Genomic DNA, 113,084 nt, shown 5'->3' with positions numbered 1-113,084 from the left:
ACGTTATCCCGGGAAATGACATCCTGCTCAGGTACGTCCATGGTGATCACACGTAAATCCACCACCTCCATCTTTTGAATGGCAGGAATCACAATGACCAACCCTGGCCCCTTCACTTTCTGGTAACGACCCAGAAAGAACACCACGCCGCGCTTGTACTCCGGCAATATACGAATGGAGGCAGCAATCAACATCACCACCAGCACCACAGGGACTAAATACGAAATAATCATTGGGCACCTCGTTTTGCAGATGGCTCGTTTTGCAGATGTTTCGTTATGGGGGAAAGCACGTCATCGTCGCAGGCATCACCGGGGCGTCACATGTACCGTTAAGCCTTCAAGACGCACTACTTCAAGCTCATCACCCTGTTTAACGGGCGCATCGCTCACCGCGTTCCAGCGCTCGCCATGCAGGCGTACATGGCCGTTGGTCTCAAAATCCTCCAGCGCCACCGCCGTTGCACCAATCAGTTGCTCCGCACCGCTGTGCACCGGACGCCGCCGCAGCGTTGCAAAGCGCGTTAACGTCCATAGCATCAAGCCGCCAAAAATCAGGGCTACACCGCCAATCAGCGGTAGCGAAATGGCCAAGTGTTCGGCATCCATCAGCATCACCGACCCCAGCACAAAAGCGATAATGCCGCCCGCCCCCAACACCCCGAAACTGGGCATGAACGCCTCGCCTACCATCAGTGCCATTCCCACCACCATCAGTGCCAGGCCCGCATAGTTAATAGGCAGAACTTGAAAAGCGAACAGCGCCAGCAGCAGGGAGATAACCCCAATAGTGCCGGGAAAAAGGCTGCCGGGGTTGGAAAGCTCGAAAATCAGCCCGTAAAAACCGATGATCATTAGGAAATAGGCAACATTAGGATTGGTGATCAGCGAGAGCAGTTGAGTACGCCAGTCCGGGTCGTAACGTTCAATGGCAAGATTCGCCGTCGCCAATGTACCCTCGCCGCGCTCCATCACCACTGTCATACCGTCAAGCTGAGCGAGTAGGTCATTAATGTCGCGCGCCACCACATCAATGACATTTTGCTCCAGGGCCTCACTTTCGGTGAGGTTGACCGCATCGCGCACCGCCTCTTCCGCCCAATCCGCATTGCGGCCGTGGCGCTCCGCCAGGCTGCGGATAAAACTCACCGCGTCTTCAATCACCTTGCGCTCCATGGCGCTGCCTTCCTGCTCGCCTTCAGACTCCTCGCCCGCTTCATCATCACCCGTCAGCCCGCCGCCGCCCATTTGCACCGGTGTCGCAGAGCCCAAATGGGTAGAAGGCGCCATGGCCGCTACGTGGCTGCCGTAAAGCAGATAGGTGCCTGCGCTGGCTGCGCGCGCGCCACTGGGGGAAACGTACATCACCACCGGTAGGTCTGAATTGAGCATTTCCCGAATCATATCGCGGGTGGTATCAACCAACCCGCCAGGGGTATCCAGCTCAACAATCACCACTTCGCTGCCCTGCTCTCGGGCTTTACGAAGACCACGTTCAAAATAATCCTTGGTCGCAGGGCCGATAGCGCCTTCAATATTGAGGATTAAAGCGCTGGGGGAAGTTTGTGCCCTGGCCTGCCACGTGAGCGACAGCGCCGCCATCAGTAATCCCGCCACCAACAGCCACAGCCAGTGCGATTTGTGAGGAAGGGAGTGCATATCCGCTCCAGCAGCTATCAATACGCTCAAGGGTATCTACTCAACGTAGCACCCGCAGTGAGCTTCGTCATGAACAACGTGATAGCGGGCGGTTAAGCGTAATAACGCCTAACCGCAGGAGGCTATGCTAAGCAACAGCGATGGCTGGAAGGACGTTCGAGGAGGTTGGCTGGGAGTTGGTTAGTTGACGTAATAGCCGCTTACCTTCCAATCGCCCCCTTCTAGGTGAGGCGTGATAGTTTCGGTAATCTGAGGCTTATTTTCAAAACGGGTCTGGAACGTAAACACCGCATAATCACCAAAAGGCGCGCCGGGCATAGACGTTTCACGGATAACACGTATTCGCCGCCTGGACTCAACCGCCCCAAAATCACGCCGGGCAGCGTTGAGGATGCCTCCCACGCTTGTTCATACTCACCGCTGTCGATGGCTTCAAGCCACGCCAGTGCTGCCGCTTCAGCCGCATCGGTGTGCGAATGCGCGTTCGTGGTGAGCAAGAGAAGCAAGGTAGCAATGATAAAGGTCACTGTTTTGGACATAGCAAACTCTTGTGGCAGCCAGGGTTAATTGTGCGTCTTAAGTCATTATCGGAAGCTGGGGAAATTTCTTTAGCGTTAATCCCGCCTAGCGGCGACTAATGATAGAAAGGGATTCACCTGTCGTGGTCCGCGCTTCTCAAACCCCACCTGCTCGTTTACTATGCGCCACCCAACCTATCCAGCCCTCACCTTTAGGCGACCATGTCCGTCAACGCCCTCTATACCGACCTTTCCGGCTACTACGATTTGATGTGCGTAGACATCGACTACCAAGCACAAAGCAACGCCATTCGACGGCTGCATCAGCTTTTCGGTAACGACGGCACCGCCCATCTGGATTTAGCCTGCGGCACCGGCCCCCACGTGCGCCATTTTATTGATTTTGGTTACACCAGTGGCGGGCTGGATATCAATCAGCCGATGCTGGATATCGCCGCCTCACGCTGCCCAGAAGCCCAGTTCACCTTGCAAGACATGAGCACGTTCGACGTTAGCGAACCTGTCGATTTAATCACCTGCTTTTTATACTCGATCCATTACAGCGACGGGGTTGAGAAGCTAGATGCGTGTATTTCTAGCGCGCACCGCGCGCTCAAGTCTGGCGGAATTTTCTGTTTTAACGCGGTCGATAAAGACAAAATCGATAACGGTTTATCGGTTAAGCACAGCGCCAAACAAGCAGACGATATATTCACGTTCCGCTCAGGGTGGCACTACAGTGGGCACGGTGAAAGGCAGGCGTTAAGGCTCAGCATTGAAAAGACCAGCGCCGGGGCCACCCAAGTATGGAACGACGAACACTCCATGGTGGCGGTGAGCTTTGTAGAGCTAACCGCCCTGCTAACGCCTTACTTTGAGGTGCATGTGTTTGAGCATAACTACGAGACCATCACCCCGTGGGATACTGTTTCGGGCAATGCGATTTTTGTCTGTGTGAAGCGTTAACGCTTGCAAGCGCATCGGCGCTAACCTTCTGCCCTAACGATTCAGGCTTCTGAATCTGAATCTGAATCATTCGAACTGGGCCGTAGTTGGCGCTGAACGCCGAGTAAAAAGTTACGCAGCACCTGATCTTTGCACTCGCGATAATTCTTGTGGCTTGGCTTACGGAAAAAAGCGCTTAACTCATGATTGCTTATACGGAAGCCTGCCAGCTCAAAAATAGCCAGAATATCGTCAGCCTTCAGGTTTAAGGCAATGCGCAGTTTCTGGAACACCATGTTGTTGTTCAACTGCGTCTCTGGCGCGGGCTGCGGGCCTTCGCGCTTGCCACGCTTGAAGCTGATAAAGCCGTTCAGAAACGCCGCCAGCTCTCTGTTTTTCATCGTTACAAAGGCGTCGTCTTCATCCTTTTTCAACCAGGCAGTGACCTGCTCTTGAGCCACGCTGACTTCTGCCAAGGTGAAAATATCCACGATGGTGCTGTCTTTTAAATCAAAGGTGTAACGTATGCGGCGAAAAATATCATTATTGGTCAAAATAGTGTCCCTAGTCTTAGGCAAACCCAGCACAATCAGGCGTTATGTGCATCTACGTCTATCATCAATATCACTAACATCAGCAGCTTAACAACTAACCTGATGTCAGCTTTCCAAGCAGCTCATCAATTTCGTCTTTAAGCTCGCCATCTTCAATCTTGTTGGCAGTGACTTGGGCCTTTTTAAGATTGTTGATCGCCGCATCAGTTTGACCAAGCTCAACCTGCAGCTTCGCCATGGAGAACGCGATGGATGACATATGGTCTTTCGAGTTAACTGCAACGGCCTTTTCAAAGGCTTTTTCATAGACAGCCAGCGCCTCATCCAGTTCTTCCGTGAAGTCAGCCAACGTTTCCCACTGCTCAGGGTGATCCTTATCGGTGTTTTCGTTCTCGGTGCAGATCGCTTCCAACTGCGCATAAAGCGTGTCAAACGCCTCTCTATCCTCTTTATCAGCAGCCTTCATGAGCTTTTCAGCGAGTTCGTAAACCGCTTTGTATATTTTGGTGTTAATCATGAACGACTACCTTTTCTCTATTAAAAACAGTAACAAGCAAAAAACCTGCTCAAAACAACGTTGTGGAACCGCCAACTCACCGTGGCCGGTGACATTATACCCTTTGAGGATAGCGCTACGGGCGTTCATTTTTCGGTTTTTGTAGCAAGACCAGACCGCTGATCGCTATTAACAGTAATGCTCCATGATGAACTCAGGTTGCCCCGTTTGCTCATCAATCTGCTCACCTAATGAAATAAAGCCATGCTGCTTATAAAAATTGATACTGAGGGCATTCTGGCTGTAAACACTGAGCTGCAAACACGACCTTCTGCTCTTGGCATCATCCATCAACGCTGACCCTATCCCTTGGCCTTGAAGGCTGGGTAACACAAAAACCGCTGCCAACGTATTTCCATAGAGGCAGTAAAACCCTGCTATCTGCTCATCCGCTTCATAGACAAAGGTCTCCGACGCAGGGATGTATACATCACGCATTTCGCTAACTTTGGACTGCCAATATTCTGACCCAGCAAAGGAGTGAGCTTTAATCGATGCTGAAAGCCAAATATCCAAAATATGCTCAATATCCGCCTCTCGGTATTCACGAATCATCTAGATGTTCCTAATGAGGGTCATCGGCGCCAAAGGCGTTACTGAAAAGCTGCCTAGCCCTGGTGCCGGTGCAAACCTATCCAGGGCTAGGCAGCTTCATAAAATAAGGCGGAAATGCGTTGCCTTCCTTAAGGTAAATCTGTTTCTTTCGGAAGATGAAGTCGCTTCCTTCAATTCCTACCGAAAGCAAAAAGGGATTTTACCAGATTATTCAACAATATTTTTAGGCGCGGAAAATCTCAATTGTTCACCGGTCAGCACCCCGTAGGGCGCTGACCTGCTTATTACTGGGCATCGCGGTTTAAATTTCGCTCAGCCGGGATGTCGCTCAGATACTCGACAAACTCCACTTCAAACCCAGCGGGGTCGACAAAATAGACATTTTTGCGAAACGGCTCCGTCGCGCCGGGTTTGGCGATGGCATAACCCGCGTTATTTAACCTAGCCACAACGGCATCAAGGTTATCAGTCACATAGGCAAAATGGGCCAGTCCTACGCTGTGGCCTTTCAGATCGCGGTTCTCCCCTTCGCCATGATCGCTTAACGCCAGGTAATGCTCATCGTCACCAAAGTGAATCCATTTGCGAGGTTTGCCATACCACTCGCCATAGCCTTCATCGCGCACCCGCCAATGTGGGAATACGGCGCGGTAAAAGTCCAACATGGCATCCATATCATCAACGACCAGATTCACGTGTTCCAAGTACATAAGAGTCTCCTTGCGTTAAGTGAAATGGAAGGATAAAACCTCAACTTCACTTGAGGTAAAGCAGTTTTTGCGAAAAAATAGCAAAAAAGATTAAGGCATGGGATAGGTAATGGCAGAAACAATCTGGAGTGTCGGTAAGGTCGCTAAGCGTTGCGGTATTAAGGTCAGTACCCTGCACTTTTACGAGCAACAAGGTTTGATCCAAAGCTGGCGCAATGCGGGCAACCAGCGCCGCTATAAACCGGAAGTACTAAGACGGATTTCGGTGATTAAAGCCGCACAGAAAGTTGGCGTTAGCTTGGAAGAGATCAAACAAGCTTTTAAATCACTGCCCAATAACCGCACGCCGACGGTGGAAGACTGGCAACAGCTTTCAAAAAATTGGCAGCAAATGCTTGATGGCCGTATAGCTTACCTGCAAAAGCTGCGTGATAACCTGGCAGGCTGTATCGGCTGCGGATGTCTGAGCATGACCAGTTGCCCACTTTATAACCCGGATGACAAGCTGGCTGAGCTCGGTAGCGGGCCAGTGCTTTTGGATCAGGCTGAGCAGCGGGCTGGGTTGGATTGATAGACCAGTTAACGTACACAAACCGCCTGATGGTAGTTGATGTTAGAATTGTGACGCCAAAGGATTGGCTTCTAGCGCCTCAATCAGCCTCCGCTTCAGAGGTCGGCTGCTTTTACCTTATACTGCCTCATCTTTTATTTTCGACACACCTTACGACAATCTGTCAGGGCGCCTTATGCCATTTGCAAAACTAGGATTATCTCCTCCTCTTGTACAAGCGATTACCGAACTAGGTTACCAAACGCCAACGCCCATCCAGGAACAAGCGATTCCTGCCATTCTTTCGGGTAAGGACTTAATCGCCACCGCACAAACAGGCACAGGCAAAACCGCCGCCTTTGTTCTGCCTCTATTAGAACGATTCAGCAACGCGGGGACGTTACGGGGAAAACGCATACGTGCGCTGATTCTCGTGCCCACCCGTGAGTTAGCGGTTCAGGTCGAAGCCAACGTGGCTCAATACGCTAAACACACGCACTTAACCTCCATGGCGATGTATGGCGGTGTGGATACGGAAGCTCAAAAAGCGCGCCTAATCGAAGGCGTCGATATTCTGGTCGCCACGCCGGGCAGATTGCTCGATTTGGCCCATCAGCGTGCGCTGCACTTTGATGAACTTAAAGTCATGGTATTGGACGAAGCGGACAGAATGGTCGACATGGGTTTTGCCGACGATATCCATAAAATCATTGAACGCTTACCTGAAAACCGTCAGAACCTGCTGTTTTCGGCCACCATCACAGACGACGTACGGGCGCTGGCCTACGATTTCTCCGATAGCAAGATGACCGATCTGGCGGCTGAAATATCCATTTCTCCCAACGTCCGCGCCGCCGCTAATGTCAAACAATGGCTAATTACAGTCGACAAAGACACTAAGTCCGCCTTGTTGAGCCACTTAATTAACGAACAACAGTGGGATCAGGCGCTTATTTTTACCGAGAAAAAACACAATGCGGCCAAGCTTGTTGCTCAGCTGGAAAAACGCGGCATCACAGCGGACTCCATTCATGGCGATAGAAGCCAAGCCATGCGCGAAAAGATTTTGGCCCAGTTCAAATCTGGCGAGCTAAAGTACTTGGTCGCCACGGGAGTTGCCGCGCGAGGTTTGGATATTGATGAATTGAGCCGGGTGGTGAATTACGATTTACCTTTTAAGCCAGAAGAGTACATCCACCGCATTGGCCGAACCGGCCGCGCGGGCACCTCAGGTGAAGCCATCTCGTTGGTAGACATGAGTGACTTTAAAAACCTTTGTGCCATTGAAAGACGTTTAAAAAGTATTATTGAGCGCAAAGAGATTGCTGGCTTTCCGGTTCGCAAAGCAGTACCTGAATCAAACTTGAACTACAGTAAAAAAAATAATCGTTAAAAATTACCCAAGAAGCTCACCTTTTAAAAAGATGAGCTTCTTTTATTACCGATATTTTACAAATCTGGTAAAAACGCATCTAATAGCTCGGCATTAGTGGGATATTTATCCAATAACGCAAGCAACTTCTGCGCGCCTTCTACTGGCTTAAGCGTTGTCAAACCTCTACGCAACGTTCTTACTTTTTCAATATCTTTTGCATCAATCAAAAGCTCTTCTCGACGAGTACTGCTTTTGGCAATATCAATCGCAGGGAAAATTCGTTGATTGGCCACATCCCGGGATAACACCAGTTCCATATTGCCCGTGCCCTTGAACTCCTCGAAAATCACCTGATCCATACGGCTTCCCGTATCCACCAGCACGGTGGCCAGAATGGTGAGCGATCCGCCGTTTTCGATCTTTCTCGCGGCGCCAAACAGTTTTCGGGGTATTTCCATCGCTCGGGAATCCAGCCCACCCGACATCGTACGGCCATTGCCTCGCTGCTCGGCATTATGGACGCGCGAGAGTCTAGTCAAAGAATCGATCACAATCATCACATTATGACCCTCGCCTGCCTGCTTACGAGCCGTCTCAAGAAGCTTATCGGCCATACGCACATGGTGTGTGTAGCTTTCGTCTGAAGACGATGCATGGACTTCTGCCGAAACACTGCGCTTAAAATCGGTCACTTCTTCCGGGCGCTCATCAATCAGTAAGGCATAAAGCTTTATGTCAGGATGCGCGTCTGCCACGGCCTGACAAATATGTTTTAACATCGTCGTTTTGCCAGAGCCCGGCGGCGCAACAATCAACCCTCGTTGACCCATCCCAATGGGCGTAATCAAATCCATCGCTCGCACCGTACGCTCTTGAGAGCCAGGCTCTAAATAAATGCGAGGGGAAGGATGAATGGCAACGCCATTTAAGAACCGTTTTTCGGGATCATCAGGGAATTGATCTTCAGCTTCTTCGGCGGGCTTGGTATCTATCTCTTTTTTCGTCTTCAGACTTAGTGTTTTTCTCGTCATAATATCAATGTATCGCCTTGAATAACCTGAATTTATAGAGTAATAAATTTATAAAATAGCTGGATCATAGACAACTGGCCGGTCGCATCGTTACGGTACTGGGCATAGAAAACGGATAAGTCTAGGTTGTGCTCGTCGATCAGATAATATACCGCATGCTCCAAGGTGCCGGGGTGGAGCTGATATTGGTAACTAACTTAGCCGTCTACGGAGTTTTTCTACAACTTCAACGCTTGCAGAATACGCGCCCATGGAATGGAGCCAAAAGCGCAATGTAATGTGCGTCGATTTACCTATACTTGTTAGAAACCATTTATGCCTGCCGGTAATCATCTAAATAAAGAGGATCAATATACTTTTTATTGCTAATATAATCCTCAAAAGTCGATATAAACTGCTCTACAACAAGTTGAATTTCCTGGGCTTTTATTCTCAAGACTTCTACTCTATGCCTTTCTCCAACTGAGACGGGTGTTTCTCTCCCGTGCGCAACAGCATTCCTTTTTTCTACAAGCTCATCAATAGTCAACCTTACTCTCGGTTCAACAGATATCGGAGTGGCGCCAAAACTCCGAATTGCTTCTTGAATAGTCTTGTACCAAATATTTTGGAGATTCTCTGAGAAGACAGTGTCATTTAACTCATAGCTTTCTTCTGACTCCAAACTTTCAAAAACATCTGCTGATTTTGAAAAATAGCTTTTTCCCCTGCACTGCTTAAAGGCCTGCATTTTAGAATTAAGCGAGATAACGTTAAATATGTTTTTATAGTGTTTGTTTTTTACGCCTTCTTGTTTTACAAGCAAAATGGTTTGCTCAATTGTTTCGTTAATCGCTTTTTCAAGCGCAGAATACAAATGAACATAGAATAATCCACGCAATATCTTAACCTCAATTGAAGCCGCACCACTCTCTTCATTTGACTCAATAAAAGCTAAATATACGAAAACCTCGCTAAACCTCTCTCTTGTATTCGAGCGAGCTATACTAAACGGCATTTAGCAACCGCCCCTTAACCAAGGCTATCCGATTTCCAAGCATTTTTTTACTATTAGTTGCACCAGTTGTGTACCTCTTTAACTCTTCGTTATTTAAAAGCTCCGGCAAGTTCTTCAAGTCATATTGCCCGCCGCTATTAATCGCTTTTGCACAGCCTACAGAGATAGCTTCGTATAAAACTATAGGCGTAATGTTTTTTCTTGCACCTCTGACAACACCTTCAGGCAAATTTTCATTTAAAGCTTCAAAAGTACTTTCGAACAATTCTTTAAGCTGTTTTTTATCTTTGAAACTATTTGTCTTCTTCTCCATATAGCCATTCAGAAACTCTTTTACACTATGAACAAATGATTCCGAATCATAGTAGTATGCAAAAAACCTTAAAACAAGCTCTTCATAACTTCCAGAACGCTCTGCATTTTCAGTCATTTTCACTACCGATCGAAAATCATCATTTTCAGCCAAATCTTTTATAAAGTCATTAAACTCACCAATGTATACACAATTCCTTATTTCTTGCTCATGGAGAATAACGCCCCCGGTATTAAGTCGCTCAAACAAATCATACCTGACATTAAAGTCGCTTCTATCGTTCAGAACAGTTATCCGTAACGGTCTGGTTTGAAGCATAAACTGCATTGACTTAGGCAGATCTTCATATTTCAAGCCATTCATGGAGTCTAATTTTTCAAGCCCTGACAGCGTGAGCTTTTTATGATTGATATTTAAGCGGCTCAGCTGCTCGGATTCACCGATGAAATTCAATATCGTTGTAAGCCTTTGTAATCCATCAATAACTTCCCAAGATGCATCGCGATTGGTTGCCATAAACAGGCTAGGTATAGGTATGCCAAGGAATAGAGATTCAATCAATGCAGACTGTCTCTTACTGTCCCACACAAAATGACGTTGATATGCTGGAGCAATATCTACCATTTCCTCCAAAACCATATCGTATAATTGCTTTAACGTAATGTCGTAGCTATCGAAAGCAACAGACCTTCTGTTCTTCTCTAGCTGTTCCTGCACTTTAACTATATCCAATTTAGTTCCTTATCATTTGAAAATATAAATACACATACACGGTTCTTTTAGTGACTTCTAACGCCTGAGCGCACCAGCGGCCATTTCATGGTCGTCCGGATGTCGTAATTTTTTAGATTTTATTCGACTCTTTATATTGATGCCGAAGGTGTTTTGAAACGCTATCAATCTCTGGGAACAAACTGGCCTCAGTAATTCCTAACGAAGCGAGTTGCCCCAAAATTTTGTCTTTTTCATCGTGCTTGACCAATATTCTGCGCGACTCGGTTGTTACGGCGTAACGACTAGGGATTCGGGAGGGGCTAGTTTTGTTTCGGCTTACCCCAAAGAGGAAGAAAGCTCCATCCTGCTTGATTATCCGCGAGTTATCCATCATTGGCTTGACACATACGGTTGATTCTAAGTGCTCTGAAACAATTACCGGTTGAAAATAAGGCTTTTCTTTCTTTATCTCGTGAAGCAAATAGCCAATTTCCGATTGCTTATTGAATTCTTCTTTCGATAAGCCCTGTGCTGGTACTTCAAAGGTAGTAGGACGCCGACTAATATTAGCAATAACCGATACGGTGTCACTATCGTAATATTTGACTTCTCGCTTTGGAACTTGAAATACGACAACTTCACCCGCCTCGTTCGGTATTTCTCCTTTTGAACAAGCGAAATACAACGCTGCCAACGGATTCATCGTGATATCTAGGAGCCTCGTAGGGAGCGAATAGTGCTGCATCTTCACTAGTGTTTGGAACGTTGATGCATGCTGATCAAAATCAGAGGGGCAGCGCAGTATCAATTCTTTATGTAGAACATCCTCGTTTTTTATCCAACCTTCGTTCCGATATATGGTTGGTAGCAGTTTATAACTGAAATTCGAGTGGCCTCGAAAAAAATTGAAAAAATCACGCTCAGAACCGAGCTTCTCGATAGCATCCATAAATGTCCGGACACTACCAACGCGAATGGCACCTTCAGGTTCTTGGTGCGGTTTTTGAGCTTGCTTATAGGTAATCGCCATGAACCCTCATAAGAATCTAACAATGACTAGACTGCGCATTCTGATATTGAATGGACGCGCTGCGCTATCAAACATTTTTATCGCGCGCCGAAATAGCCTTAATCAACTGATTCGCAAGAAAATAATAATATTTATGCAGTATATCCAAAATTCACGCATGCGCTCATTTTGAGGGTTTAATGACACTCTATTCATAAATTTGGCTTAGGTCACGCGCCCTTGCCGAAAAGTTGTGCTGTAGCAACCTTTGGGCAGCTGCGCTGCCTTCGCGCCGGGTCGCCGCTGCGGGTGCCTTTTGGCTCGTTACTCGCCAAGCGTTACGCCGCGCTTAGAGTTTTCAATCACTTGATTTAATTTTATTTTTAGTGCATAGCAAGCGAAGCGCATCCACGATTGTGGCCTGGCAGTCTATCGGGCTCGACTGTTTGTGTGGCTGGATCTTCGCGAGCTAAAGCTCCCTCCCACAACACCGGTGAAGAACACTAGTGCAGTGGCGGGGCTGTGGCTTAGGCTTTGAGAACGTAAAAGAGGATTTCAATCAACTGGTCGGTAGTGGTACACCTTTTATTTCCACTCAAGCTTAAGGTCTTTATGTGACTGGGCACAGTCGCGCAGATAAAGATTGATCAAGCTCTGATAGGGAAGGTCTTTCTCTTCCGCCAGATTCTTGAAATACGCGATGGTATCTTCATCCAGCCGAATCGTAACCTGCTTTTTAAGCTTCTTAGCGTATGGGTCTTTAACTGACTCTGAAAAATCGTAATGGTCACGCATGCCTATACCCTTCGTAAGTTTTTCGCTCTCGTTTATCCGCCTTACGCGCTGAGATAATTCGGATTATTTAGCCACCATAGGGGTCATCGTGCTGTATCAAGTCCCTTTGGCTCGTTCCTCGCCAAACCTTACGCCGCGCTATTGGTATTGTGGAAGGGTTATTTTAGAAATGTTTATCTAAGATGCACTCTTTTACAACATTAGAGTTAAAAGGGCGTGTTTAGTATTGGTGGTTATGCAGGTTTCGGGGCTGTATCAGGGCAGCTGGCGCTGCCTTCGCGGGTGCCTTATGGCTCGTTCCTCGCCAAGTGTTACGCCGCGCTACGGTGGATTAAGCTCGGTGGTTTTATCATCGCGAGCTGAAGCTCCCTCCCACAGACACAGACATAGCCATAGCCACAACACTAGCCAGAGGTTAATGGAGCTTCAGTTACTTTCCCCTCACACCTTACCTTTGACCTCACCCTTAAAGCTCTACCCCCTTTTGGGCTTTAATGCCTTGGTCTTTGAAAGCATGTTTGACTACTTTCATTTCAGTGACAGTGTCGGCTAGGTCGATAAGTTGTTGTGGGGCGTAGCGGCCGGTGACGACGGCGTGCTGCATTGCTGGGCGGGCTTGCAGGTCGTCGAGTACTTGATCGAGGTCTAGATACTCGTAGCGCAGGGCGATGTTGAGCTCGTCGAGCAGTATCAAGTGGTAGCTTTCATCTTGCAGCATGCGCTTAGCTTCTGCCCAGGCGGCGTTGGCGGCGGCGACATCGCGTTCGCGGTCTTGGGTGTCCCAGGTGTAGCCCTGCCCCATGACGTGGTAATCCACGTTGGGCAGGTTACGAAAGAACGCTTCTTCGCCAGTACTAAACGCGCCTTTAATGAACTGCACCACGCCGACTTTCATACCGTGGCCTAAGGCACGGGCGAGCATGCCAAAACCAGAGCTGCTTTTGCCCTTACCGGGGCCGGTGAGCACTAGCAGCACGCCCTGCTCTTTATCGGCGCGGGCGATGCGCTCGTTCATGATTTTCTGCTTGGCCGCCATGCGCTGGGCATGGCGTTCGGGGGTTTTGGCATTCTCGCGCATGGGGCGTCCTCTTTATTAAGCTCTCTATTTAAGGTCAGGCTTTTAGTACGTAGCGCAACGTCTCAACCACCTGATCGGTGGTGGTGCACCAGGCTTGGGCTTGCGCGTCGACTTCTTTAAGCGGGTGAACGATGTCTTCGCTGTGTAGCGTGATGTAGGGCTTGGCCAAGGCAGCGCAGTAGCCAGCATCAAAAGCGGCGTTCCACTGCTTGTACTGCTCGCCAAAACGAACGACAACGAGGTCGGCCTGCTCGATCATGGTGCGGGTGCGAATGGCGTTGACCTTGGATGACTGGTGATCACGCCAGAAGCCATTCTCCGGTTTACCCAGGTGGTCACCGGCGGCATCAGAGGCTGCGTGGTCCGTTACCGGGGCGGTAAACACGATATCCAGACCCGCTGCGTCAGCGCCGCGCTGAATTTCTTCGCGCCAGTCGGTGTGAATCTCGCCGGAAAGGTAAACGTAAAAGCTCATGGTGTTCTCCTGCTTAATTGAGTTCAGGTGTTAAAGCCACACAGCATAGCGCAGATCAATTTTATGGAAAAATCTTCCATAGATTCTCTTAGCCGTTATTAATACTAATCGGCTGCCCGGTAAAAATATCCGCGACCAGCTTGGGCGCAGAGGGGAAGTAGCCGTGGAAGTAGCTCGCCACCAGCCCGCCTTCGCGATAGATCGGCTCGGCTTCGCTACCGGCCAGTTTGCGGGTGCGTGCTAGCGGCGTCATTGCGGTTTCAAGTAACGAGTGGTGATAGGTATGGCCGCGTAGCTCGCCTGCCCCGGCGTGTAGGCTTTGCAATCCTAGCGCGGTGAGTTTACCGGCCATTTTCGCGGTGCCGTTAAGAAGCCCGAGCATGGCGTGGCATTCACCTTCGCCATCCACCAACTGCTCAACGCAGGCCATCAGGCCGCCGCACTCTGCAAGTATCGGTTTGCCCGCGCGGTGATGGGCGCGAATCGCTTCTAACATGTTGTGGTTGGCGCTCAGCCGCGCCGCGTTAAGCTCGGGATAACCGCCCGGCAACCAGAGCGCATCGCATTCGGGTAACTGGCGATCATTAAGCGGTGAAAAGAAGCTGACTTCTGCGCCCATGGCGCGCAGCACGTCTACATTGGCGCGGTAGATAAACGCAAAGGCGTCGTCTCGGGCAATCGCAATACGCAAGCCAGTAAGGTAATCCGGTACCGGCGTTGGCGACCCCGCGCTAAGCGTGACCAACTTGGGCAACCGGCCTAAGCCCGCCTCTTTCAACACCTCGGCGGCGGCATCAAGCTGCGCATCCAGGCCGCTTAGCTCGCTGGCCTGCACCAAGCCCAAATGACGATCAGGAATTTTCATGGCCTCATTGCGGGGAATGGCCCCCAGCAGCGCAATGCCTTCCGGCATGCTGTCGGCGAGAAGTTTGCCGTGGCCGGGGCTGCCGACGCGGTTGGCGATTACTTCGTGAATGGCAAGATCGGGATGGTAGTTGGCCAGGCCCTGCGCCACTGCGCCAAAGGTTTGCGCCATGCCCCAGGCATCAATCACCGGCAGCGCGGGAATGCCTGCCAAGATTGCCAAATCAGCGCTGGAAGGCGAGCCATCAAATAACCCCATGGAGCCTTCGACCAGAATCACATCTGCTTCCTGGGCGGCTTCGGCTAAGCGCCAGCGGCACTCCTCTTCGCCGGTCATCCAGGGGTGAAGCTGATACACCGGCTGACCGGAGGCCACTTCCTGAATCATGGGGTCAAGGTAATCGGGGCCGTGCTTGAACACACGCACGCTAAGCCCGGCATTGCGATGAAGCCGTGCCAGCGCCGCGGTGACCATCGATTTCCCCTGGCCGGAGCCGGGTGCGCTGATTAACGCCGCGTGTGCTTTGCCCTGAAACATAACGATCCTTTTAACTGTTAGTGGTTAGCCATTTTCATGCGATCAGGGCTGAGTGTCGGCGGGTCGAACCTTTCTTTGCTAAGGTGAAGGTCTTCGTTTGATTCTATGTTCCGCTTCGTTTCACCAACCGGGGTTACCGCATGCGTCTTCTGTTTACTGGCGGCAGTGGCAAAGCTGGCCGCCATGCCACTGCTTATCTTCGCGATCAAGGTCATCGAGTCACCAATCTGGATTGGGTGACGTCTGACGTGCCCGGCATCACTACTCTGAAAACCGACCTGACCGATGCTGGCCAGGTATTCAATGCATGCCAGGCCTACGCCGGGTTCGATGAGCTTGAGCCAGGCACCGGCGTGCCGCGTTACGATGCCATTGTTCATTTCGCCTCCATACCAGCCATTCTGCACCGGCCGGATAATGAGACCTACCGCATCAATACGCTAAGCACTTACAACGTGTTGGATGCCGCCACCAAACTGAGCATTCCCAAGGTGATCTTCGCTTCCAGCGAGACCACCTACGGCGTCTGTTTCGCCGATGGCGAGAAGAAACCGGACTACCTCCCCGTTGATGAAGAGCATCCCACCGTGCCTCAAGATAGCTACGCCATGAGCAAGGTGGTCAACGAAGTGACCGCGCGCTCCTTCCAGGCGCGTTCAGGCATCGACATCTACGGCCTGCGCATCAACAACGTTATCGAGCCCCACGAGTACCGTCAGAATTTTCCAGCCTACCTGGATGACCCCGCCCAGCGCCGCCGCAACATTTTCGCTTACATCGACGCCCGCGACCTGGGCCAGATGGTCGATTGCTGCCTGAAAACGGATGGCCTGGGCTATCAAGTGTTCAACGTTGCTAATGACGATCTGTCGGTTGGCCTAACCAACGCCCAAGTGATTGAGCGCTTCTACACCGGCGTGCCCATCAAGCGCGAAATGGGCGAATTCGAGACCTTCTACAGCATCGAAAAAGCCCGCCGCCTGGTCGGCTTCGCACCCCGCCACGCCTGGCGAGATGAGCTGGAGCAGTAAGCACTACTCTTTTATCGGCACAAACACCGGCGCGCCATCCACCTCTACCACCGCTAGCTTTTGGCGGTAGAGGCTTTCTAACGCACTGGGCACCAGCATGCTATCCCGCGGGCCCCAGCACGCCTCGCCGTTGGGATACAGCAGCAGCACATGGTCGCACCAGCGGGCAGCAAGGTTTAGGTCATGCAAACACATGATGACCGCCTGCCCCTGGGCGGCCTGATCTGCCATTAGCGCCATCACGGCACTCTGATGATGTAGATCCAAATGGTTAGTCGGTTCATCCGCCAGCCACACATTGGGTGCCTGGGTGAGAACGGTGGCAATCGCCACCCGCTGGCGCTCGCCGCCGGAAAGCGTGCTCACCAAGCGGTCACCCAGGTGTGCTACATCCATACGTTCCAAGGCGGCTTCCGCGCGGGCGTAGTCATCGGCGCCCTCCATCTGCCAAGGCGAAAGATAGGGGTGACGACCAATCAGCGCGGTTTCCAGCACGGTCGCGGGAAAGCCATCCTGGCGGTCTTGAAACACCAACCCCAATCGCTGAGCGACGTGGCGGCGGCGCAGTTGACCAAGCGCTAAATCGTTAAGCTCTACGCTGCCTGAACGCGGCGCCTGAAGCCCAGCCAGGGTGTGTAATAGCGTCGTTTTACCCGCGCCGTTAGGCCCTAACACGCCCCACACTTGCCCTGGCTCGATGGTTATATTTAGCGACGTACCGCCTTCGCGGCCGGGCACATCGATGATGAGATCGCGGGTAGCCAGTACGCTCATCAGCGGCTCCGGTAGAGCAGAAACAGGAAGGTGGGTACGCCCAATAACGCAGTGATCACCCCAACGGGGAGCTGTTCCGGGGCGATCATGGTACGCGCCAAGGTATCGGCTAACACCAACAGCGTGCCGCCCGCCAGTGCGCAGGCGGGCAGTATCAGCCGTTGATCGTTACCTAACAGCAGACGCAGCATATGCGGCACCACTAAACCCACAAACCCAATGCTGCCAGCCGTGGTGACTGCAGCGGCGGTCAGTAAGCTAGCGGTAACATAGATGCACCACTCAAGCGGCCGAACCGCCACACCCAGCGCGGCGGCTTGCTGCGGGCCTCGGGCCAACACATTCAGGCTACGTCCAAGCGGAATCAACACCACGCAGGTGGCTAGTAACAGCAGTAGCGGCGGCCAGGGGGTGCGCGCATAGGAGAGATCGCCCATCAGCCAGTAGAGCATGCCCGGCAGGCGCTCTGCGGGGCTTAACGCCAGCATTAGCGTAATCACTGCGCCCCACCCCGCGGCAACGACGACGCCGGTGAGCAGCAGCCGCGAAGGCGTCCAGCCGCCGCTGCCGTGGGCCAAGCCGAAGACTAAAAACGTCGAAAATAGTGCACCGCCAAACGCCGAGCTTGAAATCGCCAGCCCGCCGAGCCCACCGAGCATGGCCGCCAGTGCACCTATGGAGGCACCGCCTGAAAGGCCCAGCACGTAAGGGTCCGCAAGAGGGTTACGCAGAAGCACCTGCATTAGCGCACCGGCTACCGCCAACAAACCGCCCACGGCAAACGCCGAGAGCGCCCTGGGCAAGCGCAGCTCCATCACCATAGTGCGCGCCAAAGCATCGCCTTCGCCCTGCAACAAGTCCCAAATTTGCGCAGGAGAAATCTTAGCGCTGCCGACGCCAAGCGCTAAGAGTAGCGCTGCCAACGCCGCTAGTAATAGCAGGCTAAGCGGGAGACCCAGGCGCGCTAGCATTAGCTGCGCTCACGTTTTTGGCGGGCGATGTCGAGCTTTTCACAGAGGAGTTGTGTGCCTTCCATCAGGCGCGGCGTGGGCCGCTGAATGAGCGAGGGCGGCACAAAGAAGAGATTATCTTCCGCAACCGCCTTCAAGTTGGCGTACTGCTCCCAGTGGGTCAGCCAGTGGCGGTTCTCTTCGCCCATACCCCCGGCCACAATCGCTTCAGGATTGGCTGCCAGTACCGCTTCATCGTCGATTCGCGGCACAAGGCGCGTTTGCTCGCCAAACACATTTTGACCGCCGCAAATATCGACCACTTGGCCAATCAGGTGCTGGTCGTTAACGCTCATTAATGGCTCATCCCACACTTGGTAGAACGTGGCGACCGGCTCGCGGTCTCGATAGCGCTCTTCCAAGGCCTTCATGGTCGTACGGAAATTATCGGCCACCGCCTGCCCGGCCACTTCCGTTCCCGCCAGCCGCGCCAGGCGTTCGATGGCGCTGGCCACGCCATCCATATCGCGAGGCTCAATATAGAACACCGGCATGCCCAAGGCTTCGAGGGTTTCAAGCTGTTCAGCGGGGTTGCCGGTTACCCAGCCAATCACTAAATCCGGCGCCAAGCCCACCAGCTTTTCTAAATCAATTCGGGTGTGGCTACCCACCGAGGCTACTTGTTTAGCTTCCGGCGGATAGTCGCTATACGAGACAACGGCGACTACCTGATCCCCCGCGCCAGCCGCATAGGTCAGCTCGGTCGCGCCGGGGGAAAGAGTAGCAATGCGCTGAGCGGCATTGTAAAGACAGACCTCACGGTCACGATCATCCACTGCGCAACGCGAGTGGTCGTGTGCCGGGGCAACCGTAGGCATCAATAGCAGCGCGAGGCCCAGCGCCCCGCGCGTTAAGCCATTTTTTCTATTGGCCAAAGTGAACACTCAAGAACCCTGCTCGGCCGGCGTTAATGTAATCACTCGTCGTTTCATACTCTTTATCAAAGGCATTTTCTACCGTAACACGCGCCGTCCAGAGAGGCGCAAACTGCCAGCCCGCCCGCAGGTTAATCAGCCCATAGCCATTCAAGCGCTGGGTATTGGCGGCATCGTCGTAGCGGTGATTCTGCGCCACTAAGGAACCACCCAGCGACCAATCACCAAGCTCGCGGTCGGCATCCAAACGTACACTTTGGGTGGCGCGGCGGGCTAACCGGTTGCCGGTATCCTTGTCCTCTGGGTCCAGGTAGGTCAACGCAGCTTGCAGAGTCCAGTCGCTGACTTCGACACCACTGGAAAGCTCAGCACCGCGAATACGCGCATGATTGACGTTTTGCGGCGCCCATAATCCGCTGGACGTCGGTGCCCAAGCAATCAAATCATCGTAGTCATTTTGGAAGGCGGCCAAATCCCAAAACCACTGGTTGTATTGGCCGCGAACGCCCACTTCAACGGTTTCAGACGTTTCAGGATTGAGATCAGGATTGCCCGAATTCGGCCAATAAAGGTCGTTAAAACTTGGCGCTTTAAAGGCGGTGCCTACGCTAGCACGCAGCGTATGATAATTATCCAGGTCGTAACCCAACGCCAAACTGCCGGTGACTTCATCGCCATAAGCTTCGTTGTCGTCGTAACGCAGGCTTGCTTGAATGGCGAACGGCGAAAAGTCGAGTAGCCCTTGCGTAAACACAGCGGTGTTATCGCGACGGGTGACATCAAAATCGTTGGTGCTTGAAACGCGATCTTCGCTGATTTCAGCGCCAGCGATCAATTCGTGAGCGCCAAACTGAAAATTGTTCTGCCAGCGGGCGGTTTGGGTGCGGGTATCAATCACCGAACCACCGAAATTATCGATGGTGTCCAGCTCATCACGGGCTTCACTAAGCGTTAGACGACTTTGCCAGGTATCGGTTATCGGCAGTTCGCCGTAAATACCTGCCACCTGCTGGACGAAGTCATTCTCTCCGCCATCATATTCGTTGTTACCACGAGCGCGCAGCGCCAGCACACCAACCTCAGCACCGCTTTCAAAGGTATGCGCAACGCGGGCCAGCGCAGACGTGTTGTCGTAGCCTTTGTCTTCCCCCCCCCGTCGAATGGGCTGGCCGTCGGTATTGAAATGACTACCGGCAAAGCTGTAGCGCGTTCCTCCCTCGCGGCCAGAAACGCCTGCGCTTAACCGCTGGGTATTAAATGAGCCACCGCCGACTGAAATTCTGGGTTGCGGACCCTCTTCATCACCATCAGGCGTAAAGAGCTGAATAACACCGCCGACCGCATCTGCACCGTAAAGGCTACCGCGTGGCCCGCGCACGATTTCCGCGCGGTCAAACATACGTGGATCTAAATACTGAAACGCGGCACCGCCCGCCGTGGCAGAGCGCAGGCGAATGCCATCAATCATTAGTACGGAGGCATCGCTGGGCGCACCACGCAGATAAACGCTGCTGCTTTTGCCAAAGCTGCCGTTGCTAGTGACATCTACGCCTGGCTGGCCGCGCAGAAGATCCGTCAGACTGGTAGGGTCTTGGCGGCGAAAAGTGGCTTCATCCAATACGCTAACGGAAGAGAGACTCTCATTAGCGGTACGAGGGGCTAACGCAGCAGTCACAACGACGGGATCTAGCGCGGCTAATTCGGTCGTCGCTTCGGCATATTGGGCCTGGGCAGAAAAGGAGATGGCTAGCGGTAACGCAGCCATACAAAACGCCGCCCGTTTGGCGGTGGTGTGAAAACGGTGGTTCATGTGAGATCCCTTGCTCGCCGTGCTCACCCGCACAACGCAGTTTTTTTGACCGAGCACAGGGCAAAACAAGGGAGTAACGATAGCGTTGCGCCACCGTTCACTGCCCTAAGAACGCCCTCCGCGTCTCGGCATGGTGTGGTTCAGTTAGAACCATTACTCTCGGGCCGGTCTCCGGGCTGACGAGCGAAAGGCGTCTCTAGCAAGAGCAGAGCCACTCTTTTCCGAACGACCACCTTCCCGTGCAAAAGCACAGTGGCGTATTAGCCGTTCTTATCTCGATCACCGTTGCGGGGGCAGCGTTGGAATCACGCGAGGCGTTCACCAACTTCCCGTTTCACTAGCGGCTGTTTAACCGCTAGCACCTGAGAGTGGGCGTAAACTAGCAACTTGACCAAGGGAGGTCAATTGAATTGGAGCGGGGTATCCCGCACAGGAAAGCGACCAGTGGCTACTTAACCGCCATCACCAACCCATGGCGCACATACCACACCTGCTCAGCTTGGGCGGTGGCGTCTTGGGTGAACCAGCCATTGAGATCACGCAGGCGCCGCTGCCCTGGTTCCATGGGCACTATCCCACGGCCTACTTCGCTGGCGATCATGATTAACGCCGCGTTTAGCTCGTCGGCGCGCTGGCATAGTGCTGCCATATCGCGCTGCCACTGCTGGCGCAGGGCATCGTTATCATCACGTTCAAGGGCTACGCCAAGCCACTCAAGTACGCCGGTGATAATCAGCGGCGTATTGGCTACTAGCGCTTGCTGGCTATCGCTGAAAGGCTGCGCAGCATCAAGCCGCCACCACTGCGCTGCGGGAAAGCGAGCAATTACGGCGTCGCGTTTGCCAGCGCAGGCACCGCCGATGAAGAGCTGCATTGCCATTCCCCTTTGCCATGTTCGTCTTTTTGAAAAATAAGCTGCCAGCGTCTTCCTTGCGCTTGAAGCACGGTACCGTCCCAGAAGTGGATCGTCTCAAAACGGCGACGCAGCTCACGGATCACGCCTCCGTGGGTGACGGCCAGTATCTTTTTGTGACCATCGGCACGCGCATTGGTCGCCAAATCATAAAGCCAGGCATCCAGGCGCTCGCGCAGTTGAGCCGCCGATTCGCCACCGGGAATTTGTAGCTCGCCCACGCTATCAATCCAGGCACGGTAGTGAGGTAAGTCTTTTAGTTCGTTGTAAACCTTGCCTTCGTACTCGCCAAAATCGAGTTCCCGCAGGCGTGGTTCAAGAGTGAGTGGCACGCCAGCCTTAGTAACTTCTGCCCACGCCAGGGTTTGCTGGCAGCGGTTAAGGTCGCTTGAGTAGATGGCATCAAACCGCTCATCCACCAACGCGTCGCGCAGTGCTAGAAGCCCAGCTTCAGCCTCGGGAAACAGCAACGGAATATCGCGCTGTCCTTGATAACGACGTTCTAAATTCCAAGCGGTGATACCGTGGCGAACTGCCACCAGCTCCACAGTAAGATCAGTAGCCAAAGCTCTCCCCCTTCGATGGTGGCGCCTAGCATATCGCCGTTAATTCCGTTAAACAGTCGCAGCATTAGCCAGCGGATTAGTAACACAAAAACAGTGACCATTAGCACCATCAACACTATCGCGGGCGCTAGTAGGGCGATCAACGCCAGCGGCACCAGCGCAAGCGCTACGTCTTGGCCGCTAAGCGACTGCTGCCAGCTCCAGGCCAAGCCCTTCTGTTGTGTGCAGGGAGTCAGCACCAGTAACGCCACACCTGCCCAGCGCCCTAGCGCGGGGAAGACTAATAGCCACCACCAGGGTGCATGATAAGCCAGCAATGCCCACAACAGCACGCCCTTCCAGGCAAGCAGAAACACCAGCGCCAACATACCAAAGCTGCCGATTTGCGGGTCTTTCATGATTTCCCAGCGGCGCGCCAGGGGCTGATTGCTGCCTAGCGCATCGGCGATATCCATTACGCCGTCTAAATGCAGCCCGCCCGAAATCGCCACCCAAATGCTTAGCAATGTCAGCGCGGTGATCGGCGCGGGAACGTTGTGCATCCCCAACGCTACCACTGCTAGCACGGTGCCAATCAACAGCCCCACTAACGGATAGGCGCGTACTGCCCAGCGTCGGGTATCAGGTATCCAGGGTACGGTTATTGGAATAGGGACGCGGGTAAGGAACTGCAGCGCAAGCAGAAGACCGAACAGGGCATTTCTCAAATCGACAGCTCCTCCATTAACAAAATGCCTTTGCGGACTTCCAATCAATGACGCACCCCGCCACCACTTCTATTACCGAGTCCGCCTCTGCTGCCAGCCGACAGTGAAGGTGTTGAAGAAACGCCAGATAACGCCAGGTTTCAGCATCCGAGGGAGGCAGCGCTTCGTTGATATCATTGGAGACAATCACGAGATAAAGGCTTTGCGCTCGGGCATCCACAAGTGCGCTTGCCAGCAGTGCCAAGCCCTCCTCTTCGCTTAGCTCACTGGCATACAGCACTTGGCTGGCCCAAAGCGTTAAGCAATCCAGCAGCACGGCGCTACCATTGGGCACTTTGGCGATTGCTTGATCAATGGCAAGTGGCTCTTCCAGTGTTTTCCACTGAGCGCCCTGCCATTCCTCTTGTCTGGATTGGCGATGACGGGCCACGCGCGCGGCCATTTCGGCGTCGTATACGTCTGCGGTGGCTAAGTAGTAACAGGGCGAACGGCCCGCTGCATTGACAACCTGCTGCTCGGCGACATCGCTTTTACCTGAACGCGCACCACCGCTAACGAAGACAATCATTCAGCACCTTTATCAAGCGTCGATTGGCGGGCTCGTCGCGTAGCGCCACTCGCAGCCATTCACCATTAAGCCTGGCAAAGTTATGCGTATGGCGCACCAGTACGCCTCGGCGCAACAGGCGCTCAAGCAGTATGTCACTAGTGATGCCGCTTGCACGCTGTTCGGCCCCAGGGCGGAGCAGGAAAAAGCACGCTTGGCTGGGCAACACTTCCAGCCCCAATTGAGCAAGCGCTTGTGCCATGCGTGGGTGCTCACTGGCCCACCACCGCTGAGTGCGTCGGGTAAACGCATCATCCGCCAGTAGTGGCGCTACCAGTTCCGCCGCTAAGTGATTGACACTCCACGGCGGTTGGTGGGCCTGTGCCGCTTGAACCGTGGCCGCATCCGCCAGCAGGTAGCCCAACCGGAGACCCGGCAGGGTATAAAATTTGGTCATGGAGTGCAGCAAGATCAGATGCGGGTAGCGTGCCAATAACGTTGTCAGTGATGCCTCATCTTGGATGTTACCCACCATATCGATAAAGGCTTCATCGACCACCACCCGACAATTAAGAGCAGCGGTGTGCTCCAGCAAGACCACCATGGTCGAGAAGTCTATTAGCGTCGCGGTAGGATTATTGGGGCGGCATAGAAACAGCACATCGGTGTCGCTTAATGCTGCCAGCAGTGCATCAATATCCAGACTGAAATCCTGTGGGGACAGCGGAATCTCGTTGATTGAAAGCCGATGGGCGCGAGAGGCGCGGGCATATTCGCCAAAGCTCGGGGTAATAATCGCCGCCCGTTGGCCGGCATGCAGTGCAGCGGCTAGAAAAATTGCTTCAGCGCCGCCATTCGTCAGTAACACCTGTTCGGGCTGAAGCTGGTGATGGGTGGCGATGGCCTGACGCGCAGCTGAATAATCGGGCGCTGGATAGTGTCCAAGGCCCGATAGCTGTCGCGTTAGCCAATCGCGCACCCATGCGGGCGGCCCCAGCGGGTTGAGGTTGGCGCTAAAATCTTCCAGGCGATGATCGGCAGGCAGCTCAAAATGGGCAAGCAGTGCCTCGGCTTGGCCGCCATGGCTGGGCCATACGGGTGTGCTCATAAACGCCCCTGAAGAGTCAATATTAGCCCAGCGATCACGCCCACTGACAGCAAAAGAAATAGCACCCAAGCGCCGTGCATCAATCGAATTGTGGCACTGATATGCATAACCTCAAGTACTTCAAGCGGCTCGCCCAGAGTGGCACGATGGGAAGCCACGCTCTGATAGAAATTGGTGCCGCCCAGTTGCACCCCTAGCAACCGGGCGACCATGGCCTCCGGCCAACCGGCGTTAGGGCTCGGGTGACGCGGCGCATCCTGGCAGGTACCGCGCAGTACGCCTCGCCAGCGCAGTTTCAATACGCCTGACGCACTGAGTAACAAGCCTGCGAGCCATAAACACAGCGCCGTTAAGCGTGCCGGAATCCAGTTGGCTACATCGTCCAGCTTCGCGGAAGCAAAACCAAAGTCAGTGAAGCGCTCGTTTTTGTAGCCTACCATCGAATCCAGGGTATTCACCGCCTTATACGCCAGCGCTAGTGGCGCCCCGCCGATAAGCGCAAAAAACAGCGGCGCGGTAATGCCGTCAACGGTATTCTCCGCCACGGTTTCCACCGTGCCCCGTGCAATCTCCGCTTCATCTAAGTTTTGCGTATCCCGGCCGACAATCATCCCTAGCGCCTGGCGTGCGGAAGGCAAATCACCTTTGGTCAGCGGCGCAACCACGGAACGGGCTGCATCGCCCAGTCCTTTAATAGCAAGCGTGGTGGAGAGCAGCCAAAGCTCAACGATCAGTGCCAAACCGGGATGCAACTGCGTTAGCACCAAGAGCAGCAGCCAGCTAACTCCCCATACGCCGCCAACGACAATAATGGTTAGCAGGAAGCCACTGACTCTGCGCTGTTGGGCCGTACCGCGATTCCAAAGCCGCTCAAAACTGCTGATAAACCGCCCGATGAGCACCACTGGATGCGGTATTGAGCGCGGATCGCCAACCACTAAATCAATCGCTATCGCAAGCATCACCATGACGATACTTGATAGCGCGAAAGGTATGTTCATAGGGGCATCTCGTTAGCACTGGCTAGCGAGTTCAGCGTTGCCTGATACACCGCCCTTCCAATTGCTCGACCCAGAACCGTTCCTGAACCTGCATAGGGAGACAATTCTCCGCGCTGGGTAGCTGCCATACAGACACAATCCGTCGACGTGCCGGTAGCCGCTGTACCGCTATGTGTATCGATAACGCCAGCCATATAGAGCGCCTGAACCTTGGCCTCCGTAATCGACAAGCACGCATTCACCAGCGCACCGTCGGTCAGGTGGGCATCGACAAATACAAAAACGTTGATAGTGCCTGCTACTAAGCGGGGATCCTGTGAGTGAAGTGCGGTGATATCCACCGCATTGCCCGCTCCCGCTGTCACCAGCGCCATAACGCCATGGTCTAGCTGCGCTAATGGCATGCTGACAATGGAGGCGTTGCTTAAACGCACTGCGGTCATCATCGCGACCGATGAAGCGGGCATACCCATGCCACCCAGCCAGGCGCTAAGATCTGCCTTGGGAGCGCGCCCATCGTAACGGTAATCAACATGAAAATTGGCGAAGTGCTGCTTGCTGCCAAAACCATCGCCTATCAGGGCGCTGCTCAGCGTGCGCAAGGGTAACTGAGAGGTTATCGCCAAGCACTGCTCGCTTTGCGAGAGCGTTAATGGCTGACTAAAGGGAAGTCTCTCCAGCATGCTCATAGGGTGGCTTTATCACTTACACCGGCATCTGTGAAAGTAGCCATTTCTGCCATCATCGCTGCCGCTGCTTGCAGCAATGGATACGCCAGCGCCGCGCCGCTGCCTTCGCCAAGCCGCATGCCCATATCGAGCAGGGGCTTGGCCTCCAGCGCTTTTAACGCTACATCGTGGCCTGGCTCCTGGGAGCGATGGCCAAACATCAGGTAGCCACGCAATGCGGGGCAGAGTCGGCAGGCGGTGAGCGCGGCGACAGTGGCAATAAAGCCATCCACAATGGCGGGTAAGCGTTGGGCAGCTGCTGCCAAATAAGCGCCGGTCATAGCGGCAATTTCCAGGCCGCCTAGCTTTGCCAGCACCTCTAGAGGGGCTTGGGGATCAGCGTTACGCGCAGCGATAGCGCGTTCAATCACTGCCACTTTGTGCGCCTGCTGCTGGGGGGCAATTCCAGTCCCCGCGCCGACCACGCTTGCCACCGTCTCCCCCGTTAGTACCGCTAATATCGCGCTGCTAGCAGTCGTATTGGCAATGCCCATTTCACCCACAATAATGCATTTGGCACCCGCCCTTTTTGCTCGTTCCACGGCCGCCACACCCACATTAATAGCCTCAATGGCTTCAGCCGGATGCATCGCGTCTTCGTCCACCATATTGGCGGTGCCGTGGCGCACCTTGGCAGAGGTCACACCAGGCAGTGTTAACGTCGAAGCCACGCCAACATCGACTATCTCAACAAATGCATTGATCTGCCGCGCAAAGACATTAATCGCCGCCCCGCCATTGGCAAAATTGGCAACCATCTGCGCGGTCACTTCTTGCGGAAACGCGGAGACACCCTCAGCAGCCACCCCATGATCCGCAGCAAATACGATGACCGCAGGCGGCGTCACGTTGGGCTTGAGCTCGCCGGCGATGGCGCTGAGTTGGATGGCTAACTCTTCTAAACCACCCAAACTACCTGGCGGCTTGGTCAGCGTATCCAAGTAGCGACACGTCTCTTCACCGGCATTGAGATCAACTGACTGAATGTGGTCAACAATGGCGTGCATGCAAGCTCCGAGTCGGTAGGGGTAATCAAACGTTCAAAGGCAAAGCACAAAATGGTAGCAAAAGCCGGAGTGCTATACTTGCTATTTCATTGACCGATCTTCCACCCTTTCAGGGTCTTCTAGATATATCTATGCTTCTTGGTGTGCTGGTACCTGCACACCAAATTCGGGTAATAAAACTACAATTGCTGTTTTTATTGCCGTAAAGTCTCTTATATCGACGCCAAAAAATGTAAAATAACTACAAGCTTCACTCACCGTCTCTATCACGCAGAGGTCCCTATGCCGAGCTCAACACCTGCCACTTTAAACCCTACCGTTGCTGAGGTTACCCAGCGCATTCGTGAGCGCTCTGCTGAGCGGCGCGCCCTCTATGAGCGGCGCATGGCTGACCAGCACAAACGTGGTGTGCACCGTGCCGAACTAAGCTGTGGCAACCTGGCCCACGGTTTCGCGGCCTGTAACCCGCGTGATAAGAACGAACTCAAGCTGATGAACAGCGCCAACTTAGGGATTATATCGTCTTACAACGATATGCTCTCGGCGCACCAGCCGTTTGAGACGTTTCCTGAAACGATTAAAGCAGCCGCCAGTGCCATGGGCTCAACCGCCCAGTTTGCCGGTGGCGTGCCCGCCATGTGCGACGGTGTGACTCAAGGCCAGCCGGGGATGGAACTTTCCCTGTTTTCTCGCGATGTGATTGCCATGTCCGCTGCCGTTGGCCTCTCGCACAATATGTTTGATGCTGCCCTTTATCTGGGTGTATGCGACAAGATAATTCCAGGCCTTTTCATCGCTGCCGCACGCTTTGGGCATCTGCCCGCCATGTTTGTCCCCGCGGGCCCAATGCCCAGCGGCCTGCCTAACAAAGAGAAGGCGCGCGTCCGCCAACTCTACGCAGAAGGTAAAGTGGGCCGCGCCGAGCTGCTTGAAGCCGAGTCGGAGTCCTACCACAGCCCCGGCACCTGCACCTTCTACGGCACCGCCAACTCCAACCAGCTAATGATGGAGGTGATGGGCCTACACCTGCCCGGCACTTCTTTTGTAAACCCTGGCACCGAGATGCGCGAAGCACTGACCCGCTACGCCACAGAGCAGGCCATCCGTAACACCGAACCCGGCGGCGACTATCGCCCGTTCTTTAAACAGATTGATGAGCGCGCGATTGTTAACGCCGTGGTGGGTTTGCTGGCTTCCGGTGGTTCAACCAACCATACGATGCACCTGATCGCCATGGCCGCCGCTGCGGGCATTACCCTGAACTGGGATGACTTCACCGACCTTTCGGCAGTTACGCCCAGCCTGATGCAGGTTTACCCTAACGGCCAGGCGGATATTAACCACTTCCAGGCGGCGGGCGGCATGAGCTACCTGTTCCGCGAGCTGCTGGGCGCTGGCTTGTTACACGGCGATATCCCCACTGTTTTCGGCACCGACCTCACCGCTTACACCCAGGAACCGTTCCTGGAAGATGGCAAAGTCGTCTGGCATGAAGGCCCCGAAAAAAGCCTTGATGAAGACGTTCTGCGCCCTGTCGCTACGCCCTTCGCGGCAACGGGTGGTTTAACGGTGATGAAAGGCAACCTGGGACGCGGTGTGATTAAAATATCCGCAGTCGCCGAAGAGCATCGCATTGTTGAAGCGCCGGTAAAAATCTTCGAAGATCAAAATGAAATGAAAGCGGCTTTTGAGTCTGGCGATTTAGACCGCGATGTCATCGTGGTTGTACGCTTCCAGGGCCCCAAAGCTAACGGCATGCCCGAGCTACATAAACTAACGCCGTTCCTGGGCGTGCTGCAGGACCGCGGCTATAAAGTGGCGCTGGTCACCGATGGCCGCATGTCGGGCGCATCAGGCAAGGTACCGGCGTCTATCCACATGAGTCCGGAAGCCCTGGATGGTGGCCCACTGGCTAAACTGCGCGATGGCGATATTGTGCGCCTGGATGCCAATGCCGGTACGCTGGAAGCCAAAGTCGATCCCGCCACCTGGGCTGATCGGCAACTGGTCATCGGTAACCTGGATCACTACCACGTGGGCTTGGGTCGCGAGCTGTTTGGCGGCTTCCGCCACTTGGCCATGCGCGGTGAAGAAGGCGCTGGTGTATTCGGTGGCTTTGAAGCCGATGATCTCGCCCGTCAGCAGGGGCAAATCTCAGAAGAGGATGCCTGATGCGACCGGCGCTGATCGGCGATATCGGGGGAACCAACGCACGTTTGGCGTTGGTCTCTCCCGGTGAAATAACCCCACACGATATTTTGAACCTACCCTGCGCCGACTACCCTGGTGTTGTAGAAGCGGTTCAAGACTACTTGAACCGTGTGGGCGCCACCGGTGAAAACGCGCCTCAAGAGGCGTGCTTAGCCTTCGCCTGCCCTGTTCACGCTGAGCGGGTCAAAATGACCAACAACCACTGGGACTTTTTGAAAAGCGACGTTCAGCAACAGCTGAATCTTTCACTATTCAAGGTGATTAACGACTTTACCGCCCAGGCGCTGGGTGTGCCTCATGTCGCTGCCAGTGAATTGGTCGAAGTCCAGCCGGGCAATTCTCAAGCGCACGCCACACGCCTTGTCATCGGGCCTGGCACGGGGCTAGGCGTTGCCGGGGTATTCCCCGGCCAGCGCGCCTGGATTCCACTGCCTACCGAAGGCGGCCATGTCACCTTCGCACCCACGGATGATACCGAGCGAGCGATTGTGGACGTGTTTAAACAGCGTCGTACGCGAATCAGTGTAGAGCGAGTCTTATGCGGCCAGGGTTTGTTAGAACTTTATCAAGCCTACTGCACGTTTGAAGGTGCTGAGCCATGCTTAGCTAGCCCGGCGGATGTCACCAAAGCCGCCAATGAAGGCGATAGCCTCGCCACTGCTGCCCTACTTCGCTTTCTCAAAATTCTGGGTGATGTGTGCGGTGATACCACCTTGACCATGGGCGCAAGGGGCGGTGTTTATCTGTGTGGCGGTATTCTTCCGCGCTTGCTTGACTGGTTGCCCAAGAGCGACTTGCGCACGGCCTTTATCAATAAAGGCCGCATGGGTACCTATAATGCTGATATTCCAATATGGGTGGTTACCGCCCCTTGGATCGGCTTATTAGGTGCCGCCGAGGCGCTGCATAACGAAGAAGTTTTCTAATAATATTAATAAGGAGTCACTGATGACACCAGTCATCGCGTTTGGGGAAGCGCTGGTCGATATGCTCTCCAGCCGTTTAGGGGCAGCCACGGACACCCAGGAAACCTTTACCCCCTATGCTGGCGGTGCACCCGCAAACGTGGCGGTCGCCTGCGCCCGCTTGGGCGTTCCTAGCCAATTTTTAGGCATGGTGGGCGACGATACGTTTGGGCACTTCATTGTGCGCGAACTCAACAGCCATGGCGTAGACACCAGCGGCGTTGAATTCACTAAACAGTCGCGCACGGCGCTGGCGTTTGTTTCCCGTGATGACGTGGGCGAACGGACTTTTGATTTCTATCGCCCGCCCGCTGCTGACCTGCTTTATCGCCTTGAGCATTTACCCCATAGCGTCTTCGAGAACCCCGCCATTCTGCACTTATGCAGTAACAGCCTAACCGACCCAGAGATCGCCGACGTTACCCTGGCGATGGCCACCATGGCCAAGCGCGCAGGTTGCCTGATCAGCGTCGATGCCAACCTGCGCCACAACCTGTGGCCCGGCGGCGAAGCCGATGCCAGCCTAGTTACGCAACTGCTAGACGGTGCTGAGCTGCTCAAGCTGTCACAGGAAGAGCTCGACTACTTGCGCGCCGATCATCCTGCAGAATCGTGGCTATCAGAGCGGCTGGCGGCAGGTGTAAAAGTCATCTTGATTACCGACGGTCCTAATGAGGTCATTCTCAAAGGCGTCGGCGTCGACCAGCGCATCGCGCCACCCAACGTTGAAGCGGTCGATACCACCGCTGGCGGCGATGCCTTTATTGGCGGGCTGTTAGCGGAGCTTTCGGCCCATGGCATCAATGAAAGCTGGCACAATGATAGCGACTTCCTGCATCGGGCAGTGGATACTGCCTGCCGCTGCGGTGCGCACGCCGTCACTCGACCGGGCGCCTACGCCGCACTGCCGACCCGAGCCGATATTGATTAGTCAGTAAAAACACATAAGCATTAATTAAATGGCGCGCCTGCTTCAGACGCGCCATTTTTTTTATGTCCGCACGTAGGGTTACTAGACAGCCTTTTAGCTCGTACTTATGTCTAAAGGAGCTTGCTTGTAGAAATGTCAGACATTTAATAGACTGAGGGCAATACGGCCATTGACGAGATCCGCCATGACGTTGGACGCCTTGCCTCCCCATCAGGGTGGTGCTGAACAGTTAGCGCGTTTACTCGCTCAGGCACTGCTGGCAGGTCACTGGCAACCGGGTGACATCTTTCCACGTGAGCTGGATATCGGCCAACACTTTGCGGTCAGCCGTAATCAGGTACGTAACGCGCTAACCAGCCTGACCGCAGCCGGGCTACTAGAGCGCACCGCGGGCCGTGGCACGCTAGTAAGAGAGCTGGGTGAGTGGCACTTGCTTGACCCACTGATGAGCGAATGGATGACCGGCCTGGTCAACCTTGACCCACAGCTGGTCAGGGCCATTTACGCCTTTCGTTATTCAGCCGAACCGGTGGTGGCAGGGCTCGCTGCCCAGGCAGCCAATACCGAGGATCTTGAACGTCTGGAGAGTGCCTTTGCGGGCATGGAGCGCACGGCAGGCAGTGTTGAAGCGCGTGCTGAGCATGTCGAATACGATGTTGCCTTTCACGATGCTACCTACCGGGCCAGCCATAATTTGGTCTGGCGGCAAATGGGCCATTTACTGCGCCCTTCTATCATGGCGCTGATACACCGCTCGCAGGATCGCACCGACACCTTAGATGACAGCCTAGCCCGCCACCGCCAGGTACTTGATGCCATCCGTCATCGCGACATCAGTAGCGCGGAAACTGCCGCCAGAGAAGTGCTGCGCCGCACGGCCATCGACCTTGGCATCGTCAGCTGACAATTACGCAATGAAGACTTCCTATTCAGAAGGATGACCGAACATGAAAATTACCAAACTCAAGACCTGGCAAGTTCCTCCGCGCTGGCTGTTCCTTAAAATTGAGACTGACGAAGGCTGCTACGGCTGGGGTGAACCGGTGATTGAAGGCCGCGCGGCAACCGTTGAAGCCGCTGTGCATGAGCTTTCTGACTACTTGATCGGCCAAGACCCGCACCGCATTGAGCATCTTTGGAACATCATGTATCGCGCCGGTTTTTATCGTGGTGGTCCTATTCTGATGAGCGCGATTGCCGGTATTGACCAGGCGCTATGGGATCTTAAAGGCCGCGATCTGGGTGTACCCGTTCACCAGCTGCTAGGCGGTGCCGTGCGCGACAAAATGCGCATGTACGCCTGGACCGGTGGCGACCGCCCGAGCGATGTGGGCGCTGGTGCCAAGGCCCTGGTCGAAAAAGGCTTTACCGCTTTCAAGATGAACGGGACGCCCGAACTGCAAATTGTCGATTCCCATCGCAAGATTGATGAAGCAGTAGCACGAGTCGCGGAAGCGCGAAACGCCGTGGGCCCGGATATCGGCATTGGTATCGACTTTCATGGCCGCGTACATCGGCCAATGGCCAAAGCACTGCTGCGCGAGCTGGAGCCTTTTCACCCGATGTTCGTGGAAGAGCCGGTCGCCCCGGAGCACTTGCCTTGCCTGAAGGATATTGCCGGTGGTCTGGGCTACCCGCTGGCCACCGGGGAACGGCTGCACACCCGCTTCCAGTTCCGCGACCTGCTGGCCGACGGCATGATCGACATTATTCAGCCCGACATTTCCCACTGCGGCGGGATCAGCGAGGGGCTAAAGATTAACGCCCTGGCCTCGGCCTACGATGTCGCCCTGGCGCCCCATTGCCCGCTCGGTCCGTTAACGCTGGCCGCATCGCTACAGCTGGATGCGGTCAGCCACAACGCCTTTATTCAAGAGCAGAGCATGGGTATTCACTACAACCAGGGCAACGATGTCCTCGACTACTTGGTCGATAAATCTGCCCTCGCCATTGAAGACGGTTTCTGCGCCATTCCCCAAGGCCCAGGGCTTGGCGTTGAGATCAACGAAGAGTTTGTTGAGGAGCGCGCTAAGGTCGGTCACCGCTGGCGTAACCCGGTTTGGACGCATGAAGACGGTTCAATTGCGGAGTGGTAAGCCATGGAATCAAGCGCGATGCGTGAAACGACTGAAATAGCATATCAGTTGGCCTGGATTGCTGTGGACTGGGGCTCTAGCAACCTACGCGCCTGGGGGCTGGATCAACACGACCAAGTGGTTGCCCAAGCCAACAGCGACAAGGGCATGCTGTCGCTAAAGGCCGACGAGTACGAAACCGAGCTGTTAAGGCTGGTGGGTGATTGGTTGCCCGCTTCCGGCCAGACGGATGTGATGGTTTGTGGGATGGCGGGCGCTCGTCAGGGTTGGCTGGAAGCCGCCTATTTGCCGGTACCCACGCGGCTTGACCAGCTTAGCCAAGGCGCTGTGACGCCAACGCTTACGGGTGACCAGCTAGGTGTTTACCTGCTGCCTGGCTTAAGCCAAACACGAGGTACCGCAACTCACTTTGATGTGATGCGCGGTGAAGAGACCCAGTTGGCAGGGCTCGTCGCCAACACCCCCGATTTTTCTGGCCTTGCCTGTTTGCCCGGCACCCACGCTAAGTGGGCTACCCTTGAAGCGGGTTCCGTTACTCAGTTCACGACCTATCTAACCGGTGAGCTGTATCAGCTATTGGCCAACCAGTCGGTGCTAAAGCATTCCGTTTCAACACCTTCTGCGGCCAGGAACAACCTTAACGATCCGACTTGCCGTGAGGCCTTTACTTCAGCAGTCAGAGAAATAAACGAAGCACCCGAACTGTTTAGTAGCCGCCTGTTCGGCCTGCGCGCACAAGATTTACTTGATGGTCGGTTACCTGCAGGGGACACGCGTGGTGCGGTATTGGCGGCCAGGCTCTCTGGACTCGCCATCGGTCTTGAGCTCACTGGCGCCTGCCGAAAGTGCCCCACCGATAAGCCCATCATGCTGATTGGCAATCAAGCGCTTAGCCAGCGCTATACGCTGGCGCTCAATACGATCGGCTATCAGACGCAGCATATGGATGGCGACACTGCCGTGTTAGCTGGCCTTCGACTCGCCCATCACGCGTTAAAATAATTTAAGCATGGAGAAATTGCCTATGTCGCTGCCCCTGATTGGTATTTTACGCGGTATAACGCCTGATGAGGCCGTGGATATCGCGGAAGCAGTGCTCGCCGCAGGTATCACCCAGATCGAGGTGCCACTTAATTCACCCAACCCGCTGGAGAGCATTCGCCGTTTGGTAGACGCATTTGGCGAGCGCGCAGTGATTGGTGCAGGCACCGTGCTCACCCCTGCCCAGGTGCGCGATGTTCATGCTGCTGGGGGGCGCTTAATCGTCTCTCCTAACTGTCGGCCAGCGGTGATCGAAGAAACGTATAAGCTCGGCATGGCTAGCTGGCCGGGTATTGTGACACCTTCAGAAGCCTTCGATGCGCTGGATGCAGGCGCCACCGGGCTTAAACTTTTCCCCGCGGTGCAGGTAGGCTTAGAAGGTATGAAAGCGGTTCGTTCGGTGCTACCCGAAGGCACACTTTTATATGCCGTCGGCGGCGCGGGTGTCGATAACTTTGCCGAGTGGCGCGCCGCTGGCGTCGACGGCGCAGGCTTAGGCAGCGCGCTATACAAACCCGGCCAAAGCGCTGCTCAGGTACGTCAACAAGCGCAAGCCCTTGTTGATGCCTGGTTATTAGCGGGAGAATAATAAGGAGAGCCAACAACAATGAATACAGACATTAGCGTTTCAACGTGGCAGGCCGAGTTAGCGGTCGATTGCCGCTGCACCTTGGGTGAAGGCCCCCAGTGGGACGCCAAACATCGGCGCCTTTATTGGTGCGATATTCTTGAAAAGCAGCTGCACTGGCTATCCCCCGCCACCGGGGAAAGCGGATACTATCAGCTTGATCATAGGGTATCGCTAGCCACGCCACTTGAAGAAGACGGGCTGCTGCTAGTCGGTGAGGATCGCTTAAGCCGCTTCGACCCAACCAGCGGCAGTGTAGAAAAGTTTTGCGATTTCGAAGCTGACAATCCAATGACTCGCAGCAATGATGCTCGCGTGGATCGTTACGGCAGCCTATGGCTTTCCAGTATGGGGAAATTCGCCGAGCAAGGCGCTGGCAGCCTCTACCGCTTACACCGCGGCAAGCTTACCCAACTGCGCTCAGGCCTGACGATTCCTAATGCTATCTGCTTCTCTGCGGATGGCCAGTTTGCCTGGTTTACCGACACCGTAACCGGCGTGGTAATGCGCTGGGCACTGGATGACGACGGCTGGCCCACTGGTGAACCCCAGCCCTGGGCTGACTTCTCCTCTACCCTGGGTAATCCCGATGGCGCTGTAGTCGATAGCGAAGGCTGTCTTTGGCTAGCACTGTGGGGTGCGGGACAAGTTGTGCGTCTGAATAAGGACGGAAAAGTGATAGGCCGTGTTGAGCTGCCGGTCAGCCAACCCACTTGCTCAGCATTTTCAGGTTCTGGCATAAAAACGCTGTATATCACTACGGCGCAAGAGGGATTTAGCGCTGAGCAGCTAGCTCAAGAGCCAACGGCAGGTTCGCTTTATGTGGTCGAACTCGATATCGCTGGGCTAGCTGAGCCGCCACTGCGCCTAAAATAGGTTCGATGTCGTTGCCACCACCGCATACCCCCTGTCATTGCGAGCGAAGCGAAGCAATCTTGGGGTATGTGCCACCGAAAGTTGAGATTGCCGCGTCGCTGCGCTCCTCGCAACGACACGGCCTCGTTCCGACAATCCCAGTTTAGCCAGCGAAGCTGATATACATAACGATGACTAACACGACCAACACGATGCCTGCAGGCACGGCGCCTTTCCAAGGCGTTAGATCCACATCGCCGCTGTGCTGCTGAATCCAATCCGTTTCACGCGGGCGAAGCTTGCCGATAATCAGCATCACGACGACCAGCAACACAAAGACCAACGCCACGAAGTGGAACTCGTGCATGATCTGCGGCAGCAGCGTAAAGGGCGGCACAAAGTAACCGGCAGCAATCAATAAACAGCCACCCACCAGGGCAATTTTAGCCGCCATAGGTGGAACGCGTTTGGTCAATAGGCCAACCAGCACCACAGCCAGAATCGGAATGAAATAGATCGCGTTCATCTTCTGCAGGTAGCCAAACAGACTCTCCTGACCAGCCAGCAGCGGCGCGATAATCATCGTGATGATGGCCATAATCCAGCCAAACACCTTACCCGATTTGACCACCTGTGCTTCGGTAGCCTCTTTGTTGAGCACTCCTTTATAGATGCCCAGGCTGAAAATCGTGGTGGTGCTGTTAAGTGCCGAGTTAAACGACGATAGGATCGCGCCTACCATCACCGCGGCGAAAAACCCGGTTAGATAGGGCGGCAAAACGTTAAACACCAAATGGCCGTAGGCTTCATCGGCACGCACACCCTGATCGGCATAAAGGTGATAAGCAATAATACCGGGCAACACCAGATATAACGGTCCCAGCAGTTTAAAAAGACCGGTCAGTAGAACGCCCTTCTGGCCTTCGGCAAGGTTTTTGGCTGCAAAAGTACGCTGAATAATTTGCTGATTGGTGCTCCAGTAGAAAAGATTAATCAGGAATACGCCGGTAAACAGCGTAAAGAACGGCACCTGCTGCTCGGAGCCACCAATCGAATTAAGCTTATCCGGGTCGCTCTCTTTAAGGATAGTCCAGCCTTCCATAATGCCCGTGCCACCACTGACGGCCTGCAGGCCGAAGTAGACAATCACAAAGCCACCGATCAGCAGCCCGATGCCGTTAAGCGTATCGGAAACCGCTACCGTACGTAGCCCGCCAAACAGCGCATACACCGAGCCGATAATGCCGACGATCCACACCGTTAACCAGAGCAGCGCCGTGGACGACTCAATGCCGGTTAATCCAGGAAGATCAAGCATTCCCTGCAACCCTATGGCGCCCGAATAGAGAATAATCGGCAGCAGAATCACCGCGTAGGCAATCAAGAAAATGATATTGGTGATTAGCTGAGTCGTTTTATCGAAACGTATTTCGAGTAACTGCGGCAATGTGGCTATGCCACTTTTCAAAAATCGTGGCAGGAAAAATAGTGCCAGCGCTACCAGCGCAATAACAGCCACCACTTCCCAGGCCATTACACTTAAACCATCAGCAAAGGCAGCCCCGTTCAACCCTACCATTTGCTCGGTAGAGAGGTTGGTCATCAGCAGTGAGCCAGCAATCAACGGGAAGGTTAGCGTGCGGCCAGCCAGAAAGTAGCCGCTAGTGCTTGAGTGGTCATCGCGGCGCGTAATGCGCCAAGTAATGAAGGCGACTAGCCCTGTAAAAAACAGGAAGGACGCCAGGGTCAACGCGTGCATATTGACTCACCTCATCATCATTATATGTGGCACGCACGTTACGGTATGCGCGGATTAAAATGTCAGACATATTAGTCAGTCATTTTAGATGAGCTGAATATAGCCCTGTTATACACCTTTAGTCTTAGGAGCTCCTTCAAGAGCCAAGAGGGTACAGTAAGCGCATAAAAATGCCCCGGTTCTGTTCTTAAACATGACGTTTAAAAACATAAACCAGGGCGGTTGGCAGCACTGCTATCGATGAGCAGCGGCGGCTTACTTAATGATGAAAACGCTCGGCTGATTGGCGTGCGAGTTCACGGATACCATCCCAATCTTCCGCTTCCACCATTGCTTTAGGCGTTAGCCAGGAACCGCCGACACACATCACATTGGGCAACGATAAATAGTCATCGGCGTTATCAACAGTGATACCGCCGGTGGGACAGAAGCGTGCTTCAGGAATCGGCGCACCAAACGCTTTGATCGCTTTAGCGCCACCGCTGGATTCTGCAGGGAAGAACTTAAACCGACGATAGCCATACTGCCAGCCAGTCATCAACTCAGAAACGGTTGAGACGCCTGGCAGCATCGGTACCGAGCTTTCAACGCCATAGCGATAGAGGGCGTCGGTGGCACCTGGGGTTACCACAAAATCAGCGCCAACCTGCTCGGCCTGGCGGTACTGGGCTGGGGTTAATACCGTGCCCACGCCAATGCTGGCACCGGGCAGCGCTTCACGCATGCGTTTTACCGCTTCCAGGGCACAGTCGGTTCGCAGGGTGATTTCCAGTACGGTTAGCCCACCTTCCACCAGTGCGCGGCCCAACGGGACAGCGTCTTCCAAACGCTCAATAGTGATGACCGGAATTACTTCGGCTTTCGAGCAGATGCTATCCAGCTCGGCGGTACGGGTGGACGGTAACTGTTTATCGATAGTCATTAGTGAGTCTCCAAGCAAATTATTATTGACTAAGGCGGTTAACTCTCAAGGGCAGGCCTAAGGATTGGCCTTAGGGCGCCCAGTAAATCGCCAGTGGGCAGGTTAAAAAGACACGTATCGGCAGTTGACGTACGTCGTCGCCGTTCAATGCCTTGGCCAATACGGCGCGTTTATCATCACCGGTAATGTGTAGAAAGTGACGGCGCGCTTGATGCAAGCGATCCGCTGAAAAGGTAATGCGTGGCTGCGGCTGGCTAGGGGTGCGCACTGCCACCAGCAACTCATCCGTGGCGAGTGCCAGGTCAAGCTCCCGGCTGTCGGGGAACAGCGAAGCGGTGTGCCCATCGCCGCCCATGCCCAGAATGACCACACTGGCGGGCCATGCCAATGAATCCATTCGCTTAGTAATTTCCTCGACACCTTCTTCAGGTGTAGCGGTATCGCAAGTTAACGGTATAAATTGGGCAGCCTTCGCTTCACCCTGCAACAGGTGTTCGCGCACCAGCTTGGCGTTGCTATCGCTACTTTCCTCTTTGACCCAGCGCTCGTCGGCAAGGGTGATGTCAATACGATTCCACGGCAGTCGCTTGGCCGCCAGCGCCTTAAAAAAAGGTACCGGTGTCGAGCCACCTGAGACGACTAACAGAGCACGCTCTTGATGGTTTAAATCTTCTTGAAGGGCTTGAAATACCGCTTCGGCAAGCTGCTCGGCGAGCTGTTGGCGTACTTGGCTCATATTAATAATCCTCGTACCAGCTGCGGCCATCCTGGGTAATCATAGCGATGGAGGCGACCGGGCCCCAAGAGCCCGCCGGATAACGACGCGGCGGCGTGTCACGTTTTTTCCAACCATCAATGAGTTGGTCGCACCAGCGCCATGCGTGTTCGATTTCATCGCGGCGAACGAACAGATACTGCTGCCCTTTCATGACTTCCAACAACAGCCGTTCGTAGGCATCGGGAATGCGCGACTTTGGGAAGGCGCTGTTAAAGTCCAGATGTAGCGGGCCGGGGCGCAAGCGCATGCCCTTATCCAGGCCACTATCTTTGGTCAATACTTGCAGGGCAATGCCCTCTTCTGGCTGCAGGCGAATAATCAGCTTATTCGAAGCAATGCCGCGCTGATCGGGATCAAAGATGTAGTGCGGCTGCTGGCGGAAGTGGATCACAATCTGGGAAAGCTTTTCCGGCATACGCTTACCGGTGCGCAGATAGAACGGCACCCCTGCCCAGCGCCAGTTAGCCACTTCGGTTTTCATCGCCACGAAGGTTTCGGTCTGGCTTTGGATATTGGCATCCTCTTCTTCTAGATAGCCGGGTACCGCCTGACCATCGCTGTTGCCCGCGATGTACTGGCCGCGCACTACGTCTCGACCCAGTGCTTCGCCCACAAAGGGTTTGAGTGCTTTAAGCACCTTCACCTTCTCGTCACGGATGGCATCGGCATCCAGGTTCGAGGGGGGGTCCATAGCAATCAGGCAGAGAAGCTGCAGTAGATGGTTTTGCACCATGTCGCGCAACTGACCCGCCTCATCAAAGTAGCCCCAGCGACCCTCAATGCCCACTTTTTCTGCGACGGTGATTTCCACATGGGAAATGTTGTTCTGATTCCATTGTGTACCGAATAGTGGGTTGGCAAAACGTAGTGCGATCAGGTTCTGGACGGTCTCTTTGCCCAAATAATGGTCGATACGGTAAATCCGCGACTCGGGAAACACCTCGCCAATGGCGTCGTTAATTTCAATTGAGGAGTGCAGGTCGGAACCAATCGGTTTTTCAACCACCACGCGAGACTCATTGTCCAGGCTTTTGCTGGCCTGAAGATGGTGGCAGATATCACCGTAAATGCGTGCACCAACGGAAAGATACACCACCATCGGCCGAGGAGAACCCTTTCGCCACTGGCGGATAGCGTCGTACCCGTCGACACTCGAAAAATCGAGTTTTAAGTAATCCAGGCGGGCGAGAAAGCGCTCAAGGCTCTGCTGATCCTGCTCGTTGCTTTTCAGTCGTTTTTGCAGCGCTTCATTTACCATTTTGCGAAATGACGCCGCATCATGCTCTTGGCGAGCCAGTCCCATAATGCGCGTGCTCTCAGGCATCAAGCCTTCACGATCAAGATGGTATAGGGCAGGAAACAGCTTGCGCATGGCAAGATCACCCAGCGCCCCAAACAGTGCTAAATCGATAGCATGGTTGGGATCGCCCAGCGGTGCACTTTGGGAAGCATTGGACTGGCTCATCTTTGCTCCTATTTATAATTAGGCATCTAATGTAGTTAGATTACCTAAAATTTACCGTATTGAGGGCATTATACGCAACAATTCGTGTAATTTTACTACAAAATATGCGTAATTGCTGCTCTGTGAATGCTTTATCTATTCCGTCTGACCTTGTACCTTCCACTTTTACTCCTCGCCCTTCACATAATCCACAGCCACGCGCCAATCTAAGATGAAATCCGGATTAAACGAGATGAAAATAACCGTTAATTCATTAAGCATTGGACAAGACATCAGCTTAGATGGTCACTAAAGAAAGAGGCATCATGTTGGATTAATATTTTTATGGATTTTTTTGCTACAGAGATGCCAATAGCAGCACCTGTTAACTTCGCATAGGTAGCAATACTGGCATAGACCAGTTCTGTTTGAGTATGACTGTCTACATATGCAGCAGGCATAGCTGATAAGGTTGCTAAAGCCGCTAATACTAACCCCCATTTAGTTCCATGGCCCCAAGCAATCAACATGACAGGTATAAGATATGGAAATATAAACATAATTGGATCGCGTGACTGGTGATTAAACAGCGCGAGCCCCCACAGCCAAGTAATTGAAATAAAAATATGAAAATTTAAATTAGAAGTTGACTTAAAAAATTTCACAGCTTAACGACCCCACCTAAAATAGCGGCTTAATTGATGAGTTAATCACACGTGGGCAAACGCCTGTTCAAAGCAGGCAATATTTTTACGCATTTTTTACGCCACCTAAAATATAATTATCTCTCAACTGTGTAATAGTCAGTACAACCAATAAATTTGAGTAATCCAAGGCTGTGGAGCTTTATTTATTATGATTGAAAAACAGCAATTTATCGTCATTGGCCTGGGTATCTTCGGGGCAACCATTGCCCGCGAGCTGACACAACTCGGTCATGAAGTTTTGGGCATCGACGCTGATGAGCAGCGTGTCAATCGTCTAGCAGATGAGATCACCCACGCAGTCATTGCCGATGTAACAGATGAAAACGCGCTGATAGAGTTAAACGCAGGCAGCTATGACGCAGCAGTGGTGGCGATAGGAAGAAACGTTGAGGCTGCGATGTTAGCTACTCTTCAGCTCCAAGAATTAGGGCTGCAAAAAGTATGGACTAAGGCGCTGACTAATCAACATCACAGAGTCCTCGAACGGCTTGGTGCAACGCGCATTATTGCGCCTGAATATGAAATGGGCGTGCGGATCTCTCAAGAATTGAACTACCCAATGGTGCATGATTACTTAAATTTGGGAAAAGACTATGTTGTCGTAGAGTTTCACACGACAGACGATTTAATCGGCAAATCGATTGGGGAAATAATTAAGGATTTTGATGTAAATGCTTTAGTTTTAAAAAGAAATAAAGAAGTGCATGCACACCCTGACCTAAATCTGGAAGTACGCATTGGTGATTGCTTAGTACTGGGCGGCTGGCTTGAAGAATTAAGAAAACTTGTTAAAAACTTATGAAAGCAAGCTTACAAGATCAGACGCCCCACAAAACGATTATCAAAGGGCCAAAGCGTAAACGCAGTATCAAGCCACCCTGGCTGTTGCTTGAGTCTTTTATCATATTAATTTTTATTGGGACATGCCTACTAAAACTACCATTTGCCACCGTCGCCCCGGTGTCCTGGATGGAAGCTGCGTTTACTGCAACCTCTGCCGTGACGGTAACAGGGCTGGTGGTTGTCGATACAGGTAGTCAGTACACGGTCTTCGGGCAGCTCATCATACTATGCATGATTCAATTAGGTGGATTAGGGTTAATGACTTTTGCGGCCCTGACCGCTCTAGCACTTGGGTTTAAGTTACGCCTCAAGCAACAGCTGGTGGCACAAGAAGCTTTTAATGAAGTGTCCCTCCAAACGGCCAGAAAAGCGGGAAGTTCCATTGCGCTATTTGCCATTACCAGCGAAGCCATCGGAATCATTGTCCTAAGCTACTTTTTTGTTCCCGAGCTCGGCTGGGGTGAGGGGCTATATAATGCGCTCTTTTATACCATTTCCGCATTTAACAACGCGGGCTTTGCGCTATCTCCCGATAGTTTATCCGATTACGTTTCTCACCCCGGTATCACGCTGTCAGTGACTGCCCTTTTTATTACTGGCGGGCTTGGTTATATCGTCATCATGGACATATTGGAAAAGCGCTCATGGTCTCGGCTTTCGGTCTATGTAAAAATTATCTTAACAACCACTTTATTTCTCAACTTGTTTGCTACTGCGGCAATTCTGCTTTTGGAATTTAGCAACCCCAATACGCTGGGCATGCTAGAAGGGTTTTGGAGCAAGTTGCTGGCCGCATGGTTCCAAGGTGTTACGCCTAGAACAGCGGGTTTCAACACCCTCGACATTGGCGCCCTGACAGCCGCTACCAGCGTGTTAATGCTGCTGCTCATGTTTATTGGTGGAGCACCGAACTCCACCGCTAGTGGGATTAAAATTTCCACTTTTTTCATTTTAATCACGGCTACAAAATCTTTTCTGCAAGGCAATTTGAACGTGAATTTTTTTGGCCGCTCATTAAGCAGAGAAACGCTCCTCAAAGCCCTCGCTACGACAACCATCGGCATGGCAACCATTTTTGTAGCCGTTTTCATGCTCACAATTTTTGTAGAAGATGACTTCTTAGATATTGCTTTCGAAGCAGTTTCTGCCTTTGGAACCGTCGGCTTATCGCGTGGCACCACGTCTGAGCTTGGCACCCCAGGTCAGCTGATTATTATGGCCGTCATGCTCATTGGTCGTCTTGGTCCCCTCACCCTAGGTTATACACTGACAGTGCGTCACAAGTCCCGTATCAACTATGCAGCTACCGAATTTCCGGTTGGCTGAAATTCTCCAAGCTTTATCTACCTCTTTCGGTATGTTTAGGAGATTGATTCAGAATAAACCTCGGCTTCCAGAAGTTTGTAGGCCTTTTATTCGGTATCAGAGTGATTTTTTAGGAGAATTTTACAGACTTTTGGTGGTTGCCATGATGAGATACCACGCTGAACATTAGGGCAAATTAAGAGCGGAAATATGACCATTTTTCCCAGCAAGCTTTACTACCGAGACGCTTACCGTAACTGGGCGCAAATATTTAAAATCATGGCGGTACTATGGTTAGTGCTTGCCATGTTTATGGCGATTCCCTGGGTCGTATTGCTGGTAGAAAATGACCCCGATGCACCTGCCTTTGGTGTGTCTATTCTGATTGTCCTAAGCGCCACTCTCACCACCTGGTTACTCACACGTAAGGTGTCGCTAGAGTTAAAGCCCTGGCAAATGTTTGTGCTCACAGCAGCCAGTTGGGCAAGCATCACAGGCTTTGCGAGCCTACCGCTGATTTTAGGCGCACCGCAGCTCAGCGTGACCAATGCCGTATTTGAATCCGTCTCCGCCATTACCACTACCGGTTCGACGGTGATGGTGGGGATTGAGCATTTATCCGACGGATTGAAGCTATGGCGCGGCTTAATGCAGTGGATGGGCGGCATTGGCATCATCGTCATGGGTATTGCCATTCTGCCGTTTCTGAAAGTGGGCGGTATGCGGTTATTTCATACCGAATCTTCCGACTGGTCGGATAAAGTTATGCCCCGCACAGGCGGCATTGCTAAAGCAACACTCAGTATTTATGTAGCCCTAACGTTTGCGGCCATGGTGAGTTATTGGGCGGGGGGAATGCTGCCGCTTGACGCCGTTGTGCACGGCATGACATCTCTGGCTACCGGTGGTTTTGCCAACTCAGACGCCTCCTTTGGTGCATACGCCGAGCAGCCTTGGCTGCTGTGGATGGGCAGCTTTTTTATGCTAAGCGGGGCGCTGCCGTTTGTTTTATATATCCGTTTTATTCGTACATCGCGCAACGCACTGTGGAAAGATCAGCAAGTCCTCGGACTTCTAAAGCTGCTACTGGCCGCGATAGTGGTGCTTAGCGGGTGGCGGGTGCTGCAAGGCGATGATTGGTTTGTTTCGCTTACCCACGTCACTTTTAACGTGATTTCAGTGGTCACCACCACTGGCTACGCCTCGGATGACTACACGCTATGGGGCGCGTTACCGGTGACTGCTTTTTTCTACCTCACTTTTGTGGGCGGCTGTAGTGGCTCTACCAGTGGTGGCATGAAGATCTTCCGCTTTCAAATTGCCATGCTGATGCTGCTCAACCAACTGCGTTATCTTATTCATGCCAACGGCGTGTTTACTACTCGCTACAACCAACAGCCGGTCACCAGCGATATTTCCAGAAGCGTGGTGGCCTTCTCGTTCTTCTTCTTTATTACTATTGCGGCACTGGCCCTTGGCCTTTCAGCACTTGGGCTGGATTTAGTTACCGCTATTTCTGGTGCAGCCACTGCGGTGGCCAACGTCGGCCCCGGCCTGGGCGATATTATTGGCCCGGCAGGAAACTTTACGTCGCTACCGGAAGCGGCGAAATGGCTGCTGTGTATCGGTATGTTGATGGGCCGCCTGGAAATTTTGACGGTGGTGGTACTGATGACGCCGATGTTTTGGCGCCGCTAATGCCTTCAGATCACTATTGTTTTTTTCAGGTACCTAGGACGTTGCAGGTCGCTGCGCTGGCTCTACCAACAGCCGATAGCCGACCCCGGCTTCTGTTTGAAGTAGCACTGGTGTTTGGGGGTCATCGCCGAGCTTTTGGCGCAGGCGGCTGACCACAATACGCAGGTAATGGGTGTCGTCTACATGGGTCGGCCCCCATACTTCTTTGAGCAACTGGGTCTGAGTAACAACGCGCCCGGCATAGCGGCAAAGACGGGCCAGCACGGCGAACTCTTTGCGGGTCAAATGTACACGTTCCTGGTGCAGAAAAACCTGCCTTAACTCAAGATCGATCACCAGCCCCTGGCTAACATAGTAGCTAGCGGCCACCTCTCCCCTGGCTTGCTGCGACTGACGCTGGACGGCCCTGATGCGGGCAAGCAGCTCTTGGATGCCGAAGGGTTTGGTAACGTAATCATTGGCGCCGTTATCCAGCGATAAGACTTTCTCCTCCTCCCGATCCCGCACGGATACTACAATTACCGGCACAGCGCTTTGCTCACGGATCCCCTGCAGCACCTCGTGGCCATCCATATCGGGTAGGCCCAAATCAAGCAGCACCACGTCGGGCGATTGGGTATATACCGCTGCCAAGGCCTGCTCACCGTTCTCTGCCTCCAGCACACCGTAGCCTTGGGAGGCTAGGCTGATACGCAGAAAACGCCGAATTTGCTGTTCGTCGTCAACAATCAGAATGCGCCCGTTACCCTCATTCTTCATCCATCTTCCTCATATCTGCACCTAACAGTGGCAGCGTAATGACAATAGCGGTGCCTCGGCCATTTTCGCCTGTGTCAGCGTTGATCGTGCCGCCGTGGGCACCAATCATGCCACGACAAATGGCCAAACCGAGGCCACTGCCATGGGCGCTGCGATCACCGTCGCCGCCGCTGTAAAACATATCAAATACCTGCTCGCGCAGCTCGGGGGAAATCCCTGGGCCTTGGTCTTCAATGGTGATTACCAATGTGGCTGGATCACCTTCATTCAGGTGGGCCTTAATCAGTAGCTCGCCACCGGGTGGCGAGAAGCGCTGGGCGTTATCCAGCACGTTAACCAGCGCCTGCTCCACCAGCGCGGGATGAACGTACAACAGCGGCAACGTAGTAGGCCACTGTTTCCGTACCACGACGTGTTTCAGCGATTGCCCCAGTCGCTTTAGCGCTGAGTTGATGACGTCGTCAAACGACACCCAGTCACGCTCTATTTTCAGCGAGCCGTGCCCCAGCCGCGTCATATCGAGCAGGTTTTGAATATAGCGGTTGAGCCGCTCGCTCTCGGATAATATGCCGTCTAGCAGCTCGCGCTGATCGTCTTCACTGAGCTGGGGTTTTAGCTCAATCAGTGAGCTGGTGGCGCCAATGATAGATGACAGCGGCGTGCGCAGGTCATGAGAGACCGACGAGAGTAACGCGGAGCGTAAGCGCTCGTTCTCTTCGGACACACGTGTGGTATTCAATTCGGCCACTAATCGTGTGCGCTCCAGGGCCATACTGAGTTGGCGCACCAGAGCGTCAATTAGCGACTCACGCTCATGGTTGAGTGCCTTTGGACTGGCCGACAGTTTGAGCGCCAGCATCCCTACTTGCTCTCCCTGCACCGCGAGCGGAAGTAAGCGCCACGCCTGCTGGCTCAATGTTTGTGTGCCCTGACCGCTCGGTTTTTGGTGCTGCCAACTCCATACCGCTGCCTGCTTGGCGGTCATGTCCAAACGCTCGGCATCCGGTAGCGCGTAGACCACTTGCACCTCACTAGCGCTTTCCGCCGTTTCAATAAAGATAACGGGGACTTCAAAACACTGCACCAGCGTATCGACACCCACTTTGGCGGCGCTGGCACTGTCGGTGGCGGTAGAAAGCTGCTCGGCGTAGCGCAGCAGAAGCTGAGTCTGGTCGCGGCTGGCCCGCAGTGCGACTAAGCGCTGGCGTCCACGACCCGCCAGTTGCCCCACCACTAGCGCTACCAAAAAGAAGAACACCACCGTCAACAGTTGCCCCCGTTCCACCATGGCAAAGGTCAAACGCGGCTCGGTAAAGAAGAAGTTAAACACCAAAAAGCCCACCACGGCACTGAACATGGCCATAGCGGTGCCCGCCCAGATAGCGCTGAACAGCACGGCGGCTAAAAACACCAGCGACAGATTGGCAAGCTCCAGCCAAGGTTCTAGCAGGTGGGCGATTCCCAATGAGGCCATCACCGCCAAGCTGGTGGCGAGTAGCTGGGGTGGACGCACTCTCCAGCCAGGCTGCTGCTTACGCATACCTTGCTTCACGCTCCCCTGAGCCACTACCACGATATCAAAGACATCGGTATGCGCGATCAAACGTTGGGCAAGCGGCCGCGACCACGGCCACCAGCGGCGCTTGCCGTCGCGGCCCACCATAATTGTGGTGGCATTAATCGAGCGGGCGTAGTTGATCACTTCGTCTAGCTGGCTATGTCCTTGCAAGCGAAGTGGGTCGCCTCCCAGCCGGGTCACCAGACTAAATATCTTCTCAACCGCTAGCTGCTGCTCGGGCGAGTCGACACCCTTATCGACATAGACCGCCCGCCATACGGCCAGGCGCCTCTCGGCCATTCGGTGGGCTGCGCGCACGAGGGACACATCGTCTTCACTACCGTTGACGACCACTAGCAGGTGCGGCCTTACCGGCCAAGGGCCTGCTCTGCCGCTAGCATCCATAGCCACTTTCACCACCCGCTCGGCCATGGTTTGAATCGCCAGCTCGCGCAACGCATTGAGGTTCGACTCATTAAAGTAGCCCTCCATGGCGGCGCGTGCCTGCTCGGGGATATACACCTTGCCGCGCCTTAAACGCTCAAGCAGCTCCTCCGGGGTTAAGTCCACCAGCGATACATCCCGGGCGCGCTCTAGCAGTGCATCGGGAACGGTTTCGCGCATGCGAATGCCGGTAATCCGGGCCACATCGTCGTTGAGGCTTTCCAAATGCTGGACGTTCACCGTTGTCCAGACATCGATCCCCGCATCCAGCAACTCTTCGATATCCTGATAACGCCGTGGATGTCGGCTGCCGGGGATATTGCGATGGGCCAACTCGTCTACCAGCAAAATAGTGGGCTTCCGCGCTAGGGCCGCATCGATATCGAATTCGTAAAACGTTCGGCCATGGTGCTGTAAAGGCGCCAGCGGAATACGTGACAGCCCCTCACAGAGAGCTTCGGTGTCGGCGCGGCCGTGGGACTCCACCACGCCAATTACGATATCGTCACCCTCTTCTGCTCGCTCCCGGGCCGTGCGTAGCATGGTGTAAGTTTTGCCTACGCCGGGGGCGGCTCCCAAAAACACACGCAAACAGCCGCGCGCCTCTCGGCGTGCGGCTTTTAGCAATGCATTGGGATCGGGTCGCTGATCCGCTGAATACATTTAGCTACTCCACAGGGGGTACAGACGAGGTGGTGGTGGCGACGGGAAAACGCTCATCCAAGCTCACATTCAACCGCAATACGTTGACCACTGGCGACCCCAGCCAGCCTGTGTTTTCAAGCGCTTGGTCGATCATCTCAGTGACGCTAGCTTCGTCGATTTCACGTGCCTGCGCTACCCTTGCAACCTGTAATTGAGCGGCTGGTAACGAGATATGCGGGTCAACCCCGGAGCCCGACGCGGTGATCAGATCAACCGGAATTTGATCGACGCTGACGCCTTCCCGCTGGGCAATCGCCTGCGCATCGGCCTTGGCACGTTCACGAAGCGCTTCATTACTAGGCGCCAGGTTAGATCCTGAAACCCCGCCCGCATCGTTACCCGCCGCTGACGGGCGACCGATAAAGTATTCATCGCTGACAAAGGTTTGTGACACCAGGCTTGACCCCATCACCCGACCATCGGCGTCACGAATCAAGCTGCCGTGTGACTGCTCAGGAAACAACCAGCCACCGACCGCTGTCGTCGCTAAGGGGTACACCAGCCCAAGCAGAACGGCCATCACCACCATCAAGCGCAGCGCACTGCCCCAAGTGGCTTTTGCCTCAAACGTTGGTGCCTGCTGCTCTTCGTCATTAATCGCCGTGGGATCTTTAATACCTATATTCATGACGCTTCTCCTAGATAAACAGCGCAATCAGCATGTCGAGCAGCTTGATGGCAGGGAACGGTAGCAGCAGCCCACCAAGGCCGTAGATCAGCAGATTGCGGCGCAATAGTACCGTTGCTGAAGCGGCTTTTACGGACACGCCACGCAGCGCAAAAGGAATCAGTGCGGGAATAATCAACGCATTGAACAGCACGGCTGCCAGCACCGCCGTGGTGGGTGAATGCAGGTTCATTACATCCAGTACGCCCAGCGCCGGGAAACTTGCCGCAAAGAGGGCCGGTAAAATCACGAAGTACTTAGCGACATCGTTCGCCAAAGAGAACGTGGTCAATGCGCCTCGGGTCACCAGCAGCTGCTTACCAATTTCCACCGCGCTGATGAGCTTGCCGGGGTCGGAGTCCAGATCGACCATATTGGCGGCTTCGCGGGCGGCTTGGGTGCCGGAATTCATGGCCAGTCCAAGATCGGCCTGGGCCAGCGCCGGAGCGTCATTGGTGCCGTCACCGACCATGGCCACCAGACGGCCACTGGCCTGCTCTTCGCGAATCAGCGCCAGCTTACGCTCAGGCGTGGCTTCGGCGATGTAGTCATCGACCCCTGCCGTGGCGGCTATGGCCGAGGCGGTAATCGGGTTGTCACCGGTGATCATCACAGTTTTGATGCCCATGGCACGTAGCTCGGCAAACTTCTCCGCGATGCCGCTTTTGATCACGTCAGACAGCGCTACCACACCCAGGATCTGCTGGTTTTCCGCTACTGCAATAGGGGTGGCACCATCGCGGGATATACGCTCAATGACCTGGTTGTAGTCGCTGGGGATATCGCCGCCCTGCGCCTTTACCCACTCGGTAATGGCATTGGGGGCACCTTTACGTAGCTTTCTACCGCTAGTTAGATCCACCCCTGACAGGCGGGTTTCAGCGCTGAAGGCTTCAAAGGTTGCGCCATCCGCTTCTTCGCTAAGCTGCACATCCACACCCTGCTCAGTGGCCAGCGTCACAATCGAGCGGCCTTCAGGCGTAGGGTCTTCCAGAGAGGTTAAAAACGCTACATCGCGTACCCGTTGACGCGGCACCTGCTGGCAGGGGGCGAACTCCGTCGCGCGGCGGTCGCCCAGGGTAATCGTGCCGGTTTTATCCAGCAACAGCGTGTCGATGCTACCAGCGATCTCTACTGCCTTGCCTGACTTGGCGACCAGATTGGCACGCATGGCGCGCTCCATACCGGCAATGCCAATGGCAGGCAATAGACCGCCAATGGTGGTAGGAATCAAACACACTAATAGTGCTACCAGCATGACCGTCGAGGTTTCTACTCCTACGAAAGCGGCCATGGGCACCAGCGTGACCACCACGATCAGGAACACCAGGGTCAGCATCGCCAGCAGCACCGAAAGCGCCAGCTCGGAAGGCGTTTTCTGACGGCTAGCGCCCTCTACCAAGGCAATCATACGATCCAGCAGGGATTCACCGGGATTGGCGCTGACTTCAATAATCAGCTGATCCGAGAGCACTTTGGTGCCCGCACTGACGCCGCTGTTATCGGTGCCCGCTTCACGCAGCACCGGCGCGGACTCACCGGTTACCGCCGACTCGTTGATAGACGCCGCACCCTCGACGATATCGTCATCTGCCGGAATCAGCTCACCCGCCACCACTTTCACTCGGTCGCCTTTACGCAGTGAGTCGGCGGTTACGGCGCTGGTGGTGCCGTCAGCGTTTAGCTTAGCCGCCTTGAGTTCCCCTTTGGTTTTGCGCAGCGCGCCAGCATGGGCCTTACCCCGGGACTCTGCCAGTGACTCCGCACCGGTGGCAAACAGCACGGTGGCAAGCAGCAGTAGCGCAATGGTGAGCGCAAAGCCGCCGTTTTCGCCCTGGGCGAAAGCAATCGGCGTTAGCCCGAAACACACTACCGTACCAATGGCGACAACCGCCATAACCGGGTTGCGCGCCAGTAGTTGGGGCGCAAGCCCTTTTACCGCGCCGGTGACGACTTGGCCAATAGGCAGCGAACGACGCGGCTGTTTAGCAAGCTCTGTATGTGACATCTCTTTTCTCCTAGAAGCCTTGCACGACGGATTCTGCAATCGGGCCAAGCACTAACGCCGGTAAGAAGCCAAGCAGGTTGACAATCACAATCACCCCTGCGGTTAAGCCCATAAAGGCGGGGCTATCCATGGGCAGGGTGCCGCGCCCCGCCGGTGCCGTGCGCTTAGCTGCCAACCAACCGGCTACCGCTAATGGCACTAGCATGGGTAAGAAGCGGCCAATCAATAGGGCGACCACGCAGGCGATATTCCACCAGGGGGTGTCATCGCCCAGCCCTTCAAAACCAGAGCCGTTATTGGCAAACGCGGAGGTGAACTCATAAAGCACTTGCGATAAGCCATGGAACCCTGGGTTGGAATTGGCGGCCGCACTTGGCATCGCCACGGTCAGCGCACTCAACCCCAGGATGACCAGCGGCTGAGCCAGAATCGCCAGTGAAATCCAGCGCATTTCGCGGGTTTCTAACGGTTTACCAAACAGCTCGGGCGCCCTGCCCACCATCAACGAGCCCACAAAGGCCGCCAACATCAGGTAGAGGAAGAAGCCAATCAGCCCGACGCCCACCCCACCGAAGGTCACGTTCACAAACATATCCATCAGCAGCATCATGCCGCCCATGGGGTTGAAGCTGTCGTGCATGGCGTTGACTGAGCCGTTGGAGGTTTGCGTTGTCCAACTGCCCCACAGAGCGGAAAGGTCAGTGCCAAAACGCAGCTCCTTGCCTTCCAAGTTGGCCCCCGGCTGGGAGAGTTCGACCAGGGCTGCATTGGGCATGCGTTCCGAATAGACCACCACCGAGGTGGAAATAAGAGAGAACGCGATCATCACGGCACCAATGCCCGTCATTAGCCGACGTCGACCACTGATCAGAGCGATCGCGATAAGCAGTGCCACGGGGATAAGCGTGAGTGAAGCGGTTTCGATAACGTTCGCCAGCGGCGTGGGGTTCTCAAGGGGCACGGTGGAGTTGGGGCCATACCAGCCACCGCCGTTGGTACCCAACTGCTTGATCGCCACCATGGACGCCACAGGGCCTAAGGGAATCGACTGCACTTCTTCCACCTGGGGATCCAGCATGTCTACCTGGTGGGCGGCCGGTACGCCCTGCCAGGTCAGCAGCAGTGCGACAACCGCTGCCAGTGGCAACATCACCCGTACCACGGTGCGGGTAAGGTCGTGGTAGTAGTTGCCAACGCCGTTTAACACCTTGGCAGGCTTAGCGACTAACAAAGTGCGGGCAATCGCGACCAACACTGCGAGCCCCGTGGCGGGGGTTAAGAACTGCAGTGTGACAATGGCAAAGGTTTGGCTTAAATGCGAAAGCTGCGCTTGGCCAGAGTAGTGCTGCTGGTTAGTGTTGGTAGCAAACGACACCGCTGTATGCAGCGCCGTGTCCCACGGCATGCCGGGGATGCCGTCCGGGTTGAGTGGCAATAAGCCCTGACACATAAAGACCAGCCATGCCAGCAGTATCAAGCCCACATGCAGCTTAAGGATGGCTAACGCGTACACTTGCCACGTCATGGCGTGTTGACTGTTAACGCCCGCCAACCGGTAGATAGGCTTTTCAATCACGCCAAACAGCGTATCGAGCCGGTTCGTCTGTGTGCTTAATGCAAAAGCAATATAGATACCCAAGGGCACACTAAGCAGAGCCACTAAGGCGTAAATAGCGATCATATCGTTCATGACGATCTCCTAAAAACGCTCGGGACAGATGAGCGCGTAAAACAGATACGCCGCTGTGCCGGTCGCGATGATTAGCAATGCAATATTCATGGAAGTGCCTCCTTTGATTGGCACCTTGAGCTTAGAGATTGCAGGCGTAAAAATTCGATGGCGTTTAAGGCATTAGCCGTCAAAAAGGCGTAAAAAAAGCCCTTTCCGTCGGGCAAAAGCAGAACTGAGTCCACCTACCCTCGACAGCTTCCCCTTAGATAGGTGAGTATCTGTATTAACATGTCGCCAAAGTGATCTAACTACCGATGAAGATTATTATTTTAGGCGCCGGCCAGGTCGGCGGCACACTGGCTGAACACCTCGCCCGCGAGGAAAACGACATCACTGTCGTTGATACTGACGCCAAAAAATTGCGCGACCTGCACACTAAACTCGATATCCGCACCGTCACTGGGGCGGGTTCCTACCCGATTGTGCTGCGCCAGGCAGGCTGCGAAGACGCCGATATGTTGATCGCCGTCACCAACAGCGACGAAATCAATATGATCGCCTGCCAAGTCGCCCATACGCTGTTTCGCACCCCGACCAAAATTGCCCGGGTGCGCGCCACGGCGTACTTAACCCGCAAGGGTCTGTTTGCCCACGAAGCGATCCCCATTGATGTATTGATCAGCCCCGAGCAGGTGGTCACCGACCACGTACGCCGCCTGATTGAGCACCCCGGCGCCCTACAGGTGCTGGAGTTTGCCGGTGGCCTGGTACAGCTGGTGGCGGTCAAAGCCTTCTACGGCGGCCCGCTGGTAGGCCAGGATTTAGCCTTTCTGCGCCGCCATATGCCCAACGTGGATACCCGCGTGGCGGCGATTTACCGCCGCAACCGGCCGATTATCCCCCGCGGCGATACGATCATTGAAGCCGACGACGAGGTGTTCTTCCTCGCCGCACGCCGCGATATTCGCGCGGTGATGAGCGAGCTGCGCCGGGTCGAGCGGGACTTTCGCCGCGTGGTGATTGCCGGGGGCGGTAATATCGGCGAGCGGCTGGCGGAGCATTTGGAGCATAGCCACCAGGTCAAGATCATCGAGCACAGCCTGGAGCGCTGCACCACCCTCTCAGAGCGGCTGGATCGCACCGTGGTGCTCCATGGCAGCGCCACCAGCAAGCGTCTGCTGGAAGAGGAGAATATCGAAGAGTGCGATATCTTCTGCGCGCTGACCAACGACGACGAGGTCAATATCATGTCCTCGCTGCTCGCCAAGCGTTTAGGCGCCAAGAAGGTGCTGACGTTGATCAACAACGCCGCTTATGTGGATTTGGTGCAGGGTGGCGAGATCGATATCGCTATTTCCCCCCAGCAGGCGACCATCGGCAGCCTGCTGGCGCACGTGCGACGCGGCGACATCGTCAACGTCCACTCGCTGCGCCGGGGTGCCGCCGAAGCGATTGAAGCCATTGCCCATGGCGATAAGCAGTCGTCTAAAGTGGTCGGCCGCACCATCCGTGAGATTGATCTACCAGAAGGCACCACCATCGGTGCGATTGTGCGCGGCAAGGAAGTTATCATCGCCCACGGCGATGTAATGGTGGAGAGCGGCGACCACGTGATTTTGTTCGTGATCGACAAGCGCCGCATTCGCGACGTGGAACGCCTGTTCCAAGTTGGCTTATCGTTCTTTTAAAAACACGTTTAACAGGCGCTTTTAGAGTGGCTAAATCTCGACCGCGCGACCAATAAACTCAATGGGCCCGGTGGGCAGACCGGTGGCCGAACCGGTTTCGTCTTCCAGCGTTAGCTCAAACAGCTGGTTATCTTCAAGCGGCGGCAACTGGTCTAAGCGTAAACGAATCGGCTGGCCTGGCTCCACTAAACCCAGCGATACCGGTGCCTGCCACTCATCCGCCTTGGTCCAGAACTCTAGCGCTTTACCTTCAGGCACTTCGAAGGTGCCCAGCGGGATCAGCTCGATTTCCTGGCGTGATGAGGCCTGTACGACCCAGCCTGCTGACTGGGTTTGTGGGGCAAGCAGAATCACCATGTACTCGGGCGTCGTTGAAATAGTCGGTTCAGTGACTTCATTTGCCAGCATTACGCCCATTACTAACGCCGCCGCCAAGCCAAACCCGGCAGCGCCGCGCCAAAGTGGCAGGCTGTGCAGCATACGCCGTGGCCTTTGCGGCGCGGCAGTGGCAGGTCGAGCACGCTTAGCAAGCGCTTCCCGTGACGTTAGGCTGCGCTCAATACGCGGCCATAAATAGTCAGAAGGCGTTACCGGATCGGTAATATCGGTATAGGGCAAGAAGCACTCTTCCCAAGCCATCACGGCTTTTTGCAGTTCAGGCTCATTGGGTAACCGAGCTTCCAGCGCTTTGCGCTGCTCTAACGACAATGTACCCAGCACGTATTCACCCGCCAAGGCATGGTCATCTTCATGTTCGTGATCATTTGGGCGGGTCATGCCATACACTCCCGTAGGCGCAGCAAGCTGCGTTTGATCCAGGCTTTAACGGTTCCCAACGGCGCGCCGGTATGAGCAGCGATTTCCGCGTGGCTAAGCCCATCGACATAGGCGTGGAGTACGCAATTACGCCGCTCGGGCTCAAGCGCTTCTAAGCAGCTATCCATCCGCTGGCCGGTCTCCCAATCGAAGGCTTCGTCGACAACGGAGGCGTGCTGAAATTGTTCGTCATGATCTAATTCGGTGGGGGCACTACTGTCAAACGTGATCTCGCGATCACGGTAACGAATGGCGTTTAAAGCCAAATGGCGCGCGATACTGAATATCCAAGCTCGGGCAGAGCCTTTATCGGGGTCAAAACTATCGGCCCGCTGCCAAATATTGAGGCACGCATCGTGGACAATATCTTCGGCCATACCACGATCTTTGACGATTCTTATGACCACGCCTAATAATCGAGCACTCTCATGGACATAGAGTTGGTGCAAGGCGTCATGTTCACCACGGGCACAGTTGGCTATTGCCGCGGCATGATCAAATTCTGAAGACACGTCAGTCAAACTTCAGCTCCCTGTTGACGGCACCGACGCCAGTCGTCGTTCTCGCAGACAGCATAGCCGCTGGGAACTCGCCAAACGAGTCCCCAGCACTCATTTAAGTTATTCAGCAGTCCAGAAGATATAGTCCGCCTGGTAAGTAACTACCGCGGTGGCACCGTCGTGATCCATATCACAGGCCACATCGGGCGCAACACCGCCGTGGGTGTTCAAGCGCTGAATGTAGCTAACGCCCATCATGGCGCCTTCGCCTTCAGCAGGGTTGGCTTCAACAAGCTGGAGCGGAATATTGCCATCGCCATTGGCGGCTGTGGCTAGCTGGGTGCCGGTGATTTTTGAACCGTCCAACGCTTCCCAGGTGGCTGGCGGGCCGTAGTAGCTACCCACCTGGCTGCCATTGCTAGCATTAAGCGCAGCGTGGGGGCCTTTAAACACCCAGCCCATGTTGCCGTCGTCTTTGGTTTCGCACATGTAAGTAATCGCGCCAACGCCAACCGTTTCGAGGGCGATGGTGTTGCCGTCCGGTACTTGGACATCCGCAGGCGTTTCGGCCAGAGCGGCATGACTGAAGGATGCAATCAGTGTAGCGGCTAAGGTAGCGCGCGTTAGATGGTGAAGTGTCATTTTCAGTCTCCTAAAAGGGTTTTTATCAGCCGCTTTAAATAGCGCCTGTATAGGGATTACCCGCGAGGAGACGTATTGGATGCACTATTTTTAAAAAATAAAAAACCCTGAGCAAGGGCTCAGGGTAACGAGTAGGAATAGTTAGCAGTGTTCGCTATAGCTTAAGCGGTCTTCTGCATCGCAATGGCGGTGTCCAGCATGCGGTTGGAGAAGCCCCACTCGTTGTCGTACCACGCCATAATCTTAACCAAACGACCATTTACACGGGTGTGATTGGTATCGAAGGTGGATGAGTTGGCATCGTGGTTGAAATCGATGGAGACCAGCGGCTCGGCATTAACCGCCAGCACCGGCGAATTCGCTGCAGCCTTCTCGACGATGGCATTGATTTCTTCTTTGGTGGTATCGCGGCTGGCGGTGAAAGTAAGATCCACCAGCGACACGTTGATCACCGGCACACGAACTGCCAGGCCATCGAACTTGCCAGCCAGTTCCGGCAATACTAAACCTACCGCCGCTGCTGCCCCGGTTTTGGTCGGGATCATGGAGTGGGTCGCACTACGAGCGCGGTAAGGGTCAGAGTGGTAAACATCCGACAGGTTCTGGTCATTGGTGTAAGCGTGCACCGTGGTCATCAGACCGTTCTCGATACCTACTGCATCGTTCAACGCTTTCGCTACTGGCGCCAGGCAGTTCGTGGTGCAGGAGGCGTTGGAAACCACCGTATGCTCGGCGGTTAGAATATCGTCATTCACGCCGTATACAATGGTGGCATCGGCGTCGGGGCTGGGTGCAGAAATAAGCACCCGCTTGGCGCCAGCAGTAATGTGCTTGGCAGCCGCCTCGCGCTTGGTAAACAGCCCTGTGCACTCCATCACCAGGTCGATATTCATCGACGACCACGGCAACTGTGCTGGGTCACGCTCGGAGGAGATCGCGATACGATCACCATCCACCGTGATGCTCTCGTTGTCATGCTCTACCTTGAAAGGGAAGTGGCCGTGCACAGTGTCGTGACGCAACAGGTGGGAGTTCAGCGAAGGATCGCCCAAATCGTTGATAGCGACAACCTGTAAACGGTCGCGGTAGCTGTTCTCGTAAAGGGCGCGCAGTACGTTGCGGCCGATACGGCCAAACCCGTTAATCGCAACTCTTATTGTCATGATATAGCTCCTCATTAACCAATGGTAGCAAGTGTCGCATTTAGTAAAAAAATTACTAAAAATACGTATTTAAGCGTCATGAGGCTGAAAATTCGTATAACAACGGCCCCAAAAGGCTTATAAATACCCAATATGTAGTAAAATTACTATATAAACGCTACCGTAGTCCAACATTAAAAGCTGGTCTTAGAAAGCCAATACAAGTAAAGGGTTCCGCCATGAGTGATGCACAACCGCCCCGCCAAGCTATCCGCACTCTACAAGCACGCAAACGCATTGCACTGATTGCCCACGACGGCAAGAAGGTCGAAATGCTGGAGTGGGCAACCCGCTGGCAAAGCGTGCTCAGCCAGCATGAGCTGATCGGTACCGGCACCACCGCCGGGCGCTTGAAAACCGCGCTGGGACTCGACGTTGAAGGGTTGATGAGCGGGCCGTTGGGCGGCGACCAACAAATTGGCGCACGCATCGCCGAACAGCGCCTCGATGTACTGATTTTCTTTTGGGACCCCTTCTCGCCGCAGCCTCACGACCCCGACGTCAAGGCGCTGCTGCGCTTAGCCGCCCTGTGGAATGTGCCCGTTGCCTGCAATGCGGCCACCGCAGACTTCCTGCTTTCATCGCCCTATCTGGGCGAAAGCTACGATATGTCGATTCCGGATGCCAACGCTTGGGCCCAGGCCAGAACGGTCTAAGCAGCAAGCATTAAAACGCTGTACTCAGCGGGTGTGCAGGTGGCGGGCAACTACCTGCAGCCCACACTCGTAGTGGCCGTCCAAGGCGGCCAACGCGCAGTTCAGCGTCAACGCAGCAATCCGGTCATAATCCTGCAACACTGAATTGACCGGCTGGGGGAGAAAATCCAGTAGCCGGTGATCGCCAAAGGTGGCCAAACGGATATTTTCTGGCAAGCCACCACGCTCCAAGAACACATCAAACACCCCTTCCAGCAGCGTATAAGACGCCGTTACCAGCGCATCGGCGCCGCCTTCCTCATCCAACAGCCTGGCTGCAAGGCGCGCCCCTTCGCTACGCTCATAGCTCACTCCACTCAAGATCAGCGGCACAATCTCCGTGCCGCTCAATGCCGCCTGGAAACCGGCCCGCCGTTCGCGGCTGATCGATAGATTCGGCATTGCCTCCAGCCACGCCACACGTTTGGTTGCCCCGCCGATTACCGAGCGTGTCAACGCCTCGGCCGCTTCGCAGTCATTGCTCACCACACTGGAAAACAGCTCGGGATTCAGGCCACGGTCCATGCCCACCACACACCAGCCCTCGTCTACCAGATCGGCGTAGAAGGTGTCGTCGCTGGGCAGACAACTGGCGGTGATCAACACCTCACAGCGCTGGGCACGCAGCGCCAGGGCGAGTGCTCGCTCGCTCTCAGCACAGTCATCCGAGCTGACGATCAGCAACTGATAGCCCTGCTCCCGCGCGCCACGCTCCAGGCGTTTCGCCAGCCGGGCATAACTGATGTTCTCCAGATCCGGCACGATAAGGCCCAGCAGACGGCTCGCCCCACGACGCAGAGCGGCCGCCTGCGGGTCTATGTGGTAACGGTGCTGACGTACTACTGCCATCACTTTCTCAATCGTTGCCACGCTAATACGGCGCTGCTCGGCCTGGCCATTAATCACGTAGCTAGCGGTCGTGCGCGAGACGCCGGCTAGCCGGGCAATATCGGCGAGTGTCATTCGGGTTCCCCTTGGTGTGACCGGGCAGTTTATCAGCAAGTAAGCGCCTACCAGACCAAAGTCTAAAAGCACGAACCTTGCGTCATGCAGTGAATCGATTCAGCATAGCACTAACACTAGATTCATTGGCAAGGATGAATCACCGCTGAAGGGTCGATTCATCCCACTGGCATTAATGCCATTACCATGATCATTTAACGACGATCACTTATGTACACGCCCTGCACTCGGCCCACAGTACTCACCGAAAGTACTTTGCAGCAACAGAGCGCGTTTACAGGAGAATACTATGTTGACACTCGGCCCCGATGACATCCTGCTAGGCCGCCACGCGGATAGCTGGCAAACCGCTCTGGACAGTGCTGCTGAAGCGCTGGTAGACGCTGGATTAGTTGAGGCCGAGTACCGCGACGGCCTGCACGACCGCGAAGCCCAGTCATCGACGTTCCTGGGCAATGCCATTGCCATCCCCCATGGCACGCCAGAAAGCCGTCGGCACGTGAAGCAGACTGGCGTCCGCGTGCTGCAGTTTCCCCAAGGAATCGAGTGGCACGACGGTCAACAGGTGCATGTGCTGGTGACCATCGCGGCCCAGAACGATGAGCACTTGGATATTTTGCGCCAGCTCACTCACGTGCTGGATCGTGACGGCGTTGCCGAGCAGTTAGCCAGCGCCAGTTCCGCTGCCGATGTGGCGCGCCTGCTGTCCAAACCGGCGCTTGAGCCACGCTTGGATGCTGATACGCTATGTGTCAATTTTCCCGCCCAAGATCCGCAAGAGCTTGCCTTGGCCGCCGCTGCCCGCCTGCGTCAAAGCGGCTGCGTCGATAACGCCTTCATTGCCGCTGTCGCCGCCGCTCAACCCACCTGGTTAGGCAAGGGGTTGTGGCTGGCCAGCAGCTCGCAAGGGGTTAATCAGCCCGCGCTTGGGGTCGCCACGCCAGCGTCGCATACCTTGGAAAGCGCTGGCCACCCGCTCCATGCGCTGTTCTGCTTAGCTGCCCACGGTGATGCCCACCGTCCGCTGCTAGAGCAATTAATGGCCTTGCTGGATAGCGGCGCCAGCGACACGCTGCTCACATGCAACAGTGCTCAACTGCTTTCCCTGCTGGCGGGCGAGACCGCCAGCACCCACACCCGTCGCGTTCGAGTGCTTAATCCCCATGGCCTGCACGCCCGCCCCGCCAAGCAGTTGGTGCAAGTCGCCCGCGCCCAGGCCATGGCGATCAATGTGCGGCTGGAAGAAGGCAGCGCCACGCTGGTCTCGGCGGCCAGCTTGACCAAGGTGATCGGCCTGGGCGCTCGCCGCGGCCAATGGCTGGTGCTGTCCGCCGAAGGTGATAACGCACGTCAAGCGCTCGAGAGCGTGGCGGAAACGATTGAGGCTGGCTTGGGCGAGAAAATAACGCCCCTTGACGGCGGCTTTGACACCGCACCCGAAGCCAGCACGACTCAACCGGCCGTCGAGCCACTGGCTGCCGACACGCCCCATACCGGCGTGGCCGCTTCGCCGGGCTTGGCCATTGCCCCGGTGTTTGTTATCCGCCCCATGCAGTTCGACTACCCCAAGCACGCCGATGACGCGGAGCAACAGCTCATCCGCCTGAATCACGCCATCAAGGAGGGCGCGGCTCAACTGGAGGCGCTGGTTCGCAATGCCCAGGGCGGCGAAGTCGCCGATATTCTCTCGATGCACGAAGAGATGCTCGTCGACCCGGAACTTCACCACGCGGCCTCGGATGCCATTCGCGAAGGACGCTCGGCGGAAGCGGGCTGGTGGGAAGCGATTGAAACCGCTGCCCACGCCCAGGAAATGCTGGCCGACCGCCTGCTGGCCGAACGCGCCGCCGACCTGCGCGACGTAGGCCGCCGTGTGCTTGGCGTGCTCTGCGATGTGACGCTTCCAGAACCGCCTGACCACCCCTATATTCTGGTCATGGACGACATCGGCCCTTCCGATGTGGCGCGCCTGGATACCTCCCGTGTGCGTGGCCTGCTCACTGTACGCGGTGGTGCGACAGCCCACAGTGCCATTCTGGCCCGCGCACTGGGCATTCCTGCCGTCGTTGGCGCGGGGCAAGCGGTGATGGCGCTCAACAACGCCAGCATGATGATTCTGGATGGTGATCGTGGCCGGGTAACATCGCAACCTTCCGAAGAGCGGTTACAGCGTGCCGAGCAGCAGTTGCTCGACCACCAGCAGCGCGAAGCCGCTGCCTGGGAAACCCGCTTTGAGGTTGCTCAAACTCGCGATGGCCACCGTGTCGAAGTCGCCGCCAACCTGGGCAATACCGCCCACGCTGTCGATGCAGTAGAGCGCGGCGCCGAGGGTGTTGGCCTGCTACGTACTGAATTTCTGTTTATGGCCCACGCCAGCGCCCCGGATTTGACCACTCAGATCGGCGAGTACCGCCAAGCGGTGGAAGCGTTGGGCGGCCGCCCGCTGGTGGCACGGACCCTGGATGTGGGCGGTGACAAGCCGCTGCCTTACTGGCCGGTCCCCCAGGAAGATAACCCCTTCCTGGGACTGCGCGGCATTCGCCTGGCGCTGACCCAGCCCGATGTGCTCGAGACCCAACTGCGGGCACTGCTGATGGCCAGCAAGGATTACCCTTTGCGCATCATGCTGCCAATGATCAAGGACATTGCTGAGTTTCGGGCGGTCAAGGTGATCTATGATCGCCTGCTGCAAGAGATCCCCACCTCCCAGCGCGCCACCGATGTGCAGCTCGGGGTGATGATTGAAGTACCTTCCAGCGCGCTGCTGGCACCCAGCCTTGCCGCCGAGGTGGACTTTTTCTCAGTGGGCACCAATGATTTGACCCAGTACACCCTGGCGATTGACCGCGGCCATCCGGAGCTTTCTGCCCAGGCCGATGGCCTGCACCCGGCGGTGCTGCGTCTAATCCAGATGACCGTGGCCGCAGCGCATAGCCAAGGCAAGTGGGTCGGTGTGTGTGGTGAGCTGGCCTCGGATGCCGTGGCTATTCCCGTATTAGTTGGCCTGGGCGTGGATGAACTCTCGGTCAGCGCGCGGCAGATTCCTTTGGTGAAAGCTCGCCTGCGCGAGTTTGATTTTGCAGACGCCCAGGCCATCGCTCAGCTAGCGCTTTCACAAGCGACCAGTGACGAAGTGCGTGATGCACTGGAGGCGCGCTAATGGCCCGCGTGCTTTGCATTACGCTCAACCCAGCGCTGGATTTAGCGTTTAACCTTGACGCCTTAGTATTGGGCAGCGTCAACCGCCCTACCAGCGCGCAGCTAGAAGCCGCTGGTAAAGGCGTTAATGTTGCCCGTGTATTGGCAGAGCTTGGTCATAGCGTCACGGTCAGCGGCTTTTTAGGCAGCGAGAACGACGCGCCCTTCGCCCTGGCTTTCAAACAGCTGGGGCTGGCCGATGCCTTCGTGCGGGTGCCCGGCAGCACGCGTATCAATGCCAAACTGGCCGAACAGGGTGGCCGCGTTACCGATATCAACGGTCCCGGCATGCCGATTGACGCCACACATTTACAAACACTAATCGACACGCTGGACGCCGAACTGAGCAGTGCGACGCCCCCCCAGGCAGTGGTTGTCGCTGGCAGCCTGCCCCCAGGGCTGTCACTGGAGGGTTTTCGCCAGCTGCTGGAGCACTTGAACGCCAGCGGTGTGCCGCTATGGGTGGATACCAGCGGCCCGGCTCTTAACGCCGCCATCGACGCCCACCCGGCGGGCATCAAGCCCAATGAAAATGAACTCGCCGACTGGGCAGGCGACACTCGCGACACGACACCAGCGCGCTTGGCGGCCGCCAAGCGGCTACATCAAAGCGGCATCGCCCATGCGCTTGTGTCAGCGGGTGCCGAAGGCGTGCTGTGGGTGAACGCCCAAGGTGCCTGGCACGCCACGCCCCCCAAGGTGACGGCAACCAACACGGTGTGCGCTGGCGATACCTTTGTCGCGGGCATGCTCCACGGCTTACTTAATCAACACGACCCGGAACGAACGCTGCGCTTTGCTACCGCACTCTCTGCTGAAGCCGTACGCCATGTCGGTGTCGGCAACGCCAACGCTGCGGATTTCGACTCACTCCAACAACACACCCGGATACGGCGTCTTGATGACTCCATCACCGAGGGAGCTACGCTATGAACATAATTCTGATTACCGCCTGCCCCAGCGGCATGGCTACTACCTTCCTCGCTGCCAAACGCCTCGAGCAGGCTGCCCAACGCCAGGGCTGGTCGGTACACGTTGAAATGCATGGCGAAATCGCGCCACTGCAGGCTGCTACTGCTGATCAGATTGCTAACGCCGATTTGATTGTGGTCGCCGCCGATCACGTGCCCGCGCCGGAACGCTTCGAAGGCAAGCGCCTCTTTCAGGCACCGATTGCCAGCGCGCTCCCCGACCCTAACGGTTTTCTGGCCCAGGCCAAGCGTGAAGCGCCGATTTACAGCTCGCCTGCCGCGCCTGCAGCCTCCGTTTCTACCGCTGCAAGCAGCGCGGGTGGCAAGAAAATTGTTGCGGTCACCGCCTGCCCTACCGGCGTCGCCCACACCTTTATGGCCGCCGAAGCGCTCTCGGAAGCAGGCAAAGCCATGGGCCACGCCATTCGCGTGGAAACCCAAGGCTCGGTGGGCGCACAAGATAAATTAACGGAAGAAGAGATCGCTCAGGCCGATGTAGTGCTACTAGCCTGCGATATCGACGTTGATCCGTCGCGGTTTGCAGGCAAGCGCATCTACCGCACGTCTACCGGCAACGCGCTGAAAAAGCCGCGCCCCACCATTGAAGCCGCGCTGGAAAACGCGGCACTGGAAAGTAGCGGTTCGGCCAATACCACTAGTGACAATAAGAGCGTCAAAGAGAAAGGGGTTTATAAGCACCTGCTCACCGGCGTTTCCTTTATGTTGCCAATGGTCGTGGCGGGCGGTCTGCTGATTGCACTCTCGTTTGTATTTGGCATTGAAGCGTTTGAGCAGGAAGGCACCCTGGCCGCTGCGCTGATGCAAATCGGTGGTGGCACCGCCTTTGCGCTGATGATTCCGGTGCTGGCAGGTTATATCGCCTACTCCATCGCGGACCGCCCCGGCATCGCACCGGGTATGATTGGTGGCATGCTGGCGGCTAATATCGGCTCCGGCTTTATCGGCGGTATTTTGGCAGGTTTCCTGGCAGGCTACGTGGCGCTGGCGGTTACGCGCTACGTCAAACTGCCCTCCAGCGTTGAATCACTAAAGCCGATTCTGACCATTCCTCTGGTTGCCAGCCTAGTCACCGGCCTAACCATGATCTATGTGATTGGCGAACCGGTCGCGGCGCTGCTTAATGCGCTGACCAGTTTCCTGGAATCCATGGGCTCCACTAACGCGGTGCTGTTGGGTATTCTGCTCGGCGCAATGATGTGCTTCGATCTGGGTGGCCCGGTCAACAAAGCCGCTTACACCTTTGGTGTGGGCCTGCTCGCCTCAGAAACCTACGGCCCCATGGCGGCGATCATGGCGGCGGGAATGGTGCCTGCCATTGGTATGGGCATTGCCAGCTTTGTCGCGCGCAATAAGTTCTCGGCACCGGAGCGCGAAGCGGGCAAAGCCTCTTTTGTATTGGGTCTGTGCTTTATCAGTGAAGGCGCGATCCCCTTCGCGGCTAAAGACCCGCTGCGGGTCATTCCGGCCTGCATCGCGGGCGGGGCACTGACCGGTGCGCTCTCGATGCTGGTGGGTGCGAAGCTAATGGCTCCCCATGGCGGTATTTTCGTACTGCTGATCCCCAACGCCATTACCCCGGCGCTGCTCTACCTGGGTGCTATCATAGCGGGCTCACTGGTTACCGGGTTAGGCTATGCGTTTATCAAACGCGGTGCAGCTCAAGTGGCGGTGGCTACTTAACGGCTGACCCTACCCTGTGTGGGCAGGCAATCGTGCCTGCCCACACAAATACGTAGCTTTACGCAGTTAATGCAAGTCTAAGCCTAAATGCCCTCTACTCCTCGCCGTTTTTTATGTAGTATTTTTACATAACGCCACGTTTAGTTTGCCATTCGGTTCTGGTTACTACATTCACTTAATAACAAACGGATCCCCCTATGTTTCAGCTCACTCGTAGTGTCACCTGGCAGGCGCTCGACCGCCTACGCGACAAAACCGCTAACGACCGCATTCGTGACTACTTCACCAATGATCCTCAGCGCTTTGAGAAAATGAGCCTTCGGGTGGGCGGTCTGTTTCTTGACTACTCCAAGCACCATGTCTCCGATGAAGTGCTCGCCAAGCTGATCGAACTGGCCGACCACTCCGCGCTGGTACAGCGTCGGGCGCAGATGTTCTCCGGCGACATCATCAACGTCACCGAAAACCGCCCAGTACTGCACACCGCCCTGCGTCACTTAGGCGATGAGCCGGTGTATGTGGACGGCGAAGACGTCATGCCCGAGATCACCCGTACCCGCGAGCAGATCAAGCTATTCTCGGAAGCGGTACGCAATGGCGAGTGGAAAGGCTATAGCGGCAAACGTATTAAAGATGTGGTCAATATCGGCATTGGCGGCTCGGATCTTGGCCCTAACATGGCGGTGCGCGCGCTGCTCAAATACCGCCACCCGGAGCTCCACTTCCACTTCGTCTCCAACGTGGACGGCACCCATATCCAGAAGGTGCTTTCGCGCCTCGACCCGGCCACCACGCTGTTTATTGTCTCCACCAAAACCTTTTCTACCCAGGAGACACTGCTAAACGCCAAAACCGCGCGTCGCTGGTTCCTGGAAAACGCTGGCGAAGACGCCGACGTGGGTGCGCACTTTATCGCTGCCTCCACCAACCGCAAAGCGGCCATGGAGTTCGGCATTCGCGAAGAGAACGTGTTCGAATTCTGGGCCTGGGTGGGTGGCCGTTACTCCATGTGGTCGTCCATTGGGCTGCCGATTGCGCTTTCGATCGGTTTCGAAGGCTTTATCGAGCTACTGGAAGGCGCTCATGAGATGGATAACCATTTCATCAACGCGCCCTTCTCGCAAAATATGCCGGTGCTGATGGCGCTGATTGGTATTTGGTACATCAATTTTATTGGCGCAGAAACCCAAGCCATCGTGCCCTACGACCAGGCGCTGAACCAACTGCCTTCTTTCCTGCAGCAGTTGGACATGGAGTCTAACGGCAAGTCGGTAGATATTTTCGGCCACCCGGTGAACTACAAAACCGGCCCCATTGTGTGGGGCCAAACCGGCTCCAACGGCCAGCATGCCTTCTTCCAGCTACTGCATCAGGGCACCCGCTACGTACCGATTGATTTTATTGCCTCGCTCAAGCCCGAGCCCGGCGTGGAAGACCACCACTTCGCCTTACTGACCAATATGCTCGCTCAGGCCAACGCCTTTATGGAGGGCAGCCAGGGGGACAGCAAAGAACTCAGCCAACACGACCCCTACAGTTGCCCCGGCAACCGCCCTTCCAGCACGCTACTGCTGGACGAGCTAACGCCGAAAAACCTAGGCGCACTGATTGCGCTCTACGAGCACAAGGTGTTTGTGCAAGGGGTGATCTGGAACATCAACTCGTTTGACCAGTGGGGCGTACAGCTTGGCAAACGCATCGCGGGTGAAATCAGCGAACGCATCGATGCCCACGCCGCCGACTTCGATGCCTCCACACAAGGCCTGCTGGAGTTGGTGCGGGCGCACTTCCCTAATGGCGGCAGTGACGAAAAGGAAAGCGCACCGGCCAGTGCCGACAAGAAGCCAACACGGAAAAAACATTGAACGAATAGGCTTATAAATCGATAGAAAACAACGCCTTGGTTTGAAAGAACCAAGGCGTTTTAATTTTTGCTGAGCCTTACTATTAGCCGATTGGCAGGTCGAGCTTAAAGTTCTTAATGATTTTCTTGTCTAAACAGCTTCTTAGAAACGTATTCATCGGTGCCATATTGTTAGATGTATAAAAATCCAACATCAGGGTATTGAACTCTTGCTGTCGTTTGGCTGGAACATTAATAATCGGGAATCCATGCATCAGCAAAATGCCATTCATCATAAAGCGACCAGTACGCTTGTTAACATCCCAGAAAAATTGAGCCCTAGCCATCTGCAGAAACGCAGTGATGGCTTGGTCGTAACTGTCCTCTTCGCTCGCTACTAGCCGCTGGACTTCTTGCCATTTAGCTTCAAGCTCGTCAGGCATAGGCGGCTCATAGTCAGAACCTGCAACCGTTACATAACCCGAGCGAAACTTGCCCCACTCCAGCGCCTCTTCTTTACCGGCAATGGCATGGATGTCTAGAGCGGTTTGCTTATCAAAGCGGAACTGCCCCTTATCGACTAAATAAAATATATATTCCCAAGCTTTCGCCTGGTTAATCGCCATATTCTGATCGCTGATTTTATGGCCGCCCACGGTGATCCCATCCAAAATGGTCTGCACCTCGGGCAGCGTCATAGCGACCCCCTCAAGATTCACGGCATCGTATACCAAAGCAGGCACATCCCGTATCGCCAGTTGCCTAGCCAAGGGGGCGTTAGGCTTCATGTTCCAAAGTTTATCTTGTGCTGGCTCCATGGGAGTGGGACTCGTGTTCGGCAAATGGGATAAGTATATCGCTACGGGATAGAGTATATGCGGTGAGGAAGCTATCTGTTACTAAACAGAGCTAATAGGCTCTGATGCTTCGCTCTTTTTAACGCCTCTATGCTCGCACATCTCTGCCAGTTTCGACTCCGATAAAAACGTGGCGGCGATGGTGGATTCTAACCAGATAGCCAGAACGGACTCACTATCGCTTAGCGTAAATAACCGATCATTCAATGTCCCTATACATAATATGTTGAGGCCCCGCAGCCCCGCCCAGGTAACGCTCACCAGTCTCATAAAAGCCCGCCTTTCGATAACAGGTGTATGCCGCTAGGTTCTTACAGTTCACCGTCAGGGAGTTAAGAGAGCAAATTAATTAACTATGACCAGCATGCTGGTCAATATTATTGGCTACCGGCCTCATCCGGTATCAGCGCCAGCAAGTCGGTGACCTCAATATCTAGACCGGCTTGCGAGAGCAGCGTTGTTATCTGCCCGCGGTGGTGGGTTTGGTGATTGAAGAAGTGCAAGATCAGGCTGGAGAAACTGCGGATGGCTGGAACTCCTTTCATATTTTGGTAACTCAAGATTGTCTCTAGATCCTCATCTGTCAGCGCTGCGATCCAATTGATAATCACGCTATCCAACCATTGACGATGTGCCTTGAGGCCATCCAAGTCATCAAACATCACTTGATCAAGCCGCGCAGGCGTTGGCAGCGCCACCATGACCGCAAGTGTTGTGGTAGAAGAGGGATGGCTTGCAAACCGCTTAAGCCAAAGCGTGTCGGCTACAACGATATGATTTAAAGTGCCAAAAATAGAGCCAAAGTAAGCGCCTCTCTCCTCTGCAAGTTCAGTTGTACTCAGCTTGCTAGCCGTATCGTATACCTTGGCATTCATCCACTGATTGTAGGATGCCATTAATGCAAAATGTGGTTGAAGTTCCATAGGTCAAATCGCCTCTTTCCATGCTGGCAACAACGGGTTCTTTAAGCGTATGAAATAAAGACGCGTTTGTATCCCCGAATTTGCTATTTAAGCCGCTAAGCCTTTTCTTGCGCCTTTGCCCAAACGCCATATACTGTATAAATAGCCATATAGTTAGTTATACAGGTCAGAGGTGGCAAATGACGACTCCCGATCAAACATCGAGTGTTTCAGCTGTGCGCAAAGGCCGCGGAGCAACGTACGACCCGCACAATCGTTTTTCACCTACCCGTAGCGTGGTGGAAGACGATGGTTGGTGGCGGGAAGAAACATCTACAACCATCGCCACCGAAGTGCGAGAAGAGGTGAGCAAGAGCGCGCTATCGTGGAATAAATCGCCGGATTTGCCATTTGATCGCTCGCTGAATCCTTACCGTGGCTGTGAACATGGCTGCGTTTACTGCTACGCACGCCCCTCACATGCTTACTGGGATCTATCGCCAGGGCTGGATTTTGAAACTAAACTCATTGCCCGCAGCGGTTTGGTGGAACGGTTAACGGAGGAGCTTTGCCATCCCAACTACATCTGCCGCCCCATCAATCTTTCTGGCAATACCGACTGCTACCAGCCGTTAGAGGCTACTTATAAAACCACACGCCGCTTGCTGGAGTTGCTGTTGGAGTGTCGCCATCCGGTAACGTTAGTGACTAAAAGCACGCTGGTGCTACGCGATCTAGAACTATTGGCAGAGATGGCAGAGCATCGGCTGGTGCGTGTGTTTGTTAGCTTGACCAGCCTGGACGCCAATTTAAAGCGCACGCTAGAACCACGGGCGGCCTCGCCTCAGGCGCGCTTGCGGGCCATTAGTGAACTCAATACGGCGGGAGTCCCAGTCGGCACATTGATTTCACCGGTTATCCCAGGGCTGACTGATCATGAAATTGAAAAGCTACTGGAAGCCGCCAGCCGAGCAGGCGCACGAACGGCGGCCTGGATGCTGCTGCGCTTACCTTACGAAGTAGCGCCGCTGTTTGAGGCGTGGCTGGAAGCTCACTACCCAGAACGCGCCGCCAAAGTGATGAGCCTTATGCGCCAGTGCAGAGGCGGTAAGGCCTATGATGCCAAGTTTGGTAAGCGCTTTCGTGGAGAAGGGGTATTCGCTGATTTAATTGCTCAGCGCTTTGCTCGCGCCAGCCGCCAGTGGAACATGCAGGATCGCACCGAGCAGGGCTTGAATACGCGGGATTTCCGCCCACCACGGGCGCAGGGCGACTTATTCCTTTAAGCTAAGCAGCGCGTTAATCAATTTGCTGTTAAGGAAGCCTAATGTCCGCGCTTAGCAAAACGAAATCGAGTTTTTACCGACGTTTATACGTAGCCCATCTTATCGAACATGGCGCTGCCAGCGTGCCTGCACTAATTGAAGCCACCGGCATGCCACGGCGTACCGCTCAGGATACGATCGCCTCCCTTGCCGAATTAGATATCGAGTGCGTATTTACAAGAGATGAAGGCGAGCGCCACAACATTGGCCGCTACCAAATACGCGATTGGGGGGCGATTGACCCACGTTGGGTGGCAACGAATGCCGAGCGGCTTAAACAGGCACTTGGCTATTCCGGAGCCCTCTGATCGTTTTCCTCCGGCTCGGCCCACGCTAACCGGGCGGCATTGAGCGTGACACTCAGCGAACTTGCCGCCATAGCGAATACCGCAACCAGAGGTGGAATGGCCATCACAGCTACCAGCCCTAGGGCCAGCGTATTATACAGTGCCGAAAAGAACAGATTCTGCACCATGATGCGCCGGGTGTATTTAGCAATGCTAAGCAGTTTTACTACCCCCCCCACTCCCGGCGTCATAAGCTGTGCGGAAGCCCCTTCACGGGCGGCCTCGCTGGCACTTAGCGGGGCAATACCCACATCAGCCGCGGCCAAGCTCAACGTATCATTCAAGCCATCACCTACATAGAGCGTTGGCGCTAGTAGCGCCTGCAACAACCGCGCTTTGGCTTCGGGCGAACGCTGGGCATAGCAAGCTTCTCGGGCAAGCCCTATCTGCTCACCCAGCCAGCTAACAGCCCCCTGCCGGTCGCCGCTAATCATCGCCACCACATAGCCTGATGCGAGCAGGCGCTTCACGCTTGGAGCGGCATCCTCCACCGGTTGATCGGCCAGATAGAACGTGGCCAGCCAGCCCGCTTCATCAGCCAACATCACTTGAGAAGCAAACGCCAGCGCGGGGTCTTCAGCTTGAAATGGCAACGCAATCTGCTGACGAGTTAGCCAATTAGCGCTACCTAGCGTTAGCCACTCGCCGCTATTTAGCTGCACACGGCGCCCTTCCCCAGGCGATTCATTTACTTCTATATTCTGATCAGGATTCTGCTCAGGGTTCTGCTCACGTTGATCATTCGACCAGTGCGCTAACGCGTGCGCTAGCGGATGTTCGCTTCCAGCGACGGCGGCGCTTAGTTTGCGCTGCACCGTGTGTTTATCAACGCCCTCCCGTGCCTGCCAATGCAGCACGGAATGATTGCCGGTCGTTAAGGTGCCGGTTTTATCCAGGGCTACCGAGCGAATGCGCGCCAAAGTTTCAAGCGCGGCCGGGTCGCGTAGCGCAATACCTTGCTGCATGGCCTGACCGCTACCAGCAAGGCTTGCCAACGGCACGGCAAGCCCAACGGCACAGGGGCATGCCACCACCAGTACGGAAAGCGCCCGCACAAAGGCCTCTTCCCAGCCCGTTCCAAATAACAGCGCAGTAGGCAACGTCAGCAGCGCCAGTACAAGTGCTAAGGGGCTTAGCCAAGCTGCAAAGCGATCAGCTAGCTTCTGCAGCTCGCCTTTTTTGGCCTGATAGCGGCGCATTTCGTCACATAGCCGATCCAGTCGCCGCTTGCCTACCCCGGCACTCACCTGCATTACCAGCGGCGTTGCACCCAGGTAGCGGCAGCCTGCGTAGACCTTCTGACCTGTATGAAAGTGGCGCGGCAGGTTTTCGCCGGTCAGCGAGGCGGTATTGACCCAGCCAGGCGCCTCCAGGGTGCCATCAAGCGCTACCCGCTCACCTGGCGCTAACTCGACGCGCATTCCTGCAGCCACTTCATCGGCAGGAACCATTACCCAATGTTCATGTTGGTAAACGCTTATGTTCGCGTTCGGTAGTGTCAATGCGTCCAGCGCTTTTAACCCACGGTGACGGCACAGCGTTTCCACTAACCGCCCGACCAGCAATAGCACAATCAACATCACCGCCGTATCGAAATACACTTCCGATGAACCGCGCCATAAAAGCCCGATCGAGACGAGCACCGCGCCAAATACACCAAGGCTAACGAGCACATCCATTCCAGGGCGTTTGGCGAGCAATGTACGCCATCCCGCTCGGTAAAACGGCACGCCCGCAAACAGCACCACGGGAAGTGAAAAAGCACCCGACACCCATGCCACTACCTGCTCGACCTGTTCATTGGGCAAGGCGGATGCGTAGATCAAAATTGAGGCAAGCATGGTCCACATGCCAAATAGCGAACCCACCATCAGTCTAAGTGTGAGGTAGCGGCTCTCCTCTTCCAATCGTGCATGGGCATCGCCCACCGGCTCAAGTTCCGTCAGCCGGTAGCCTAGTCGCTTAACCTTTAAGGCAAGCACTGAGAGCTGAGTCGCGGCTGGCGTGCCGCTTATACAGAGCGTGGCGCTGGGATAATGCACGCTAACGTCGTGCACGCCATCACTCCGTTTGAGGGAGCCTTCCACGGCCAACGCGCAACTGGTGCACCACATGCCGTGAAGGGTATAGAGCTTGTCTGCGTTAGTGTCAGTCATACCACTCACAGGCAAGGCGGAATACCGATGATGGGCATCGCTGCAAACAATACGCCGAAGGTAGAAAAAAGATAGAGCCCGGCAGAAACCCGTGCATTAAAGCGCAGCCGACCGGCATGATGTTTGCTCATGCGGTAACACCCCACCGTTAACGCAGCTAACAGCGCAACGGCGGCAAGACTGACCATAAGCAGCAACGCATTAACGAGGGTAAAAACACCTTGTTCTGGGTCAGGGGGCATGACTTCACAGGCCACAGCATGGCCACCGTAAACTGTTACAAACCAAGCACTCCAAAGCGTTAAGCCAATAACAAAGTGTAATGGGTGAGTGAGGTGTAAGCGCTGCATCACGATGGTCATCCGCCTAACTCCCTATGACACGGGGCAGCACGGCAAGCGCGCCCAAGATGATCCAGAACGTCGCCACGTTATAACGCCACAATTGAGCAACGACAGCGGGCTCAAAAGGTGCATGGGCGCCCACATAGCCATAACCCACCCGCAGGCCCTGAAGCAGTGTTAGCACAGCACCCAAACCGCCATGAAACAGTGCATACGCTAGTCCCACCATAATGATTGCATCATGAGAGTTCTCGGTAACCGCAAGGTCTGCGCTCAGCAGTACCCAAAGCGTGATGCTCACCTGTACAAACCCAAGCGCGCTAATACTGAACATGCCTAGTGACAGCCCAGCATCACGCTGCTGACGCAACCCGCTTATCATTTTTTCGAGGATGCCTGCACCTACCGTGAGTGCCCCACCAGCCAACAGCAGCCCCACCAGGGAGAGCGGTGATACCTCAGGCATTCGCCATTCAGGCGAGACCGTCCAAAGGTAGAACCAGCCAAACAAATAGGAAAGGAAGAACGAGCCATTAGCGAGCATGGTTATCGACATTGCCCATAGCCCGGGGCCATCCATGGTACGCGAGTGCAGCGGAGGATCGCCGGGTGCCACCCGTGCATCAGGCGCAGCTTTAGGATGTGCACCGTTTTCCCATGACCAGCGCAATAGAAACAATCCAGCGACCACCACGGCGATAACGGCCAACGGGTAAAGGCGAGTCAGCAGACTTATACACACCACTGCCAACGCCATCGCAGCGAAAAGCGGCCACCACGAGTTACCCGGCAGGTGAATAATTTCGCGCACTTTGCCGGTTAACGGATCGGTTCCCCACATTTCACGTCGCCCATGAGTCGCTACCGCCAAACTATGCTGGCCTTCCGCTATAGTGCGCGGCAAATCAGGGTCATCCCAAAGCGGGTGGCGTGTCTCGATTTTTGGCAAACTGACAAAATTATAGGCGCTTGGCGGCATGCTATTGGCCCACTCAAGGCCATCAGCATTCCATGGATTAGGCTTAGCGGGCTTGCCAAAACGGAAGTGTAGGGCAAAATCCAGCAGCACCATGGCAATCCCCGCCGACATAATGAAGCCACCTACGGAAGAAATTAGATTAAAAATATCCCAACCCATGCCCGCGTCATAAGAGTAAACACGGCGCGGCATACCCAGCAGCCCGGTCCAGTGCATAATCAGGAAGGTGGTATTAAAACCGATGAATGTCAGCCAGAAGCCCCATTTACCCAGCGTTTCAGAAGGCATACGGCCTGAAAAGAGGGGCAGCCAGTAGTAAAGCCCGGCGATCAGCGGGAAGAACATTCCGCCGACTAAAACGTAGTGCATATGCGCCACCACGAAGTGGGTATCGTGCACTTGCCAGTTAAACGGCACCAGCGCCAGCATTACCCCCGTTAAGCCGCCGCACACAAAAATGATCAAGAAGCCTAATATCCATAGCATCGGCAGCTTCATCTTCGGCTTACCCAGCCATAACGTCGCCAGCCAAACAAATACCTGAATCGCCGTGGGCACCGCGACCAGCATACTGGCGGCTGAAAAGAAGGCTTGAGCCAGCTGGGGAATCCCCACGGTAAACATATGGTGGACCCATAATCCAAAGCTGATAAAGCCGGTGGTGACAATGGCAAAAACCACCCAGCCATAGCCCACAATCGGACGGCCAGCGAACACCGGTATCAGCGTAGACACTATCCCCGCCGCCGGTAAAAAGATGATGTAAACCTCAGGGTGACCGAACAGCCAGAAGAGATGCTGCCAAAGAATGGGGTCACCGCCCCCGGCCACGTCAAAAAAAGGCATCCCCGCGGCACGCTCGAGCTCAAGTAAAATACTGCCCAGAATCAGCGGCGGGAAACCGACCACTATCATTAAAGCCATCGCGAGAATGTACCAGGCAAACAGCGGCATTTTATGCAGCGCCATTCCTTGGGTACGCGTACGCAGTATTGAAACCACCAGTTCTACACCTGCAGAGAGCGCGGAGATTTCAACAAAGGTGATCCCCAGTAGCCAAAAGTCCGAACCTAAACCCGGTGAATACTCGCTACTACTGAGCGGGGTATACATGAACCAGCCACTGTTCGGTGCCATCTCTAACACCAAACTAAACGTTAAAATAATGCCGCCGAACAGATAGCACCAGTAGCCCAGCGATGTTAGCCGTGGGCAGACCAGATCGCGGGCACCAATCATCTTGGGAATCATGTAAATCGCCAGCCCTTCCAGCATCGGGATAGCGAACAGGAACATCATCACCGTGCCGTGCATGGTGGTGACTTGGTTATAGATATCCGGCGTCATGAAATCTTGATCAGAAAGCGCCAGCTGGGTGCGTACCAGCATGGCCAACAGACCGCCGATCAAGAAAAATACCATCCCCGTGACCATGAATCTCAGGCCTAGGGTGGTGTGGTTTACAATGGTCAGTGCTTTTAAGCCGCGCGGGTTTCCCCAGATCTCATGCAGATCGTTGTGCAACCGCTGAGGATTTTCGGGTAAATCGCCCGGTGGCGTCACTTCACGATTAATGGTCGTCATGGTGTCAAGCTCTCCAGCCAAGCACCCAGGGACGCCAAGGTAGCGGTGTCAATATCATCGTGGGGCGGCATTTTATTGCCTGGCTTTAAACGTTGATGGTGTTGCAGCCAGTGGGTCACCGCGCCCTCTTCCATGGCCATAATGCCCGCTCCTAAGCTGGTACGGCTGCCTAAATCAGAAAGGTCAGGCCCTTCTCCAGCCGTTGAGAGCCCGGCTACCCGGTGGCAGCTCGCGCAATGGGTCATAAATGCCTCCCTGGCAGGTTCATGCTGTTGCTCGTTTGTCGCTAGCGACGACAATTCATCCGTTTGACGGTCAGCCAACCAAGCGTCGTACTCGTCGCGCTCGACAGCTTCTACATAGAGCTGCATCTGGGCATGCTGGGCGCCGCAGAACTCGGCGCATTGAGCGCCAAATACCGCTGGCTCATCCGCTTCCAAGCGTATTTTATTGATGCGCCCTGGAACCATATCAATCTTGCCACCTAACCGCGGCACCCAAAAGGCATGGATCACATCGGCGCCGGTAACATGAAAATCAATGGGCTCACCCGCCGGCATGATGAGTTGATTAGCAGTCACCACTTCGCCGCCTTCCGCTCCTGGGTAGCGCACTTCCCACCACCACTGATGGCCGATGACTTCAATCACTTCCGGTGGATCACTTAAAGGCAGCGTTAACATACGTTGACCCGTCGGCACACCAAAAGTTAACAGCGCGATAATACTGGCGACTGGCAGTATTATCCCGCCGCCGACAATCCAACGCCGTGCCACCCGGCGCTCTTCTACCGGCGTGCGTGCCACCTCTTTACGCTTAAAGGTAGACAGCCAAAAAACGGTGACCATGACTAAAACCACGGTGCCAAACCCTAGCATCACCCACCAAATCATCACCACATCTCGCGCAGCTTGGCCTGCTGGGTCTAGAATAGACTTATCGCCCGCGCAGCCGGTTAGCAGTAATCCAGCTAATAGTGCGAGCAGAATACCCAGCCGGTTGACCCTCTGCTGGGTTAAGCGTTGAATACTTGTTAAGCGCTGGATACGTGTTAAACATTGAAGACTAAGCCTCATCCCTGAACTCCTTTTTCTGCCCACAGGAAGTGACCATGGCAAAAACTCGCCAACTCTCGATCGTAAGCCGCGCCTCTATCGCCGGCCACCCATTGCATCCAGTGATGATTCATTTCCCGGTCGCCGCGCTGTTGGCGCTGGTGGCCAGCGATATCGGCTTTTTGCTGAGTGGTGATGAATTCTGGCTGCGCGCCAGCCTGTGGCTGGCTGGCGTCGGTGCGTTTGGGGGCTGGATTGCCAGTACGGCAGGGATTATCGACTTGGTCACCGTGCCGCGTATTCGCCGCCTGATTACCGGCTGGAGTCATGCCATCGTAGCGGTCGTAATGCTCTCGCTGGCGTCGCTGAACTGGCTGCTGCGCTTTAACGACGCCAGTGCGATTTTGCCCTGGGGATTGGCCGTATCGCTGATCACCGCTGGCTTGATCGCCGTGGCGGGTCTGCTGGGCGGCCAGTTGGTGTATGAACATGCGGTAGGAGTCGACGTTGAGGACTAGAGCCACAGTGTTAGCTCCAATCCAGCGGTTTTGCTAATACAAAGCCTAGCACGCTGAGAATGGCCACTAACGCAACGCATAGCGCTGTCCAGTTGGCTGGCTTCACCCAACGGTAGTGGCCCTGCTCAAGGCGCAGTATTAACCAGCCAAAACAGCCATGAGCGGCCACCATCGCCACCACGGCCCCAAGCTTTAAGATTAACCAGCCGCCCAATATGCCATGAGTGAGAAACAGCAACGTACCCGACGCTATCGCCACCAGGGCGGCTGGAGTAGCAACAGAATTATAAAAAAAACGCGGCATCGGTGGCGTGCCCTGAGCAAAGCCCGAGTCTTTACGTAGCTGCAGCGTTTGGCTGAGCAAAGCGGGCAAATACAACAGCGAGCCGCACCAGATCACTAGCGCGGCAATGTGAAGCAGTTTAAGCCAGGGCATCGGGGCTTCCTTGCATTGCTTAAGGCGAGATAATGCGACCCCCTAACCTTAGCCAACTCACCGCACTCTGGCTAGCCGATTAACTCACCTGGATCTCGTAACCTGTGAATTTGCGGAGATTAATAACGCCGCTATCAAGTAGCAAATACTGGCCTTTGACGCCTTGCAGCACGCCTTCCACCACCGGTTGCTTATCAAAATTATGCGACACCACTTTTTTTGGGAAGACGCTGACCGGGTAGTGAAATTCTTGTGCGGGCTGCTCCAGGGTGCGAATGGCATCTGCCCCATGAGTCTCGCGGAGTTGATTCAGCCCGCCAGCTAAAAGGCTCAGCAGCCGGTCACGCTCAGCGGCTAAATCCATTGCTGTAACATCACCTTTAAGCATGGCCCGCCAGTTGGTGCGATCGGCCACCTTCTCTTTGAACAGCATTTCGACAAACCCGGACTGCTGCCGGGTATCGACTTCCAGAATCGGCAGCGCCTGTATCGCACCTTGATCCAACCAACGGGTCGGCATTTGGGTTTTACGCGTAATACCTACTTTCAAGCCAGAAGAGTTAGCCAAGTAAACGATGTGAGGCTGAAAACAGTGTTTCTCACCCCACTCCGGCTCACGGCAGGTGCCTTGGAAAAAGTGGCAGGTTTCCGGTTTCATAATGCAGGTATCGCATTGTGCTAACCGCTTAAAGCAAGGATAACAATGGCCTTGGGCAAAGCTCTTCTTGGTCGCCCGCCCACAGTGGGTACAGGCAATCGCGCCTGTCCAACGCAAACTAAGCGGCTCACCGATACGCTCATTAAGCGCGACACGGTGCTCCCCTGCACGCAAATGGTAGGCTACCTGCTCATGCTGACGATCAGGCAGCGCTGCCGCCATTTTGCTTAAACAACCTTGCACTACCGCTTCAATCACGCGCGGCATCCCGTGCCAAGCCGGCCATTTCTGGTGTTACACCAGCGCCGCTGGCAGCTGCCCCACAGGTACGCTGCTCTAAATAGCCTACGCGGCTCTCTTCCGGCACGTTATTCTCGGCTTCATAGCGCATCACCGCTTCCAAACAGAGCTCGGTCTGCTCGGGCGTTAAGCGACGACCATCAGGCCATTTGCGCAGCGATACCGCCTGTTTTAGGCTCTCATAGATCGCTGGGGTCATCTGGTTAATCATTTTCTCGAACGTCATTTCGCTCATTGCGGCCTCTTAATGTTTTTTCAAACGGCGGGATGAATAATACCAGCCTGTGATGAGCCCCACGAGTAGGCCACCCAAATGCGCTTCATTAGCGACATTGCCAAAACCAACGCTGCCCGCCATATCGGTCATGGTGAACACCATCCACCCCAGCATGAAGACCACCAGCATTTGCGGCACAAAGAAACCGCTTCGGGGCACCCGCCGCGACATTAACCAAACGTGGGCCAGCAGCGCATAAACCACACCGGACATACCGCCAAACAATACGGTACCGGTCAGGTACTGAGCAATGTTGGCCCCTATGCCCGCCACAATAAGTAGCAGTAGCATAGTGCGGCTGCCCTGCAACGCTTCAATCTGACGGCCGAAGTACCACACCCACATCAGATTAAATATCAAATGCATCCAGCCAAAGTGCAGAAATGCAGGCGATAGTAAGCGCCACACCTGCCCTGACGAGAGCGTTTGCGACAGCTGACCGAACACCAGCTCACCCCCTGAAATACCGATGGGCACGATGGTCAACGTCACGATCAGTTGATCACCGAACACCCCTATCAGGGCAAACACCACCACGCTTATCGCAATCATCAAGGCCGTCACCGGCACTTGTTTGAGAGAAGTCAGGGAAGAAGTCATGTTCCGTGAACGCTTGGCTGAGTGCTGAAGCTCCAGGGGTTCCCCCTGTTTCCAGCGCTCTACCAGTGATGTTAGTTCATCGTGTTGACGAGGGTCAGCAATCCATAGCAGCTGGCCGTCGGCCTCGTCGGTAATGCGGTGACCAATGCGGTGGCGCCAAAGTGCCTTGCGCAGTTCGCTTGTATCCGCGTGATCGGGCAAAAGCATCACTGGATGCATAACATCCCTCTAATAAATGCGCTAACGGCACGCTGACCGCAGCGAGTAGGTATTAAGCAAGCTATCGGCTGCCAACAAGCAGGCAAAAAAAACCGGCGGTGGGGACCGCCGGAGAATAAAAGCAAGGGATCATTCAAGGGAACACTTACTCTGATAGCCGACAGCAGCGTTAGTTCAGCCGTTTTGCAAAAATTATGTAAAAAAAAGTAACCAAAGAAATAATCACCTAATCAAAATCAATTTCCCAGGGTTTAGGCAATGCCCGCTCCTCTTTCGGCACCTTAATCCATACAAAGTGGTCGGCATTTAGCGTCGTCTCCCCGCTCCAGCGATAAGCGACTAACCGGCCATATTTGACCGCGCTGTAGTCTAAACAGGCGATATTACCAGCAGGAAGCGACGGTATCCCTTCGCACCAGTAGTGACCAATAAATAACGGTGGCTGTTCTGGCCCATAATAACTCAATTGCTGCCGCTCTTCGGCCGTGAGTTCGCGGGTTTCAAGATCGCCGGGCAGGTTATCCGGTTGGAAGACCACATCACCCCACTGTTGCGGGTCTTGAGCCCAAAAGTGAGCGCGAAAACTTTTCCGCGTAAAGCCATCGCCAGAGTGTATCGCAATACCTTCGGGCAGCGAGACATGCGGGCCTCGAGTGAGGCGATCCAGTATTTGATACGCTTGGGTAGTGGGGTCGGTGGATTCAACCAAAAACTCGGTGTCCATACATTGATCAGGACGTCGCTGCTTTAGCTCGTCAATCAGTTTCTGATCCCAACAGGCATGCACCACCCGAATCCCATCTACCTCAAGGCAGAGCGGGATAGTTTTAAACCACGCCAACGTATCTTCCCACTCGTTGGTGTAGTCGCGATACTGCTCTAGGGTGTCTTGAATAATGCGATTATGACGGGGTGTATGCTCACGCAGCCAGCGCTTGTGGCTACCTGCAGGCCCTGGATGGGTATACGCCAGGGCGTTGTACTCATGGTTACCCATCACAATGTAGGCCTCGCCCTGCTCTACCATCCGCCGGGCAATGGTCACAGCCAAGCGAATACGCGGCCCGCGATCAATCAGGTCGCCAAGGAAAATCACCTTGCGGTGTGGATGGCGGTATACACCGCTGCGCTGATGATAACCCAGCTTTTCGAGTAATGCGGCTAACGTAGCGCCACAGCCGTGGACATCACCAATCAGGTCATATCCTTCCAGCTGAGGCCTGCCTTGCGTTTCACGCTGCATGCTTAATCCCCCAACCGGTGGCTCCAGCCTAATTTGCTGCGCAGCACTTCGTAGAAATTATGTCCGATGGGGTGCACCAGTTGAACGCGTTCAGGCTTACGGGTAATCACCAACACATCGTTGGGCTTCGCTACCGCCCGCGTTTGCCCATCGCAGCTTATATGCGGATAGGTTTGGTTAGTTTCGCCAATATGAATACGGATTTCGCTGGCGGCATCAATCACGATTGGCCGACTCGACAGCGTATGGGGAAACATCGGCACCAGCGTCACTACATCAAGTTTGGGGTGCATGATCGGCCCGCCACCCGAGAGTGCATAAGCCGTAGAGCCGGTAGGCGTGGCGACAATCAAGCCATCGCTGCGCTGGCTATAAACAAACTGACCATCAATAAACAGTTCAAACTCAATCATGCGCACCGCTTTACCGGGGTGCAGAACGACCTCATTCAAGGCATCGCCGTTGCCCACCGCAACACCGTTACGGTAGAGCACGGCGTCTAACAGGAAACGCTGTTCAATCTCAAATTCGCCCGCGAGCACTTCACTAACACGGGTTTCCAGCTCATCTGGCGAAATGTCCGTGAGAAACCCTAAGCGGCCACGATTGACCCCTAAAATAAGCGTTCCGCTTCGGCAGAGCGTACGCGCCGCGCCAAGCAAACTGCCATCGCCACCCACCACGATCACCAGATCGCACAGCTCCCCCAACATGCGGCGGCTTGCTTCCGGTTGACCATGGTGCGGCAAGGCAGTAGCCGTGCGGTCTTCCACCAGCACCGAATACTCATGGGCGACGAGATAGGTCACCAGACGCTGCAGAGAATCGATTACTTTATCGCTACCCAACCGACCAATCAGCCCGATGGTTTTAAAGGGCCTGCCTGATTGATCGCTGGAGGGCGACCTAGTCTCTGAAGACATAGCCTCTGAAGATTTGGCATCTGGCGGTAAGGTGTTGCTCATGGGCCGACTCTCGCTAACAGAAGCCGCCATTATGGAGACACCTGAGGTATCGGGCAAATAGGCTTAGCTAACGGCCACTTGACGACGCTGGCACCACCAATGGTTGAGCCACAGCGAGGCCGCAATGATAAGCGCGCCCAGCAGCAAGCGCGGGATATCCGCATCGCGGTTCCAAATTACCAGGTTAACGATAAGCCCTGCTGGCACCAGCGCATTATTCATAATCGCTAGCGTGCCAGCATCCACTTTAGTGGCGCCCTGATTCCAGGCAAAGTAGCCAACGCCAGACGCCACTAACCCCAGCCAGGCCAGTACGCCCCACTGCAGCGATGTGGTCGGTAATGCAGCGCTGTTGCCGAAGAGTAAATAAGCGGGTAGTGCCACTAACATTGCGCCAACGAAGAACCAGCCAAACACATTGTGCCACGCCAGCGTAGGAGGCAAATCAGCCGCTAATCGACGATAACCTACCTGACCAATAGCAAAGCAAAGGTTTGCCCCTTGCACCACTAAAAAGCCCATCCAGAAGCCGCTATCGACACCGTCATAGCGGATAACGCCTGCCCCGAGAACTGCAAGCAGTGCCGTCACGAGATAGATGGGGGTAAAGCGGCCAAACAGGAGGTCATCCAGCAGTGCGATATAGATAGGCGTAAAGATCGTGAACAGCAGTACTTCTGGCACCGACAACAGCAAAAAGGATTGGTAGAAGAAGGTGTACATCACTCCCAATTGGATGGCACCTAATCCCATGAGGGCGAGCCGCTGCTTACCGCGCAGCAGGCTGGGGCGTAAAAACGGCAGGAACACCAGCATGGCAAGCGTTACTCGTAGCAGCACCGCAAAGTAGCTGTCGACCTGCCCAGCCAGATAAACCCCTATCAACGAAAAGGAAAATGCCCACAGGGCGGTGACGCCCATTAGATAACCCATAGTAAACCCCGGCTTATAAATTAGTTTACGAGGATTATACGCACATGGATGAAGCTGCCAAGTCGTAAACGTAATAACAACCGTTGGTTAACGCCGCTGCAACCACCAAACCGTATACACCACACCCGGCAACCAACCCGCCAGTGTCAACACCAACGCGAGAATCACACGCTTTTGGCCGCCCTGTGTTAAGCCGACTGCGAGGGGTGGCAGACATATCGCCAGGGCATAATAGGCGAACTTCAACGCGGCGGGCTCGGGTGTCACTGGTTCTGCCTGGCTCACTGATGCCGTTTTGGATGATGCAGCCGGAGTCGCGTCTAGCGCCGCCTTGGGCGGTGGAGTGAAGTGTTCTACGGCGTCAGGAGCTGACTCTTTAGCGGCCTGAGCTGCCCGCTCCTGGGTAGGATGATGGGCTTCTTTATCGATTTTTTGCTCAAGGGTTTCAGCCCCTTCAGCCAAGTCATCGTGATGGCGCTCCCAGTCTTCCCAATCATGGGGTGTGCCCGATTTAGGCCGTTGATGACCAGAGCCCCTCGCCCGTTCCCAGGCTTTCTCTTCTAATGTATTGGGTCGATCCGGGTCACGTTCACTCCCCACGCCTTTGCGGTTTAAATATTCACGTGCATCCATGGAAGGCTCCTTGATGCCTTAATTAACGGTCAGGTGATGCCATTAGAAAATTAACAACACAGAAAATTCAGTACTTATAGCGTTGAATAAAGATAGCTTGCAGGACGCACGCCATGAACAAATCACCTACAGTGAAAGAGTTGATATTACCTTAGTGCCTACAACAACGAACAATCAGAACGCACTGCCTGCGACAGCTTTATTATTGTCACAGCGCTGAATACGATGATCGAGGAGTGTCCATGATGAGTAGAGCTGCACCCAACATCGTTCGCGACATCATGTCCCGCGATTGCTACCGTGTTTCACCCGACGCATCAATCACCACATTAGCCAAGGGCCTGGCACTGCACCGCTTGCCAGGCGCACCAGTGGTTGATGCCGCCGACCGCTTAATCGGCTTTATTTCGGAGCAGGATGTATTGGGCCGTGTGCTTGATAGTATCTATCACGATGATGAGGCGCCGCTCGTTAAAGAGTTGATGCGCCACGAAGTACTCAGCGTATCACCGAATAAGAGCATTACCGACTTGGCACAGGAAATGCGGTCAGCGAAACCCAAGGTATACCCGGTCGTGGAGCAACAGCGGTTGATAGGCATCGTGACACGACGTGATATCCTAATTGCGCTGCTAATGATTCGCCGCCATTAGCCGTTATGCTGGCTACGCTTTCTTTAAGCGGCGATATAACAGGCAAGCATCAGGCAAAAAAAAACCGCTACTCAAGGAGTAGCGGAAGCAAGGGATCAAAACAAAGAGCCAGAACAACAACTTTAGCGACTGCTATCGCGCTGTTGTCTGTACATACTCAGACACGCCGCGCTGGAAAAGTTCGCAAAATAGTAAAATTTTCGACCTTGGCGGCGTCAAGCGTATAATTAAATGACAATTTGTGAACTGATGACGCCTAGGAGCCCAGCGAATGGCGCTGTATTTATTGGTATTTGGAGTGTGCTTGCTGGTGATTGGCGCGGTAATGCTGGTGTTGATGACCTCAAGCACGCCGCGCTACCGCACTGAACCTAAGGATTTACTGGCGCTGTTTGATAAAGCGCTCAACAGCCAGGTAAGCGAAACCGAGTGGAACGCTATTATCGGCTACCCTATTCGGCATAATGAGTATTTGGATGGCATTCGTCGCCGAGCCGCGCATTTAATGGAACAGCATGGCCGACGCTGGATGGTAGCCCAGGGTAAACCATTGCTCAATCAAGAGGGCCAGGCTGAACTTAAGGCCCTTCGCGATCATTTGTCCGCACATACAGCCCTCCGCCAGCAGTAGCTGGTGCGGTTCAGGAGACCTGCTATGCCGAGCACCATTCGACAAATACCTCTAGCCAGCGCCACGCAACATCATGCCCATGATTTTCATCAAATAGTCATCACCATGTGTGGCTCGTCAGAGTTTGAAATTGAAGGATTGGGTGGGCGCGTCAATGCCTTTTCGGGCTGTATCGTGCCCGCCAATCACGAACACTACTATTCGGGCAATGGCCATAATCGACAATTGATTCTCGACCTGCCCGAGGACGCCCCCGCTTTGACAGGTGAAAATCACGAATTAGTAGCGCTATTTGATGCCCCCCGTTTCTTTGGTTTAGACAACGCACTGCGCCACTACTTAGCCTTTATGGAGAGCGAACTTGCTCAAGGGTTTGATACCTCTACCAACTCCTTTCAGCAAGACCGCTTAGCGGCCACCCTTTTAGGCTCCCTTAAAGCGAGGTTGGGCTCTGCTACCACTTCAAACCAACGTCGGCTGGACTTGACGCGAATTAATCATTTTATTCGCCAGCACCTAGCTGAGGAGCTGCGTGTCGCTGACCTAGCGCGGCTGGCTTGTTTGAGCGAAGCACATTTTTCCGACTGTTTCCGCGCCCAAACCGGGCTTTCACCCTGGCAATACGTCAAGCGGCAACGGCTAAATGCGGCCCGCCAACTGATTTTGCAAAGCCGACTTCCGCTCACCGACATTGCCATTCAAACCGGCTTTGCCAACCAAAGCGCACTTTCTCATGCTTTCCGGCGTAGCTATGGTTTGTCGCCGCGTAAACTACGCCAGGGTGATGCGTCACCCGTTGCGATCAGTGCCTCAAACGCTGGGTTAGGGCCGCTAGCTGGCCAGCAAAAACTATACTAAAGTCGTAAAGTTACTGTGCTTGCCGCGGAATTGACATGTTTTACCGTGAAATCAGCATACACCTGAGTTAGCCGCACTCTACATTCGCTTACTAGCTTGGGCGTAACGCCCTGTTACCCATTCGTTCTGTTCAGACTTTCGGGGGCTTCAATGCTCAATGCCAAGAAAATGCGTGACCCTGCCATCTGGCAAACTGATCTCGACACTCTCATAGCGCGCGTTAGCGACCACTATCTAGTGGATGAAAGCGCCTATGTCAGCGAACTGATCAAGGTACTGGATGCTGACCGCGACGACTTTGCCCGCATTGAAGCCAATACAGCCGCATTGGTTCAGGATGTCCGTAAAATGGACACGGCCGTCGATACGATTGATGAGCTACTCCAGCAGTACAGCCTGGATACTCACGAAGGCCTGATGCTGATGTGCCTAGCGGAGGCCATGCTGCGCATTCCCGACAAAGCTACCGCCGATGCCCTGATTGAAGATAAACTCGGCCCCGCCGACTGGCAGTCTCACGTGGGCAAGAGCGACTCGTGGATGGTCAACGCCTCTACCTGGGGCCTGTTAATGACCGGGCGCGTGCTCAAGCTAGACCACCCTAAAGAGGGGCAGCCCGCCAACTTCATCAATCGCATGGTTAATCGTATGGGTGAGCCGGTGATCCGCCGCGCCATGTACGAAGCGATGAAGATAATGGGCAAGCAGTTCGTGCTGGGTCGCGATATTAATGAAGCACTGAAGCGCTCCAAGCCGCTGTTTAATAAAGGCTATACCTACTCCTACGACATGCTGGGCGAAGCCGCCCGTACCCGTAACGATGCACAGCGCTATTTTGATGACTACGCACGGGCCATTGAGCAAGTCGGCAAGACTTGCAAAACGTTAAGCGATAAAACCCCGGCACCGTCGGTCTCCATTAAGCTCTCAGCCCTTCACCCCCGCTATGAGTTTGGCCGCCGCGAGCAAGTGCTTGCCGAGCTGGTCGACACGGTCATCAAGCTGGTTAGCAAGGCACGTGCACTGGATGTTGCGGTCACTATTGACGCTGAAGAGATCGATCGCCTGGAGATTTCCCTGGAAGTCTTCCGTGCGGTTTACGAAAGTGAAGCCGCCAAGGGCTGGGGGCACTTTGGCTTAGTGGTTCAAGCCTACTCCAAGCGCGCGCTGCCGGTGCTGCACTACATCAACCGCTTGGCCGACCAGCAAGGCGACGAGATTCCTCTGCGCTTGGTCAAAGGCGCTTATTGGGATACCGAAATTAAAGAGTCCCAGCAGCTTGGGGTCGACGGCTATCCGGTATTTACACGTAAAGCGGGCACCGATGTGGCTTATCTCGCCTGCGCGCAGTTCCTGCTCTCTAACGATACCAATGGGCGTATTTTTCCGCAGTTTGCTACCCATAATGCCCACACTGTGACGACTATTTTAGAATTTGCTAATCGCGATAGCCGTCCTTTTGAGTTTCAACGCCTGCATGGCATGGGCGAAGCCCTTTATGACGCTGCTCTTGAGCGTGCCCCGAAAGGTACCTACTGCCGTATTTACGCCCCCGTGGGTGCGCATAAAGACCTGCTGCCCTACTTAGTGCGGCGCCTGCTTGAAAATGGTGCCAACTCCTCGTTTGTTCACCAGTTGGTTGACCCTGACGTACCGGTCGAGTGGCTGTGTCAGCACCCGATTGAAACCCTGCGCCAGCAGAAACACCTGGCCAATATGAACATTCCGTTACCCAAAGACATTTACGGGCCCAAACGGCGCAATTCACGCGGCGTGAATCTGAATATACGCAGCCATTACTATCCGCTCATGGAGAAGATGGCCGCGTTTATGGATCAGCAATACCCGACGAAGCCGCTGCTCGCTTTTGATGTCGCTGACGACGCCGCCAATACACATAGCGTTACCAGCCCATACGACCGCCAAAAAACTGTCGGTAGCGTTCAGTGGACGAGCAAAGAGCAAGCCACCCAGGCGCTGGATGCTGCCTGGGCCGCTTTCCCTCGTTGGGACGCCACCCCGGTGGCCGAACGGGCGGCTATTGTCCGTCGCTTGGGGGATTTGATGGAAGAGCATATGCCAGAGCTAATGGCATTGTGCTCACGTGAAGGCGGTAAACTGCTTACCGATGGCGTCGATGAAATTAGAGAAGCCGTCGACTTCTGCCGTTTCTACGCCATGCGCGCTGAAGAGGATTTCGGCCAAGTCATCGAGCTCCCTGGCCCCACTGGCGAATCCAACCGTTTATTTATGGGTGGCAAGGGGGTATTCGCAGCCATCAGCCCCTGGAACTTCCCTGTCGCGATCTTCTGCGGCCAAATTGTCGCAGCGGCGGTAGCAGGTAACACGGTACTGGCCAAACCGGCGGAACAGACGTCTATCGTCGCGCATCGTGTTATTGAGCTGCTCCACGAAGCGGGCATGCCCCGTGATGTCGTCCAACTACTGCCCGGTGACGGCCCCACAGTAGGTAGCGTGCTGACCTCCGACCCGCGGATCACCGGAGTCGTCTTCACCGGTGGCACCGACACCGCACAAATTATCAACCGCGCTTTGGCGGCACGAGAAAATGCCCCGCTAGCCACCCTGATTGCGGAAACCGGCGGCATGAACGCCATGATTGTCGATTCTACTGCCCTACCTGAACAGGTGGTAGTAGATGTGATTCAGTCGGCCTTTCAGAGCGCTGGGCAGCGCTGCTCGGCGCTGCGGGTACTGTATCTACAAGACGATGTTGCCGACCGGGTCATTGAAATCCTTAAAGGCGCGATGAATGAACTGCGCATTGGCGATCCTCGCGATTTAGGCACCGATGTGGGGCCGGTGATCGATGAAGAGGCGCGTAAAGGCTTAATGGAGCACATCGAAAAACTCAAAGCCGAAAATCGGCTGGTCGCCGAAACACCGATGGCTGCTGAGCATACTCAAGATGGCACGTTCGTGGCGCCTGTCGCCTTCACGATTGATAGCATCGATTCACTCACGCGCGAGCAGTTCGGGCCCATACTGCATATCGTGCGTTACAAAGCCAGTGAGCTTGATAAAGTTATCAATGACATTAACGGTCGAAATTACGGCCTGACGTTTGGCGTACATAGCCGTAACGAATCATTCGCCGCTGAAATAGCGCAGAAAATGCGCGTGGGCAATGTGTACATCAACCGTAATATCATTGGGGCTGTGGTGGGCGTTCAACCGTTTGGTGGTCAAGGGCTTTCTGGTACAGGGCCAAAAGCTGGCGGCCTTCACTACCTGCAGCGCTTTGTAACTGAAAAAACGATTACTAATAACACTGCTGCTTTAGGCGGGAACGCGTCACTACTGGCGCTGGGTGATGAGTGAGCCGCTCATCCCACCCACAAATTTCTCCGACCTCACCCCAGCCTGACGTTTGCTGGGGTACGTCAAGTGAACAGGAAAAGGGAATAATAGCCATTAACAACAAGACTGTGCCACAACCCACTCTTCTCGGTAAGCGCACTAACCTGTCGGCGCTACGTCCGACTTAATAACTAAGAAACAGGAGACTTTTTTATGGCTATTGGCGTTTGGATCAGCCTTTTTGCTTACTTTGCGCTCATGATTGGCATCGGCCTTTATGCTATGCGCAAATCCACATCCACCTCGGAAGATTACATGCTAGGTGGCCGGACCCTTAGCCCAAAGGTGGCGGCCCTGTCGGCTGGCGCTTCAGACATGAGCGGGTGGTTGCTGCTGGGGTTACCCGGGGCGATGTTCGTATCCGGCTTGGGCTCGGCCTGGATCGGTATCGGCCTGTTCGTGGGTGCCTTCTTTAACTGGGTACTGGTGGCACCGCGCTTGCGTGAACAGACGGTTCACTATGGCAATGCGATTACGATTCCAGCTTTCTTGGCCAACCGGTTCCCGACTCGGTCAATGTCGCTGAGGACGGTATCCGCCATCGTCATCGTTATCTTTTTCGCGGTATATACGGCGTCAGGCTTAGTGGCAGGCGGTAAGCTGTTCGAAAGCGCCTTTGCTGGCGTCATCAACATTGGTGGCCTGAGCGATTACGCTACGGGCATCATCATTACGCTGGGTGTGGTGCTGGTCTATACCGTGGTCGGCGGTTTCCTGGCCGTGAGCATGACGGACTTCGTGCAAGGCTGCATCATGATGCTGGCCTTGGTGATCATGCCAGCGGTGGTGCTGTTTGGCGAAGGTGGCGGTGGTTTCACCCAAGCGTCACAGACACTCAATGAGGTCGACCCCACGCTACTGTCATGGACAGAAGGATTGACCTTTATCGGCTGGCTCTCTGCCGTTACCTGGGGCCTGGGTTATTTTGGCCAACCCCATATCATTGTGCGCTTCATGGCTATCCGAACGCTGAAAGATGTGCCTATTGCCCGCAATATCGGCATGAGCTGGATGGCCATCTCGCTAATTGGCGCAGTCTCTCTGGGCGTGTTTGGACGTGCCTACGCAGTTCGTAATGGCATGGACGTAGAAGATCCGGAAACGATCTTTATTATCCTAGCCGAGCTGCTGTTCCATCCGCTGATCACTGGCTTCCTCTATGCTGCTCTGCTGGCAGCGGTCATGAGTACCATTTCCAGCCAACTGCTGGTGGCTTCTTCATCACTGACCGAGGACTTCTATCGCCTGTTCTTTCGTAAAGAAGCGACCGATAAAGAGTGTGTGGGCGTAGGCCGGATCAGTGTCGTACTGGTTGGCTTGGTAGCGGCCGTTATCGCGTCAGACCCGGATTCACAGGTACTGGGGCTAGTCAGTAATGCCTGGGCAGGCTTTGGTGCTGCGTTTGGTCCGCTGATTATCTTGTCGCTGATGTGGTCGCGCACGAACGGTGCTGGCGCTATCGCTGGCATGGTAGTGGGTGCCGCTACCGTCATGATCTGGATTGCATTGGGCTGGAACGGTGAATTTATGGGTGGTCCCGGTGTGTATGAGATCATTCCCGGCTTCATCGCTTCCTTTATTGCCATTCTGGTAGTGAGCAGTATGACGGCCGATGCGGGTGAATATCAGCACATCACTCGCTAACCAATAAGTTGTTCATGAGACCTTTGCGTGTCAGATATATCGACAACAGGAAGGTCTCTACATTACAGCTCTTCTGCGCTATATGTGATCGGGCCACCTTCGGGTGGCCTTTTTATGCCTGCCGTTCATGTTGTGAATAACGGATCTGGCGTTAAGACAGCCAACCCTTGCCCTAGATCAATAACCAGGGATCACCACTTTATTAGACTCTTAAACATCATGAAGTGGCTCATTCATAGCCGCTTAGCAATGCCACTAGGAGTCAACTCATGCGTAAAGCCGCCTTTTCCACCCTACTCATTTCCAGTATTGCCGCTGCGGCTTTGATGACCAGCAGCCAGGTATTCGCCTATGGCGCGGGTGACTTTTTTACCCGCGTGGGTGTTGCAAAAGTGGACCCGACAAGCAATAACGGTGAGATATTAGGCGCCGATGTTAATGTCGATGCGGAGACGAATTTTGCCTTCACGTTAGGCTATCGCTTCCACGACAAAATGGGCGTCGAGCTGCTGGCCGCGCTACCCTTCAAACACGACCTGCAGGTGGAAGGCGTGACCGATGGCTCTACCAAGCACTTGCCACCTACCCTCACACTACAGTACTACCCGTTAGGGGGTACCGAGGCCCGTATTCAGCCTTATGTCGGCGCCGGTATTAACTACACCCGCTTCTCTGACGAAAAAACCGATATCGGCGCGTCATTGGAGCTTGACGACTCCTGGGGCGCAGCGGGTCAAGTAGGTATCGACCTGCTGATTGATGAACATTGGGCGTTAAATGCTGCGGCGTGGTACATCGATATCGATTCCGATGCCAAGGTGGGCGGCGTAGAGGCGGGCACCGTTGAGATCGACCCAGTAGTGGTAATGGCTGGCCTCAGCTACCGCTTCTAAGCGCCTTCAAAAGCGTTATGAGGGATGTAATTTACAAAGCCTGCCTTGCGGCAGGCTTTGTATTTTAAACCGCTTTCATCTTTAAATACCGTTCAGCTTTCAGTGACTAACTGGTCGACTTTTTCTACCGCGCGTACAACAAGCAGTTGATGGTGGGCAGGTGTTTTCTCCTGCTGCAAATACGCGGCCACAGCGGGAGCCACTTCGCACTTGGCCGGCATGGCGGCACGGGCCTCAATCAAGGCGTTTAAGCGAGCAATGAATACAAAGCGCACCCATTGAGGCAGTGACATTGTATCAATGCAAAACGGCTGCTGGCTGGCGAATGCATCAGCGTCAGGTGTTGGCATACGCCATAGATCGGCGGCTTTCATCGCGGCTTCAAGTTCTAGAAGTGCTGTCTGTAGCGGTTGAAAAGTACTCATAACGTCGTTTGTAACTACCTCGTAAAATTAAAAATCGTATCTTATTACCATTATCCCCATTCGGCTGGCTGCTTGCCAATCAAGGTTACTTGTGAAGAGTTATCCATAGACCCACAGAAAACCTGCACGAGCCTGTGGATAAACTATGGAAAGGTGTCGCAGCGCTCGCTCTCATGGGCCTTTCGCACAGTTGTTTACTTTTTAACCACACTGTCATGTAAGGCATCCCCATTGGCCGGTATTTATCCGCCTTTGCGGCTGACAGTGACCCATCATCAAGGTAGAGTGCAGGCTTGCAACGCGGAAGGATGTCATGCAACCGATTCAAACCCTTGATGAGTTTTTTACCCGTAGCGGCGCAGAGGTTTCCCTTTACCATATGGGGCGCCATGTGGTCGCCTGCCCACGGGAGTCCCTCGCCGCCTTTGAGCGTGGCGAACTGGCGTGGCCAGAACCTTGGCAAGGCCAAGCACGTTTAGCCATTCTATTCCGTTTGGGGGATATGCCCGAACCTGCCATTTGGTTTTTAGCCCTGCCACTAGATGAACAGGGGATACTTGCCCCAGCTCAGCGTGATGCGTTTTTAAATCGTCTGCTGGAAACATTAGGTCGAGCTGTTTCTCAGGTGGGACGTGAAGAAACAGCGGACGTAGACCACTTAATGAAGGATAATCCCCTCGCCTTTACGCCCAGCGTTACCTTTCAAGCAATGTTCAATGCCCGTGCAACTTATGACGCAGGGCTACCTGCCAGCCAGCATTTTGAGCCGATTGAGGATTACTTGAGCGGCCAGCAGGCGATTGATTGGCAGGCATTAGGGTTACAGGGAATTGCCGATTACGTCGTGCGTATGGAGTCGCCTGACGCTGACACGTTAGCCCTGAGACTGCCTGACCTACCTACCGCCGTTATTAACTCCGTGTGCTACTGTTTAGAGCACCAGCCATTGCCACAGGCATTAGTCGCCGCGCTGCAACGTCGTGGCGAAGCCGCCGCACAAGCGGGCGATATTGAAACCTTATGTGCTTGTCTGCGCGCCGTGGGTAATACGGATACAACCGCGGTGGGCAATTGGTACTCCGCCTTACTTAAAGACACCACCGTTTGTGGGCCGGATGTGCTGGCTGCCATTGCCGGGCGTGGCTGGGTGTATCTTGAAGACGCGGAACGCTTACCTCTTTTTCTACAGCGTTTGGCGGAAGATGAGCGTACTGATTTTGCCGCGGTAGTGCGTGATCTTGCACTCATCCCACGGCTACGCTTACCGGTCATGATGGCCATGCGTGATGCGCCCGAAGGCTCTTATATTCAACACCGTTTGAGCATGATGATGTCGCAGAGAAAGGCTTGATTTGATGTTGTCATTTTTAATTGCAAGGAGTGAGCCGTGAAGGAATTACCCTATCAGGCCAAGGCGGTCATTGGACGCCGTGAAATGGTGACGTTACCTGAGCTAGGGCTTCACCTATGCTGTAAAGCGGACACTGGTGCGCGTACTTCTGCCCTGCATGCAGAAGAGATAGAGACACATGAAGATGAACATGGTCAACTATGGGTAAGTTTTATTACCCACAGCGCTGGGCCAACAACACCCGCCCACCGCTACAATCTACATTTGCATGATCGACGCCGAGTCACCAGCTCAAACGGGCATAGCGAGTGGCGCTATGTAATACGTACCCCAATGCAAATGGGTGATTTGAATTTTCCGGTTGAACTGACCCTGACTGACCGCAGCAATATGCGCCACCCAATGCTACTAGGACGCCGCGCCATGCGCCGCCTGCTAATTGCACCTGGTGCGGCATTTTTGCACGGTGAGCCTTAACCCCTTTTATTAACCGCCTTTGTTTAGACTCGGAGTCACCTACATGCATATCGCTCTGCTATCGCGCAACCGTAATTTGTACTCTACACGCCGCCTGGTTGAAGCTGCAGAGCAGCGTGGGCATACCGCTCGTGTGGTGGACACGCTGCGCTGCTATATGAGCATTACCTCGCATCACCCTTCGATCCACTATAAAGGCCAAGAGATTGAGCCTTTCGATGCGGTTATCCCACGGATTGGTGCATCAGTCACCTTTTATGGCTGCGCGCTGTTACGTCAGTTTGAGATGATGGGCACCTACGTTATCAACGATAACGTCTCCATCACCCGTTCCAGGGACAAATTGCGTTCGCTGCAGTTACTATCACGCAAAGGGCTGGGACTGCCGATCACCGGCTTTGCCCACTCGCCGGACGACATTCCCGACCTGATCACCATGGTCAAAGGTGCTCCGCTCGTTATTAAGCTGTTGGAAGGTACCCAGGGGATTGGCGTGGTATTGGCTGAAACTAACCAAGCGGCAGAGTCTGTGATTCAGGCTTTCATGGGTATGAAAGCCAATATCATGGTGCAGGAGTATATAAAAGAAGCGCGTGGCGCCGATATCCGCTGCTTTGTAATCGGCGATAAAGTAGTCGCCTCAATGAAGCGTCAGGCGGCGGATGGTGAGTTTCGCTCGAACCTACACCGCGGAGGCTCTGCCAGCGTGATCCGAATCACTCCTGAAGAGCGTTCAACGGCGATCCGTGCAGCCAAGGCCATGGGCCTGCGCGTTGCTGGTGTCGACTTGCTACGCTCGAATCACGGCCCGGTGATTATGGAGGTTAACTCTTCGCCTGGTTTGCAGGGCATTGAGAACGCCACTGGCAAAGATATTGCAGGAATGATCATTGAACACATTGAAAGAAACGCCACACCAGCCCGTAAAGCGCCGCCCAAGCCTAAAGGCTAAGGCAAAATATTAAAATAATCCGCTTCGGGGGTGGCAAATAGTCGCTGTCACCCCCACAATCTGCGTCACCGAAGGAGGTAGACGCTCATGTTTCTCGATAATCGCCAAGTGGCGATGGACAGCGTATTGGAAGCGCTGGCCGATAGCATTGATTATTTCCAAGACAATATCGAACGCCTGCGGCCCTCGCTGCGTGACGCTTTAAAGCCGCATTACACTGCGCGGCTCAAGCAGATGCGCAAGTTGCAGGAGCTTGCCCGTGCGCATTTGAAAATGCTGCCCCGGGATGCAGACGTTGAGCGCGATGATTTCTTATGGCTTTGGAGCCGTCTAAAAAGCTTCGTCGGCAACGATAGCCAAGTACTCATCAATGAGCTATTGGAGCAAGAGCGTGTATTAATGCAGGCGCTCTCCTCGCTGTATACCCACCCGCTACCCGACCCGATCGAACCGGTAGTAGAGGAGTGCATGCAAGGGTGCCGTAAACTAATCCGCGAGCTGTATGCGCTGCAAAAGCGCAAAACCCACCGCTAGGGATTGGTAAAACGATCGTTCAATGACGGCAGAATAAGGTCGATAGGGGCACGTCTCGGTATCTCTATGGGCTCGGGCGTACCCAGGAAATAGGGCTCTCTCTTCCACACGTATAGATCGCCCAGGGTGGCCACCCGCGCCGCCCACTCGCGCAGCTTTAAACGCCATCCCACCGTTACTTTAGGATCATCCGCCACGCAGCCAGTGACATCAATGCCTAGCGCGCGCCCAATATATACCGCGCGGGGGAGATGCCAGCTCTGGGTGACCAGCAGGGCTTTATCAAGCTGAAAGACGTCCCGGGCGCGCGCTAGCGTGTCGTAGGTGCTAAAGCCAGCAAAATCCATGGTCAACTGCTCAGGCGCGACGCCGCGACGATATAGCTCGCGCCACATTGCCCGTGGCTCGTTATACGCCTGGGTACGATTATCCCCGGAGAGCAAAAGATGCTCGACCTGGGACTGTTCAATTAAAGTAGCAGCGGTTCGCATGCGTGCATGGAAGTGCGGGTTTCGCACCCCACTACGCGTCCAGTGAGACGTACCGAAGACAATCCCCACCTCTGCTGGACGACACTGCTGCGGCTGACGCTCAATGTAAGCGGCGGTCGTCGCGAGCACCCAAAAATTGCCGCCTATAAACAGCAATGTCGCCAGCAGCGACAGTGCTCCTAGCGACATTAATAAACGCTTCAGCCATTTCAACAAAAGGTTATGCATCCAGCTCCCCAGCCGGGGTTAGAACATGCCGAGTTCAAGCTTGGCCTCGTCACTCATCATGCCACGGCTCCAGGGCGGGCTGAAGACAATTTCCGTGTGAACCTTGCTGATCTGCGGCGCGCCGAGAATCTTATTGCGCGCATCTGCAGCGATCACATCACCCATCCCACAGCCGGGAGCGGTCAACGTCATACGGATAGTAGCGATGCGCTCACCACTGATAAGACGCTCAATTCGGCAACCGTAAACCAAACCCAGGTCAACGATATTGACCGGAATCTCCGGATCAAAGCAGGTACGTAGCTGGTCCCACACGAACTGCTCTATCTCCTCTTCGGTAGCCGTTTCAGGCAGCGTAGGACGCGGTAGCGGCTCAAGTCCCAAAGCATCCAAGTTGCGCCCCTCAATCAAGTAGAGGCGCCCTTCAAAACCAACGCTTACCGTACTGCCTTTCGCCTGCATAACACTAACAACGCTATCTTCGGCCAGTGTTTCCGTACTACCAAACGGAATGGCAATAGCCTCCACATCGCGCTGGAGCGGCAACTGTTGACCCCGTTCGAGACTGGCTACTTGCTCAAGATCCATATCTGTCCTTAAAAACGTTCTTCAAAGAGCTGGCCTTAAAGAACCGACCTTAACGCACCATACCAATGACACGGTTGAGTGCTTCAATAAAGCTATCCACTTCTTCGAGCGTATTATACGCAGCAAATGAAGCACGGCACGTCGCATCGACTCCGAAATGATGCAGCAAGGGCTGCGCACAGTGGTGGCCGGTACGAATAGCCACGCCGAGTTGATCTATCAATAAGCCGATGTCTTGCGAATGCGCCCTTTCCACCACAAACGAAAGCACGCCTGCTTTTTGCGGTGCGGTGCCTAAAATACGCAGCCCATCGATTCGTCCAGCTGCTTGCGTCGCGCGGTAAAGCAATTGCCCTTCCCACTCGCCGATGGCATCAACACCAACGCTTTCTACCCACTCAAGTGCACGCCCCAGAGCAATGACTTCCGCAATGGCGGGCGTTCCGGCTTCAAACTTGTGCGGAATATCGGCGAAGGTGGTGCCTGCACCGAAAGAGACGGTTTTAATCATCTCACCGCCGCCCTGCCAAGGCGGCATCGCTTCCAGCAAAGCCTGCTTGCCATACAGCACGCCTACGCCGGTTGGCCCATACACTTTGTGGCCAGAGAAGGCGTAAAAGTCAGCATCAATCGCCTGCACATCGACTACCTGATGAGGGGCAGCTTGGGCGCCATCAATCAGAATCAAGGCACCGTGCTGGTGGGCAAGTGCCGCCATTTCCCGCACAGGGTTAATAGTCCCTAACGCATTAGAGACATGATTGACCGCTACCAGCTTTGTACGCTCACTCAGCAGTGCGCGATAAGCAGCCATATCCAATGCGCCATTGGCTTCAACGGGAATCACCTTAATGGTAAACCCGATCTCGGCGGCCAATAATTGCCAGGGCACAATATTGGAGTGGTGCTCCAACATTGAGATCAGCACTTCATCGCCAGGTGCGAGGGTTTTACGCCCCCAGCTCTGCACGACTAGATTGATGGCTTCCGTGGTGCCACGGGTAAAGATGATCTGACGCGCATCTTCCGCGTTGAGAAAAGCCCGAACCTTGTGACGCGTGCCTTCAAACGCCGCCGTCGCCTCATCGGCAAGGGTATGCAGCCCGCGGTGAATATTGGCGTTATAGCGCGAGTAGTAATCGCTAAAAACGTCAATCACCTGTTGAGGCGTCTGGCTAGTCGCCGCATTGTCTAAATAGATTAACGGTTTGCCGTGCACTTCACGGGCAAGCACCGGAAAATCCTGACGCAGACGGGCGACATCAAAGGGTGCTTGCACTTGCGTGGGCGCCTGCTCAATAACGGTATTTGGCATCAATCACTCCTCGTTGAGCCCTTGAAGCTGGTCTTTAACAGCGGGCCTTTAAAAGCTGACCTTTAAAAGCGGGTCTTAAAGAGCTAGTCGTTAATTGCGGCTGCCGCTTCAACAAGCCCAGCAAGATTAAAGCGCTCCGGCAACTTACCCGCAACCGCGAGTTCAACGCGTTCGGCAATCGCATCCAGGCTAACTTTATCCAACACCTCTCCCGCAAAGGCGAGGGTTAACAGGCCTCGTGCGGTGGCTTCATCGATACCGCGCGTGCGCAGGGCATAGATCGCCTCTTCGTCCAGCTGGCCGGTAGTGGTGCCGTGTGAACACTTAACATCATCGGCGTAGATTTCAAGCTCAGGCTTGGCATCGATGTGGGCACGATCCGACAGCAGTAGGTTTTGATTGCTCTGAAACCCTTCAATTTTCTGGCTGTCGCGCTTGACGTAGACCTTGCCGTTAAACACGCCGTGAGCGCGGTCATCCAGAATGCCTTTGTAGTTCTCATTGGAGAACGTCAGCGGCGCATTGTGGTTGACCTTGGTGTGGTTATCGACGTGCTGACGACCCTGACCAAAGAACAGGCCCAGGAAGTTGGTTTCAGCGCCCTGGCCGTTCAAGTCGCTGATCAAGTCGTTACGCACCAGCGCACCGCCCAGGCTCAGGTTGTAGGAGGTATAGCGCGTGTCGCGGCCCTGCTCCACGTGAATGCTCGCCACGTGCATATCACCCAACGGTGCTTCTTGAAGTTTGTAGTGAGCAAGAATCGCCCCACGGTCGAGCATCAGTTCGCCAACCACGTTAGTGAAGTTAGTCGCTTCGCTTTCACCGGTGTAGTGTTCAATCAGCGTGGCTTCGCTGCGGCTACCTGCTTCCACCAGTACGCGCGGGTGGCACATCACTGGCTGGCCAGCGCGGGACAGAAACTGCAGCAGGATAGGTTTCTCAACGACTGCTCCCGGTGCAATGCGAACCACAGCGCCCTCTTCCATAAACGCCGTATTCAGCGCCGCAAACGGTGAGAAATCCACCCCAGTTAAGCGACCCAGCGGGCCACCAACCGCTTCGTGGTTCTCCGCCAGCGCCTTGGAAAGCGGTAACACCTGGACGCTTGACGGCAGCGAGTCCAGATCCGAAAGCGCCGATGAGAAAACGCCATCCACAAAGGTTAAGCGGTAAGCATCAATGGGCAGCGTTAGCGCCGCGGCACTGGCCTGAGAGAACTCGGCGTTGTCAGCTAGCGCAAAGTTACCCTGGGCAATCGAGCGCACGTCGGTGTACTTCCACTCTTCATCGCGACGAGTGGGAAAACCCAGCGCCTCAAAACGTGCGGCACCTGCCTGACGACGAGCGGCAATCCAGGTGGGTTCCGCCGTGTAGTTCGAGCTGCGCGCCTTCAGCGTGTCTAAAAAGGTTTGCGTATCGCTCATGCCACAGACTCCTCGATACCTTCGTACCCATTGGCTTCCAGCTGTTTGGCCAGCTCAGCGTCGCCAGTTTTGACAATACGGCCATCGACCAAGACATGAACCTTGTCGGGAATGATGTAATCCAGCAGACGCTGGTAGTGGGTGACCAGCAGAATGGCGCGGTCTTCAGCGCGCAGGCTGTTGACACCATCGGCGACCACTTTCATGGCGTCGATATCCAGGCCGGAATCGATCTCATCGAGCATGGCAAGCTTCGGCTGAAGCACCAGCATTTGCAGGATCTCGTTGCGTTTTTTCTCGCCGCCTGAGAAACCTTCGTTAACGGCGCGCTGCAGGAAGCTAGCGTCCATTTTCATGTAACCAAGCTTCTCTTTCACCAGCTTCATAAACTCCGGCGCTGGCATTTCACCTTCGCCGCGAGCGACACGCTGGGCATTAAGCGCAGACTTCAGCAGGTAGATATTCTTAACCCCTGGAATCTCGACCGGGTACTGGAAACCCAGCAGCAAGCCAGCCTGGGCGCGCTCTTCAATTTCCATCTCAAGCACGTCTTTGCCTTCAAAGGTAACCGTGCCCTGAGTGACTTCGTAGCCATCTTTACCGGCAATGACTGCCGATAGCGTCGATTTACCCGCGCCATTCGGCCCCATGATGGCGTGCACTTCACCCGCGTTGATAGTCAGGGTGAGTCCTTTCAGAATTTCATTGCCTTCGACGGTGACGTGTAAATCATTAACTTGCAACATATTGATTACCTTATAATTCTGGCGAGTCGCTACGGCGACACTAATAAAATGAGTGACTGAACGGCTAGGGATTAACCTACCGCACCTTCCAGGGTAACGTTGAGCAGCGCTTCCGCTTCCACGGCAAACTCCATCGGCAGCTCTTGGAAGACGTCTTTACAGAAGCCATTCACAATCATGCTGACCGCGTCTTCTTCCGAGATACCGCGGCTCTGGCAGTAGAACAGCTGGTCTTCACCGATTTTAGAAGTGGTCGCTTCGTGCTCAATGGTCGCCGTACTGTTGCCAATTTCTTGATAAGGGAAGGTGTGCGCACCGCACTTATCGCCAATCAGCAAAGAGTCACACTGGGTAAAGTTACGTGCCCCTTTGGCGCGCGGGCCGATTTTCACCAAGCCGCGATACGACTGATTGCTGCGACCGGCAGAGATACCTTTAGCAACGATATACGAACGGGTACCTTCGCCAATGTGAATCATCTTGGTGCCGGTATCGGCCTGTTGGCGGCCATTCGTGACCGCAACAGAGTAGAACTCGCCGATACTGTCTTTACCCCGTAAAACGCAGGAAGGGTATTTCCAGGTAATCGCCGAGCCGGTCTCTACCTGCGTCCAGCTGATGCGCGAGCGGTCGCCACGGCAGTCGCCACGCTTAGTAACGAAGTTGTAGATACCGCCCTTGCCATTCTCATCACCGGGATACCAGTTCTGTACCGTGGAGTATTTGATATAGGCGTCGTCTAGGGCGACAAGCTCTACCACCGCGGCGTGCAGCTGGTTTTCATCGCGCATTGGCGCGGTACAGCCCTCCAGGTAGGAAACCTGGGCGCGGCTTTCGCAAATAATCAGCGTGCGCTCAAACTGGCCGGTATTGGCCGCGTTAATGCGGAAGTAAGTGGACAGCTCCATCGGGCAGGTCACGCCTTCCGGCACAAATACAAAGGAGCCGTCGGTGAATACCGCTGAGTTCAGCGCCGCAAAGTAGTTGTCTGCCACAGGCACTACGGTGCCCAGATACTGCTTGATCAGTTCCGGGTAGTCGCGGATAGCCTCGGAGATAGAGCAGAAAATAACGCCTGCCTCACCCAGCTGTTTTTTGAAAGTGGTCGCAACCGACACCGAGTCGAATACTGCGTCTACTGCCACGCCTGCCAGCGCCGCACGTTCGTGTAGCGGAATGCCCAACTTCTCATAGGTTTCCAGCAGCTTGGGGTCGACTTCATCCAGGCTCTGCGGGCCGTCTTCCGGGCGCTTCGGCGCACTGAAATAGGAAATCGATTGGTAATTGATCGGCGGATAGTCAAGATGCGCCCAAGATGGTGCCTCCATCTTCAACCACTGACGATAGGCATCCAGGCGCCACTCCAGCATCCACTCGGGTTCGCCCTTCTTCTTGGAAATAAAGGCGATGGTGTTTTCATCCAGGCCAGGTGGCAGGGTGTCGCTCTCAATATCGGTTACGAAGCCGTCTTTGTATTCGCGACGAACCAACTGTTCCATTTCTTCGCTTGCCATGGTGATACCCTCCGGGCAGTTGGGTGGCGAGGTTATCGCCTTTAATAATAAAGTAGGCCTGCTGTACTTGTGCCGCTATTAGGCCGACACCGCCGACAGGCTGATCGTTTGAATTGGCAATTGCACCGGCAATTTAATCGGCGCTGTATCGGCTAAATGCGCTAAGGTCACGCTTTCAAGCAGCGTTCGCATCGCCAATGAAACCCGCTGCCAGTTGTCAGCCACACCGCAGGTAGCCACAAGCTCACAATCGCCTTCCGCTTGGCTACACTCGGTCATGGCAACAGGGCCTTCAATCGCCGCAATAATGTCGGCTGCCGTAATCTGTGATGCTGGCCGCGCCAAGCGATAACCGCCTTGAGCACCACGTTGGGAAACCAGCAGCCCCGCACGTGCCAACATTTTAAGTGTTTTACTTACCGTGGGGTGTGGCAGCTGCACAGCCTCAGCCAAGTCGGCCGCTGCATGTGATGTTTGGGAGTGACGGGCAATTTGTGCCATCACTACAGCGGCATAGTCTGTCAGCCGAGAAAGCTTGAGCATGTCGACTCCCCTTTTATGTGCTTGGTACGCAGTCATTCAATTAGTTGGCTGCATCAATTGAGTACCATTTTAGTCCTGTATAAATTTGATGTGAAGCCCTTGAGCTAAATGGTTGGCAATTTGAGCAAAATAACAGCACGATCGACGCTAATCGCATCAAAAACAACAATCATTATCATTTGAAAAAGCTATTACGCGCATTTACCTATTACCTATCGCTTTAGACAGATTAGCGGCCTCTGATAATTTCGACTGAGTATTGAGTGCCATCACTGCGGATGGCGGCTTGCTATTCGAGGATTAAAAGATGGATTCAGCAGTCAATAATATGATCAGCGCATTAATGGCACTTCAGCAAGCGCAAGTAGCCCAGCAGGCTCAACTGAGCTTTTTTTTAAAGAGGCGTTAGACGGGCAAGCAGCGCATATTACTGCGCTAATGGACAGCGTTGCGCAGGCGCCACAAGTGGAAGCGTCGGTACGCAAATCAATACCACTGTGTAAAAATAGACGACTAATAAATCAATAGCCCCCTGATGTCAGAGGGCTATTTTTTTGGAGTGTCTGCTTTAACGCTAGGCTTTCTTAACAAATTCAGATTTAAGCTTCATCGGCCCGATGCCGTCTATTTTACAGTCGATATCGTGATCGCCGTCCACCAACCGGATGCTCTTCACTTTGGTGCCTACTTTAACCACCAATGAACTGCCTTTAACCTTCAAATCCTTGATTACCGTTACGCTATCGCCGTCGACCAACATGTTGCCGTTAGCATCGCGCACGCCTGAAGCTTCTTCAGCGCTCTCCTCGGCTACCTTTGACCACTCGTGGCCACACTCTGGGCAGACGTATTGAAGCCCATCATCGTAGCTAAATTCGGAAGCGCAGGCAGGACAGTTAGGCAGATCACTCATGGGATGGCTCCATCGCTTGGCTAATAGAAAAGGTTGATTCAAGGCCTAAGAAAGCGATGGAGCCTACACGGATTATTCCGCTTGTCTACTTTTGCAGATGCGATCAATCACGCTGATACGTGCCTACCAAACGATTCATGCCTAGCAGATTAGGCTCTATTTCTTTGAGTAACTCGGCAAGTGTCAGTCCTTCAGGCAGCGAGGTTTGATGGTCCAGCGCCAGCACCCAGAAGTAGTAAAGATGCTTACCATGCCCTTCAGGGGGCATCGGACCAAAGTAACCCACTTCGCCTTTATCATTGGCGCCAGCAGTGCCCACAACACTCTTTTCAGTTAACTCATGGGTATCAGCGGGCAAGTTATAGAGCACCCAATGTACAAAGCCGTAGCTGCCATCCTTGACCAAAGGAGCATCTGGGTCGTGACAGATGACAGCGAAACCCTGGGTTCCCTCGGGGGCATCTTTCCAAACTAGGGGAGGCGAAACATTTTCCCCCTCCCCTGTGTGCTTGGAAGGAATGGCTTGATGATCGGCAAACGCTGGACTGGTAACCTGCATTGATGAAAGTGCAAATGCCATGTTTCTCTCCTTGGTTTATCTGATGGGCCTTGGTTTATCTGGTGAGCCGTTACTGAGCATGAAGTCCATTCATCATCGGGCCACCTGCTCAGCGTATTGTTGCCACCACTGCTGAGCAGACGCCACATTCTCAGCATTATGCGCAGGGTCAAGTACTACCCCTAACTGAACGTAATCGCCACCTGTTCTGACCATTAGCTGAGGATCTTGAGTGGCTAGCTGTAGCGCGTAGAGCACCAACATTTGTTCATACGCATCGCTGGTGTTCAACCGAGCAAACAGCAGTGGAACAGCAGGAAGCCCTATTTCGCCTAATCGTTCAGCGGCAATGTACCAGGGACGACGGTTGTCACGATCACCGTAGCTGGTCACAAAACGCCGATCGGCCAAACGGCTAACATAATAGGACGCTTCCTCTTCCGGACTGATAAACAGCGGCGGCACCCAGTCACTCGCCATAGCGGTCTCCGGCGCTGTCGTGGCGGCAGGGACGGATTGCGAGCTGGGTAACGGTGCTTCAGCCGCTGCCTGGCTAGGGGTTGGCGAAGGACGCTGCCCACCGCCGGCACAGCCCGCGAGCAATAGGCTTACGCCTACTACTACCCCTAGATATAGCGCACTTCGCTGCATTGTCAGGCTTCCTTTGCTAGACGTTAAAGAGGCCATCGGCCCTGTTTCTTTAGGCGACGCTTTACCCACACATCATAAAGGGTTCGCAGTGCTGGTTTAATCCCAGGCAAGCCGATCAGCCAAGCGACCGGGACCAATAACGGAATACGCTTCATCAACAAACGGTAGGCGTCGATACCTTCTATTAATTGACCTTGCGCAGTTTCGATATGCAGAGAGCGCAGCGCTACTGCAGGGTCAACACCCTTTGCACGTAGGGTTTGCTCATGTTCGCTTACGTCAAGCCAACCGATATCTTTTGCATGGCGCCCCGACCAGCGCTCATAGCGCCGACGCTCTTGGCGACAAAGTGGGCACTGGGCATCGTAATAGACATTGATCAATGTCTTACTGGACATATTGCTTCTCAACTTTAAGACTCTTAAGCAGTGTGGCATTTTCATTATGTGGCGCAACCCCTTGCTGCCCCACGTTTCCATTAGGTCTTTGCTATGAATGCTGAGCTTAGTAATGAATTTAGTAAACAACTGTTAGTGATTGCTCATGCCCCGTCAGCGAATACCCGTCTTCTGCGCGAAGCGGCCGCGCGGGGCGCTAGCCATCCCGATCTTGAGCAGGTGCAGTGTGTGGTGAAAGCGCCTTTGGAGGCAGGCCCAGAGGATGTACTAGCCTGCGATGCCATCCTGCTCGGTACCACGGAGAATCTGGGCTATATGAGTGGCGCGCTAAAAGATTTCTTTGACCGCACCTACTATTCTGTTCTAGAAAAAAAGCAAGGATTGCCCTGTGCGCTCTATATCCGCGCAGGACATGACGGCACGGGCACCCAACGCGCAGTAGAGAGCATCGTGACCGGCTTACGCTGGCGCTGGGTGCAGGCACCGCTCATTTTAAGCGGTGAATGGCAGCCAACGTTTGCAGATCAACAAGTAGAAGAACTTAGCATGACCTTAGCGTTTAGTGTTGAAAGCGGCATTGTATAACCACGCGCAGCCTGCCTTACTGTAGGTAAGCACTTCGTGCATTCAGTGCGATTGAGAGTCATCAACGCACATCTTTCAGGTAGCCATTATGCACAATGTCATTGCCTTCTATGATGATCGCGTATTCGCTCACGAACCCAATATCGACGCTGACTTTTTACCCCAGCGAATCGATAAGCGCATTCGCCATCTGCTTGCTGGCTTACCCGTGCCTTGGAAATATCCCGAGCACCCTGGGCGATTAACCGCTATTCAACAGCTGCTTGAGAGAGCCCCCATTGAAGGCTTAAAAATTGAAGGGGGTAAAGCGGCTACCCATGAGCAGTTAGCGCGTGTGCATACCACTTCCTATCTAAGCGACATTTTCAGCCTGCGCGGCAAAAATGCTTGGCTGGATGTGGACACCACGGCGGTCTCACCGGGTAGCGTTGATGCTGCTGAAGTCGCCGCTGGAACGGCTATTGCCGCAGTGGAAGCAGTGATGGAAAAACGTACTAAAAGCGCCTTTGCTCTTGTGCGCCCGCCAGGGCACCACGCAGAGCCCGTTCGCGCCCGCGGCTTTTGCTTGTTTAACAATGTAGCTGTGGCGGCAGCCCATGCCCGCAGCGCGCTAGGTTGCGAAAGAGTGCTCATTGTTGATTGGGACGCCCACCACGGCAACGGTACACAGGATATTTTCTGGGCAGAGCCCGATGTGATGCTTTTTGATATTCACCGCGCCGCCCCCTTTTACCCCGGCTCTGGCCACCTGGAAGAAGTAGGCGCCGGTTTGGCGGAAGGCACCACCATCAACGTGCCGCTACCTGCTGGCGCCGGTGATGAAGCGTATTTGAAAGCCTTTCGCGACATCCTGGCGCCAGCAGCTGCCTGGTTTAAACCTGATATCATTTTAGTATCAGCAGGCTTTGACCCCCACTGGCATGACTTGGCGCTCAACGTCTCCTACGAAGGGTTTGGCGCGCTAACCGGCTTTATGCAACAGCTGGCCGAACAGCATTGCGAGGGCCGTTTGGTATTCGTATTAGAGGGCGGCTACAACCTTGAGTCACTGGCCAACGGTACAAGGGCGGTACTCGCGGTTCTGGCGGGCAACACAGTTCCGGTACCCGATACCTGCGGCATTGCGGAAGTACAAGCCGCAGCGGATTTTCACCGCACTGCTTTTCAGTCTGAATAGGGCTATTCGGAGTAGTTTTTTCTGAGCAAAGGCCTGACAAATAAAAACGGCACCTCGAAGGATGCCGTTTGAGTAGCTAAGGCTATGGTTATTTCAGCCGTTCAAATACCGTTGCAACCCCCTGTCCCATGCCGATACACATGGTCGCCAAGCCCAGGGTAGTATCGCGCTGCTGCATAACGTTCAACAGCGTGGTGCAGATGCGTGAGCCCGAGCAGCCCAAGGGGTGCCCAAGGGCAATGGCCCCACCGTTGAGGTTAACCTTATCGTCCAGCGCATCCAGGAAGCCTAAATCTTTCAGCACTGGAATCCCCTGAGCGGCAAACGCTTCGTTGAGCTCAACCGTTTGGATATCAGCGGCAGAGAGACCAGCGGCTTTTAGCGCTTTCTTGGACGCAGGCACTGGACCATAGCCCATGATAGACGCATCGCAACCTGCCACACCGGTCGAAAGCACTCGCGCTATGGGCTCTAAGCCCAGTGCTTGAGCACGCTCGTAACTCATCACTGCCATTGCCGAGGCACCAACAGAAAGCGCCGAGGACGTACCTGCGGTCACGGTACCGTTGCGCGGATCAAATACCGGTTTGAGGCTCGCCATAGACTCCAGGGTAGAGTCGGGGCGAATAACCTCATCGCGCTGAACCATCACCCTGAAGCCGCGCTGATCGTGGCCTTCAACACCGATAATTTCATTATCGAAGTAGCCCTTCTCCATCGCCGCTTGAGCACGCTGGTGGGAACGCACGCCAAACTTGTCCTGCTCTTCTCGGGAAACGCCGTGCATTTTGCCCAGTAGTTCAGCGGTCAAGCCCATCATCATCGCCGCTTTGGCCGCGTATTTGCTGGCTGCCGGGTTGACGTCAACGCCGTGGGCCATGGGTACGTGCTCCATATGCTCCACGCCACCGATGATAAAGAAATCACCCATGCCCGCTTTGATATTGGCCGCAGCGATATGCAACGCAGTCATCGAAGAACCGCACAAACGGTTGACCGTTTGCGCAGGTACCGAACGGGGAATACCGGTCATAATCGCCGCGTTGCGTGCAATATTCATTGATTGCTCAAGCGTCTGATTCACACAACCCCAGATCACATCATCAACTTCCGACGGGTCTAGGTTTGGGTTACGAGTAAACAGCGCCTGCATGGCCGCAGCAGAGAGGTTCTCAGCGCGAACGTTACGAAAAGCACCATTCTTGGCTTTCGCCATGGCGGTACGGACACCGTCAACCACCACAATATCTCTCGGACTCAAACTCATCTCTTATCTCCTATGCGTGGTGGTTAGGCTTGGTTGGCAGACTTATCGCTGGAATAAAATAACTCGCCGTTTTGAGCCATCTGACGCAGCTTATCGGTGGGCGCGTATAGCGGCCCCAGCTCTTCGGCTAGCCCTTCAGCCAGTTTCACAAACTCAGCCAAGCCCATCGCATCGATGTAGCGCAGAGCGCCACCGCGGAATGGCGGGAAGCCGATGCCATAGATCAATGCCATATCGGCTTCAGCTGGCGTCGCCACAATGCCATCTTCCAAACAGCGTACGGTTTCCAAGCAGAGCGGCACCATCATGCGCGCGATGATGTCTTCGTCGGAAAACTCTTTGTGTTCCTTCACCACCTCTTTGACCAAAGCGTAAGCCGCTTCGTCGGTCACTTTCTTCGGCTTACCCTTCTTGTCCTCTTCGTAGGCGTAAAAGCCCTTGTCGTTCTTCTGGCCTAAACGGTCATTCTCATACATGACCTGGATCGCGGTTTTGCCCTCGCGCGCCATGCGTTCAGGGAAGCCTTCGGCCATGACTTCATTGGCGTGTACGGCGGTATCTAGACCGACCACGTCAAGCAAATAGGCAGGCCCCATCGGCCAGCCGAATTTCTCCATCACTTTATCAACGTGCTGGAAGTCAGCGCCCTGCTCCATCAGGAAGCTAAAGCCACCAAAGTAGGGGAACAGTACTCGGTTGACCAAGAAGCCGGGGCAGTCGTTAACCACAATCGGCGTTTTGCCCATGGCCCGGGCGTAGGCCACGGTGGCAGCAACGGCGGCGTCCGAGGTCTTCTCACCACGGATAACTTCCACCAGCGGCATACGGTGCACGGGGTTAAAGAAGTGCATACCGCAAAAGTTTTCCGGCCGTTTTAGGTTTTGCGCCAAACGGTTGATCGAGATGGTTGAAGTATTGGAGGTGAGAATAGTGTTCTCGCCCACCATGCCTTCCACTTCGGTCAACACAGCGTCTTTGACCTTGGGATTCTCAACAACGGCTTCGACAACGAGGTCGACGTTACCAAAATCGCCGTAAGAGAGTGTCGGGCGAATGTTGGTGAGTTTTTCAGCCATTTGCTCGGTAGTGAGCTTGTTACGCTCTACCTGTTTGGCAAACAGTTTGCGGGCTTCTTTCAGACCTAACTCTATCGCGTCGTCCTTAATGTCTTTCATCAGGATCGGCGTGCCTTTAGAAGCACTCTGATAGGCGATACCGCCACCCATAATGCCAGCCCCCAGCACCGCCGTTTGCTTCACCGGCTGTGCCTGTTTTTCGTAGTTGCTGGCCTTCTTTTTGACCACTTGATCATTGAGGAACAGACCGACCAGGTTGAACGCTACGCTGCTTAGCGCCAGTTTGGCGAAAGCTTTGGCTTCAATTGCCTGAGCACGGCCGCGCTCTTCACCAGCGCCTTTCTGTATCACTTTGATCGCTTCAACCGGCGCGGGATAGTGCGGCCCAGCCTTACCAGCGACATACCCTTTGGCGGTTTCAAACGCCATCATCTGCTCAATCGGGTTGAGCTTCAGCGGGCTGGTCTTTTCAGCACGACGCGCCTGATAATCCAGCTCACCTGCATTGGCGCGATCAAGGATATCCAGCGCGGCGGCTTCCAGTTGCTCGCCGGTGACTACCGCATCGACGGCGCCCACTTTTAGCGCAGCATCAGCGCGGTTTTCGGTACCACCAGCAATCCACTCGATAGCATTATCGGCGCCAATAAGTCGCGGCAGGCGCACACAGCCGCCCCAACCGGGCAGAATGCCGAGCTTGGTTTCTGGCAGACCAATTTTGGCTTTCTCGCTCATCACGCGAAAATCGGTGGTTAGCAATACTTCACAGCCACCCCCTAGGGCCAGCCCGTTAATCGCGGTAACGGTGGGGAAAGGCAGGTCTTCGATGGCGTTGAAAATATCGTGTACCTTGAGATTCATCTCCACCAGGTACTCTTCGCCCTTATCGAAAAGCGTGTGAAACTCGGTGATATCAGCACCGACGATAAACACTTCTTTACCACTGGCAATCAATAAGCCTTTTAAACTATTTTCAGCTTGGATTGCTTTGACGGCTTCACCCAGCTCTGTCACCACAGCGCTGGAGAGCTTGTTGACGGACTCACCTTTCAGATCGAAAGTGAGCATAGCGATGTCATTGCCACTCGGGGTGTCACGACGTGTCACCGTGATGGCGTTGCCTTGATAGATCATCCGCGCTCTCTCCACAATTCGGGTTGGTTCCATAAAAGGAACCCGCCACACTTTATTCGGCCAATTCCATTATTCGATCAATACAATCCAATCGATTTCATACGGTCGTTTGATTGCTTTAGCTTGGTTGAGTTGCCTGTGTACGTCAAGCCCTGACTTTTGGCTAATTTACCAATCTACTGAGACCAGTACTCCCCTGTGTGCGTTCATACTGCTAGGATCACGCTTCCTTTTATTTTGCAGGTTAACTTTATATGGGCGCACTGCTCACGCCATCGCGCATTGCCACCGTTCAGCGACATATAGAAAGTATTGTCGAGCGATTAAAGCCATGGAGCTGGCTATGGCCGCCCATGGCATTTACTGCCGGGTTAGCCAGCTTCTTTCTGGTCGATCGTCAACAGTGGCTGGGAGCCGCGCTAGCATTAGGATTATTGTTCGCCTGGACGCTACTGCTTTCCGAAGGATTAATTAGCCGCTGGTTGAAACGTCGTGGTCACCCTACTCCGCCAAGAGGCGTAACAACGTTTATTGCCCAGATGATTCATCAGGAAACGCTTTTTTTCACATTGCCGTTTATTTTAGTCACCACGGTGTGGAATAGCGGCCAAACACTGTTTGCGCTGCTAGTGGGCGTTATGGCACTACTTTCTATCGTTGATCCCATCTATTTTAAAATTGCTGAACGATGGCGCAGTCTTTACTTTTTATTTCACGCGATGTGCGTGTTTCTCGTATTGCTCGTGACGCTGCCTATTATGGTACACCTCACCACAGGGCAAAGCTTACTCTTAGCGCTCGGGATCACGGTCGTTGTCGCCTTACCCAGCTTTTGGCACCTGTTAAAGCAAAGTTCGCTCAAACGCTGGTGTGCTTTTTTTGGATTAACGCTGATCTTAGCCTACGGCGCTTGGCTTGGACGTATTTGGGTGCCACCTGCCAGCCTATGGATGACCAGCAGTGCTCTTTCTCCTGGGTTTGACGTTGAGCGGCGCATTCCTCAAGGTTCTATGGCGCTAACGCCCCAAGCTATCAGCGCAAATGGCCTTTATGTGTACACTGCCATCCGGGCGCCGCGTGGACTGAGTGAAACCATTACCCACGCTTGGCATCATAATGGTGAGCCAATGGACGTAGTGGAATTGAACATCAACGGCGGACGCGAGCAGGGATACCGCGCATGGAGTCATAAGCAAAACTTTCCAGAAGATCCAACCGGACAGTGGCGCATCGACATTATGACAAGCACTGGGCAGCGCTTAGGATTAATACGCTTTGAGGTGGCAAAGGATAGCCAGCAGGCTTCACTAGCCGATGGAGAAATACACGCCAGTGGCTTAAGCGGATTGAACTTACGGCGCTTTTTACCGGGCCGCACTAATGATGCAGAGGCGCAACCGGATGACTGAATTGTTAATCGCCTTGCATTCAGTGGCGCAGCTTATGACAATTCGCCTACTCACACTTATTGGTAGCTAGTTACTTATGGCTTCAACGATTGGTTTTCGTATCGCACGCTTGCCACATCTATGGCGTTCAATTCTAGATCGACGACTTGCCCCCTTAGGCTTAACGCAAACGCGTTGGGTCACGCTCTATCACTTGTGGCGTATGGGCGAGGGGCACCCACAGTGCGATCTTGCCCGCGCCATTGGTGTTGAGGCACCTTCCTTGGTGCGTACTCTCGGTCAGCTTGAAGAGCAAGGTTTGGTGGAACGCCGTGCCTGTGATAATGACCGCCGTAGCAAACGTATTTATCTAACGCCAGCTGCTATGCCGTTGTTGGAAAAAATCGACAGCGTTGCCCAGCAGGCGCGCAAGGAGATGTTTGCGGGTTTGAGCGAGGAGAACCTTGAACAGCTCAATGAATGGCTGGCGGTGATTGAAGCCAACGGGTTAGCAATTCAGGCACGGGATCAAGACGGTCCAGCCTCATGATCGCTCTTTGAGGTTGGCACAGTCTGCTCTGTCCCTTTGAGCGGTTGACCGTTGGGCCGATCGACATGGCCCTGAAGAGTATCAATCAGTTGCTTAAACTCAGGTAAATATGTCGTGAATCGTTCAGCGGTTTGCGACTCCCACCACCATAGGGTCAGCGCGTAGGGAGTCGACTGTATCACCAGCGCGTCTTGTGGCAAACGCTCAAGCAGTGCTTTTAACGGTATCTCGGCATTACCCGGAAGCGGCCGCAAAGGGGCTATTCGCCAACGCCAGCCCGCATAATACGGTGCTAAAGCTTCACTGGCATTGCTGTCTCTGACCAAAAGGAAATCCGGCCCAGGTGCTGGCTGAGGATAGTGCCACCGGTAGGCAGGCATCGTCCCTTTAAAATGGTGAAGCGGTGGTTTTTCCAGTTTGATAATTACGCCTTGCTTGGCAATTTGCGTGCGCAGCGTCTGCTGGCGTCTCTGACGTGGACTGGGCTTTAGCCACATCACCGGTGCGATGACAAACATCGAAATTGCTATAATAATTAGCCATTCCATCTCTACATTTCCTTTAACGTGAGCCACACTGTATAAGCTATTCTAACCATCACGACTCAGGACGTTGTTTTGATACACGTCATGGTTAAAACACTGATCATTGTTAAAATAAGGCACGCCATCTAAAGTAACGGTCATTGAACAAAGAGCCTCCATTATTCTTTGTGAACTAGTGTTATCCACGCTAAGGAGATATGCCATGAGCTATCACCACATTTTAGTTGCCGTTGACTTAACCAAAGACTCCCACAAGATCCTGGAACGTGCCGTGGCAATCGCAGCACGCAACGATCAAGCCAAAATTTCCATTATGCATACCCTGGAACCGCTTG

Annotated in this window: 111 protein-coding genes and 1 riboswitch (2 of these 112 cut by a window edge); of the genes, 39 read left to right on the top strand and 72 right to left on the bottom strand. The window is 54.5% G+C overall.

Translation table 11 applies throughout. From position 1 onward, the window contains the following. From KO116_RS09295 to KO116_RS26190, 3 genes are all read right to left on the bottom strand, one after another. Positions 1 to 233, bottom strand: the start of a protein-coding gene (locus tag KO116_RS09295) for a slipin family protein (protein WP_035557148.1). It extends 556 nt beyond the left edge of the window; only the first 233 of its 789 coding nucleotides appear in the window; it begins with the start codon at positions 231 to 233; its stop codon lies off the left edge, out of view. Between the two features lie 75 nt (positions 234 to 308). Continuing rightward, the gene (locus tag KO116_RS09290; RefSeq protein WP_035557145.1) at positions 309 to 1,658 is read right to left on the bottom strand and encodes an NfeD family protein; all 1,350 of its coding nucleotides are present in this window, start codon (positions 1,656 to 1,658) and stop codon (positions 309 to 311) included. Positions 1,659 to 1,838: 180 nt separating this feature from the next. Further along, positions 1,839 to 2,060 (bottom strand): DUF4019 domain-containing protein, encoded by a 222-nt coding sequence (locus KO116_RS26190; RefSeq protein WP_327050451.1) that lies wholly within the window; start codon positions 2,058 to 2,060, stop codon positions 1,839 to 1,841. Positions 2,061 to 2,398: 338 nt separating this feature from the next. Between KO116_RS26190 and KO116_RS09280 the strand changes: the two genes are divergently transcribed. Next, entirely contained in the window at positions 2,399 to 3,142 is a 744-nt protein-coding gene (locus tag KO116_RS09280) for a class I SAM-dependent DNA methyltransferase (RefSeq protein ID WP_035557142.1), read from the top strand. A gap of 41 nt (positions 3,143 to 3,183) precedes the next feature. On the opposite strand, the gene KO116_RS09275 is transcribed toward KO116_RS09280, so the two are convergent. The 4 genes from KO116_RS09275 to KO116_RS09260 all read right to left on the bottom strand — a co-directional run bounded on the left by KO116_RS09275 (position 3,184) and on the right by KO116_RS09260 (position 5,496). Next, complete coding sequence (locus KO116_RS09275; protein WP_035557139.1) at positions 3,184 to 3,675, bottom strand: DUF1456 family protein; 492 nt, start codon at positions 3,673 to 3,675, stop codon at positions 3,184 to 3,186. 94 nt (positions 3,676 to 3,769) lie between these two features. Beyond that, the gene (locus KO116_RS09270) at positions 3,770 to 4,192 is read right to left on the bottom strand and encodes a replicative DNA helicase (RefSeq protein WP_035557137.1); all 423 of its coding nucleotides are present in this window, start codon (positions 4,190 to 4,192) and stop codon (positions 3,770 to 3,772) included. A 168-nt stretch (positions 4,193 to 4,360) separates the two neighbouring features. Then, the gene (locus KO116_RS09265; protein WP_035557134.1) at positions 4,361 to 4,786 is read right to left on the bottom strand and encodes an N-acetyltransferase; all 426 of its coding nucleotides are present in this window, start codon (positions 4,784 to 4,786) and stop codon (positions 4,361 to 4,363) included. Positions 4,787 to 5,070: 284 nt separating this feature from the next. Next, the gene (locus tag KO116_RS09260; protein WP_035557132.1) at positions 5,071 to 5,496 is read right to left on the bottom strand and encodes a VOC family protein; all 426 of its coding nucleotides are present in this window, start codon (positions 5,494 to 5,496) and stop codon (positions 5,071 to 5,073) included. 109 nt (positions 5,497 to 5,605) lie between these two features. Between KO116_RS09260 and soxR the strand changes: the two genes are divergently transcribed. Both soxR and KO116_RS09250 read left to right on the top strand, forming a co-directional pair. Then, positions 5,606 to 6,067 (top strand): redox-sensitive transcriptional activator SoxR, encoded by a 462-nt coding sequence (gene soxR, locus KO116_RS09255; protein ID WP_035557130.1) that lies wholly within the window; start codon positions 5,606 to 5,608, stop codon positions 6,065 to 6,067. 175 nt (positions 6,068 to 6,242) lie between these two features. Further along, positions 6,243 to 7,439 (top strand): DEAD/DEAH box helicase, encoded by a 1,197-nt coding sequence (locus KO116_RS09250; protein WP_035557128.1) that lies wholly within the window; start codon positions 6,243 to 6,245, stop codon positions 7,437 to 7,439. 56 nt (positions 7,440 to 7,495) lie between these two features. On the opposite strand, the gene rho is transcribed toward KO116_RS09250, so the two are convergent. From rho to KO116_RS09210, 8 genes are all read right to left on the bottom strand, one after another. Then, positions 7,496 to 8,452, bottom strand: a complete 957-nt coding sequence (gene rho, locus KO116_RS09245; protein WP_052703754.1) for a transcription termination factor Rho — start codon at positions 8,450 to 8,452, stop codon at positions 7,496 to 7,498. 313 nt (positions 8,453 to 8,765) lie between these two features. After that, positions 8,766 to 9,449 (bottom strand): MAE_28990/MAE_18760 family HEPN-like nuclease, encoded by a 684-nt coding sequence (locus tag KO116_RS09240; protein WP_035557126.1) that lies wholly within the window; start codon positions 9,447 to 9,449, stop codon positions 8,766 to 8,768. Then, the gene (locus KO116_RS09235; protein WP_035557124.1) at positions 9,439 to 10,494 is read right to left on the bottom strand and encodes a DUF262 domain-containing protein; all 1,056 of its coding nucleotides are present in this window, start codon (positions 10,492 to 10,494) and stop codon (positions 9,439 to 9,441) included. Before KO116_RS09235 ends, KO116_RS09240 begins: the two co-directional genes overlap by 11 nt. Positions 10,495 to 10,606: 112 nt before the next feature. Next, entirely contained in the window at positions 10,607 to 11,506 is a 900-nt protein-coding gene (locus KO116_RS09230; protein WP_045812109.1) for an FRG domain-containing protein, read from the bottom strand. 564 nt (positions 11,507 to 12,070) lie between these two features. Further along, a complete protein-coding gene (locus KO116_RS09225; protein ID WP_035557123.1) occupies positions 12,071 to 12,280 on the bottom strand; it encodes a BrnA antitoxin family protein in 210 nt (69 codons plus the stop codon). Between the two features lie 466 nt (positions 12,281 to 12,746). Then, positions 12,747 to 13,358 carry a cob(I)yrinic acid a,c-diamide adenosyltransferase gene (cobO, locus tag KO116_RS09220; protein ID WP_035557122.1) on the bottom strand — a complete coding sequence of 204 codons (612 nt, stop codon included), beginning with the start codon at positions 13,356 to 13,358 and terminating at the stop codon, positions 12,747 to 12,749. A gap of 34 nt (positions 13,359 to 13,392) precedes the next feature. Continuing rightward, positions 13,393 to 13,833 carry a YtoQ family protein gene (locus KO116_RS09215; protein ID WP_035557119.1) on the bottom strand — a complete coding sequence of 147 codons (441 nt, stop codon included), beginning with the start codon at positions 13,831 to 13,833 and terminating at the stop codon, positions 13,393 to 13,395. 88 nt (positions 13,834 to 13,921) lie between these two features. Continuing rightward, entirely contained in the window at positions 13,922 to 15,235 is a 1,314-nt protein-coding gene (locus tag KO116_RS09210; protein ID WP_035557116.1) for a cobyrinate a,c-diamide synthase, read from the bottom strand. 140 nt (positions 15,236 to 15,375) lie between these two features. On the opposite strand from KO116_RS09210, the gene KO116_RS09205 reads away from it, so the two are divergent. Further along, positions 15,376 to 16,266 carry an NAD-dependent epimerase/dehydratase family protein gene (locus tag KO116_RS09205; RefSeq protein ID WP_035557113.1) on the top strand — a complete coding sequence of 297 codons (891 nt, stop codon included), beginning with the start codon at positions 15,376 to 15,378 and terminating at the stop codon, positions 16,264 to 16,266. A 3-nt stretch (positions 16,267 to 16,269) separates the two neighbouring features. On the opposite strand, the gene KO116_RS09200 is transcribed toward KO116_RS09205, so the two are convergent. The 12 genes from KO116_RS09200 to cobT form a co-directional block, all read right to left on the bottom strand. Continuing rightward, the gene (locus KO116_RS09200) at positions 16,270 to 17,040 is read right to left on the bottom strand and encodes an ABC transporter ATP-binding protein (RefSeq protein ID WP_035557110.1); all 771 of its coding nucleotides are present in this window, start codon (positions 17,038 to 17,040) and stop codon (positions 16,270 to 16,272) included. Beyond that, positions 17,040 to 18,011 carry a FecCD family ABC transporter permease gene (locus KO116_RS09195; protein ID WP_035557107.1) on the bottom strand — a complete coding sequence of 324 codons (972 nt, stop codon included), beginning with the start codon at positions 18,009 to 18,011 and terminating at the stop codon, positions 17,040 to 17,042. Before KO116_RS09195 ends, KO116_RS09200 begins: the two co-directional genes overlap by 1 nt. Continuing rightward, entirely contained in the window at positions 18,011 to 18,934 is a 924-nt protein-coding gene (locus KO116_RS09190) for a cobalamin-binding protein (protein ID WP_035557104.1), read from the bottom strand. Before KO116_RS09190 ends, KO116_RS09195 begins: the two co-directional genes overlap by 1 nt. Next, positions 18,915 to 20,735, bottom strand: a complete 1,821-nt coding sequence (locus tag KO116_RS09185; protein WP_035557102.1) for a TonB-dependent receptor domain-containing protein — start codon at positions 20,733 to 20,735, stop codon at positions 18,915 to 18,917. Before KO116_RS09185 ends, KO116_RS09190 begins: the two co-directional genes overlap by 20 nt. 145 nt (positions 20,736 to 20,880) lie before the next feature. Beyond that, a riboswitch (cobalamin riboswitch) is annotated at positions 20,881 to 21,116 on the bottom strand. Between the two features lie 67 nt (positions 21,117 to 21,183). After that, complete coding sequence (locus KO116_RS09180) at positions 21,184 to 21,609, bottom strand: bifunctional adenosylcobinamide kinase/adenosylcobinamide-phosphate guanylyltransferase (protein WP_035557100.1); 426 nt, start codon at positions 21,607 to 21,609, stop codon at positions 21,184 to 21,186. Continuing rightward, complete coding sequence (locus tag KO116_RS09175) at positions 21,561 to 22,214, bottom strand: histidine phosphatase family protein (protein WP_035557098.1); 654 nt, start codon at positions 22,212 to 22,214, stop codon at positions 21,561 to 21,563. The genes KO116_RS09180 and KO116_RS09175 overlap by 49 nt, the downstream gene beginning before the upstream one ends. Next, positions 22,151 to 22,921 carry an adenosylcobinamide-GDP ribazoletransferase gene (cobS, locus tag KO116_RS09170; protein ID WP_035557096.1) on the bottom strand — a complete coding sequence of 257 codons (771 nt, stop codon included), beginning with the start codon at positions 22,919 to 22,921 and terminating at the stop codon, positions 22,151 to 22,153. The genes KO116_RS09175 and cobS overlap by 64 nt, the downstream gene beginning before the upstream one ends. Before the next feature lie 16 nt (positions 22,922 to 22,937). Further along, positions 22,938 to 23,489 (bottom strand): bifunctional adenosylcobinamide kinase/adenosylcobinamide-phosphate guanylyltransferase, encoded by a 552-nt coding sequence (locus KO116_RS09165; RefSeq protein WP_035557094.1) that lies wholly within the window; start codon positions 23,487 to 23,489, stop codon positions 22,938 to 22,940. Beyond that, positions 23,473 to 24,576, bottom strand: a complete 1,104-nt coding sequence (gene cobD, locus KO116_RS09160) for a threonine-phosphate decarboxylase CobD (protein WP_035557092.1) — start codon at positions 24,574 to 24,576, stop codon at positions 23,473 to 23,475. Before cobD ends, KO116_RS09165 begins: the two co-directional genes overlap by 17 nt. After that, a complete protein-coding gene (gene cbiB, locus KO116_RS09155) occupies positions 24,573 to 25,577 on the bottom strand; it encodes an adenosylcobinamide-phosphate synthase CbiB (RefSeq protein ID WP_035557090.1) in 1,005 nt (334 codons plus the stop codon). The genes cobD and cbiB overlap by 4 nt, the downstream gene beginning before the upstream one ends. Continuing rightward, positions 25,574 to 26,260 carry an adenosylcobinamide amidohydrolase gene (locus KO116_RS09150; RefSeq protein ID WP_235272536.1) on the bottom strand — a complete coding sequence of 229 codons (687 nt, stop codon included), beginning with the start codon at positions 26,258 to 26,260 and terminating at the stop codon, positions 25,574 to 25,576. Before KO116_RS09150 ends, cbiB begins: the two co-directional genes overlap by 4 nt. 2 nt (positions 26,261 to 26,262) lie before the next feature. Beyond that, the gene (cobT, locus tag KO116_RS09145) at positions 26,263 to 27,312 is read right to left on the bottom strand and encodes a nicotinate-nucleotide--dimethylbenzimidazole phosphoribosyltransferase (RefSeq protein WP_035557086.1); all 1,050 of its coding nucleotides are present in this window, start codon (positions 27,310 to 27,312) and stop codon (positions 26,263 to 26,265) included. 282 nt (positions 27,313 to 27,594) lie between these two features. On the opposite strand from cobT, the gene edd reads away from it, so the two are divergent. From edd to KO116_RS09105, 8 genes are all read left to right on the top strand, one after another. Continuing rightward, positions 27,595 to 29,484, top strand: coding sequence for a phosphogluconate dehydratase (gene edd, locus KO116_RS09140; RefSeq protein ID WP_035557084.1), 1,890 nt, complete (start codon positions 27,595 to 27,597; stop codon positions 29,482 to 29,484). After that, positions 29,484 to 30,449 carry a glucokinase gene (gene glk / locus KO116_RS09135; protein ID WP_035557082.1) on the top strand — a complete coding sequence of 322 codons (966 nt, stop codon included), beginning with the start codon at positions 29,484 to 29,486 and terminating at the stop codon, positions 30,447 to 30,449. The genes edd and glk overlap by 1 nt, the downstream gene beginning before the upstream one ends. Before the next feature lie 22 nt (positions 30,450 to 30,471). Beyond that, positions 30,472 to 31,419, top strand: coding sequence for a carbohydrate kinase family protein (locus tag KO116_RS09130; RefSeq protein ID WP_035557080.1), 948 nt, complete (start codon positions 30,472 to 30,474; stop codon positions 31,417 to 31,419). Between the two features lie 184 nt (positions 31,420 to 31,603). Continuing rightward, entirely contained in the window at positions 31,604 to 32,323 is a 720-nt protein-coding gene (locus tag KO116_RS09125; protein WP_035557078.1) for a FadR/GntR family transcriptional regulator, read from the top strand. A gap of 43 nt (positions 32,324 to 32,366) precedes the next feature. Next, positions 32,367 to 33,515: a galactonate dehydratase gene (gene dgoD / locus KO116_RS09120; protein WP_035557077.1), complete on the top strand. Its 1,149-nt coding sequence runs from the start codon at positions 32,367 to 32,369 to the stop codon at positions 33,513 to 33,515. Positions 33,516 to 33,518: 3 nt separating this feature from the next. Then, positions 33,519 to 34,517, top strand: coding sequence for a 2-dehydro-3-deoxygalactonokinase (locus KO116_RS09115; RefSeq protein ID WP_035557076.1), 999 nt, complete (start codon positions 33,519 to 33,521; stop codon positions 34,515 to 34,517). Positions 34,518 to 34,539: 22 nt separating this feature from the next. Next, positions 34,540 to 35,145: a 2-dehydro-3-deoxy-6-phosphogalactonate aldolase gene (locus KO116_RS09110; protein WP_035557075.1), complete on the top strand. Its 606-nt coding sequence runs from the start codon at positions 34,540 to 34,542 to the stop codon at positions 35,143 to 35,145. Positions 35,146 to 35,163: 18 nt separating this feature from the next. After that, positions 35,164 to 36,060 carry an SMP-30/gluconolactonase/LRE family protein gene (locus KO116_RS09105; RefSeq protein ID WP_035557074.1) on the top strand — a complete coding sequence of 299 codons (897 nt, stop codon included), beginning with the start codon at positions 35,164 to 35,166 and terminating at the stop codon, positions 36,058 to 36,060. Between the two features lie 142 nt (positions 36,061 to 36,202). On the opposite strand, the gene KO116_RS09100 is transcribed toward KO116_RS09105, so the two are convergent. The 5 genes from KO116_RS09100 to KO116_RS25040 all read right to left on the bottom strand — a co-directional run bounded on the left by KO116_RS09100 (position 36,203) and on the right by KO116_RS25040 (position 41,607). After that, positions 36,203 to 37,798: a solute:sodium symporter family transporter gene (locus KO116_RS09100; protein ID WP_035557072.1), complete on the bottom strand. Its 1,596-nt coding sequence runs from the start codon at positions 37,796 to 37,798 to the stop codon at positions 36,203 to 36,205. Positions 37,799 to 38,057: 259 nt separating this feature from the next. After that, on the bottom strand, positions 38,058 to 38,720 hold the full coding sequence (locus tag KO116_RS09095) for a bifunctional 4-hydroxy-2-oxoglutarate aldolase/2-dehydro-3-deoxy-phosphogluconate aldolase (RefSeq protein WP_035557071.1): 663 nt from the start codon (positions 38,718 to 38,720) through the stop codon (positions 38,058 to 38,060). A 70-nt stretch (positions 38,721 to 38,790) separates the two neighbouring features. Further along, positions 38,791 to 39,456: a 6-phosphogluconolactonase gene (pgl, locus tag KO116_RS09090; protein ID WP_035557069.1), complete on the bottom strand. Its 666-nt coding sequence runs from the start codon at positions 39,454 to 39,456 to the stop codon at positions 38,791 to 38,793. A 1-nt stretch (position 39,457) separates the two neighbouring features. Then, the gene (gene zwf / locus KO116_RS09085) at positions 39,458 to 40,963 is read right to left on the bottom strand and encodes a glucose-6-phosphate dehydrogenase (protein ID WP_035557067.1); all 1,506 of its coding nucleotides are present in this window, start codon (positions 40,961 to 40,963) and stop codon (positions 39,458 to 39,460) included. Between the two features lie 272 nt (positions 40,964 to 41,235). Beyond that, on the bottom strand, positions 41,236 to 41,607 hold the full coding sequence (locus tag KO116_RS25040) for a hypothetical protein (protein WP_144408579.1): 372 nt from the start codon (positions 41,605 to 41,607) through the stop codon (positions 41,236 to 41,238). Between the two features lie 190 nt (positions 41,608 to 41,797). Here KO116_RS25040 and KO116_RS09080 point away from each other — a divergent pair, with 190 nt between their 5' ends. The 3 genes from KO116_RS09080 to KO116_RS09070 all read left to right on the top strand — a co-directional run bounded on the left by KO116_RS09080 (position 41,798) and on the right by KO116_RS09070 (position 45,495). Beyond that, the gene (locus tag KO116_RS09080) at positions 41,798 to 42,451 is read left to right on the top strand and encodes a potassium channel family protein (RefSeq protein ID WP_035557065.1); all 654 of its coding nucleotides are present in this window, start codon (positions 41,798 to 41,800) and stop codon (positions 42,449 to 42,451) included. Beyond that, positions 42,448 to 43,818, top strand: a complete 1,371-nt coding sequence (locus tag KO116_RS09075; protein ID WP_035557063.1) for a TrkH family potassium uptake protein — start codon at positions 42,448 to 42,450, stop codon at positions 43,816 to 43,818. Before KO116_RS09080 ends, KO116_RS09075 begins: the two co-directional genes overlap by 4 nt. A gap of 189 nt (positions 43,819 to 44,007) precedes the next feature. Continuing rightward, entirely contained in the window at positions 44,008 to 45,495 is a 1,488-nt protein-coding gene (locus tag KO116_RS09070) for a TrkH family potassium uptake protein (protein WP_035557061.1), read from the top strand. Between the two features lie 33 nt (positions 45,496 to 45,528). Here KO116_RS09070 and KO116_RS09065 read toward each other — a convergent pair whose 3' ends face one another. The 6 genes from KO116_RS09065 to kdpF are packed head-to-tail and all read right to left on the bottom strand — an operon-like array spanning position 45,529 to position 53,416. Then, complete coding sequence (locus KO116_RS09065; protein ID WP_035557059.1) at positions 45,529 to 46,254, bottom strand: response regulator; 726 nt, start codon at positions 46,252 to 46,254, stop codon at positions 45,529 to 45,531. After that, positions 46,244 to 48,919 carry a sensor histidine kinase gene (locus tag KO116_RS09060; protein WP_035557056.1) on the bottom strand — a complete coding sequence of 892 codons (2,676 nt, stop codon included), beginning with the start codon at positions 48,917 to 48,919 and terminating at the stop codon, positions 46,244 to 46,246. Before KO116_RS09060 ends, KO116_RS09065 begins: the two co-directional genes overlap by 11 nt. A gap of 4 nt (positions 48,920 to 48,923) precedes the next feature. Beyond that, complete coding sequence (kdpC, locus tag KO116_RS09055; protein ID WP_200897141.1) at positions 48,924 to 49,589, bottom strand: potassium-transporting ATPase subunit KdpC; 666 nt, start codon at positions 49,587 to 49,589, stop codon at positions 48,924 to 48,926. A gap of 10 nt (positions 49,590 to 49,599) precedes the next feature. Then, positions 49,600 to 51,636 carry a potassium-transporting ATPase subunit KdpB gene (kdpB, locus tag KO116_RS09050; protein WP_035557054.1) on the bottom strand — a complete coding sequence of 679 codons (2,037 nt, stop codon included), beginning with the start codon at positions 51,634 to 51,636 and terminating at the stop codon, positions 49,600 to 49,602. A gap of 10 nt (positions 51,637 to 51,646) precedes the next feature. After that, positions 51,647 to 53,326, bottom strand: a complete 1,680-nt coding sequence (gene kdpA / locus KO116_RS09045; protein ID WP_035557052.1) for a potassium-transporting ATPase subunit KdpA — start codon at positions 53,324 to 53,326, stop codon at positions 51,647 to 51,649. Between the two features lie 9 nt (positions 53,327 to 53,335). Further along, entirely contained in the window at positions 53,336 to 53,416 is an 81-nt protein-coding gene (gene kdpF / locus KO116_RS26285; RefSeq protein ID WP_081742537.1) for a K(+)-transporting ATPase subunit F, read from the bottom strand. Positions 53,417 to 53,622: 206 nt separating this feature from the next. Here kdpF and trkA point away from each other — a divergent pair, with 206 nt between their 5' ends. Then, positions 53,623 to 54,996, top strand: coding sequence for a Trk system potassium transporter TrkA (trkA, locus tag KO116_RS09040; protein WP_035557051.1), 1,374 nt, complete (start codon positions 53,623 to 53,625; stop codon positions 54,994 to 54,996). A gap of 30 nt (positions 54,997 to 55,026) precedes the next feature. On the opposite strand, the gene KO116_RS09035 is transcribed toward trkA, so the two are convergent. The 4 genes from KO116_RS09035 to gap all read right to left on the bottom strand — a co-directional run bounded on the left by KO116_RS09035 (position 55,027) and on the right by gap (position 58,117). Further along, on the bottom strand, positions 55,027 to 55,773 hold the full coding sequence (locus KO116_RS09035) for an anti-sigma factor (RefSeq protein ID WP_035557049.1): 747 nt from the start codon (positions 55,771 to 55,773) through the stop codon (positions 55,027 to 55,029). Next, a complete protein-coding gene (locus KO116_RS09030; RefSeq protein WP_235272559.1) occupies positions 55,770 to 56,324 on the bottom strand; it encodes a sigma-70 family RNA polymerase sigma factor in 555 nt (184 codons plus the stop codon). The genes KO116_RS09035 and KO116_RS09030 overlap by 4 nt, the downstream gene beginning before the upstream one ends. Before the next feature lie 108 nt (positions 56,325 to 56,432). Then, positions 56,433 to 56,954: a DUF3455 domain-containing protein gene (locus KO116_RS09025; RefSeq protein WP_035557047.1), complete on the bottom strand. Its 522-nt coding sequence runs from the start codon at positions 56,952 to 56,954 to the stop codon at positions 56,433 to 56,435. Between the two features lie 161 nt (positions 56,955 to 57,115). Next, positions 57,116 to 58,117 (bottom strand): type I glyceraldehyde-3-phosphate dehydrogenase, encoded by a 1,002-nt coding sequence (gap, locus tag KO116_RS09020; protein WP_035557046.1) that lies wholly within the window; start codon positions 58,115 to 58,117, stop codon positions 57,116 to 57,118. 218 nt (positions 58,118 to 58,335) lie between these two features. On the opposite strand from gap, the gene KO116_RS09015 reads away from it, so the two are divergent. Then, a complete protein-coding gene (locus tag KO116_RS09015; protein ID WP_008956990.1) occupies positions 58,336 to 58,812 on the top strand; it encodes a methylglyoxal synthase in 477 nt (158 codons plus the stop codon). A gap of 24 nt (positions 58,813 to 58,836) precedes the next feature. Here KO116_RS09015 and cra read toward each other — a convergent pair whose 3' ends face one another. After that, complete coding sequence (gene cra, locus KO116_RS09010; protein WP_035557045.1) at positions 58,837 to 59,814, bottom strand: catabolite repressor/activator; 978 nt, start codon at positions 59,812 to 59,814, stop codon at positions 58,837 to 58,839. 289 nt (positions 59,815 to 60,103) lie between these two features. On the opposite strand from cra, the gene ptsP reads away from it, so the two are divergent. The 4 genes from ptsP to pgi all read left to right on the top strand — a co-directional run bounded on the left by ptsP (position 60,104) and on the right by pgi (position 67,549). Further along, complete coding sequence (ptsP, locus tag KO116_RS09005; RefSeq protein ID WP_035557042.1) at positions 60,104 to 62,974, top strand: phosphoenolpyruvate--protein phosphotransferase; 2,871 nt, start codon at positions 60,104 to 60,106, stop codon at positions 62,972 to 62,974. After that, entirely contained in the window at positions 62,974 to 63,945 is a 972-nt protein-coding gene (gene pfkB / locus KO116_RS09000; protein WP_035557040.1) for a 1-phosphofructokinase, read from the top strand. The genes ptsP and pfkB overlap by 1 nt, the downstream gene beginning before the upstream one ends. Beyond that, the gene (locus KO116_RS08995) at positions 63,942 to 65,684 is read left to right on the top strand and encodes a PTS fructose-like transporter subunit IIB (protein WP_035557035.1); all 1,743 of its coding nucleotides are present in this window, start codon (positions 63,942 to 63,944) and stop codon (positions 65,682 to 65,684) included. The genes pfkB and KO116_RS08995 overlap by 4 nt, the downstream gene beginning before the upstream one ends. 197 nt (positions 65,685 to 65,881) lie before the next feature. Further along, a complete protein-coding gene (pgi, locus tag KO116_RS08990) occupies positions 65,882 to 67,549 on the top strand; it encodes a glucose-6-phosphate isomerase (protein ID WP_035557034.1) in 1,668 nt (555 codons plus the stop codon). Between the two features lie 82 nt (positions 67,550 to 67,631). Here pgi and KO116_RS08985 read toward each other — a convergent pair whose 3' ends face one another. Continuing rightward, positions 67,632 to 68,345: a Fic family protein gene (locus KO116_RS08985; protein ID WP_200897140.1), complete on the bottom strand. Its 714-nt coding sequence runs from the start codon at positions 68,343 to 68,345 to the stop codon at positions 67,632 to 67,634. Positions 68,346 to 68,761: 416 nt separating this feature from the next. Next, the gene (locus KO116_RS08975; protein WP_035557029.1) at positions 68,762 to 69,307 is read right to left on the bottom strand and encodes a DinB family protein; all 546 of its coding nucleotides are present in this window, start codon (positions 69,305 to 69,307) and stop codon (positions 68,762 to 68,764) included. A 179-nt stretch (positions 69,308 to 69,486) separates the two neighbouring features. Here KO116_RS08975 and KO116_RS08970 point away from each other — a divergent pair, with 179 nt between their 5' ends. Both KO116_RS08970 and KO116_RS08965 read left to right on the top strand, forming a co-directional pair. Continuing rightward, positions 69,487 to 70,572 (top strand): PA0069 family radical SAM protein, encoded by a 1,086-nt coding sequence (locus tag KO116_RS08970; RefSeq protein ID WP_035557028.1) that lies wholly within the window; start codon positions 69,487 to 69,489, stop codon positions 70,570 to 70,572. 41 nt (positions 70,573 to 70,613) lie between these two features. Then, positions 70,614 to 70,919, top strand: a complete 306-nt coding sequence (locus KO116_RS08965; protein ID WP_035557026.1) for a winged helix-turn-helix domain-containing protein — start codon at positions 70,614 to 70,616, stop codon at positions 70,917 to 70,919. Here the strand turns inward: KO116_RS08965 and KO116_RS08960 are convergent. The 4 genes from KO116_RS08960 to coxB are packed head-to-tail and all read right to left on the bottom strand — an operon-like array spanning position 70,901 to position 77,097. After that, positions 70,901 to 73,114 carry a heavy metal translocating P-type ATPase gene (locus KO116_RS08960; protein ID WP_035557025.1) on the bottom strand — a complete coding sequence of 738 codons (2,214 nt, stop codon included), beginning with the start codon at positions 73,112 to 73,114 and terminating at the stop codon, positions 70,901 to 70,903. The two genes, KO116_RS08965 and KO116_RS08960, sit on opposite strands and share 19 nt — an antisense overlap. A gap of 5 nt (positions 73,115 to 73,119) precedes the next feature. Next, a complete protein-coding gene (locus KO116_RS08955; protein WP_052703753.1) occupies positions 73,120 to 73,476 on the bottom strand; it encodes a hypothetical protein in 357 nt (118 codons plus the stop codon). A gap of 4 nt (positions 73,477 to 73,480) precedes the next feature. Further along, positions 73,481 to 76,021, bottom strand: a complete 2,541-nt coding sequence (ctaD, locus tag KO116_RS08950; protein ID WP_035557024.1) for a cytochrome c oxidase subunit I — start codon at positions 76,019 to 76,021, stop codon at positions 73,481 to 73,483. Continuing rightward, entirely contained in the window at positions 76,018 to 77,097 is a 1,080-nt protein-coding gene (coxB, locus tag KO116_RS08945) for a cytochrome c oxidase subunit II (protein ID WP_035557022.1), read from the bottom strand. The genes ctaD and coxB overlap by 4 nt, the downstream gene beginning before the upstream one ends. 35 nt (positions 77,098 to 77,132) lie before the next feature. Between coxB and KO116_RS08940 the strand changes: the two genes are divergently transcribed. Beyond that, positions 77,133 to 77,594: a DUF2231 domain-containing protein gene (locus tag KO116_RS08940; protein ID WP_008957004.1), complete on the top strand. Its 462-nt coding sequence runs from the start codon at positions 77,133 to 77,135 to the stop codon at positions 77,592 to 77,594. Positions 77,595 to 77,604: 10 nt separating this feature from the next. On the opposite strand, the gene KO116_RS08935 is transcribed toward KO116_RS08940, so the two are convergent. The 8 genes from KO116_RS08935 to KO116_RS08900 form a co-directional block, all read right to left on the bottom strand. Then, positions 77,605 to 78,030 (bottom strand): CopD family protein, encoded by a 426-nt coding sequence (locus tag KO116_RS08935; protein WP_035557020.1) that lies wholly within the window; start codon positions 78,028 to 78,030, stop codon positions 77,605 to 77,607. Between the two features lie 79 nt (positions 78,031 to 78,109). Next, positions 78,110 to 78,955, bottom strand: coding sequence for a DUF2797 domain-containing protein (locus KO116_RS08930; protein WP_035557018.1), 846 nt, complete (start codon positions 78,953 to 78,955; stop codon positions 78,110 to 78,112). Continuing rightward, complete coding sequence (locus tag KO116_RS08925) at positions 78,939 to 79,223, bottom strand: YeaC family protein (protein WP_035556998.1); 285 nt, start codon at positions 79,221 to 79,223, stop codon at positions 78,939 to 78,941. Before KO116_RS08925 ends, KO116_RS08930 begins: the two co-directional genes overlap by 17 nt. A gap of 9 nt (positions 79,224 to 79,232) precedes the next feature. After that, the gene (locus KO116_RS08920) at positions 79,233 to 80,084 is read right to left on the bottom strand and encodes a rhomboid family intramembrane serine protease (protein WP_035556996.1); all 852 of its coding nucleotides are present in this window, start codon (positions 80,082 to 80,084) and stop codon (positions 79,233 to 79,235) included. Between the two features lie 226 nt (positions 80,085 to 80,310). Then, positions 80,311 to 81,327, bottom strand: a complete 1,017-nt coding sequence (locus tag KO116_RS08915) for a metallophosphoesterase (RefSeq protein ID WP_235272535.1) — start codon at positions 81,325 to 81,327, stop codon at positions 80,311 to 80,313. A gap of 2 nt (positions 81,328 to 81,329) precedes the next feature. Further along, the gene (locus tag KO116_RS08910) at positions 81,330 to 82,250 is read right to left on the bottom strand and encodes an NAD(+) kinase (RefSeq protein ID WP_144408628.1); all 921 of its coding nucleotides are present in this window, start codon (positions 82,248 to 82,250) and stop codon (positions 81,330 to 81,332) included. 105 nt (positions 82,251 to 82,355) lie between these two features. Further along, the gene (locus KO116_RS08905; RefSeq protein WP_035556992.1) at positions 82,356 to 83,225 is read right to left on the bottom strand and encodes a carboxylate/amino acid/amine transporter; all 870 of its coding nucleotides are present in this window, start codon (positions 83,223 to 83,225) and stop codon (positions 82,356 to 82,358) included. Between the two features lie 87 nt (positions 83,226 to 83,312). Further along, a complete protein-coding gene (locus KO116_RS08900) occupies positions 83,313 to 83,858 on the bottom strand; it encodes a YqaE/Pmp3 family membrane protein (protein ID WP_035556984.1) in 546 nt (181 codons plus the stop codon). A gap of 245 nt (positions 83,859 to 84,103) precedes the next feature. Here KO116_RS08900 and KO116_RS08895 point away from each other — a divergent pair, with 245 nt between their 5' ends. The 6 genes from KO116_RS08895 (at position 84,104) to KO116_RS08870 (ending at position 91,918) form a co-directional block, all read left to right on the top strand. Further along, positions 84,104 to 84,511, top strand: coding sequence for a CBS domain-containing protein (locus KO116_RS08895; RefSeq protein ID WP_035557597.1), 408 nt, complete (start codon positions 84,104 to 84,106; stop codon positions 84,509 to 84,511). A gap of 271 nt (positions 84,512 to 84,782) precedes the next feature. After that, a complete protein-coding gene (locus tag KO116_RS08890) occupies positions 84,783 to 85,142 on the top strand; it encodes a hypothetical protein (protein WP_008957014.1) in 360 nt (119 codons plus the stop codon). A 24-nt stretch (positions 85,143 to 85,166) separates the two neighbouring features. Further along, positions 85,167 to 86,000 carry an AraC family transcriptional regulator gene (locus KO116_RS08885; protein WP_035556982.1) on the top strand — a complete coding sequence of 278 codons (834 nt, stop codon included), beginning with the start codon at positions 85,167 to 85,169 and terminating at the stop codon, positions 85,998 to 86,000. Positions 86,001 to 86,150: 150 nt separating this feature from the next. Then, entirely contained in the window at positions 86,151 to 89,342 is a 3,192-nt protein-coding gene (gene putA / locus KO116_RS08880; RefSeq protein WP_035556980.1) for a bifunctional proline dehydrogenase/L-glutamate gamma-semialdehyde dehydrogenase PutA, read from the top strand. Between the two features lie 192 nt (positions 89,343 to 89,534). Continuing rightward, positions 89,535 to 91,025: a sodium/proline symporter PutP gene (putP, locus tag KO116_RS08875; RefSeq protein ID WP_008957017.1), complete on the top strand. Its 1,491-nt coding sequence runs from the start codon at positions 89,535 to 89,537 to the stop codon at positions 91,023 to 91,025. Positions 91,026 to 91,294: 269 nt separating this feature from the next. After that, a complete protein-coding gene (locus KO116_RS08870) occupies positions 91,295 to 91,918 on the top strand; it encodes an OmpW/AlkL family protein (RefSeq protein ID WP_035556978.1) in 624 nt (207 codons plus the stop codon). A gap of 92 nt (positions 91,919 to 92,010) precedes the next feature. Here the strand turns inward: KO116_RS08870 and KO116_RS08865 are convergent, their stop codons facing one another. Continuing rightward, positions 92,011 to 92,343: a YqcC family protein gene (locus KO116_RS08865; protein WP_008957019.1), complete on the bottom strand. Its 333-nt coding sequence runs from the start codon at positions 92,341 to 92,343 to the stop codon at positions 92,011 to 92,013. 313 nt (positions 92,344 to 92,656) lie between these two features. Between KO116_RS08865 and KO116_RS08860 the strand changes: the two genes are divergently transcribed. From KO116_RS08860 to KO116_RS08845, 4 genes are all read left to right on the top strand, one after another. Continuing rightward, the gene (locus KO116_RS08860) at positions 92,657 to 93,694 is read left to right on the top strand and encodes a DUF3549 family protein (RefSeq protein WP_035556976.1); all 1,038 of its coding nucleotides are present in this window, start codon (positions 92,657 to 92,659) and stop codon (positions 93,692 to 93,694) included. A gap of 36 nt (positions 93,695 to 93,730) precedes the next feature. Beyond that, positions 93,731 to 94,171 (top strand): ATP-dependent zinc protease family protein, encoded by a 441-nt coding sequence (locus KO116_RS08855; protein WP_008957021.1) that lies wholly within the window; start codon positions 93,731 to 93,733, stop codon positions 94,169 to 94,171. A 43-nt stretch (positions 94,172 to 94,214) separates the two neighbouring features. Continuing rightward, positions 94,215 to 95,123 carry a 30S ribosomal protein S6--L-glutamate ligase gene (rimK, locus tag KO116_RS08850; RefSeq protein ID WP_035556974.1) on the top strand — a complete coding sequence of 303 codons (909 nt, stop codon included), beginning with the start codon at positions 94,215 to 94,217 and terminating at the stop codon, positions 95,121 to 95,123. An 87-nt stretch (positions 95,124 to 95,210) separates the two neighbouring features. Next, a complete protein-coding gene (locus KO116_RS08845; protein WP_035556972.1) occupies positions 95,211 to 95,657 on the top strand; it encodes a hypothetical protein in 447 nt (148 codons plus the stop codon). Here KO116_RS08845 and KO116_RS08840 read toward each other — a convergent pair. The 11 genes from KO116_RS08840 to KO116_RS08790 form a co-directional block, all read right to left on the bottom strand. Next, positions 95,654 to 96,376, bottom strand: coding sequence for a SanA/YdcF family protein (locus tag KO116_RS08840; RefSeq protein ID WP_035556970.1), 723 nt, complete (start codon positions 96,374 to 96,376; stop codon positions 95,654 to 95,656). The genes KO116_RS08845 and KO116_RS08840 overlap by 4 nt on opposite strands. Positions 96,377 to 96,394: 18 nt before the next feature. Next, on the bottom strand, positions 96,395 to 96,964 hold the full coding sequence (gene sufT, locus KO116_RS08835) for a putative Fe-S cluster assembly protein SufT (RefSeq protein WP_035556968.1): 570 nt from the start codon (positions 96,962 to 96,964) through the stop codon (positions 96,395 to 96,397). Between the two features lie 49 nt (positions 96,965 to 97,013). Next, complete coding sequence (locus KO116_RS08830) at positions 97,014 to 98,279, bottom strand: aminotransferase class V-fold PLP-dependent enzyme (RefSeq protein WP_035556965.1); 1,266 nt, start codon at positions 98,277 to 98,279, stop codon at positions 97,014 to 97,016. Positions 98,280 to 98,362: 83 nt separating this feature from the next. Further along, a complete protein-coding gene (sufD, locus tag KO116_RS08825) occupies positions 98,363 to 99,703 on the bottom strand; it encodes a Fe-S cluster assembly protein SufD (protein WP_035556962.1) in 1,341 nt (446 codons plus the stop codon). Further along, positions 99,700 to 100,449 carry a Fe-S cluster assembly ATPase SufC gene (gene sufC / locus KO116_RS08820; RefSeq protein ID WP_035556959.1) on the bottom strand — a complete coding sequence of 250 codons (750 nt, stop codon included), beginning with the start codon at positions 100,447 to 100,449 and terminating at the stop codon, positions 99,700 to 99,702. The genes sufD and sufC overlap by 4 nt, the downstream gene beginning before the upstream one ends. Before the next feature lie 71 nt (positions 100,450 to 100,520). Further along, on the bottom strand, positions 100,521 to 101,963 hold the full coding sequence (gene sufB / locus KO116_RS08815) for a Fe-S cluster assembly protein SufB (protein ID WP_035556955.1): 1,443 nt from the start codon (positions 101,961 to 101,963) through the stop codon (positions 100,521 to 100,523). Between the two features lie 78 nt (positions 101,964 to 102,041). After that, positions 102,042 to 102,506: an SUF system Fe-S cluster assembly regulator gene (locus KO116_RS08810; RefSeq protein ID WP_035556952.1), complete on the bottom strand. Its 465-nt coding sequence runs from the start codon at positions 102,504 to 102,506 to the stop codon at positions 102,042 to 102,044. Between the two features lie 574 nt (positions 102,507 to 103,080). Then, positions 103,081 to 103,419: a zinc ribbon domain-containing protein YjdM gene (locus tag KO116_RS08805; RefSeq protein ID WP_035556949.1), complete on the bottom strand. Its 339-nt coding sequence runs from the start codon at positions 103,417 to 103,419 to the stop codon at positions 103,081 to 103,083. 103 nt (positions 103,420 to 103,522) lie between these two features. Next, the gene (locus KO116_RS08800; protein ID WP_035556946.1) at positions 103,523 to 103,999 is read right to left on the bottom strand and encodes a YbhB/YbcL family Raf kinase inhibitor-like protein; all 477 of its coding nucleotides are present in this window, start codon (positions 103,997 to 103,999) and stop codon (positions 103,523 to 103,525) included. A 72-nt stretch (positions 104,000 to 104,071) separates the two neighbouring features. Further along, a complete protein-coding gene (locus KO116_RS08795; protein WP_045812108.1) occupies positions 104,072 to 104,629 on the bottom strand; it encodes a hypothetical protein in 558 nt (185 codons plus the stop codon). A gap of 23 nt (positions 104,630 to 104,652) precedes the next feature. Continuing rightward, on the bottom strand, positions 104,653 to 105,027 hold the full coding sequence (locus KO116_RS08790; protein WP_035556942.1) for a thiol-disulfide oxidoreductase DCC family protein: 375 nt from the start codon (positions 105,025 to 105,027) through the stop codon (positions 104,653 to 104,655). A 93-nt stretch (positions 105,028 to 105,120) separates the two neighbouring features. Between KO116_RS08790 and KO116_RS08785 the strand changes: the two genes are divergently transcribed. Both KO116_RS08785 and KO116_RS08780 read left to right on the top strand, forming a co-directional pair. Then, positions 105,121 to 105,612, top strand: a complete 492-nt coding sequence (locus KO116_RS08785) for a flavodoxin family protein (protein ID WP_035556939.1) — start codon at positions 105,121 to 105,123, stop codon at positions 105,610 to 105,612. An 88-nt stretch (positions 105,613 to 105,700) separates the two neighbouring features. Then, a complete protein-coding gene (locus KO116_RS08780; RefSeq protein WP_035556936.1) occupies positions 105,701 to 106,789 on the top strand; it encodes a histone deacetylase family protein in 1,089 nt (362 codons plus the stop codon). Positions 106,790 to 106,877: 88 nt separating this feature from the next. Here the strand turns inward: KO116_RS08780 and fadA are convergent, their stop codons facing one another. Together fadA and fadB are read right to left on the bottom strand one after the other, a co-directional pair. Further along, complete coding sequence (fadA, locus tag KO116_RS08775; RefSeq protein ID WP_008959931.1) at positions 106,878 to 108,056, bottom strand: acetyl-CoA C-acyltransferase FadA; 1,179 nt, start codon at positions 108,054 to 108,056, stop codon at positions 106,878 to 106,880. A 23-nt stretch (positions 108,057 to 108,079) separates the two neighbouring features. Next, entirely contained in the window at positions 108,080 to 110,266 is a 2,187-nt protein-coding gene (gene fadB, locus KO116_RS08770; protein WP_035556931.1) for a fatty acid oxidation complex subunit alpha FadB, read from the bottom strand. Between the two features lie 254 nt (positions 110,267 to 110,520). On the opposite strand from fadB, the gene KO116_RS08765 reads away from it, so the two are divergent. Both KO116_RS08765 and slyA read left to right on the top strand, forming a co-directional pair. Further along, complete coding sequence (locus tag KO116_RS08765) at positions 110,521 to 111,675, top strand: DUF5924 family protein (protein ID WP_035556928.1); 1,155 nt, start codon at positions 110,521 to 110,523, stop codon at positions 111,673 to 111,675. 76 nt (positions 111,676 to 111,751) lie between these two features. Further along, complete coding sequence (gene slyA, locus KO116_RS08760; protein WP_035556925.1) at positions 111,752 to 112,204, top strand: transcriptional regulator SlyA; 453 nt, start codon at positions 111,752 to 111,754, stop codon at positions 112,202 to 112,204. Here the strand turns inward: slyA and KO116_RS08755 are convergent. Then, the gene (locus tag KO116_RS08755) at positions 112,183 to 112,752 is read right to left on the bottom strand and encodes a hypothetical protein (protein WP_035556922.1); all 570 of its coding nucleotides are present in this window, start codon (positions 112,750 to 112,752) and stop codon (positions 112,183 to 112,185) included. The genes slyA and KO116_RS08755 overlap by 22 nt on opposite strands. Before the next feature lie 199 nt (positions 112,753 to 112,951). On the opposite strand from KO116_RS08755, the gene KO116_RS08750 reads away from it, so the two are divergent. Further along, on the top strand, positions 112,952 to 113,084 hold the 5' end (the start) of the coding sequence (locus KO116_RS08750; RefSeq protein WP_008959936.1) for a universal stress protein. The gene runs 320 nt beyond the window's last position; only the first 133 of its 453 coding nucleotides appear in the window; its start codon is at positions 112,952 to 112,954; its stop codon lies off the right edge, out of view.

The organism is Halomonas sp. KO116, assembly GCF_000734975.2.
Taxonomy (GTDB): domain Bacteria; phylum Pseudomonadota; class Gammaproteobacteria; order Pseudomonadales; family Halomonadaceae; genus Vreelandella; species Vreelandella glaciei.
The sequence above is the reverse complement of the archived record's forward strand: the minus strand, read 5'-3'. Positions and strand labels throughout refer to the sequence as shown.

What these genes read in the sequence shown, in the direction of transcription:
- KO116_RS09165 (WP_035557094.1), bottom strand. Translation starts at nt 23,489, where the DNA reads ATGATTGTCTTCGTTAGCGGTGGTGCGCGTTCAGGTAAAAGCGATGTC.
- KO116_RS08755 (WP_035556922.1), bottom strand. Translation starts at nt 112,752, where the DNA reads ATGGAATGGCTAATTATTATAGCAATTTCGATGTTTGTCATCGCACCG.
- kdpF (WP_081742537.1), bottom strand. Translation starts at nt 53,416, where the DNA reads ATGAATATTGCATTGCTAATCATCGCGACCGGCACAGCGGCGTATCTG.
- KO116_RS09215 (WP_035557119.1), bottom strand. Translation starts at nt 13,833, where the DNA reads ATGAGCTTTTACGTTTACCTTTCCGGCGAGATTCACACCGACTGGCGC.
- cra (WP_035557045.1), bottom strand. Translation starts at nt 59,814, where the DNA reads ATGACACTCGCCGATATTGCCCGGCTAGCCGGCGTCTCGCGCACGACC.
- KO116_RS09225 (WP_035557123.1), bottom strand. Translation starts at nt 12,280, where the DNA reads ATGCGTGACCATTACGATTTTTCAGAGTCAGTTAAAGACCCATACGCT.
- KO116_RS08925 (WP_035556998.1), bottom strand. Translation starts at nt 79,223, where the DNA reads ATGAGCGAAATGACGTTCGAGAAAATGATTAACCAGATGACCCCAGCG.
- KO116_RS08840 (WP_035556970.1), bottom strand. Translation starts at nt 96,376, where the DNA reads ATGCATAACCTTTTGTTGAAATGGCTGAAGCGTTTATTAATGTCGCTA.
- KO116_RS08810 (WP_035556952.1), bottom strand. Translation starts at nt 102,506, where the DNA reads ATGCTCAAGCTTTCTCGGCTGACAGACTATGCCGCTGTAGTGATGGCA.
- glk (WP_035557082.1), top strand. Translation starts at nt 29,484, where the DNA reads ATGCGACCGGCGCTGATCGGCGATATCGGGGGAACCAACGCACGTTTG.
- KO116_RS08940 (WP_008957004.1), top strand. Translation starts at nt 77,133, where the DNA reads ATGGCAAAAACTCGCCAACTCTCGATCGTAAGCCGCGCCTCTATCGCC.
- KO116_RS08765 (WP_035556928.1), top strand. Translation starts at nt 110,521, where the DNA reads ATGGGCGCACTGCTCACGCCATCGCGCATTGCCACCGTTCAGCGACAT.
- KO116_RS09290 (WP_035557145.1), bottom strand. Translation starts at nt 1,658, where the DNA reads ATGCACTCCCTTCCTCACAAATCGCACTGGCTGTGGCTGTTGGTGGCG.
- KO116_RS09065 (WP_035557059.1), bottom strand. Translation starts at nt 46,254, where the DNA reads ATGAAGAATGAGGGTAACGGGCGCATTCTGATTGTTGACGACGAACAG.
- KO116_RS08860 (WP_035556976.1), top strand. Translation starts at nt 92,657, where the DNA reads ATGCAACCGATTCAAACCCTTGATGAGTTTTTTACCCGTAGCGGCGCA.
- KO116_RS09200 (WP_035557110.1), bottom strand. Translation starts at nt 17,040, where the DNA reads ATGAGCGTACTGGCTACCCGCGATCTCATCATCGATGTGCCCGGCCGC.
- KO116_RS09150 (WP_235272536.1), bottom strand. Translation starts at nt 26,260, where the DNA reads ATGCTGGAGAGACTTCCCTTTAGTCAGCCATTAACGCTCTCGCAAAGC.
- kdpA (WP_035557052.1), bottom strand. Translation starts at nt 53,326, where the DNA reads ATGAACGATATGATCGCTATTTACGCCTTAGTGGCTCTGCTTAGTGTG.
- rho (WP_052703754.1), bottom strand. Translation starts at nt 8,452, where the DNA reads ATGACGAGAAAAACACTAAGTCTGAAGACGAAAAAAGAGATAGATACC.
- KO116_RS08900 (WP_035556984.1), bottom strand. Translation starts at nt 83,858, where the DNA reads ATGGATGCACGTGAATATTTAAACCGCAAAGGCGTGGGGAGTGAACGT.
- KO116_RS08870 (WP_035556978.1), top strand. Translation starts at nt 91,295, where the DNA reads ATGCGTAAAGCCGCCTTTTCCACCCTACTCATTTCCAGTATTGCCGCT.
- sufB (WP_035556955.1), bottom strand. Translation starts at nt 101,963, where the DNA reads ATGGCAAGCGAAGAAATGGAACAGTTGGTTCGTCGCGAATACAAAGAC.
- fadA (WP_008959931.1), bottom strand. Translation starts at nt 108,056, where the DNA reads ATGAGTTTGAGTCCGAGAGATATTGTGGTGGTTGACGGTGTCCGTACC.
- cobT (WP_035557086.1), bottom strand. Translation starts at nt 27,312, where the DNA reads ATGCACGCCATTGTTGACCACATTCAGTCAGTTGATCTCAATGCCGGT.
- KO116_RS08800 (WP_035556946.1), bottom strand. Translation starts at nt 103,999, where the DNA reads ATGGCATTTGCACTTTCATCAATGCAGGTTACCAGTCCAGCGTTTGCC.
- zwf (WP_035557067.1), bottom strand. Translation starts at nt 40,963, where the DNA reads ATGAGCCAGTCCAATGCTTCCCAAAGTGCACCGCTGGGCGATCCCAAC.
- KO116_RS08985 (WP_200897140.1), bottom strand. Translation starts at nt 68,345, where the DNA reads ATGGAGCCAGCACAAGATAAACTTTGGAACATGAAGCCTAACGCCCCC.
- KO116_RS08890 (WP_008957014.1), top strand. Translation starts at nt 84,783, where the DNA reads ATGGCGCTGTATTTATTGGTATTTGGAGTGTGCTTGCTGGTGATTGGC.
- KO116_RS08895 (WP_035557597.1), top strand. Translation starts at nt 84,104, where the DNA reads ATGAGTAGAGCTGCACCCAACATCGTTCGCGACATCATGTCCCGCGAT.
- kdpC (WP_200897141.1), bottom strand. Translation starts at nt 49,589, where the DNA reads ATGAATATAGGTATTAAAGATCCCACGGCGATTAATGACGAAGAGCAG.
- KO116_RS09180 (WP_035557100.1), bottom strand. Translation starts at nt 21,609, where the DNA reads ATGCAGCTCTTCATCGGCGGTGCCTGCGCTGGCAAACGCGACGCCGTA.
- KO116_RS08780 (WP_035556936.1), top strand. Translation starts at nt 105,701, where the DNA reads ATGCACAATGTCATTGCCTTCTATGATGATCGCGTATTCGCTCACGAA.
- KO116_RS08960 (WP_035557025.1), bottom strand. Translation starts at nt 73,114, where the DNA reads ATGACTGACACTAACGCAGACAAGCTCTATACCCTTCACGGCATGTGG.
- KO116_RS09240 (WP_035557126.1), bottom strand. Translation starts at nt 9,449, where the DNA reads ATGCCGTTTAGTATAGCTCGCTCGAATACAAGAGAGAGGTTTAGCGAG.
- soxR (WP_035557130.1), top strand. Translation starts at nt 5,606, where the DNA reads ATGGCAGAAACAATCTGGAGTGTCGGTAAGGTCGCTAAGCGTTGCGGT.
- kdpB (WP_035557054.1), bottom strand. Translation starts at nt 51,636, where the DNA reads ATGTCACATACAGAGCTTGCTAAACAGCCGCGTCGTTCGCTGCCTATT.
- cbiB (WP_035557090.1), bottom strand. Translation starts at nt 25,577, where the DNA reads ATGAACATACCTTTCGCGCTATCAAGTATCGTCATGGTGATGCTTGCG.
- fadB (WP_035556931.1), bottom strand. Translation starts at nt 110,266, where the DNA reads ATGATCTATCAAGGCAACGCCATCACGGTGACACGTCGTGACACCCCG.
- KO116_RS09035 (WP_035557049.1), bottom strand. Translation starts at nt 55,773, where the DNA reads ATGACCCGCCCAAATGATCACGAACATGAAGATGACCATGCCTTGGCG.
- KO116_RS08865 (WP_008957019.1), bottom strand. Translation starts at nt 92,343, where the DNA reads ATGAGTACTTTTCAACCGCTACAGACAGCACTTCTAGAACTTGAAGCC.
- pgi (WP_035557034.1), top strand. Translation starts at nt 65,882, where the DNA reads ATGTTTCAGCTCACTCGTAGTGTCACCTGGCAGGCGCTCGACCGCCTA.
- gap (WP_035557046.1), bottom strand. Translation starts at nt 58,117, where the DNA reads ATGACAATAAGAGTTGCGATTAACGGGTTTGGCCGTATCGGCCGCAAC.
- KO116_RS08935 (WP_035557020.1), bottom strand. Translation starts at nt 78,030, where the DNA reads ATGCCCTGGCTTAAACTGCTTCACATTGCCGCGCTAGTGATCTGGTGC.
- putA (WP_035556980.1), top strand. Translation starts at nt 86,151, where the DNA reads ATGCTCAATGCCAAGAAAATGCGTGACCCTGCCATCTGGCAAACTGAT.
- KO116_RS09265 (WP_035557134.1), bottom strand. Translation starts at nt 4,786, where the DNA reads ATGATTCGTGAATACCGAGAGGCGGATATTGAGCATATTTTGGATATT.
- KO116_RS08975 (WP_035557029.1), bottom strand. Translation starts at nt 69,307, where the DNA reads ATGGAACTTCAACCACATTTTGCATTAATGGCATCCTACAATCAGTGG.
- dgoD (WP_035557077.1), top strand. Translation starts at nt 32,367, where the DNA reads ATGAAAATTACCAAACTCAAGACCTGGCAAGTTCCTCCGCGCTGGCTG.
- KO116_RS08885 (WP_035556982.1), top strand. Translation starts at nt 85,167, where the DNA reads ATGCCGAGCACCATTCGACAAATACCTCTAGCCAGCGCCACGCAACAT.
- pfkB (WP_035557040.1), top strand. Translation starts at nt 62,974, where the DNA reads ATGGCCCGCGTGCTTTGCATTACGCTCAACCCAGCGCTGGATTTAGCG.
- KO116_RS09210 (WP_035557116.1), bottom strand. Translation starts at nt 15,235, where the DNA reads ATGTTTCAGGGCAAAGCACACGCGGCGTTAATCAGCGCACCCGGCTCC.
- KO116_RS09195 (WP_035557107.1), bottom strand. Translation starts at nt 18,011, where the DNA reads ATGCTAGCGCGCCTGGGTCTCCCGCTTAGCCTGCTATTACTAGCGGCG.
- coxB (WP_035557022.1), bottom strand. Translation starts at nt 77,097, where the DNA reads ATGAGGCTTAGTCTTCAATGTTTAACACGTATCCAGCGCTTAACAAGT.
- edd (WP_035557084.1), top strand. Translation starts at nt 27,595, where the DNA reads ATGCCGAGCTCAACACCTGCCACTTTAAACCCTACCGTTGCTGAGGTT.
- KO116_RS08930 (WP_035557018.1), bottom strand. Translation starts at nt 78,955, where the DNA reads ATGCCGCGCGTGATTGAAGCGGTAGTGCAAGGTTGTTTAAGCAAAATG.
- KO116_RS09130 (WP_035557080.1), top strand. Translation starts at nt 30,472, where the DNA reads ATGACACCAGTCATCGCGTTTGGGGAAGCGCTGGTCGATATGCTCTCC.
- KO116_RS09110 (WP_035557075.1), top strand. Translation starts at nt 34,540, where the DNA reads ATGTCGCTGCCCCTGATTGGTATTTTACGCGGTATAACGCCTGATGAG.
- KO116_RS09115 (WP_035557076.1), top strand. Translation starts at nt 33,519, where the DNA reads ATGGAATCAAGCGCGATGCGTGAAACGACTGAAATAGCATATCAGTTG.
- KO116_RS08970 (WP_035557028.1), top strand. Translation starts at nt 69,487, where the DNA reads ATGACGACTCCCGATCAAACATCGAGTGTTTCAGCTGTGCGCAAAGGC.
- KO116_RS08805 (WP_035556949.1), bottom strand. Translation starts at nt 103,419, where the DNA reads ATGAGTGATCTGCCTAACTGTCCTGCCTGCGCTTCCGAATTTAGCTAC.
- rimK (WP_035556974.1), top strand. Translation starts at nt 94,215, where the DNA reads ATGCATATCGCTCTGCTATCGCGCAACCGTAATTTGTACTCTACACGC.
- KO116_RS08965 (WP_035557026.1), top strand. Translation starts at nt 70,614, where the DNA reads ATGTCCGCGCTTAGCAAAACGAAATCGAGTTTTTACCGACGTTTATAC.
- KO116_RS08920 (WP_035556996.1), bottom strand. Translation starts at nt 80,084, where the DNA reads ATGCATCCAGTGATGCTTTTGCCCGATCACGCGGATACAAGCGAACTG.
- KO116_RS09015 (WP_008956990.1), top strand. Translation starts at nt 58,336, where the DNA reads ATGAGTGATGCACAACCGCCCCGCCAAGCTATCCGCACTCTACAAGCA.
- KO116_RS08845 (WP_035556972.1), top strand. Translation starts at nt 95,211, where the DNA reads ATGTTTCTCGATAATCGCCAAGTGGCGATGGACAGCGTATTGGAAGCG.
- KO116_RS09060 (WP_035557056.1), bottom strand. Translation starts at nt 48,919, where the DNA reads ATGTATTCAGCGGATCAGCGACCCGATCCCAATGCATTGCTAAAAGCC.
- KO116_RS09070 (WP_035557061.1), top strand. Translation starts at nt 44,008, where the DNA reads ATGACCATTTTTCCCAGCAAGCTTTACTACCGAGACGCTTACCGTAAC.
- ptsP (WP_035557042.1), top strand. Translation starts at nt 60,104, where the DNA reads ATGTTGACACTCGGCCCCGATGACATCCTGCTAGGCCGCCACGCGGAT.
- KO116_RS08955 (WP_052703753.1), bottom strand. Translation starts at nt 73,476, where the DNA reads ATGACCATCGTGATGCAGCGCTTACACCTCACTCACCCATTACACTTT.
- KO116_RS08910 (WP_144408628.1), bottom strand. Translation starts at nt 82,250, where the DNA reads ATGTCTTCAGAGACTAGGTCGCCCTCCAGCGATCAATCAGGCAGGCCC.
- KO116_RS09080 (WP_035557065.1), top strand. Translation starts at nt 41,798, where the DNA reads ATGATTGAAAAACAGCAATTTATCGTCATTGGCCTGGGTATCTTCGGG.
- KO116_RS08905 (WP_035556992.1), bottom strand. Translation starts at nt 83,225, where the DNA reads ATGGGTTATCTAATGGGCGTCACCGCCCTGTGGGCATTTTCCTTTTCG.
- KO116_RS09260 (WP_035557132.1), bottom strand. Translation starts at nt 5,496, where the DNA reads ATGTACTTGGAACACGTGAATCTGGTCGTTGATGATATGGATGCCATG.
- KO116_RS08790 (WP_035556942.1), bottom strand. Translation starts at nt 105,027, where the DNA reads ATGTCCAGTAAGACATTGATCAATGTCTATTACGATGCCCAGTGCCCA.
- KO116_RS09105 (WP_035557074.1), top strand. Translation starts at nt 35,164, where the DNA reads ATGAATACAGACATTAGCGTTTCAACGTGGCAGGCCGAGTTAGCGGTC.
- pgl (WP_035557069.1), bottom strand. Translation starts at nt 39,456, where the DNA reads ATGAGCCAAGTACGCCAACAGCTCGCCGAGCAGCTTGCCGAAGCGGTA.
- KO116_RS09230 (WP_045812109.1), bottom strand. Translation starts at nt 11,506, where the DNA reads ATGGCGATTACCTATAAGCAAGCTCAAAAACCGCACCAAGAACCTGAA.
- KO116_RS09270 (WP_035557137.1), bottom strand. Translation starts at nt 4,192, where the DNA reads ATGATTAACACCAAAATATACAAAGCGGTTTACGAACTCGCTGAAAAG.
- trkA (WP_035557051.1), top strand. Translation starts at nt 53,623, where the DNA reads ATGAAGATTATTATTTTAGGCGCCGGCCAGGTCGGCGGCACACTGGCT.
- KO116_RS09100 (WP_035557072.1), bottom strand. Translation starts at nt 37,798, where the DNA reads ATGCACGCGTTGACCCTGGCGTCCTTCCTGTTTTTTACAGGGCTAGTC.
- ctaD (WP_035557024.1), bottom strand. Translation starts at nt 76,021, where the DNA reads ATGACGACCATTAATCGTGAAGTGACGCCACCGGGCGATTTACCCGAA.
- KO116_RS09280 (WP_035557142.1), top strand. Translation starts at nt 2,399, where the DNA reads ATGTCCGTCAACGCCCTCTATACCGACCTTTCCGGCTACTACGATTTG.
- KO116_RS08785 (WP_035556939.1), top strand. Translation starts at nt 105,121, where the DNA reads ATGAATGCTGAGCTTAGTAATGAATTTAGTAAACAACTGTTAGTGATT.
- sufD (WP_035556962.1), bottom strand. Translation starts at nt 99,703, where the DNA reads ATGAGCGATACGCAAACCTTTTTAGACACGCTGAAGGCGCGCAGCTCG.
- KO116_RS09125 (WP_035557078.1), top strand. Translation starts at nt 31,604, where the DNA reads ATGACGTTGGACGCCTTGCCTCCCCATCAGGGTGGTGCTGAACAGTTA.
- KO116_RS09095 (WP_035557071.1), bottom strand. Translation starts at nt 38,720, where the DNA reads ATGACTATCGATAAACAGTTACCGTCCACCCGTACCGCCGAGCTGGAT.
- KO116_RS08830 (WP_035556965.1), bottom strand. Translation starts at nt 98,279, where the DNA reads ATGCCAAATACCGTTATTGAGCAGGCGCCCACGCAAGTGCAAGCACCC.
- KO116_RS09075 (WP_035557063.1), top strand. Translation starts at nt 42,448, where the DNA reads ATGAAAGCAAGCTTACAAGATCAGACGCCCCACAAAACGATTATCAAA.
- sufT (WP_035556968.1), bottom strand. Translation starts at nt 96,964, where the DNA reads ATGGATCTTGAGCAAGTAGCCAGTCTCGAACGGGGTCAACAGTTGCCG.
- KO116_RS08995 (WP_035557035.1), top strand. Translation starts at nt 63,942, where the DNA reads ATGAACATAATTCTGATTACCGCCTGCCCCAGCGGCATGGCTACTACC.
- KO116_RS09185 (WP_035557102.1), bottom strand. Translation starts at nt 20,735, where the DNA reads ATGAACCACCGTTTTCACACCACCGCCAAACGGGCGGCGTTTTGTATG.
- KO116_RS08915 (WP_235272535.1), bottom strand. Translation starts at nt 81,327, where the DNA reads ATGCAGCGTGAAACGCAAGGCAGGCCTCAGCTGGAAGGATATGACCTG.
- putP (WP_008957017.1), top strand. Translation starts at nt 89,535, where the DNA reads ATGGCTATTGGCGTTTGGATCAGCCTTTTTGCTTACTTTGCGCTCATG.
- KO116_RS09025 (WP_035557047.1), bottom strand. Translation starts at nt 56,954, where the DNA reads ATGACACTTCACCATCTAACGCGCGCTACCTTAGCCGCTACACTGATT.
- KO116_RS09250 (WP_035557128.1), top strand. Translation starts at nt 6,243, where the DNA reads ATGCCATTTGCAAAACTAGGATTATCTCCTCCTCTTGTACAAGCGATT.
- KO116_RS09205 (WP_035557113.1), top strand. Translation starts at nt 15,376, where the DNA reads ATGCGTCTTCTGTTTACTGGCGGCAGTGGCAAAGCTGGCCGCCATGCC.
- slyA (WP_035556925.1), top strand. Translation starts at nt 111,752, where the DNA reads ATGGCTTCAACGATTGGTTTTCGTATCGCACGCTTGCCACATCTATGG.
- cobD (WP_035557092.1), bottom strand. Translation starts at nt 24,576, where the DNA reads ATGAGCACACCCGTATGGCCCAGCCATGGCGGCCAAGCCGAGGCACTG.
- KO116_RS08795 (WP_045812108.1), bottom strand. Translation starts at nt 104,629, where the DNA reads ATGCAGCGAAGTGCGCTATATCTAGGGGTAGTAGTAGGCGTAAGCCTA.
- cobO (WP_035557122.1), bottom strand. Translation starts at nt 13,358, where the DNA reads ATGCGCGAGAATGCCAAAACCCCCGAACGCCATGCCCAGCGCATGGCG.
- sufC (WP_035556959.1), bottom strand. Translation starts at nt 100,449, where the DNA reads ATGTTGCAAGTTAATGATTTACACGTCACCGTCGAAGGCAATGAAATT.